This window comes from Streptomyces pallidus (ex Mingjun et al. 2026) (assembly GCF_051550185.1).
Classification (GTDB): domain Bacteria; phylum Actinomycetota; class Actinomycetes; order Streptomycetales; family Streptomycetaceae; genus Streptomyces.
The window spans coordinates 5,023,264-5,138,037 of sequence record NZ_CP196181.1 but is presented as its reverse complement, the minus strand read 5'-3'; the positions used below and the strand labels follow the sequence as shown (position 1 = coordinate 5,138,037).

At 72.6% G+C, this 114,774-nt stretch carries 94 protein-coding genes, 4 tRNA genes and 2 pseudogenes (2 of these 100 cut by a window edge); 26 read left to right on the top strand and 74 right to left on the bottom strand.

Going from position 1 to position 114,774, the window contains the following annotated elements:
• On the bottom strand, positions 1-509 hold the 5' end (the start) of the coding sequence (gene lepA / locus ACSHWO_RS22700) for a translation elongation factor 4 (RefSeq protein WP_438314301.1). The gene continues 1,357 nt to the left of window position 1, outside the view; 509 of the gene's 1,866 nt are visible here — the first part of the coding sequence; the start codon lies at positions 507-509; the stop codon falls past the left edge of the window.
• A gap of 230 nt (positions 510-739) precedes the next feature.
• Here lepA and rpsT point away from each other — a divergent pair, with 230 nt between their 5' ends.
• Complete coding sequence (gene rpsT / locus ACSHWO_RS22695; protein ID WP_361083950.1) at positions 740-1,006, top strand: 30S ribosomal protein S20; 267 nt, start codon at positions 740-742, stop codon at positions 1,004-1,006.
• A gap of 194 nt (positions 1,007-1,200) precedes the next feature.
• On the opposite strand, the gene holA is transcribed toward rpsT, so the two are convergent.
• Positions 1,201-2,199, bottom strand: a complete 999-nt coding sequence (gene holA, locus ACSHWO_RS22690; protein ID WP_385848773.1) for a DNA polymerase III subunit delta — start codon at positions 2,197-2,199, stop codon at positions 1,201-1,203.
• A 61-nt stretch (positions 2,200-2,260) separates the two neighbouring features.
• Here holA and ACSHWO_RS22685 point away from each other — a divergent pair, with 61 nt between their 5' ends.
• Positions 2,261-2,503, top strand: coding sequence for a hypothetical protein (locus tag ACSHWO_RS22685; RefSeq protein ID WP_361083956.1), 243 nt, complete (start codon positions 2,261-2,263; stop codon positions 2,501-2,503).
• 20 nt (positions 2,504-2,523) lie between these two features.
• On the opposite strand, the gene ACSHWO_RS22680 is transcribed toward ACSHWO_RS22685, so the two are convergent.
• The 14 genes and pseudogenes from ACSHWO_RS22680 to ACSHWO_RS22615 all read right to left on the bottom strand — a co-directional run bounded on the left by ACSHWO_RS22680 (position 2,524) and on the right by ACSHWO_RS22615 (position 16,778).
• A complete protein-coding gene (locus ACSHWO_RS22680; protein ID WP_361083958.1) occupies positions 2,524-3,405 on the bottom strand; it encodes a YceI family protein in 882 nt (293 codons plus the stop codon).
• A 136-nt stretch (positions 3,406-3,541) separates the two neighbouring features.
• Positions 3,542-5,914: pseudogene (locus ACSHWO_RS22675) on the bottom strand (ComEC/Rec2 family competence protein); the annotation flags it as partial.
• Positions 5,911-6,546 (bottom strand): helix-hairpin-helix domain-containing protein, encoded by a 636-nt coding sequence (locus tag ACSHWO_RS22670; RefSeq protein ID WP_438314295.1) that lies wholly within the window; start codon positions 6,544-6,546, stop codon positions 5,911-5,913. The gene ACSHWO_RS22670 and the pseudogene ACSHWO_RS22675, both read right to left, overlap by 4 nt.
• Before the next feature lie 533 nt (positions 6,547-7,079).
• Positions 7,080-7,925, bottom strand: a complete 846-nt coding sequence (locus ACSHWO_RS22665; protein WP_361083964.1) for a DegV family protein — start codon at positions 7,923-7,925, stop codon at positions 7,080-7,082.
• Between the two features lie 125 nt (positions 7,926-8,050).
• The gene (locus tag ACSHWO_RS22660; protein WP_385848775.1) at positions 8,051-8,827 is read right to left on the bottom strand and encodes a hypothetical protein; all 777 of its coding nucleotides are present in this window, start codon (positions 8,825-8,827) and stop codon (positions 8,051-8,053) included.
• Between the two features lie 107 nt (positions 8,828-8,934).
• Positions 8,935-11,805, bottom strand: a complete 2,871-nt coding sequence (leuS, locus tag ACSHWO_RS22655; RefSeq protein WP_385848776.1) for a leucine--tRNA ligase — start codon at positions 11,803-11,805, stop codon at positions 8,935-8,937.
• A gap of 266 nt (positions 11,806-12,071) precedes the next feature.
• Positions 12,072-12,144 (bottom strand) — tRNA-Ala (locus ACSHWO_RS22650).
• 134 nt (positions 12,145-12,278) lie between these two features.
• The gene (locus ACSHWO_RS22645; RefSeq protein ID WP_008738908.1) at positions 12,279-12,512 is read right to left on the bottom strand and encodes a hypothetical protein; all 234 of its coding nucleotides are present in this window, start codon (positions 12,510-12,512) and stop codon (positions 12,279-12,281) included.
• Positions 12,513-12,656: 144 nt separating this feature from the next.
• Positions 12,657-12,729, bottom strand: a tRNA-Ala gene (locus ACSHWO_RS22640).
• 123 nt (positions 12,730-12,852) lie between these two features.
• Positions 12,853-13,473, bottom strand: coding sequence for a histidine phosphatase family protein (locus ACSHWO_RS22635; protein WP_438319231.1), 621 nt, complete (start codon positions 13,471-13,473; stop codon positions 12,853-12,855).
• A gap of 74 nt (positions 13,474-13,547) precedes the next feature.
• Entirely contained in the window at positions 13,548-13,994 is a 447-nt protein-coding gene (rsfS, locus tag ACSHWO_RS22630; RefSeq protein ID WP_361083974.1) for a ribosome silencing factor, read from the bottom strand.
• Positions 13,995-14,101: 107 nt separating this feature from the next.
• Entirely contained in the window at positions 14,102-15,901 is a 1,800-nt protein-coding gene (locus tag ACSHWO_RS22625) for an LCP family protein (protein WP_438314288.1), read from the bottom strand.
• A gap of 24 nt (positions 15,902-15,925) precedes the next feature.
• Positions 15,926-16,543 (bottom strand): nicotinate-nucleotide adenylyltransferase, encoded by a 618-nt coding sequence (gene nadD / locus ACSHWO_RS22620; protein WP_361083978.1) that lies wholly within the window; start codon positions 16,541-16,543, stop codon positions 15,926-15,928.
• A 67-nt stretch (positions 16,544-16,610) separates the two neighbouring features.
• On the bottom strand, positions 16,611-16,778 hold the full coding sequence (locus tag ACSHWO_RS22615) for a hypothetical protein (protein WP_361083981.1): 168 nt from the start codon (positions 16,776-16,778) through the stop codon (positions 16,611-16,613).
• 141 nt (positions 16,779-16,919) lie between these two features.
• On the opposite strand from ACSHWO_RS22615, the gene ACSHWO_RS22610 reads away from it, so the two are divergent.
• Positions 16,920-17,996 carry a M48 family metallopeptidase gene (locus ACSHWO_RS22610; protein ID WP_438314284.1) on the top strand — a complete coding sequence of 359 codons (1,077 nt, stop codon included), beginning with the start codon at positions 16,920-16,922 and terminating at the stop codon, positions 17,994-17,996.
• Here the strand turns inward: ACSHWO_RS22610 and ACSHWO_RS22605 are convergent.
• The 7 genes from ACSHWO_RS22605 to ACSHWO_RS22575 all read right to left on the bottom strand — a co-directional run bounded on the left by ACSHWO_RS22605 (position 17,980) and on the right by ACSHWO_RS22575 (position 24,527).
• The gene (locus tag ACSHWO_RS22605) at positions 17,980-19,146 is read right to left on the bottom strand and encodes a hypothetical protein (protein WP_438314281.1); all 1,167 of its coding nucleotides are present in this window, start codon (positions 19,144-19,146) and stop codon (positions 17,980-17,982) included. The genes ACSHWO_RS22610 and ACSHWO_RS22605 overlap by 17 nt on opposite strands.
• 67 nt (positions 19,147-19,213) lie before the next feature.
• Positions 19,214-19,768 (bottom strand): hypothetical protein, encoded by a 555-nt coding sequence (locus ACSHWO_RS22600; protein ID WP_385848779.1) that lies wholly within the window; start codon positions 19,766-19,768, stop codon positions 19,214-19,216.
• A 77-nt stretch (positions 19,769-19,845) separates the two neighbouring features.
• A complete protein-coding gene (locus ACSHWO_RS22595; protein ID WP_385848780.1) occupies positions 19,846-21,123 on the bottom strand; it encodes a glutamate-5-semialdehyde dehydrogenase in 1,278 nt (425 codons plus the stop codon).
• Positions 21,124-21,306: 183 nt separating this feature from the next.
• Positions 21,307-21,738 carry a hypothetical protein gene (locus tag ACSHWO_RS22590; RefSeq protein WP_361083996.1) on the bottom strand — a complete coding sequence of 144 codons (432 nt, stop codon included), beginning with the start codon at positions 21,736-21,738 and terminating at the stop codon, positions 21,307-21,309.
• A 58-nt stretch (positions 21,739-21,796) separates the two neighbouring features.
• Positions 21,797-22,924, bottom strand: a complete 1,128-nt coding sequence (proB, locus tag ACSHWO_RS22585) for a glutamate 5-kinase (protein ID WP_438314276.1) — start codon at positions 22,922-22,924, stop codon at positions 21,797-21,799.
• 81 nt (positions 22,925-23,005) lie between these two features.
• Positions 23,006-23,449, bottom strand: coding sequence for a GtrA family protein (locus ACSHWO_RS22580; protein ID WP_385848783.1), 444 nt, complete (start codon positions 23,447-23,449; stop codon positions 23,006-23,008).
• Positions 23,450-23,453: 4 nt separating this feature from the next.
• Complete coding sequence (locus tag ACSHWO_RS22575; RefSeq protein ID WP_361084003.1) at positions 23,454-24,527, bottom strand: glycosyltransferase family 2 protein; 1,074 nt, start codon at positions 24,525-24,527, stop codon at positions 23,454-23,456.
• Positions 24,528-24,685: 158 nt separating this feature from the next.
• Here ACSHWO_RS22575 and ACSHWO_RS22570 point away from each other — a divergent pair, with 158 nt between their 5' ends.
• The 3 genes from ACSHWO_RS22570 (at position 24,686) to ACSHWO_RS22560 (ending at position 30,056) form a co-directional block, all read left to right on the top strand.
• Positions 24,686-27,556 (top strand): bifunctional glycosyltransferase/CDP-glycerol:glycerophosphate glycerophosphotransferase, encoded by a 2,871-nt coding sequence (locus ACSHWO_RS22570; RefSeq protein WP_438314271.1) that lies wholly within the window; start codon positions 24,686-24,688, stop codon positions 27,554-27,556.
• A complete protein-coding gene (locus ACSHWO_RS22565) occupies positions 27,553-28,764 on the top strand; it encodes a glycosyltransferase (protein ID WP_361084009.1) in 1,212 nt (403 codons plus the stop codon). Before ACSHWO_RS22570 ends, ACSHWO_RS22565 begins: the two co-directional genes overlap by 4 nt.
• Before the next feature lie 170 nt (positions 28,765-28,934).
• Positions 28,935-30,056, top strand: coding sequence for an IS630 family transposase (locus ACSHWO_RS22560; RefSeq protein ID WP_438314268.1), 1,122 nt, complete (start codon positions 28,935-28,937; stop codon positions 30,054-30,056).
• Here ACSHWO_RS22560 and galE read toward each other — a convergent pair.
• The 23 genes from galE to ACSHWO_RS22445 form a co-directional block, all read right to left on the bottom strand.
• Positions 30,053-31,054, bottom strand: a complete 1,002-nt coding sequence (gene galE / locus ACSHWO_RS22555) for a UDP-glucose 4-epimerase GalE (protein WP_361084012.1) — start codon at positions 31,052-31,054, stop codon at positions 30,053-30,055. The two genes, ACSHWO_RS22560 and galE, sit on opposite strands and share 4 nt — an antisense overlap.
• Before the next feature lie 61 nt (positions 31,055-31,115).
• Positions 31,116-32,738 carry a glycosyltransferase family 2 protein gene (locus ACSHWO_RS22550; protein WP_438314265.1) on the bottom strand — a complete coding sequence of 541 codons (1,623 nt, stop codon included), beginning with the start codon at positions 32,736-32,738 and terminating at the stop codon, positions 31,116-31,118.
• Between the two features lie 76 nt (positions 32,739-32,814).
• A complete protein-coding gene (gene obgE / locus ACSHWO_RS22545; protein WP_361084018.1) occupies positions 32,815-34,260 on the bottom strand; it encodes a GTPase ObgE in 1,446 nt (481 codons plus the stop codon).
• Positions 34,261-34,427: 167 nt separating this feature from the next.
• Positions 34,428-34,682 carry a 50S ribosomal protein L27 gene (gene rpmA, locus ACSHWO_RS22540; RefSeq protein ID WP_008738950.1) on the bottom strand — a complete coding sequence of 85 codons (255 nt, stop codon included), beginning with the start codon at positions 34,680-34,682 and terminating at the stop codon, positions 34,428-34,430.
• Positions 34,683-34,696: 14 nt separating this feature from the next.
• The gene (gene rplU / locus ACSHWO_RS22535) at positions 34,697-35,017 is read right to left on the bottom strand and encodes a 50S ribosomal protein L21 (RefSeq protein WP_114057537.1); all 321 of its coding nucleotides are present in this window, start codon (positions 35,015-35,017) and stop codon (positions 34,697-34,699) included.
• A 168-nt stretch (positions 35,018-35,185) separates the two neighbouring features.
• Entirely contained in the window at positions 35,186-36,142 is a 957-nt protein-coding gene (locus tag ACSHWO_RS22530) for a barstar family protein (RefSeq protein ID WP_438314260.1), read from the bottom strand.
• A 93-nt stretch (positions 36,143-36,235) separates the two neighbouring features.
• The gene (locus tag ACSHWO_RS22525; protein ID WP_438314257.1) at positions 36,236-40,414 is read right to left on the bottom strand and encodes an Rne/Rng family ribonuclease; all 4,179 of its coding nucleotides are present in this window, start codon (positions 40,412-40,414) and stop codon (positions 36,236-36,238) included.
• A 234-nt stretch (positions 40,415-40,648) separates the two neighbouring features.
• Positions 40,649-41,431, bottom strand: coding sequence for a TIGR03936 family radical SAM-associated protein (locus ACSHWO_RS22520; RefSeq protein ID WP_361084028.1), 783 nt, complete (start codon positions 41,429-41,431; stop codon positions 40,649-40,651).
• 228 nt (positions 41,432-41,659) lie between these two features.
• Entirely contained in the window at positions 41,660-42,622 is a 963-nt protein-coding gene (locus ACSHWO_RS22515; protein ID WP_438314254.1) for a hypothetical protein, read from the bottom strand.
• A 54-nt stretch (positions 42,623-42,676) separates the two neighbouring features.
• Positions 42,677-43,099: a PIN domain nuclease gene (locus ACSHWO_RS22510; RefSeq protein ID WP_361084033.1), complete on the bottom strand. Its 423-nt coding sequence runs from the start codon at positions 43,097-43,099 to the stop codon at positions 42,677-42,679.
• Positions 43,096-43,314 carry a type II toxin-antitoxin system VapB family antitoxin gene (locus ACSHWO_RS22505; protein WP_404237814.1) on the bottom strand — a complete coding sequence of 73 codons (219 nt, stop codon included), beginning with the start codon at positions 43,312-43,314 and terminating at the stop codon, positions 43,096-43,098. Before ACSHWO_RS22505 ends, ACSHWO_RS22510 begins: the two co-directional genes overlap by 4 nt.
• Positions 43,315-43,551: 237 nt before the next feature.
• Complete coding sequence (locus ACSHWO_RS22500) at positions 43,552-45,513, bottom strand: TIGR03960 family B12-binding radical SAM protein (RefSeq protein ID WP_438314250.1); 1,962 nt, start codon at positions 45,511-45,513, stop codon at positions 43,552-43,554.
• A gap of 80 nt (positions 45,514-45,593) precedes the next feature.
• A complete protein-coding gene (locus ACSHWO_RS22495; protein WP_438314247.1) occupies positions 45,594-47,189 on the bottom strand; it encodes a CYTH and CHAD domain-containing protein in 1,596 nt (531 codons plus the stop codon).
• Positions 47,190-47,281: 92 nt separating this feature from the next.
• Entirely contained in the window at positions 47,282-48,481 is a 1,200-nt protein-coding gene (gene rodA, locus ACSHWO_RS22490; protein ID WP_438314244.1) for a rod shape-determining protein RodA, read from the bottom strand.
• 14 nt (positions 48,482-48,495) lie between these two features.
• Positions 48,496-50,676: a penicillin-binding protein 2 gene (gene mrdA, locus ACSHWO_RS22485; RefSeq protein WP_438314241.1), complete on the bottom strand. Its 2,181-nt coding sequence runs from the start codon at positions 50,674-50,676 to the stop codon at positions 48,496-48,498.
• A gap of 13 nt (positions 50,677-50,689) precedes the next feature.
• Positions 50,690-51,394, bottom strand: coding sequence for a rod shape-determining protein MreD (mreD, locus tag ACSHWO_RS22480; protein WP_361084050.1), 705 nt, complete (start codon positions 51,392-51,394; stop codon positions 50,690-50,692).
• A gap of 12 nt (positions 51,395-51,406) precedes the next feature.
• Positions 51,407-52,357 (bottom strand): rod shape-determining protein MreC, encoded by a 951-nt coding sequence (gene mreC / locus ACSHWO_RS22475; RefSeq protein ID WP_361084053.1) that lies wholly within the window; start codon positions 52,355-52,357, stop codon positions 51,407-51,409.
• Between the two features lie 174 nt (positions 52,358-52,531).
• Positions 52,532-53,551 (bottom strand): rod shape-determining protein, encoded by a 1,020-nt coding sequence (locus ACSHWO_RS22470; RefSeq protein WP_361084872.1) that lies wholly within the window; start codon positions 53,549-53,551, stop codon positions 52,532-52,534.
• 321 nt (positions 53,552-53,872) lie between these two features.
• Positions 53,873-54,283 carry a nucleoside-diphosphate kinase gene (ndk, locus tag ACSHWO_RS22465; protein ID WP_361084056.1) on the bottom strand — a complete coding sequence of 137 codons (411 nt, stop codon included), beginning with the start codon at positions 54,281-54,283 and terminating at the stop codon, positions 53,873-53,875.
• A gap of 115 nt (positions 54,284-54,398) precedes the next feature.
• Positions 54,399-54,743, bottom strand: a complete 345-nt coding sequence (locus ACSHWO_RS22460) for a DUF4233 domain-containing protein (protein ID WP_361084059.1) — start codon at positions 54,741-54,743, stop codon at positions 54,399-54,401.
• A 3-nt stretch (positions 54,744-54,746) separates the two neighbouring features.
• Positions 54,747-56,219 (bottom strand): bifunctional tetrahydrofolate synthase/dihydrofolate synthase, encoded by a 1,473-nt coding sequence (folC, locus tag ACSHWO_RS22455; RefSeq protein WP_438319228.1) that lies wholly within the window; start codon positions 56,217-56,219, stop codon positions 54,747-54,749.
• A 156-nt stretch (positions 56,220-56,375) separates the two neighbouring features.
• Positions 56,376-57,524, bottom strand: coding sequence for a sensor histidine kinase (locus ACSHWO_RS22450; RefSeq protein WP_438314235.1), 1,149 nt, complete (start codon positions 57,522-57,524; stop codon positions 56,376-56,378).
• Positions 57,525-57,719: 195 nt separating this feature from the next.
• Positions 57,720-60,341 carry a valine--tRNA ligase gene (locus ACSHWO_RS22445; RefSeq protein WP_438314232.1) on the bottom strand — a complete coding sequence of 874 codons (2,622 nt, stop codon included), beginning with the start codon at positions 60,339-60,341 and terminating at the stop codon, positions 57,720-57,722.
• Between the two features lie 126 nt (positions 60,342-60,467).
• Between ACSHWO_RS22445 and ACSHWO_RS22440 the strand changes: the two genes are divergently transcribed.
• On the top strand, positions 60,468-61,412 hold the full coding sequence (locus ACSHWO_RS22440) for a hypothetical protein (protein WP_361084071.1): 945 nt from the start codon (positions 60,468-60,470) through the stop codon (positions 61,410-61,412).
• A gap of 58 nt (positions 61,413-61,470) precedes the next feature.
• On the opposite strand, the gene ACSHWO_RS22435 is transcribed toward ACSHWO_RS22440, so the two are convergent.
• From ACSHWO_RS22435 to ACSHWO_RS22410, 6 genes are all read right to left on the bottom strand, one after another.
• Complete coding sequence (locus ACSHWO_RS22435; RefSeq protein WP_438314229.1) at positions 61,471-61,743, bottom strand: hypothetical protein; 273 nt, start codon at positions 61,741-61,743, stop codon at positions 61,471-61,473.
• Between the two features lie 180 nt (positions 61,744-61,923).
• Entirely contained in the window at positions 61,924-63,210 is a 1,287-nt protein-coding gene (clpX, locus tag ACSHWO_RS22430; protein WP_030297265.1) for an ATP-dependent Clp protease ATP-binding subunit ClpX, read from the bottom strand.
• A 154-nt stretch (positions 63,211-63,364) separates the two neighbouring features.
• Complete coding sequence (locus ACSHWO_RS22425; protein WP_306439583.1) at positions 63,365-64,039, bottom strand: ATP-dependent Clp protease proteolytic subunit; 675 nt, start codon at positions 64,037-64,039, stop codon at positions 63,365-63,367.
• Positions 64,040-64,124: 85 nt separating this feature from the next.
• Positions 64,125-64,742 (bottom strand): ATP-dependent Clp protease proteolytic subunit, encoded by a 618-nt coding sequence (locus tag ACSHWO_RS22420; protein WP_053786842.1) that lies wholly within the window; start codon positions 64,740-64,742, stop codon positions 64,125-64,127.
• Between the two features lie 288 nt (positions 64,743-65,030).
• Positions 65,031-66,425: a trigger factor gene (tig, locus tag ACSHWO_RS22415; protein WP_361084078.1), complete on the bottom strand. Its 1,395-nt coding sequence runs from the start codon at positions 66,423-66,425 to the stop codon at positions 65,031-65,033.
• 164 nt (positions 66,426-66,589) lie between these two features.
• A tRNA-Pro gene (locus ACSHWO_RS22410) sits at positions 66,590-66,666 on the bottom strand.
• Positions 66,667-66,843: 177 nt separating this feature from the next.
• On the opposite strand from ACSHWO_RS22410, the gene ACSHWO_RS22405 reads away from it, so the two are divergent.
• Both ACSHWO_RS22405 and ACSHWO_RS22400 read left to right on the top strand, forming a co-directional pair.
• Positions 66,844-66,914, top strand: a tRNA-Gly gene (locus ACSHWO_RS22405).
• 231 nt (positions 66,915-67,145) lie between these two features.
• Positions 67,146-67,328: pseudogene (locus ACSHWO_RS22400) on the top strand (NUDIX hydrolase); the annotation flags it as partial.
• Positions 67,329-67,492: 164 nt separating this feature from the next.
• On the opposite strand, the gene ACSHWO_RS22395 reads toward ACSHWO_RS22400, so the two are convergent.
• The 3 genes from ACSHWO_RS22395 to ACSHWO_RS22385 all read right to left on the bottom strand — a co-directional run bounded on the left by ACSHWO_RS22395 (position 67,493) and on the right by ACSHWO_RS22385 (position 69,686).
• Entirely contained in the window at positions 67,493-67,687 is a 195-nt protein-coding gene (locus ACSHWO_RS22395) for a hypothetical protein (protein ID WP_179174563.1), read from the bottom strand.
• Between the two features lie 146 nt (positions 67,688-67,833).
• Positions 67,834-68,289, bottom strand: coding sequence for an HD domain-containing protein (locus tag ACSHWO_RS22390; RefSeq protein ID WP_438314223.1), 456 nt, complete (start codon positions 68,287-68,289; stop codon positions 67,834-67,836).
• Positions 68,286-69,686: a pyridoxal phosphate-dependent decarboxylase family protein gene (locus ACSHWO_RS22385; protein ID WP_438314220.1), complete on the bottom strand. Its 1,401-nt coding sequence runs from the start codon at positions 69,684-69,686 to the stop codon at positions 68,286-68,288. The genes ACSHWO_RS22390 and ACSHWO_RS22385 overlap by 4 nt, the downstream gene beginning before the upstream one ends.
• 333 nt (positions 69,687-70,019) lie before the next feature.
• Here ACSHWO_RS22385 and ACSHWO_RS22380 point away from each other — a divergent pair, with 333 nt between their 5' ends.
• Positions 70,020-70,475: a DUF4232 domain-containing protein gene (locus tag ACSHWO_RS22380; RefSeq protein WP_438314217.1), complete on the top strand. Its 456-nt coding sequence runs from the start codon at positions 70,020-70,022 to the stop codon at positions 70,473-70,475.
• 95 nt (positions 70,476-70,570) lie between these two features.
• On the opposite strand, the gene ACSHWO_RS22375 is transcribed toward ACSHWO_RS22380, so the two are convergent.
• The 3 genes from ACSHWO_RS22375 to ACSHWO_RS22365 form a co-directional block, all read right to left on the bottom strand.
• Positions 70,571-73,036, bottom strand: a complete 2,466-nt coding sequence (locus ACSHWO_RS22375; protein ID WP_438314214.1) for an FtsX-like permease family protein — start codon at positions 73,034-73,036, stop codon at positions 70,571-70,573.
• The gene (locus ACSHWO_RS22370) at positions 73,036-73,884 is read right to left on the bottom strand and encodes an ABC transporter ATP-binding protein (protein ID WP_438314211.1); all 849 of its coding nucleotides are present in this window, start codon (positions 73,882-73,884) and stop codon (positions 73,036-73,038) included. Before ACSHWO_RS22370 ends, ACSHWO_RS22375 begins: the two co-directional genes overlap by 1 nt.
• A 182-nt stretch (positions 73,885-74,066) precedes the next feature.
• Positions 74,067-75,209 carry a PP2C family protein-serine/threonine phosphatase gene (locus ACSHWO_RS22365; RefSeq protein ID WP_438314208.1) on the bottom strand — a complete coding sequence of 381 codons (1,143 nt, stop codon included), beginning with the start codon at positions 75,207-75,209 and terminating at the stop codon, positions 74,067-74,069.
• Positions 75,210-75,339: 130 nt separating this feature from the next.
• On the opposite strand from ACSHWO_RS22365, the gene ACSHWO_RS22360 reads away from it, so the two are divergent.
• Positions 75,340-76,578, top strand: coding sequence for a GNAT family N-acetyltransferase (locus ACSHWO_RS22360; RefSeq protein WP_438314205.1), 1,239 nt, complete (start codon positions 75,340-75,342; stop codon positions 76,576-76,578).
• A gap of 114 nt (positions 76,579-76,692) precedes the next feature.
• On the opposite strand, the gene ACSHWO_RS22355 is transcribed toward ACSHWO_RS22360, so the two are convergent.
• The gene (locus ACSHWO_RS22355; protein WP_438314202.1) at positions 76,693-77,499 is read right to left on the bottom strand and encodes an Fpg/Nei family DNA glycosylase; all 807 of its coding nucleotides are present in this window, start codon (positions 77,497-77,499) and stop codon (positions 76,693-76,695) included.
• A 144-nt stretch (positions 77,500-77,643) separates the two neighbouring features.
• A complete protein-coding gene (locus tag ACSHWO_RS22350; RefSeq protein ID WP_356850596.1) occupies positions 77,644-78,132 on the bottom strand; it encodes a ribose-5-phosphate isomerase in 489 nt (162 codons plus the stop codon).
• 218 nt (positions 78,133-78,350) lie between these two features.
• On the opposite strand from ACSHWO_RS22350, the gene ACSHWO_RS22345 reads away from it, so the two are divergent.
• Positions 78,351-79,784, top strand: a complete 1,434-nt coding sequence (locus ACSHWO_RS22345; protein WP_361084162.1) for an amino acid permease — start codon at positions 78,351-78,353, stop codon at positions 79,782-79,784.
• Positions 79,785-79,910: 126 nt separating this feature from the next.
• Here the strand turns inward: ACSHWO_RS22345 and ACSHWO_RS22340 are convergent, their stop codons facing one another.
• Positions 79,911-80,498: a biotin transporter BioY gene (locus ACSHWO_RS22340; protein WP_438314197.1), complete on the bottom strand. Its 588-nt coding sequence runs from the start codon at positions 80,496-80,498 to the stop codon at positions 79,911-79,913.
• A 281-nt stretch (positions 80,499-80,779) separates the two neighbouring features.
• Here ACSHWO_RS22340 and ACSHWO_RS22335 point away from each other — a divergent pair, with 281 nt between their 5' ends.
• From ACSHWO_RS22335 to ACSHWO_RS22325, 3 genes are all read left to right on the top strand, one after another.
• Entirely contained in the window at positions 80,780-82,192 is a 1,413-nt protein-coding gene (locus ACSHWO_RS22335) for an amino acid permease (protein ID WP_385848361.1), read from the top strand.
• A 157-nt stretch (positions 82,193-82,349) separates the two neighbouring features.
• The gene (locus tag ACSHWO_RS22330) at positions 82,350-83,765 is read left to right on the top strand and encodes an amino acid permease (RefSeq protein ID WP_438314193.1); all 1,416 of its coding nucleotides are present in this window, start codon (positions 82,350-82,352) and stop codon (positions 83,763-83,765) included.
• Positions 83,766-83,927: 162 nt separating this feature from the next.
• Positions 83,928-84,584 carry a superoxide dismutase gene (locus ACSHWO_RS22325; RefSeq protein ID WP_385848355.1) on the top strand — a complete coding sequence of 219 codons (657 nt, stop codon included), beginning with the start codon at positions 83,928-83,930 and terminating at the stop codon, positions 84,582-84,584.
• A gap of 274 nt (positions 84,585-84,858) precedes the next feature.
• On the opposite strand, the gene ACSHWO_RS22320 is transcribed toward ACSHWO_RS22325, so the two are convergent.
• Positions 84,859-85,506: a mycothiol-dependent nitroreductase Rv2466c family protein gene (locus ACSHWO_RS22320; RefSeq protein ID WP_361084174.1), complete on the bottom strand. Its 648-nt coding sequence runs from the start codon at positions 85,504-85,506 to the stop codon at positions 84,859-84,861.
• A 122-nt stretch (positions 85,507-85,628) separates the two neighbouring features.
• Between ACSHWO_RS22320 and pepN (ACSHWO_RS22315) the strand changes: the two genes are divergently transcribed.
• Positions 85,629-88,181 carry an aminopeptidase N gene (gene pepN / locus ACSHWO_RS22315; protein WP_438314188.1) on the top strand — a complete coding sequence of 851 codons (2,553 nt, stop codon included), beginning with the start codon at positions 85,629-85,631 and terminating at the stop codon, positions 88,179-88,181.
• A gap of 176 nt (positions 88,182-88,357) precedes the next feature.
• A complete protein-coding gene (locus tag ACSHWO_RS22310; RefSeq protein WP_438314185.1) occupies positions 88,358-89,317 on the top strand; it encodes a hypothetical protein in 960 nt (319 codons plus the stop codon).
• On the opposite strand, the gene ACSHWO_RS22305 is transcribed toward ACSHWO_RS22310, so the two are convergent.
• On the bottom strand, positions 89,293-90,195 hold the full coding sequence (locus tag ACSHWO_RS22305) for a pyridoxamine 5'-phosphate oxidase family protein (protein ID WP_438319226.1): 903 nt from the start codon (positions 90,193-90,195) through the stop codon (positions 89,293-89,295). The genes ACSHWO_RS22310 and ACSHWO_RS22305 overlap by 25 nt on opposite strands.
• 44 nt (positions 90,196-90,239) lie before the next feature.
• Positions 90,240-90,698: a VOC family protein gene (locus tag ACSHWO_RS22300; RefSeq protein WP_438314182.1), complete on the bottom strand. Its 459-nt coding sequence runs from the start codon at positions 90,696-90,698 to the stop codon at positions 90,240-90,242.
• Between the two features lie 147 nt (positions 90,699-90,845).
• On the opposite strand from ACSHWO_RS22300, the gene ACSHWO_RS22295 reads away from it, so the two are divergent.
• From ACSHWO_RS22295 to ACSHWO_RS22285, 3 genes are all read left to right on the top strand, one after another.
• Entirely contained in the window at positions 90,846-91,412 is a 567-nt protein-coding gene (locus ACSHWO_RS22295; RefSeq protein WP_438314179.1) for a CGNR zinc finger domain-containing protein, read from the top strand.
• Positions 91,413-91,687: 275 nt separating this feature from the next.
• The gene (locus ACSHWO_RS22290; protein WP_438314176.1) at positions 91,688-95,023 is read left to right on the top strand and encodes a S8 family serine peptidase; all 3,336 of its coding nucleotides are present in this window, start codon (positions 91,688-91,690) and stop codon (positions 95,021-95,023) included.
• A 251-nt stretch (positions 95,024-95,274) separates the two neighbouring features.
• Entirely contained in the window at positions 95,275-96,306 is a 1,032-nt protein-coding gene (locus tag ACSHWO_RS22285; protein WP_438314173.1) for an aspartate-semialdehyde dehydrogenase, read from the top strand.
• Between the two features lie 61 nt (positions 96,307-96,367).
• Here the strand turns inward: ACSHWO_RS22285 and ACSHWO_RS22280 are convergent, their stop codons facing one another.
• Both ACSHWO_RS22280 and ACSHWO_RS22275 read right to left on the bottom strand, forming a co-directional pair.
• On the bottom strand, positions 96,368-96,715 hold the full coding sequence (locus ACSHWO_RS22280; RefSeq protein WP_438314170.1) for a type II toxin-antitoxin system PemK/MazF family toxin: 348 nt from the start codon (positions 96,713-96,715) through the stop codon (positions 96,368-96,370).
• On the bottom strand, positions 96,708-96,932 hold the full coding sequence (locus ACSHWO_RS22275; protein WP_361084195.1) for a ribbon-helix-helix domain-containing protein: 225 nt from the start codon (positions 96,930-96,932) through the stop codon (positions 96,708-96,710). The genes ACSHWO_RS22280 and ACSHWO_RS22275 overlap by 8 nt, the downstream gene beginning before the upstream one ends.
• A 99-nt stretch (positions 96,933-97,031) precedes the next feature.
• Between ACSHWO_RS22275 and pepN (ACSHWO_RS22270) the strand changes: the two genes are divergently transcribed.
• Positions 97,032-99,623, top strand: coding sequence for an aminopeptidase N (gene pepN / locus ACSHWO_RS22270; protein WP_438314166.1), 2,592 nt, complete (start codon positions 97,032-97,034; stop codon positions 99,621-99,623).
• 66 nt (positions 99,624-99,689) lie between these two features.
• On the opposite strand, the gene ACSHWO_RS22265 is transcribed toward pepN (ACSHWO_RS22270), so the two are convergent.
• From ACSHWO_RS22265 to ACSHWO_RS22250, 4 genes are all read right to left on the bottom strand, one after another.
• Positions 99,690-100,619 (bottom strand): LysR family transcriptional regulator, encoded by a 930-nt coding sequence (locus ACSHWO_RS22265; RefSeq protein WP_438314163.1) that lies wholly within the window; start codon positions 100,617-100,619, stop codon positions 99,690-99,692.
• Positions 100,620-100,628: 9 nt separating this feature from the next.
• Complete coding sequence (locus tag ACSHWO_RS22260) at positions 100,629-101,588, bottom strand: DMT family transporter (RefSeq protein WP_438319224.1); 960 nt, start codon at positions 101,586-101,588, stop codon at positions 100,629-100,631.
• 53 nt (positions 101,589-101,641) lie between these two features.
• Positions 101,642-102,613 carry an EamA family transporter gene (locus tag ACSHWO_RS22255; RefSeq protein ID WP_438314160.1) on the bottom strand — a complete coding sequence of 324 codons (972 nt, stop codon included), beginning with the start codon at positions 102,611-102,613 and terminating at the stop codon, positions 101,642-101,644.
• 99 nt (positions 102,614-102,712) lie between these two features.
• Positions 102,713-104,074 (bottom strand): MFS transporter, encoded by a 1,362-nt coding sequence (locus ACSHWO_RS22250; protein WP_385848324.1) that lies wholly within the window; start codon positions 104,072-104,074, stop codon positions 102,713-102,715.
• Positions 104,075-104,176: 102 nt separating this feature from the next.
• On the opposite strand from ACSHWO_RS22250, the gene ACSHWO_RS22245 reads away from it, so the two are divergent.
• Positions 104,177-104,680: a MarR family winged helix-turn-helix transcriptional regulator gene (locus ACSHWO_RS22245; RefSeq protein WP_361084213.1), complete on the top strand. Its 504-nt coding sequence runs from the start codon at positions 104,177-104,179 to the stop codon at positions 104,678-104,680.
• A 166-nt stretch (positions 104,681-104,846) separates the two neighbouring features.
• Here the strand turns inward: ACSHWO_RS22245 and ACSHWO_RS22240 are convergent, their stop codons facing one another.
• The 3 genes from ACSHWO_RS22240 to ACSHWO_RS22230 are packed head-to-tail and all read right to left on the bottom strand — an operon-like array spanning position 104,847 to position 107,396.
• Positions 104,847-105,089 carry a hypothetical protein gene (locus ACSHWO_RS22240; protein WP_385850013.1) on the bottom strand — a complete coding sequence of 81 codons (243 nt, stop codon included), beginning with the start codon at positions 105,087-105,089 and terminating at the stop codon, positions 104,847-104,849.
• A gap of 20 nt (positions 105,090-105,109) precedes the next feature.
• On the bottom strand, positions 105,110-107,152 hold the full coding sequence (locus ACSHWO_RS22235; protein ID WP_438314155.1) for a 4-alpha-glucanotransferase: 2,043 nt from the start codon (positions 107,150-107,152) through the stop codon (positions 105,110-105,112).
• A 40-nt stretch (positions 107,153-107,192) separates the two neighbouring features.
• Positions 107,193-107,396 carry a hypothetical protein gene (locus ACSHWO_RS22230; RefSeq protein ID WP_385850015.1) on the bottom strand — a complete coding sequence of 68 codons (204 nt, stop codon included), beginning with the start codon at positions 107,394-107,396 and terminating at the stop codon, positions 107,193-107,195.
• Positions 107,397-107,610: 214 nt separating this feature from the next.
• On the opposite strand from ACSHWO_RS22230, the gene ACSHWO_RS22225 reads away from it, so the two are divergent.
• Together ACSHWO_RS22225 and ACSHWO_RS22220 are read left to right on the top strand one after the other, a co-directional pair.
• Entirely contained in the window at positions 107,611-110,640 is a 3,030-nt protein-coding gene (locus ACSHWO_RS22225; RefSeq protein ID WP_438314152.1) for a beta-N-acetylglucosaminidase domain-containing protein, read from the top strand.
• Between the two features lie 81 nt (positions 110,641-110,721).
• Positions 110,722-111,522: an alpha/beta fold hydrolase gene (locus tag ACSHWO_RS22220; RefSeq protein ID WP_438314149.1), complete on the top strand. Its 801-nt coding sequence runs from the start codon at positions 110,722-110,724 to the stop codon at positions 111,520-111,522.
• A 162-nt stretch (positions 111,523-111,684) separates the two neighbouring features.
• Here ACSHWO_RS22220 and ACSHWO_RS22215 read toward each other — a convergent pair whose 3' ends face one another.
• Entirely contained in the window at positions 111,685-112,227 is a 543-nt protein-coding gene (locus ACSHWO_RS22215; RefSeq protein ID WP_385849583.1) for an HNH endonuclease, read from the bottom strand.
• A 262-nt stretch (positions 112,228-112,489) separates the two neighbouring features.
• Between ACSHWO_RS22215 and ACSHWO_RS22210 the strand changes: the two genes are divergently transcribed.
• Entirely contained in the window at positions 112,490-113,578 is a 1,089-nt protein-coding gene (locus tag ACSHWO_RS22210; RefSeq protein ID WP_385849584.1) for a mechanosensitive ion channel family protein, read from the top strand.
• 300 nt (positions 113,579-113,878) lie between these two features.
• Positions 113,879-114,774, top strand: partial view of an ROK family transcriptional regulator gene (locus ACSHWO_RS22205; RefSeq protein WP_438314144.1) — the 5' portion only. The gene runs 343 nt beyond the window's last position; only the first 896 of its 1,239 coding nucleotides appear in the window; its start codon is at positions 113,879-113,881; its stop codon lies off the right edge, out of view.

Genomic DNA, 114,774 nt, shown 5'->3' with positions numbered 1-114,774 from the left:
ACCAGGTTCGCCAGCTCCTCGGCGAACTTCTCCGGCTGGGCCGCCGGCAGGTCGATCTTGTTGAGGACCGGGACGATCGTGAGGTCGTTCTCCATCGCCAGGTACAGGTTGGCGAGGGTCTGCGCCTCGATGCCCTGGGCGGCGTCCACGAGGAGGATCGTGCCCTCGCACGCGGCGAGGGAACGCGAGACCTCGTAGGTGAAGTCGACGTGCCCGGGCGTGTCGATCATGTTGAGGATGTGCGTCCGGCCCACGCCGTCGCCCGAGGTGGGCGCCCAGGGCAGTCGGACCGCCTGGGACTTGATCGTGATGCCGCGCTCACGTTCGATGTCCATGCGGTCGAGGTACTGGGCGCGCATCTGCCGCTGGTCGACGACCCCGGTGAGCTGCAGCATCCGGTCGGCAAGCGTCGACTTGCCGTGGTCGATGTGCGCGATGATGCAGAAATTGCGGATCAGCGCCGGGTCGGTACGGCTCGGCTCGGGCACGTGGCTGGGGATGGCGGGCACGCAGTGTCCTGATTCTCGGGTCGCAGAAGCGTTGGGTCGGATCTGTACGCAGCTCCCATGGTCCCATGGACCGGGCAGTGCGCTCGGTTTGGGCCACCCCGAGGGCCCCTGGTAGCCTGGGCAGCTGTGTCTCTTCCGCCCTCTCACCCGTGGGCGGCGCTCCCCGGACGCAGTCCGGGGGGTAGGGGCACGACCGGAAGATCAAACTCTGAACCTGAAAAGGCTCTTTCGTGGCGAACATCAAGTCCCAGATCAAGCGGATCAAGACGAACGAGAAGGCGCGCCTGCGCAACAAGTCCGTCAAGTCCGAGCTCCGCACCTTCATCCGCAAGGCCAACGAGGCCGTCGTCGCCGGCGACGTCGAGAAGGCCACCGCTGCGGCGCGCGTCGCCTCGCGGAAGCTGGACAAGGCTGTGTCGAAGGGTGTCATCCACAAGAACGCCGCCGCCAACAAGAAGTCGGCGCTGGCCTCCAAGGTTGCCTCCCTTCAGGGCTGAGCACTCGATGTGATCGCCGGGAAGGACCCAGCGGGCCCTCTCATCCGCTCCTGACCGGCACCCCAGCGCCGCACGCGGCCTGCGTTCGCCACGCGGGTGCGGCGCACACACAGCAGTAACCGAAGGCCCCGGCCGCCCCCCTTTCCCCAGGGAGGCGTACGGGGCCTTCGGCGTGCCCGGGCCCTGGGGCCCGGTCAGTACGCGGGGCGGCGGGGGCGGGCCGCACGGGCGACGGCCACCACGGCCTTCTCCAGGGCGTACTCGGGATCGTCGCCGCCGCCCTTGACGCCCGCGTCGGCCTCGGCGACCGCGCGGAGGGCGTCGGCGACCCCGTCGGCGGACCAGCCCCGCATCTGCTGGCGCACCCGGTCGATCTTCCACGGGGGCATGCCGAGGTCACGGGCCAGGTCGGCGGGGCGGGCGCCGCGCGGCGCGGAGGCCAGCTTGCCGATCGCCCGGACGGCCTGTGCCAGGGCGCTGGTGATCAGCACCGGGGCCACCCCGGTCGCGAGCGACCACCGCAGGGCCTCCAGGGCGTCCGCCGCACGCCCCTCCACCGCCCGGTCGGCGACCGTGAAGCTCGACGCCTCGGCCCGGCCGGTGTAGTAGCGGCCGACCACGGCCTCGTCGATGGTGCCCTCGACGTCCGCGCAGAGCTGCGCCACCGCGCTCGCCAGCTCCCGCAGGTCGCTGCCGATCGCGTCGACGAGGGTCTGGCAGGCCTCCGGGGTCGCCGACCGGCCCAGGGTGCGGAACTCGCCCCGGACGAAGGCCAGCCGGTCCGCCGCCTTCGTCATCTTCGGGCAGGCGATCTCCCGGGCCCCCGCCTTGCGGGCCGCGTCCAGCAGGCCCTTGCCCTTCACGCCGCCGGCATGGAGGAGCACGAGGGCGATGTCCTCGACGGGCGCGGCGATGTACGCCTTGACCTCCTTGACCGTGTCCGCGGACAGGTCCTGCGCGTTGCGGACGACCAGCACCTTGCGCTCGGAGAACAGCGAGGGGCTGGTGAGCTCGGCCAGCGTGCCGGGCTGGAGCTGCTCGGACGTCAGGTCGCGCACGTCCGTGTCGGGGTCGGCGGCGCGGGCGGCCGCCATCACCTCCCGTACGGCGCGGTCGAGCAGCAGGTCCTCCTGCCCCACCGCGAGGGTGAGCGGGGCGAGCGGATCGTCGGTGGGGTTCTTCCTGGTGGCCATCGCCCCCAGCATCCCACGCCGCACTGACAGGCCTCCGCCCCGCGTACCCGAGAATGGTCGGGTGAACCTGCGACATGTACTGGTGCTGCCCGACCGCGACGCCGCGGAGGAGGTGGCCGAGGAGGCCGTCGACCGCTTCGGCCTCCAGGAGGAACCGCAGTTGGTCCGCGACGCCCTGGCCGGCGAGGACGACGCCGAGGACGCCCAGTGGCTGGTCGTCGTCGAGGACCCGCGGGAACGGCTCGACGCCGCTGCACTGGACGGCCTCGCCGCCGAGTACGAGGGCTGGCTGGAAGCCCCGTAGAAGGCCGTGCAGGGCCCGTCTCAGGCCTTGCGGACGATCTGCACGTCGAGCGTCACGTCCACGCTCGACCCGACGGCCGCGATCCCGTTGGCCAGTACCGACTGCCAGGTGAGGGCGAAGTCCTCGCGGTGGAGTTCGGCGGAGGCCCGGCAGGCGGCGCGCGGCTCGCCGTCCAGTCCCGTGCCCAGCCCGAGGTACTCGGTGTCCAGGGTCACCGACCGGCTGGTGCCGTGCAGGGTCAGCGCGCCCGCTACGGTCCACCGGCTGCCGCTGCGGTGGATGAACCGCTCGCTGTAGAACTCCAGGGTCGGGTAGTGGACCGCGTCGAGGAAGTCCGCCGACCGCAGGTGGTCGTCGCGCATCCTCAACCCGGTGTCGATGCTCGCCGCGTCGATGATCACGTGCATGGAGGACTCCTCCATGCGGTCGGCGATCCGCACCGCCCCGGCGAAGGTGTTGAACCGGCCCCGGATCCGGGCGAATCCGATGTGCCGGGCCGTGAACGCGATCGACGAGTGCGCCGGGTCGAGCTCCCAGTGTCCGGGCTGCGGCAGCAGCGGCGGTTCCACCGCATCGAGGATGATCTCCGCGGTGCCGGACTGCACCGAGTCCCCGACGATCGTCGCCCCGCGGAACGGGGCGTAGCCCTCGGCGGTGACGGTGAGCCGGTACTCCCCCTCCGGTACGGCCGCCGTGAACCCGCCGTACGGGTCGGTCTCTCCGCTGACGACGTGCCGGCCGATCGGATCGGTCACCTCGAACGCGGCCCGGCGGACCGGCTGGTGGACGGTGTCGAGGACCCGACAGCTGAGCAGGTGCGCCGCATGAGGCAGCGTCAGCGTCGCGGTGGTGTGCGAGGCGCTGCTTCCCGCTGCGTCTTTCCCTCTTCGGCGTACGAACATGGTTGGTGCACCCCCGTGCTGTGTGGACATGTCCCGCTGTGGCGAAGACGCATTCGATCATGCTGTCGGGTTGTGGGCAAACAGAACGCGGGCGCACGGTTCGGACGCGCCGGCGCCGCCCTCTCCTCGACGGGAACGCGCTCAGCCGGGGCCCACTGCCGGTGATCGCGACGGAGCCGTGGGTGTCGGTGCGCAGGACCGTCGCGCCCAGTGACCGGAGCCGCAGGAGGGTGCCCTGGGAGGGGTGTCCGTAGCGGTTGCCCGCGCCGACCGGGACGACGGCGAGCCGGGGCCGGACCCGCTCGTGCAGTGCGGCGTCCTGGTGCGCCGAGCCGTGGTGGGCGACCTTGAGGACGTCGACCGGCCCCAGTTCCGGGTGGTCGCCCAACAGGGCCTGCTGGGAGGGCGGTTCGAGGTCGCCGAGGAGCAGCAGGGTCAGCCCGGCGGTGCGCACCAGCAGGGCCACGCTGGCGTCGTTCGGCCCCTCGGTGGGCGGTCCGCCGGGCGGGGGCCACAGCACCTGCCATTCGAGCGGCCCGGCCCGGCGCCGCTCCCCCGCCACGGCCGCGGCGACGGGCACGCCGGCCGCCGCCGCGGTCCGCCGGACGAACGCCGCCTGCCCGGCCGGCTCGTCCAGCGTGGTGGTCTGGATGGCGCCGACCGCCCGGCCCCGCAGCACCCCGGGCAGCCCCCCGACGTGGTCGGCGTGGAAGTGGGTCAGCAGGAGCAGCGGCACCCTCCGCACCCCCAGCACGCGCAGGCACTCGTCCACCGGGCCGGGTTCGGGCCCCGCGTCCACCACCACGGCCGTACCGGGCCCGGCGGCGAGGACGCCGGCGTCGCCCTGCCCGACCGCGCACTGCACGTAGCTCCAGTCGGGCGGCGGCCAGCCGGTGAGCGTACGGGTGACCTGCGGGGGCCGCAGCACGGCCAGGAACAGCAGCAGGCACAGCGCCCAGCACACCCACGCCCGGCGCAGGAGCCGCGTTCCGAAGGCCAGGGCGGCCCCCGTCAGGGCGGCCAGCAGCAGCCCGCCGCCGAGCCCGCCCGGCCAGGCCAGCTCCGCCCCGGGCAGGCGCGCCCCGGCCCGGGCCACCGCGGCGATCCACCCGGCCGGCACCGCCGCGCACCGGGCGAGCAGCTCCGCGGCGGGCGGGCACAGCGGGGCCGCCGCGAGCACCGCGAAGCCGAGCACGGTCGCCGGCCCCGCCGCGAGCTCGGCCAGCAGGTTGCACGGCACCCCGACCAGGCTCACCCGCGCCGACAGCACCACGACGACGGGCGCGCAGACGGCCTGGGCCGCGGCGGCGGCCCCCAGCGCCTCGGCGAGCCGGGGCCGCATCCCGCGCCGCCGCAGGGCTGCGCTCCACCGGGGGGCGAGCGTCAGCAGGGACCCGGTGGCCAGGACGGACAGCAGGAAGCCGGGGCTGCGGGCCAGCCACGGATCGTGCAGCACGAGCAGCAGTGCGGCGGCGGCCAGGGCGGGGAGCAGGGACCTGCGCCGGCCGGTGGCGAGGGCCAGCAGGGTGACGGCCCCGCAGGCGGCGGCCCGCAGCACGCTCGGCTCGGGCCGGCAGACGACCACGAACGCCAGCGTCAGCGCCGTCCCGGCGAGCGCGGTGGCCCGCAGGGAGAGCCCGAGCCGCGGGGCGAGCCCGCGCCGCTCGGCGAGTTGTGCGCTGGCCGGGGGCCCGACGAGCAGGAACAGCACCACGGTCAGGTTCGCCCCGGAGACGGCCAGCAGGTGCAGCAGGTCGGTGGCCCGGAAGGCCTCGTCCAGCTCGGGCGGCACCCGGGAGGTGTCCCCGACCACGAGGGCCGGCAGCAGCGCCCTGGCATCCGGTGCGAGCCCGTCCGTGGCCTCGCGCAGCCCGGCCCGCAGCCGCCCGGCTAGCCGCTGGACGGCATCGGGGCCGCCGGTCACCCGGGGCCCGGCGTCCCCGGCCGGCCGCAGCAGCGCCACGGCCCGTTCCCCGTCCCGCCCCGGCGCGAGGCGGGCCTCCACCGCGACCCGGGTGGAGGGCAGCAGCCCGCCCCAGTCGGGATGCCCGGCGAGGACGCGGACCGGGGTCTCGACCCGCGTCGCCGCGCCCCCGGGCTCGGTCACCCGGGTCACCACCGCGTCCAGCACGACCACGGGCGGGCCGCCGCCGGTACGGGTGCTGCGCGGATCGGAGGCGATCGTGAGCTCGGTGAGGACCCGGGCGTGGTCCCGGGCCAGGCCGTCGACCGGTCCGGCCCGGGCCTCCGCCTTGGCGAGGGCCGCCACCCCGGCCCCGGCGGCCGCGCACAGCAGGGCGAGGGCCGCGGCGGTACCGGCACGCCAAAGCCGGTCCGGGCGGTGGCATCCGGCGAGGAGCAGCAGCCCGGCGGCCGCCACCGCGAACCCAGCCCCCCAGGCACCCCACCCGGCCGGCACGCGCAGGGCGACGGCGGCCGCCGCCCAGGCGGCCAGGGCCGGCACGACCAGCCGGAGGTCCAGGGGCTGCGCACCCTCGGTCCGCTTCACGGCCGCACCAGTTTGCGCAGGTCGGCGAAGCGGCGCTCGCCGATGCCGTTGACCTGGCGGAGCTCCTCCACCGACCGGAATCCGCCGCGGGCGGTGCGGAAGTCGACGATGTGCTGCGCCAGCACGGGCCCGACCCCGGGCAGCGCGTCCAGTTGCTCCACCGTGGCCGCGCCGAGGCTGATCGGGCCGGCGGACGGCCCGCCGGGCCCTGGTGCGGGCGGTGCCGGACCCCCGACGACGACGTGTTCGCCGTCGACCAGGACCCGCGCCCGGTTCAGACCGGTGGTGTCCGTGCCGGGGTCGACACCCCCGGCGGCGGTGAGCGCGTCCTCCACCCGCGAACCCGCGGGCAGCCGCCGCACCCCGGGCTCGCGGACCTTGCCGCTGACGTCCACGACGATGCGGGAGCCACCGGCTGCGGTGCCGGGTGGCCCGGGCACCGGGCCGGGCGTCGGGGCGGGTGCCGGGGCCGGGGCCAGGGCCGGGGGCGCGGTCACCGGCTGCGGCCGGGCTGACCAGTACTGCTGGACCCCGATCCCGACGGCAGCCGCCAGCACGACTGCGACGGCGCCCACGGCGCGCGGCCGGACCTCCAGCCGCGCCTGCACCCACAGCGGCAGCCGCTCCCGCACGGCAAGCCACCCCGAGCCCCCCGAGGCCCGCACCACCCCCGCCTCCGACGGCTCGTCGCCACCGGGCCCGCCCGACACCGGCGGGGGCGACAGGGTCGGAGCCGACGACGGAAGCGAAGTCGGCGGCGGGGCCGTACGCGGCGGCGGGGCCGGCCACGGCGGCAGAAAGGGCCGTGGCGGTGGTTGCGGCGGATCCGGTACCCCTGGCGGCGCGGCACCACCGCTGAGGAGGGCTTCCGCCCGGCGTCGCACCACCTCCGCTGCGGCGGCCGCGGAGGGCGCGACCGCCCGCCGGCGGAAACGGGTGGCGGCCGGCCCGCGGAAACCGGTGTCGGGGCGCCCGCGGCGGTGGCGTGGGCGGCTGTCGGAGGGACGGGAACGGCCCGGGCCGGCAGCGGCTCCGGAGCGGTGTGGCCTGCGCGTCTGAAGAGTCATGCCTCGAAGGTAGGGACGAATCCCGGCCACCGTTCGGAATGCTCAAATCCGGTGGACTTCCCACCCCTTGTGGAAAACCGCGCCACTCGTTCCGGTGGTCAGCGGGGCGAGACGACCGCCGCCAGCAGCCCCGGTCCCGTGTGCGCGCCGATCACCGCGCCGACCTCGCTGACGTGCATCTCCCCCAGGCCCGGGATGCGTTCGCGCAGCCGCTCCGCGAGCTTCTCCGCCCGCTCGGGCGCCGCGAGGTGGTGCACGGCCACGTCCACGTCGGCCGTGCCGGCCCGCTCGACGGCCAGCTCCTCCAGCCTGGCGATGGCCTTGGAGGCCGTCCGCACCTTCTCCAGCATCTCGATGCGCCCGCCGTCCAGCGTGAGCAGCGGCTTCACCGCGAGGGCCGAGCCGAGGAGGGCCTGGGCGGCCCCGATGCGCCCGCCCCGCCGGAGGTAGTCGAGGGTGTCGACGTAGAAGTACGCCGCCATGCCCGCAGCCCGCTTCTCCGCGGCGGCCACGGCCTCGTCGAGGGAGCCGCCGGTCTCGGCCGTCTCGGCGGCGGCCAGGGCGCAGAACCCGAGGGCCATCGCGACCATGCCCGTGTCGACCACCCGCACCGGCACCGGGGCGGTCCTCGCCGCGAGCACGGCGGCGTCGTAGGTGCCGGAGAAGTCCGCGGAGAGGTGCAGGCTGACGATGCCCGTCGCACCGGCCTCCGCGGCTGCCCGGTAGGCCCGTACGAACTCCTCCGGGCTCGGGCGGGAGGTGGTGACCGAGCGGCGCTTCTGCAGGGCCAGGGCCAGGCTGCGCGCCGAGATCTCGGTGCCCTCTACGAGGGCCTCGCCGCCGACGACCACGGTCAGCGGGACGGAGGTGATTCCGTGCCGCGCCATGGCCGGTGGGGGCAGGTAGGCCGTGGAATCGGTGACGATCGCGACATGGCGGGACATGAGGCGGAGGTTACCGCCCGCGCGGCTGCGGCGGCAGCCCGACCCCGCCCGCAGCGGAGCTCACGACGGGGCCACAGCCGCCGGCCGGGTGGCGCCGTCACGGCCCCGGTCGCCCGGGGTTCGCCTCAGGTCGTCGCCTCGGGCCGGGGGCTCTTCTGCCACGGGTACGTCGGCGGCGTCACGGAGGGGTTCAGCGCCGGAGCGGGGGACGGGCCCTGCCGGCCCCGGGCGTCCTGACCGGCGCCCGCGTCCGGTGCGGGGCCCGCAGCGGGGCCCGATCCGGCTGCGGGGGCCGCGCCCGCGTCCCACGCAGCCGCGGCCGCCGCCAGGTCGTCCAGCGAGTCCCGGCGGGAGGCCCAGTCCCGCAGCGCGTCCGACTCGACCTCGATCTGCGACGACAGCGACGACAGCTCGTCGTCCGCGAACCGGCGGGCCCGGTCGCGCGCGGCCCACCGCAGCGAGTCCGCAGCCTGCGTGATCTTCGCGGCCCGCTCCCGCAGGTCGGGCAGGGCCTGGGCGACCCGCGCCCGGTCCGGCTCCTGCTCCAGCCGCTTCAGCTCGTCGTCCAGCTCGTGGCCGTGCGCGCTCAGCCGCTCGAACAGGGCGAGCGACTCCTTCAGCGAGGCGTCCGTCCGGGCCCCCTCGGTCAGCGCGTCCTGTGTGGCCCGCATCGACGTCCGCAGGTCCAGGCGCAGCTGGGCCAGCGCCCCGCCGACGCCGACCTGGCCGAGGCTCTTGGCCTTCAGGGCCGTGTCCTCCACGGTCCGTCTGGCCTGCGTGATCGTACGGTCCACGCCGCGCTTCGCCGCGCCGACCGCCTTCACCGTGGCCCATGCGCCGAGCCCCAGGAAGGCGAACAGCATCACCAAGGCAAACATGATGATCAACATGCCCGCATCCATGAGGGCCCCTTCCCCTGCTGTTTTCCGTCCCCTCCACCGTAAACGCCACGGGCAGGCCAGGGGTTCCGAACGAACCCCCAACCTGCCCGTACGGGATTACCCCGACCTCAGACGACGATGTTCACCAGCTTCGGCGCGCGCACGATCACCTTGCGGATCTCGGCCCCGCCCAGCGCCGCCACGACGGCCTCGTTGCCCAGCGCCAGCTGCTCCAGGTCTCCCTCGGAGATCGTCGGAGGCACCTCCAGGCGGGCCTTGACCTTGCCCTTGATCTGCACGACGCAGGTCACGGCCTCGTCCACCACGTACGCCGGGTCGGCCACCGGGAAGTCCTGGTGCACCACGGACCCGCTGTGGCCCAGGCGGTGCCACAGCTCCTCCGCGATGTGCGGGGCCAGCGGTGCGACCAGCAGGACCAGTCGCTCGGCGACCGAGCGCTCCAGCGGACGACCCGCCTTGGTCAGGAAGTTGTTCAGCTCGGTGATCTTCGCGATGGCGGTGTTGAAGCGCAGGCCCGCCATGTCCGCCCCGGCCCCGTCGATCGCCTTGTGCAGCGCGCGCAGGGTGTCCTCGCCGGGCTCCGCGTCGACGACGGTGACCTGTCCGGTCTCCTCGTCCACGACGTTGCGCCACAGCCGCTGCAGCAGCCGGAACTGGCCGACGACGGCGCGGGTGTCCCACGGACGGGAGACGTCCAGCGGGCCCATCGCCATCTCGTACAGGCGCAGGGTGTCGGCGCCGTACTCCTCGCAGATCTCGTCCGGCGTGACGGCGTTCTTCAGGGACTTGCCCATCTTGCCGTGCTCGCGCTTGACCGGCTTGCCGTCGTGGAACCAGGCGCCGTCGCGCTCCTCGACCTCGGCGGCCGGGACGTACACGCCGCGCTCGTCGGTGTACGCGTACGCCTGGATCATGCCCTGGTTGAACAGCTTGTGGAACGGCTCCGCCGAGGAGACGTGGCCCAGGTCGAACAGCACCTTCGACCAGAAGCGTGCGTACAGCAGGTGCAGCACGGCGTGCTCGGCGCCGCCCACGTACAGGTCGACGCCGCCGTGCGGCGCGCTCTCGCGCGGGCCCATCCAGTACTGCTCGATCTGCGGGTCGACCAGGGCCGCGTCGTTGTGCGGGTCCAGGTAGCGCAGCTCGTACCAGCAGGAACCGGCCCAGTTGGGCATGGTGTTGGTCTCGCGGCGGTACGAGCGGACACCGCGCCCGTCGCCCAGGTCCAGCTCGACGTTGACCCAGGCCTCGTTGCGGGACAGCGGGGTCTCCGGCTTGGAGCCGGCGTCGTCGGGCTCGAAGGTGCGCGGCGAGTAGTCCTCGACCTCGGGCAGCTCCAGCGGCAGCATCGACTCGGGCAGGGCGTGCGCGACGCCGTCCTCGTCGTAGACGATCGGGAAGGGCTCGCCCCAGTAGCGCTGGCGGCTGAACAGCCAGTCCCGCAGGCGGAAGTTGACGGTGCCCTCTCCGATGCCCTGCTCGGCCAGCCAGGCGGTGATGGCGGCCTTGGCGTCGACGACGGTCAGGCCGTCCAGGGAGATGCCCTCGCCGGTCGAGTTGACGATGGTGCCGTCGTACGAGGTGAAGGCGTCGTCCCACTCGGCCGGGTCGGCGTCGCGGTCGTCCGAGGGCTCCACGACGCAGCGCACCGGCAGCTCGAAGGCCCGCGCGAAGGCGAAGTCGCGGGAGTCGTGCGCCGGGACGGCCATGATCGCGCCGGTGCCGTAGCCCATCAGCACGTAGTCGGCGATGAAGACCGGGACCCGGTCGCCGCTGACCGGGTTGGTGGCGTAGGCGCCGGTGAAGACACCGGTCTTGTCCTTCGCCTCGGCCTGGCGCTCGACGTCGGACTTGGAGGCGGCCTGCTTGCGGTACGCGTCCACGGCCTCGCCGGGGGTGGCGGAGCCGCCGGTCCACACCTGGTGCGTACCCTCGGGCCATTCGGCGGGGACGATCTTCTCGACCAGCGGGTGCTCGGGCGCCAGGACCATGTAGGTGGCGCCGAACAGGGTGTCGGGGCGGGTGGTGAAGACGGTGATGGCGTCGCCGCCCACGGCGAAGTCGACGCGGGCGCCCTCGCTGCGGCCGATCCAGTTCCGCTGCTGCAGCTTGATGGCCTCGGGCCAGTCCAGCGCGTCCAGGTCGTCCAGCAGCCGGTCGGCGTACGCGGTGATGCGCATGTTCCACTGGCTCAGCCGGGCCTTGAAGACCGGGAAGTTGCCGCGCTCGGAGCGGCCGTCCGCGGTGACCTCCTCGTTGGCCAGGACGGTGCCCAGGCCGGGGCACCAGTTCACGGGCGCGTCCGAGGGGTAGGCCAGGCGGTAGTCGTCCAGGACGCCGGCCCGCTCGACGGCGGTCAGGTCGGCCCAGGTGCGGCCGCCGGGGACCTCGCGGGAGCCGTCCTCGAAGGAGGCGACCAGCTCGGCGATCGGGCGCGCCTTCTTCGCCTCGGTGTCGTACCAGGAGTTGTAGATCTGCAGGAAGATCCACTGGGTCCACTTGTAGTAGTCCGGGTCGATCGTCGCGAACGACCGGCGCCTGTCGTGGCCCAGGCCCAGCCGGCGCAGCTGCGCCTTCATGTTCTCGATGTTCGCCTCGGTGGACACGCGCGGGTGCGTGCCGGTCTGCACGGCGTACTGCTCGGCGGGCAGGCCGAAGGCGTCGAATCCCAGGGTGTGCAGGACGTTGTGGCCGGTCATCCGCTGGTGACGGGCGAAGACGTCGGTGGCGATGTACCCGAGCGGGTGGCCGACGTGCAGACCCGCACCGGACGGGTACGGGAACATGTCCATGATGAACTTCTTGGGGCGCGCGACGACCGCCGGGTCACCGGCCAGGTCGCCGGTCGGGTTCGGGGCCTCGTAGGTGCCCTGCGCGTCCCAGACGTCCTGCCAGCGTGCCTCGATGTCGGCGGCCATGGCAGCCGTGTAACGGTGCGCCTCGGCCGCCTCGGGGGCCGGGGTGTTCGTCTCGCTCATGTTTTCGGAAGCTCCATCGATCGTCTCTGCCGGCTCTGCTCACTCGAACGAACCTGCTCGCTCAAACGAAAAAACCCCTCGCACAGGAGGGGGCGCCGCGCCGATGCCGACCGTCTCGAGGGGTCGGTACTGATCAGCGCGGCTCGGTAAGCAGAAGGCGTACGGCACGCATGGCGCCAGGGTACCGCAGCGGTCCCGGCGACCGCTCGGCCGTTCCGCAAGACGAGAAGAGGGCCACCCGATCCGGGTGACCCTCTTCCACACTGTGGAGCTAAGGAGAATTGAACTCCTGACCTCCTGCATGCCATGCAGGCGCTCTACCAACTGAGCTATAGCCCCTTGTTTCTCTCTGCCGCCGGGCCCCTTCTCGGTTTCCCTTGCCGGTTCCCCCTGGCGACATCGAGAACATTACACGGACCTGACCCAACTCCCAAAATCGGTTTCCTGGAGGTCGTTTTGTCCACTTCGTCCTGTCAAGCGCGCGCGAACTGGTAGAACCGCTTGAGCGTGCAGTGCTCGTCGAGAAGGCGGCCGTAGATCGGCTCGCCCTCCAGTTCCCGGTAGGTCTCGATCGGGTCGCCTTTTATGATCAGCGCCCGCGCGCATTCCTCGCACCAGTACTGGTAGTCGGGGTTGACCGGGTCCATGTCCCGCACGATCGGCGTGCCGTTGTTGCACCAGTCGCACCGCCGCCGGTGTGCACCCATCCGTCAGCGACTCCCTCCCGCGTCGGGCCGTCGACTCCCCCGCCGGCCGTCCGATTCTGCCACGCGGGTGCGTGGCAGGTCAGCAAGCGCACGGGTATCAAACGCAAAGGATCCCGCCCCCTGTTGGGGACGGGATCCTGATTGTGGAGCTAAGGAGAATTGAACTCCTGACCTCCTGCATGCCATGCAGGCGCTCTACCAACTGAGCTATAGCCCCGCTCTCCGCCTCGCTCCCCCGTTTCCGGTGTTCCGCGCTGCGAACAAGAAGAACTCTAGCCTGTGACCGGCCCGAAAGTGAAATCCGGGTGCGGGCGGCCTCCGGACGGGGCCCACCAGCAGCTCAGTCGTCGTCGCCGAGCACCGGTTCCGGCAGCGTGCCGGCGTTGTGTTCCAGCAGCCGCCAGCCGCGGGCGCCCTCGCCCAGGACGGACCAGCAGCAGTTGGAGAGCCCGCCCAGGCTCTCCCAGTCGTGCGCCGCCAGCCCCAGCAGCCGACCGATGGTCGTCCGGATCGTGCCGCCGTGGCTGACCACGACGAGCGTGCCGCTCTGCGACAGCCGACCGGCGTGCTCCAGCACCACCGGGGCGGCCCGGTCGGCGACCTCGGTCTCCAGCTCGCCGCCACCGCGGCGGACGGGCTCGCCGCGCTTCCACGCCGCGTACTGCTCGCCGTGCTTCTCCAGGATCTCGTCGTGCGTGAGGCCCTGCCACTCGCCGGCGTACGTCTCGCGCAGCGCGGACGTGTGCGCCACGGACAGGCCCGTGACGCCGGCCAGCTCCGCGGCGGTGGCGGAGGCGCGCTGGAGGTCGGAGGCCACGATGGCGTCCGGCTTCAGGGAGGCGAGCAGCCGGGCGGCACGACGCGCCTGCGCCACACCGGTCTCGGTCAGCGGGATGTCCGTGGAGCCCTGGAAGCGGCGCTCCAGGTTCCAGGAGGTCTGGCCGTGCCGCCACAGGACGATCTTCCGGCCGGAACGGGCGGCCGGAGCCGCCCCCTCGCCCCTGCGGGCGCTCGGGCTCGTGTCGGGGCGTGTGCTCAGAACAGATCACCGTCCAGGTCCTCGTCGCCCTGCGCCTCGCGCAGCTTGGCGTACTCCTCCGCCTTGCCCTTGGTGAGCTTGGCGTCCTCGGGCAGCTCGATCTCGGGGCAGTCCTTCCACAGGCGCTCCAGCGCGTAGAAGACCCGCTCCTCGCTGTGCTGGACGTGGACGACGATGTCGACGTAGTCCAGCAGGATCCAGCGGGCGTCGCGGTCCCCCTCGCGGCGCACCGGCTTGGCGCCGAGCTCCTTGAGCAGCCGCTCCTCGATCTCGTCGACGATCGACTTGACCTGGCGGTCGTTGGGCGCCGAGGCGAGCAGGAAGGCGTCGGTGATCGACAGCACGTCGCTGACGTCGTACGCGATGATGTCGTGCGCGAGCCGGTCGGCCGCCGCCTGGGCGGCGGTGGTGATGAGCTCGATGGAGCGGTCCGTGGCGGTCACTGGCCATGCTTTCCGGTTGGCGGGCAGATTCCTACAAGGGTCTCATGTACCGCCGACGCCGCCCGCGCTCGACGTCCGGCGCGGGCGGTGGCACGACTCGGGCCCGGTCAGGACGGCTTGTAGTCCTTGCCCAGGGTCACCACGACGTCTGCGTTCACGGCGTTCTCGCCCTTCTTGACCACCGTCTCGGGCAGCCCCAGCGTCTTGGCGACCTCGACGGCCTTCGCGCGCTGTGCGTCGTCCTGGTACGTGATCTGCGTGGCGGACTGGGTCCCGGCGGCCTTGCCGCCCTCGACGAAGGTGTAGCCGCCGTTGACCAGCGCGGCCTTCGCCGCCGTCTGCGCCTTCTCGTCGCCGGTGGCGTTCCGCAGGCCGACGCGCGGGGCGGTGCCCGCCTGGGCGGCGGTGAAGCTGCCGCCGAGCACCTCCTTGACCACGGTCTTGTTGGCGTCGTCGGTGAGGGTGCCGTCCGGCTTCACGCCGAGCACGTCGGTGCGGTACGCGGAGGGGCCCTGCTTGGCGTGTTCGCCGAGCTTGTACAGCAGGGTGCCGAGGGTCTGCGCGTTCAGGGACGGGTCGAGGATCTGTCCCATGCTCTCGACCGTGACCGTCGCCGCCTTCGGGTCGGCGGGGATCTTGCGCAGGGTGCCGTACAGCACCGTGCCGAGCCGCTCCAGCTGCTTGGTCTCCGGCTCGTTCTGGCCGCGGTGGGTGGCGTACGCGACGGCCATGGCGCCGCTGAGGTGCTGCTTCGCGCCCTGGGCCACGGCCGGGGCCTTGACGGCGTCATCGGCCGGGACCGCGGTGTCGGTGTCGACCTCGATGCCGCCGACCAGCTCGACCAGGTTCTCCAGGAACGGGGTGTCGAGGCGCCAGGTGCCGCCGATGCGGGTGCCGAGCACCGAGTCCAGGGACTCGCGCACGCCGAGGCCGCCGTCGCCCACGGCCTTGCCGAGCGGGGTGCCGGTGCCGTCGTCCTTGGTGACGCCGAGGGTGTTGGGCAGCAGGACGGTGGCGCCCTTCTGCGTCGTCACGTTGTCGACGAGCAGCGCGGTGGACGTGCCGCCCTTCTTCGTGTTGTGGACGTGTACGACGATCACGTCGCGCTTCTGCGGCCCGGCGGCGGCCGCGGCGGCCTTCTTGCGGTCGGGGCCGTCGAGGAAGGGCAGCTTGCCCGCGTACCAGAGGTAGCCGATGCCGCCGACCACGAACAGGGCGAGGACGACGATCAGGGCGATCCCCCGGTTGCGGCCGCGGCGGCGGGCCTCCTCGCGGCGCTCGGTGCGGCTCTCGGTGAACTTGAGCCAGTCGATGACGTCCTCGGAGTCCTCGTCCGGCTGGTCGAGGAAGGCGAACTGCTCGGTGCGGTAGTCGGGAGCGTCCCCGCCCTCGGAGTCGTCGGTGCCGGAGGAGGGGCCGACGGTATCGTCACCGCGCCGGGGCTCCGGGACCTGCGGGGTCCTGGGCCGCTGCGGGGCGACGGGCTCCCGGTCGGCCTGCTGGGGGATCCACTGCTGCGCGTGGGCCTGCTGCGCCTGCGGGGCCTGGTGGGACTCGTAGCCGGCGTACCCGTCGTGGCCGCCCTGGTCCCCTTGGCCGCCGTACCCGTGGCCTCCGCCCTGGCCGCCGTACGTGTCGTGGCCCGGCGTCCACGGCTGGCCCTGCGGGGCGGCCTGCGGCTGCTGCCCGCCGTACTGCTGCTGCCCGCCGTGGGACGGGCCGCCCTGGCCGTAGCCCTGCTCGTAGCCCGGGTCGTACGGCCGGCCGTACGCGTCGTACTGCGGGGCCTGCGGGGCGGCGGGCTGCACGGGCGCCCGCCCGTACACGGGCCGCCCGTACGCGTCGTAGCCGATGAGCTGCTGCTCCTGCGAGGCGTACGGGTCGTACGGCTGCTGTGGGTCGTTCACCGCGGGCCCCTTCTGTCCGGAAGCTCAGGCTCCCCGATACAGCTCACGCTTGTCGATGTAGCGCACCACACCGTCGGGCACCAAATACCAGACCGGGTCACCCTGGGCGACCCGGGTGCGACAGTCCGTGGAGGAGATGGCCAGCGCGGGCACCTCGACGAGGGAGACCCCGCCCTCGGGCAGTCCGTCGTCGGTGAGCACGTGGCCGGGCCGGGTGACCCCGATGAAGTGGGCGAGGGAGAAGAGCTCGTCGGCGTTCCGCCAGGTGAGGATCTGCGCCAGGGCGTCGGCACCCGTGATGAAGAACAGGTCCGCGTCCGGATTGAGGGCGCTGAGGTCCCGCAGGGTGTCGATCGTGTACGTCGGACCACCGCGGTCGATGTCGATGCGGCTCACCGAGAACTGCGGGTTCGAAGCCGTCGCGATGACCGTCATCAGATAGCGGTCCTCGGCGGGGGACACGGCCCGCTGCGACTTCTGCCACGGCTCGCCGGTCGGTACGAACACCACCTCGTCGAGGTGGAACAGGGCGGCCACCTCGCTGGCGGCCACCAGGTGTCCGTGGTGGATCGGGTCGAATGTCCCGCCCATCACGCCGAGCCGGCGCTTGACCGGACCGGTAGGCGTCTCCTGCTCTCCCATGAGCGCAGAGCCTACTGGCCCGGCGGAGCGGTGCGGGCTCGCATGCGCGCGCGTGCGCGGGCGCGGGTCAGCGGTCGCGGTTCAGGCGCGTGGTCACCCAGAGCATCAGCAGCAGGATGCCGAGGGCGGCACCACCGGTCACGTACGGGTTCAGGCTGTCGTGGTTGCCGCCGTGCTGCTCGGCCCCCTCCGAGGCGAGGAGAACCAGCGAGTGGGCGGTGGACGTGAGGCTCATCAGGCAGATACCTATCGGGTCGGGGAGCGGACGGAGACTTCGCTCACATCGTATGCGGGGCCTCGGGGCACGCTCACGCCGACTCAGGCGTTGGAGAGGATGGACGCAAGTGGAGAGCTGGTCGATCAAGGGGGAGGCGTCATGAGCGGGACGGTTTTCGAGAAGGCACCGGCGCGGGACCGCAGGAGGTTCCCCGGAATCTCCTCACGCGCGTACGAGCACCCGGCGGACCGGTCCGCACTGGTGGCGCTGCGCAGGCTCAGCGGGTTCGACACGGTGTTCAAGGCCCTCAGCGGCCTGCTGCCGGAGCGCAGCCTGCGGCTGCTGTTCCTGTCGGAGTCGGTGCGCGTGGGCGAGACGCAGTTCCCGCACCTGTACGAGATGCTCCGTGACGCCTGTTACATCCTGGACCTGGAGAAGGTCCCGCAGATGTACGTGCAGCAGGACCCGAAGCCGAACGCGATGTGCATCGGGCTGGACGAGCCGATCATCGTGGTGACCACGGCTCTGGTGGAGCTGCTGGACGAGGAGGAGATGCGGGCGGTCGTGGGCCACGAGGTGGGGCACGCGCTGTCCGGCCACGCCGTGTACCGCACGGTGCTGCTCTTCCTGACGGGCCTGGCGCTGAAGGTGGCGTGGATCCCGCTGGGCAACGTGGCGATCACCGCGATAGTGACCGCCCTGCGGGAGTGGTTCCGCAAGTCGGAGCTGTCGGCGGACCGGGCCGGCCTGCTGGTCGGCCAGGACCCGCAGGCCTCGATGCGCGGGCTGATGAAGATCGCGGGCGGCAACCACCTGCACGAGATGAACGTGGACTCCTTCCTGGCCCAGGCCGAGGAGTACGAGCAGAGCGGCGACCTGCGCGACTCCGTGCTGAAGATCCTCAACATGCTGCCGCGCACGCACCCCTTCAGCACCGTCCGGGCGGCCGAGCTGAAGAAGTGGTCGGAGAGCCGGGACTTCCAGCGGATCATGGACGGCCACTACCCGCGCCGGGAGGAGGACAAGGACGCCTCGGTCACGGACTCCTTCCGAGAGTCCGCCGCGCACTACGCGGACTCGGTGCGCACCAGCAAGGATCCGCTGATGAAGCTGGTGGGCGACATCGCCGGCGGGACGGCCGACCTGGGCGGACGGCTGCGCGACAAGTTCACCGGGGCGAACGGCTCGGGGGCCGGGGCGGCAGCCGGGGGCCAGGGCGCTACCCCCCAGGACTGACGGGGGGCGTCGCCGTCGCGGCATCCGTCGCCGCCGGGGCCAGCACGCCGCACAGGCCGGTGCTGCGCCTCGGGTGGCCGCTGGCGTACGGATCGCTCGCGGCCGGGCCGACCGTGGTCGGCCCGGCCCCGGCCAGCAGCGGGCGGAAGCCCTCGGCGGGTTCGGTGGAGCAGGACTGGGGCCCGGCCATGACGTAGGCCGAGACCAGTTCCGCCCGCCGGGTCCCGAGGTCCTCCCGGTCGAAGCGGAGCCGCAGTTCCCTGCGGACGGTGAACAACGAGGCCCCGTCCACTGCGGAGGGCACACCGGTGGCGGGCCGCACGGCGTACACGAAGGTGTGGTCGGTGGTCACCTCCAGCACGTCCGCGGAGACCTCCTCGAAGGCGAGGTTCCCGCTCACCCGGACGCGGGGGTCCGCGATGACGGCGGTGCCGGCGTCGAAGCGGACCAGCCAGCCGGTGGCCGCGTGCCGCCCGTCGCCGGAGGGCGAGGTCATGCTGCGGTCGAACTGGTCCAGCTGGTCCGGGTCGACCAGGACGCGCACCGGCCGGGTGGCGGTGCCGGCCAGGACGTCCGGGTCCAGGGAGGACTGCACCAGGTAGTCCTTGGCGATGGACAGGGCGGTGACGACCTGCCCGTCGGTGAAGTGCCGGGTGCGGCGTACGGCCGGCATGGCGATCCCGGCCGCCCCGACACGGAATTCCGCCGCCGGGCTGTTCGCGAACAGGTCGACGGGCCGTCCGCCGGGCACCGGGGCGGTCGGCGCCAGCGGGATGACCGTGCTGGTCAGCGGCTCGGTCCGGGAGTCGGGCTCGGGCACGGCGGGATTGCGCAGGCCCATGTAGACGGCCGAGGCGAAGGCCAGGGCGATGAGCAGCACGAGCAGCAGCCCCTGACGGGCGCTGCGGCTGGGGGTGCCGTTCCCGGGGCGGGCGGCGCCGCCGGACCAGAGGGAGCGGCTGCGCACGGCGCGGGCGTGCTCGCCCATCCGCTCCTGGGCGGAGAACTCCTGGAGGCGGGCCGCCCGGACGAAGTCCTCGTCGAACACCACCGAGCGGTATTCGTACTCGTAGTCGTCCCGCCGGGACTCCTCGTCGCCCCCGCCGACGCCGTCGGGGGTGCCGTCGGGTGGATCTGCTGGCACGGCCATTGCTTCTCCCGCTGGTCCCGCTTCAGAGAAGCCCCCGGCTCCGGTGAACGGGAGTGGGGTCGTACCTTCAGGGTTGGCGGCCGGCGGGGTCCATAAACGCCCCGACGCCGCTGACTTCCTTCAGCGGGGTGCTGGCGGGCGCGGGAGCGGGCTCGGCCTCGCCCGAGGCGGAGCGGTAGACGGCGCTGAAGGCGAGGGCGACCATGCCGAGGCCCATCACCACGGCGAGCACCCAGGCGACCGGCCGCAGCCACGGTGAGCGGCCGCGGTAGGGGCGGAGGCTGCCGCCGTAGACCCCGTAGGGCGCGTCGGGGTGGCCCGGCCCGTGGCCGTACTCCCAGCCGGGGTCGTCCAGACCGTAGCCGTCGGGGCGTCCGTAGCCGTAGCCGTCGGGGTCCTCGTCGGAGGTCCAGCCGCCGGGCAGGGCGCGGGCGGACTCGGCCTCGGCGCGGGCCCGGTGGTCGGCGGCGCGCTGGCGTTCCAGCGCGCTCGGTTCATGGATCTCGGCCTTCCGGACGAAGTCCTCGTCGAACACCACGGAGGCGAAGTCGAAATCCGCGCCTCCGCGGTCGTCGTCGGGCTCCCCGTTGTCCGGGTACTTGCCCCCCACGTCGTCCGGCACGGGACCAGCGTAGACCTGGGGGGCTGCTTTGGGCAGGGTCTCAGCCGAAATCCGGCCACGCGGAGTTCAGCTGTCCGCTACCGGACGTGACCGTCGCCGGTGACGATGTACTTGGTGGAGGTGAGCTCGGGAAGGCCCATCGGGCCGCGGGCGTGCAGCTTCTGGGTGGAGATCCCGATCTCGGCGCCGAAGCCGAACTGGCCACCGTCGGTGAACCGGGTGGATGCATTTACGGCGACGGTGGTCGAGTCGACCAGCTGGGTGAAGCGGCGGGCGGCGGCCTGCGAGGTGGTGACGATCGCCTCGGTGTGGCCGGAGGTCCAGCGGCGGATGTGGGCGACGGCGTCGTCGAGGGAGTCCACGACGGCGGCGGCGATGTCGTAGGAGAGGTACTCGGCCTCCCAGTCCTCGTCGGTGGCGCGCAGCGCGGTCACCTTGGAGTCGCGGGCGGCTTCGAGGACGCTGTCGTCGCCGTGGACGGTGACACCGGCGTCGGCGAGCGCGTCGAGGGCGAGAGGCAGGAAGGCGCCGGCGATGTCGCGGTGGACGAGGAGGGTCTCGGCGGCGTTGCAGACGGAGGGCCGCTGGGCCTTGGAGTTGATGAGGATCTCCACGGCCATGTCGAGGTCGGCCTGCGCGTCCACGTAGACGTGGCAGTTGCCGGTTCCGGTCTCGATGACCGGGACGGTGGATTCCTCCACCACGGTCTTGATGAGGGAGGCGCCGCCGCGGGGGATGAGCACGTCGACGAGGCCGCGGGCGCGCATCAGCTCGCGGACGGAGTCGCGGGACTCGCCGGGGACGAGCTGGATCGCGTCCGCGGGGATGCCGGTGCTCTCGACGGCGTCGCGGAGGATGCCGACGAGGGCGGTGTTCGAGGCGTATGCGGAGGAGCTGCCGCGCAGCAGGACCGCGTTGCCGGACTTCAGGCAGAGGGCGGCGGCGTCGACGGTGACGTTGGGGCGGGCCTCGTAGATGATGCCGACGACGCCGAGCGGGACCCGGACCTGGCGCAGGTCGATGCCGTTGGGGAGGGTCGAGCCGCGGACGACCTCGCCGACCGGGTCGGGCAGGGCGGCGACGTCGCGCACGTCGGAGGCGATGGCGCGGACCCGCTCCGGGGTGAGGGTGAGGCGGTCGACGACCGTCTCGCTGGTGCCGGCGGCCCGGGCCTTGTCGGTGTCGACGGCGTTGGCGGCGACGATCTCGTCGGTACGGGCCTCCAGCGCGTCGGCGATGGCCAGGAGCGCGGTGTCCTTGGCGGACCGCGGGAGGGGGGCGAGGGCCGCGGCTGCGGTGCGGGCGCGGTCCGCGGTGGCGAGGACGGGGGAGGTCGTGGCATCGAGCGAGGTCATGCCGCCAGAGTAATCCCCGCCGTTCGGGGCCCCGCGCCGGTTCCATCCCCCGAGACGCCCCGCGGCCCGGCCCCCGCGCCGGCCCGGGCCGCGCCCCGCCGGAGGCCACCGCGAGCCGGGCACGGCCTGGCCGGGCCAGGGCAGGCCAGGTCGAGCCGCGCCGGGCGGGGCGCGGGCGGGGCGTCAGTACGGGTGGACGCCCACCGGGTGGGCCGGGGGCGGGCCGTAGCCCTCCGCCACGCGGAGGTGGTACGTCGCGCGGTCGATGACCTCCAGCCCGACGATCTCCCACGGCGGGAGCTGCGCCGAGGACCGGTGCTCACCCCACAGGCGCAGCGCGACCGCCGCAGCGTCGTGGAGGTCGCGCGCCTCCTCCCAGTACCGGATCTCGGCGTGGTCGTCGGCGTATCTGCTGGTCAGTAGGAAGGGATGGTCGTGGGCCAGCTGCTCCAGCCCGCGCCGCACCTCCGACAGCGGCGCCGGCTTGCCGGAGACGCTCAGGGTGACGTGCCAGAGGCGGGAGGGCTCAGCACGCTCGTCCCCGCCGCCGTTGATGCTGGTCAGCGCTCGTCTCACCAGCCGCCTCCTGTCTGCACCACTTCCTGCCGCCGGCATGTCCGCCCCTCACAGTTGACCAGTCCCGGGCCCGCCGCGCGGCGGTTTTGCCGAACTCTCAGCCGTGGAGCAGGACGAGATCGTCCCGGTGGACGACCTCGCGTTCGTATTCGGGTCCGAGCTCGCGGGCCAGCTCGCGGGTGGAGCGGCCGAGGAGCCGCGGGAGTTCCCTCGCGTCGAAGTTGACCAGGCCCCGGGCCACCGGGCGGCCGTCGGGCGCCCGCAGTTCCACCGGGTCGCCGGCGACGAACTCGCCCTCGACGGCGGCGATCCCGGCGGGCAGCAGCGAGCTGCCGCGTTCGGTGACCGCGGCCACGGCGCCCTCGTCGAGGACGAGGTGCCCCTGCGGGGTCGACGCGTGCTGGAGCCACAGCAGCCGGTCCGCGGAGCGGCGGCCGGTGGCGTGGAAGTGCGTGCCGGTCATCCTCCCGGCGAGGGCGTCGGCGGCCTGGCTGGCCGAGGTGAGGACGACCGGGATGCCGGCCGCGGCGGCGATCCGGGCCGCCTCGACCTTGGTGACCATGCCGCCGGTGCCGACGCCGGCCTTGCCCGCGCTGCCGATCGAGACGTGCGCGATGTCGGCGGGTCCGCGGACCTCGTCGATGCGGGTGGTGCCGGGGAGCGACGGGTCGCCGTCGTACAGCCCGTCCACGTCGGACAGCAGGACGAGGAGGTCCGCCCGTACCAGGTGGGCGACGAGGGCGGCGAGCCGGTCGTTGTCGCCGAAGCGGATCTCGTCCGTGGCAACGGTGTCGTTCTCGTTGACGACCGGGAGGGCGCCCATCGCGAGGAGCTGGTCCAGGGTGCGGTAGGCGTTGCGGTAGTGGGCGCGCCGGCTGGTGTCGTCGCTGGTCAGCAGGACCTGGCCGACGCGTACCCCGTACCGGGCGAAGGAGGCGGTGTAGCGGGCGACGAGGAGGCCCTGGCCGACGCTGGCGGCGGCCTGCTGGCGGGCCAGGTCGGTGGGGCGGCGGCGCAGGCCGAGCGGGGAGAGGCCGGCGGCGATGGCGCCGCTGGAGACGAGGACGATCTCCTTCTCCCCGCCGCTGCGGGCCTTGGCCAGTACGTCGACCAGGGCGTCCACCCGGTCCGCGTCGAGCCCGCCGGCCGCGGTGGTCAGGGACGAGGAGCCGACCTTGACCACGATCCTGCGGGCGTCCACGACACCTTGCCTAGCCGCTGACACGTCTGTCCCCTTGCCCCTTGCCCTGCTCGTACGTCTGCCACCTCAATCTACGGGGTGTGCGCGGATGGCTGCGCGCCGGTTTCAGACCCTGGACGACCGCGGCTCGTCGGAGGCGGCGGGCCCGGCCCCGTGGGCGTCCCCGTCCCGCTTCCGGCCGCCCGGGACGAGGATCTTGCGGGAGAGCAGGAAGGTGAACGGGATGGCGACGACGGCGGCGACGAGCGGCGCGATCCGGGTGTCCATGCCGGCCCAGGTCACGAGGGCGTAGAGGCCGGCGGACTGGATGACGTAGTTGGTGACGTTCGTCAGCGGGAAGAGGAGGAACTTCTTCCAGGTCGGCCTGGTCCGGTAGGTGAAGTAGGTGTTCATGAAGAACGAGCCGACCATCGCCAACAGGAAGGCGAGGGTGTAGGCGAGGAAGTACGGCATCCACGGGTGCAGCAGCAGGTAGATGCCGAAGAACGTGCCGGTGTTGACGGCCCCGACGAGGCCGAAGCGGAAGATCTGGCCGAGCTGTTCCTTCATGGTTTCAGCAGGCCTCGTTCTTCGACGGGACGGTGGTGCGCGCCCCCGACAGGCCGCCGCGCTCGCGCTCGGCCGGCGCATCCTCTGCCGCCGGCGCCTCCGCCGGACCGGTGGCGGCCCCGCCCCGGACCGCGGCGGGCCGGGCCTGCGGGTCGGCGCCGTGCGCCTCCTTGACCAGGAAGTGCGGGCGGCGCTTGGTCTCGTAGTAGATGCGCCCGATGTACTCGCCGATCAGCCCCAGCATGATCATCTGGACGCCGCCGATACCGACGATGATCGCCACGAGGGTGACGTAGCCGGGGACGTCCACCCCCTTGGTCATGGCCATGACCGCGATCCACACCGCGTACAGGGCGGTCAGTGCGACCAACGACACACCCGCCCAGATGCCGATGCGCAGCGGTCGGTTGTTGAACGAGATCAGCCCGTCCATGGCGTAGTTCAGCAGCGAGCCGAACTTCCACTTGGTCTCGCCAGCCTCGCGCTGGGCGTTGCGGTAGTCGAAGTGGACCGTGTCGAAGCCGATCCAGGAGAACAGGCCCTTGGAGAAGCGGTTGTACTCGGGCAGTGACAGCAGCGCGTCCACCGCCGGCCGCGACAGCATCCGGAAGTCGCCCACGCCGTCGGTGAGCTCGACGTCGACCCAGCGGTTGACCCCGCGGTAGTACAGGCGGCTGAGCGCGGAGCGGACCTTCTTGTCGCCCTCGCGGGTGCGGCGCGCGATGATCTGGTCGTGGCCCTGCCGGTAGTAGTCGAGCATGGTCGCGATGAGCTCCGGCGGGTGCTGAAGGTCCGCGTCCATGATCACGACCGCGTCGCCGGTGGCCTCGCGCAGGCCGGCGAGCATGCCCGCCTCCTTGCCGAAGTTGCGGCTGAAGGAGACGTACCGGGTGCGGTCCCCGTGCTCGGCGGCGATCTTGCGGAGCTTTTCGAGGGTGCCGTCACGGCTGCCGTCGTCGACGTAACAGACCTCGTACGCGACGGGCAGGGAGTCCAGGACCCTGCGGATCTCCGCATCGAAGCTGTCGATCACGGCTTCTTCGTTGTAGCAGGGGACAACTACGGACAGCTTCGTCATGAACACTTCCTGGCGGAGTCCGAACGGGTGATTGTCGGCGACCGGACCCGCCACTCACCTCTTCCTCAGAAGTATGCACGCCGGGGTCGGCAGGCCGGATCCGAGCGCGGCACACGGTAGCTTTGACGGGTTAAGCGGAATGGAACGAAGGGATCGAGGTGCACGTGCCTGACGTCTCCGTGGTCGTCATCGTCTACAACGACGCAGAGCGCCTGCCGACAGCCGTCCGGTCGGTTCTGGACCAGACCCTGCACGGGGTCGAAGTCGTGATCGTGGACGACTGCAGCCAGGACCGGTCGTTCGCGGTCGCCCAGGAGCTCGAAGCGGCGCACCCGGGGCGGGTGCGGGCGTTCCAGCTGCCAGAGAACAGCGGCGGCTGCGGCGCCCCCCGCAACCACGGCATCCGACAGGCCACCGGCACGTACGTGATGTTCCTGGACAGCGACGACGTGCTGGAACGAAACGCCTGCCGGAACATGCTGGACGCCGCCGAGCGGACCGGCTCCGACCTGGTCTCCGGCATGTGCGTGCGCGTGCACCTCGACAACCGCTGGGGCAAGACCACCGAGTGGTACCCGTGGATCTACTCGCGGACCCGCACCCTGGAGTCGATCACCGAGGACCCCGACCTCCTGGTGTACGACACCCTCTCCACGAACAAGTGCTACCGGCGCGCGTTCCTGCTGGAGCAGGGCCTGGAGTTCCCGGTCGGCATCCACTACGAGGACCTGCTCTTCTCCGCGCAGGCGTACGTCGCCGCCCGCCGCATCACGCTGATCCCGAACCACGTCTACTACTGGAACGTGGTCGAGAAGGCCGCGACCAAGTCGATCAGCAACCGCCGCCACGAGATCGCGAACTTCGTCCACCGGATGGAGATCCACCGCCGCGTCGACGAGCTGCTGGCCGCCAAGGGCTTCACCGAGATCAAGACGGCCAAGGACGCCAAGTTCCTCAAGCACGACCTGGTGCTCCACCTGCGCGACCTGCCGCTCCTCGGCGACGCGTACCGCCAGGAGTTCGCCCGCCTGGCCAACGGCTACCTGGCCGGCATCGACCCGGCCGCGTACGACAACGTCACGCACCTCCAGGCCATCTGCGCCTACCTGCTGGGCAAGGAGGACTGGGACAACCTGCTCCCGGCCGCCGACGCCATGATCAACAAGGGTCGGCTGACCTCGCCGCTCGCCGAGCGCGACGGGCGGATCTACTGGTGTGGCGAACATCTCGACGACGCCGAGGCCCGCCGGATACTGGACGTCACCGAGCAGGGCTTCCACACCACCCCGCTCTCCTCCCTCATCCTGGGCAACCGCCTGACCTCGTACGACGACGACGGCCGCGGCAGCGTCACCCTGTCCGGCACGGTCGTGAACCCGCTCGGCCGGATCGCGCCCGAGGCGGAACTGAAGGCCAGCCTGGAGTTCCGGGCCCGCCGCCAGGTCGGCGTGCGGTCCTTCAGCTTCCCGGTGGAATCCGTCCGGCACGCCGGTGGCACGATCGAGTGGCGGGGCACCGCCGACATCGGCAGCACCGTGCGCCCCCTCGGCATCATCGACGCCGTCTGGGACGTCCGGCTGAAGCTGACCGCCGGCAGCGACCGCCTCACCACCCGCGTCTCCGTCGGCGGCGTCGACCTGGAGTCGGCGGCCCGGCTGCGCGTGCGCCCGCGGCTGACCAGGCTGGTCTCCGACCGCTTCGAGCCCGAGGTGACCAAGAAGGGCAACCTCTCCTACGTCCTGACCGCCGAGGGCCCCGCGGCCGTCCGCACCCAGGCCATGATCAGCGGCGCCATGCACGGCAGAACCGCCGGCGTGGTGAAGAAGACCCTGCGCCGGGCCCTGCGCGCCCGCCGGAACCTCGGCTCGGGCGAGCAGAAGGTGAAGGTCTACCACGAGGTCTTCTCGAAGCTGCCGATCAAGAAGGGCACGGTCGTCTTCGAGAGCCACATGGGCAAGCAGTACAGCGACAGCCCGAAGGCGATCTACGAGGAGATGGTCCGCCAGGGCGTCGCCTTCGACGCCGTCTGGTCGTACGCGGGCGCCAAGCCCCACGGCTTCCCCAAGGAGGCCACCCTGGTCAAGCGCTGGAGCTGGCAGTACCTGCGGGCCCTGGCCCAGGCCGAGTTCTGGATCGACAACCAGGGCTTCCCGCTGGCCCTGACCAAGCGCCCGGGGACCACCTACATCCAGACCTGGCACGGCTCCGCCCTCAAGCGGATGGGCTTCCACGAGCCCCGCACCAAGGCCCAGGGCCGCGCCGCCCAGGACCGCTTCCAGGCCGCCGTCAACCGCTTCGACCACTTCCTGGTCCGCTCAGAACACGACGTGCGCACCCTGGCCAGGGGCTTCCGGCTGCGCGACGAGGTGCTGCTGCGCACCGGCTACCCGCGCAACGACGCCCTGGTCGAGGCGCACCGCGCCGAGGCCCAGAGCGGGGAGCGGGTCCGCGGACCGCTCGCCGCGGACCTGGGCATCGACCCGGCGAAGAGGGTCCTGCTGTACGCCCCCACGTTCCGGGCGAACGCGGACGGCGCCGTGGAGGGCTTCGAGTTCCCCTTCGACGTGGAGGAGTTCGCCGACCGGCTCGGCGACCGCTTCACGCTGCTGGTGCGCACCCACTACCTCAACAGCGTCTCGCTGCCGCCCTCGGTCGCGGGCCGGGTCGTCGACGTCTCCGGGCACCACGACATCACCCCGCTGCTGGCCCTCGCCGACGGTCTGATCACCGACTACTCGTCCGTGATGTTCGACTACTCGGTCCTGGACCGGCCGATGCTGTTCTTCGCGTACGACTACGACAGCTACGCGGGCGACATCCGCGGCACGTACTTCGACCTCAAGGAGAAGGCCCCGGGCCCGGTCGTGGCCACGGCCGACGAACTCTTCCAGGCCATCGCCGCCTTCGACGAGGCGGACGCCAAGTACGCCGAGGCGCGCCAGCGCTTCCTCACCGAGTTCGGCGAGTACGACCGCGGGGACGCGGCCCGCCAGATCGTCGAGAAGTTCTTCACCAGGAGCGGCAAGTGAGCCAGCAGACCGCCGAGGCGGCCGGGACCGCCACGACCGGAGCGGGCGCAGCGGCGGCCGGCGGCCGTGACGTCTTCATCGTCTCCAACAGCGTCGACGAGCTCGGCGGCGTGACCACCTGGTCGCACCAGATGGCCCGGCTCCTCACCGACCGCGGCCACCGCGTGCACCTCGTCGGCATCGCCCCGGTCGCCGAGGAGATCCGGCAGAAGCTGCCGCAGGACCTGCCGTACACGATGACCACCCTGTACGACGCCCACCCGCCCAAGGCACGCCGCCTGCGCGGCATCAAGGGCCGGCTCAACGCCCCCGAGCGGCGCCGCCAGGCCGCCCGGCGGGCCCTGATGCAGGCCAAGGCGGACGAGTTCGGCGCCCTGCTGCGCACGGCCCGCCCCGGCGGCGTCGTGATCGTCACCCAGGTCTGGGCGATGGAGTGGGTGGCGCTGGCCGACACCAAGGGGTTCACCGTCATCGGCATGAGCCACGAGTCGTACGAGGCCAGCCAGAAGTCCACCCGCGGCGACCGGGTCCGCCGCCACTACCGCGAGGTCGACCGGCTGCTGGTGCTGACCCCGGAGGACGCGGACCTGTGGATCCGCTCCGGCATGGAGAACGTTTCCAGCATGCCGAACCCGCTGCCGTTCATGCCCGACTCCCCCGCCCCGCGCACGGAGAAGGTCGTCGCGAGCGTCGGCCGGCTCGCCTTCGAGAAGGGCGTGGACCTGCTGCTGGACGCCTGGGCCGAGGCCGCCCCGCAGCACCCCGACTGGGTCCTGCGGATCTACGGGGCGGGCGTGGAGGAGGCCGCGCTGCGGGCCCACTGCACCACGCTCGGGATCGACGACTCGGTGGAATGGATGGGCAGCACCGACGACGTGCTGGGCGCCCTGCGCGGGGCGTCGGTCTTCGCGCAGGCCTCCCGGGCCGAGGGCTTCCCGATCACCCTGCTGGAGGCGATGGCCGCGGGCGTGCCCGCGGCCGCGTTCGACTGCGCCCCGGGCGTCCGGGAGATCGTCTCGCACGGCGAGGACGGCCTGCTGGCCCGCCTGGGCAACACCATGGAACTGGCCGGGCACCTGCGCGTGCTGATGGCGGACCGGGAGCTGCGCGACCGGCTCGGCGACCGGGCGTTCCGGTCCGTGCAGCGGTTCTCCAGCACGGAGATCACCGACCGGTGGGAAGAGCTGTTCGCGTTCCTGGAGCGCTGAGCAGTCCCCTCGCCCCGGCCGCGGCCGGCGACGGCGCCCGCCCTCGCCGGCCCGGAACGGACCGAGCCGCCCGCCCCCTTCGCTACGGGGGGCGGGCGGCTCCGTCCTTACTGTGCAGACGTCGCTCTCCGGCTAGTGTCCTGCGCCAGTAGTTGATCGTTAGTTGTTGTGTGACTTCTGCTGCTGGTGCGTCTGTTCCTCGTCGGGGCCCGAAGCTGGAGCCGTTGCTGCTGTCTGTCGATGAGCAGGCGGTGTTGGAGCGGTGGACGCGGCGGGCGACGTCGGCCCAGGCTCTGGCCCTGCGCGCACGGATTGTGCTGGCGTGTGCGGGGCCGGAGGTGCCGGCGATCGTTGCGGTCGCCCGGGATCTGCGGGTGACCGCGGACACGGTCCGCAAGTGGCGCCGGCGGTTCCTCGCCGAGCGGCTGGACGGTCTGGTCGACGAGCCCCGGCCGGGCCGGCCGCCCACCATCAGTGTCGACCAGGTGGAGAACGTCGTGGTCACGACGTTGGAGGAACTCCCGAAGAACGCCACCCACTGGTCGCGTAGGTCGATGGCGGACCGCAGCGGCCTGTCAAAGTCGACCGTCGGCCGGATCTGGCGGAAGTTCCAGCTCAAGCCGCATCTGACGGACACGTTCAAGCTGTCGGCGGACCCGCTGTTCGTGGAGAAGGTCTACGACGTCGTGGGCCTGTACTTCAATCCGCCCGAGGGCGCGGTGGTGCTCTCGGTGGACGAGAAGTCCCAGATCCAGGCCCTGGACCGGTCCCAGCCGGTCCTGCCGATAATGCCCGGGATGCCCGAGCGCCGGACTCACGACTACGTCCGCAACGGCCTGACCACCCTGTTCGCCGCATTCGATGTCGCCACCGGTGAGGTCATCAGTGCCCTGCACCGACGGCACCGGGCTGCCGAGTTCAAGAAGTTCCTGATCAGGATCGACAAGGAGGTACCCGCGCATCTCCAGATCCACCTGATCGTGGACAACTACGGCACCCACAAGACCCCGGCGGTCAGGACGTGGCTGGCCAAACACCCCCGCTTCCAGCTGCATTTCACCCCGACCGGCTCCTCGTGGATCAACCAGGTGGAGCGGTGGTTCGGCTTCCTGGCCGACCAGATGATCCGCCGCGGCGCCCACAAGAACGTCCAGGCCCTCGAAGCCGACATCCGCAAGTGGGTCAAGAACTGGAACCAAGACCCCAAGCCGTTCATCTGGACCAAGACAGCCGAGGAGATCCTCGACTCCCTCGCCCGTTTCTGCCGACGGATCTCCGGCGCAGGACACTAGCGCTCCACGTGGTGGAGGGCACCCTTGCGGTTGGCCTCCCAGCCCGCCCAGGCCGAGGTGATCATCTCGCGGACGTCGTGCTTGGCCTTCCAGCCCAGCTCCGCGTGGATCTTGTCGGCCGAGGCCACGACCTTCGCCGGGTCGCCGGGACGGCGCGGCACGACCACCGGCTCGACGTCGTGTCCGGTGCCCTCGTTCAGCAGCCGGGCCATCTCCCGCACGGAGACGCCCTCACCGCGGCCGATGTTGACCGTGAGGTCCTGGTACTCCCCGGCGGCCGCCCACTCGGCGAGCTTGCGGGCCGCCGCCACGTGCGCCTCGGCCAGGTCCTCGACGTGGATGTAGTCGCGGATGCAGGTGCCGTCCGGCGTCGGGTAGTCGTCCCCGAAGATGCGGGCGCCCTCACCTGCGTCGAACCGCTGGAAGACCATCGGGACCAGGTTGAACACCCCGGTGTCGGCGAGTTCGGGGCTGGCGGCGCCCGCCACGTTGAAGTAGCGCAGGCAGGCCGTCGAGATGCCGTGCGCCCTGCCGGCCGCGCGGACCAGCCACTCGCCCGCGAGCTTGGTCTCGCCGTACGGGCTCAGCGGCGCGCACGGGGTCTCCTCGGTGACGAGGTCCACGTCCGGCATGCCGTACACGGAGGCGGAGGAGGAGAAGAGGAAGTTGCGGACGCCGGCCTCGGCCACCGCGCCCAGCAGGACCTGCAGGCCCTCCACGTTCTCGTGGTAGTAGTACAGCGGCTTCTCGACGGACTCGCCGACCTGCTTCTTGCCGGCCAGGTGCACCACACCCGTGATCTTGTGCTCGCGGATGGTCTTGTCGAGGACGAGGCGGTCCAGGACCGAGCCGATCACCAGCGGGACGCCCTCCGGGACACGGTCCTCGTTGCCCGTGGACAGGTCGTCGAGGACGACGACCCGCTCCCCCGCGAGCTGCATCGCGCGGACGACGTGCGAGCCGATGTAGCCGGCGCCACCGGTGATCAGAAAGGTCATGCGTTTCTCCCGAGTCCGTTTCCGTTGTCCTGGGCGGCGGTCCGGAGGCCGCCTGCCGTCCTCATCCCGCGGCGCGGCCTGCCCGGGCCCGGTGGAGACGGCTGCGTACGAGGCTCAGTGCACCCGCAGCGCCCGGCGCGAGCCGCAGTGCCAGGGAGCCCCCGGCCGTGCGGAACGGCTGCGCCAGCAGAACACCGTACCTGCTGCTGAGCAGCGCCCTGCGGCGGAGCAGGGCGTCGAGGGGGCGCGGGGAGGTGAGCAGGGAGCTCCCGTCGGCACAGTCCACGCCCACCTGCACGCTCCAGGCCTGCATGCCGCGCCGGCCCCGGCGGCGCCCGGCGGCGGCCACGGCCGTCAGGTGGAAGGGCACCTCGCAGGTCCAGCCGTCGCCGTCCGCGGCGGCCCGCAGCTCCACCGGCCGGTCGAGCACCGGCTCGCCGCCCGAGCGGGGCACGAAGCCCAGCCGGGCGGTGCGCGGCCCGGCCCCGGCGAGCCGCCCGTACAGGTCGTGCACCCGCAGCAGCAGGCCGCCGCCGGATCCGGTCGGCCCGGCGTCCACGGTGATCGGCAGGTCGGCGACCGGCAGCGCGTCCATCCCGTCCAGGGGGACAGGGAGTTCCGCGCTCCAGACGGGCCCGCCGTCGGGGCCGGTGGCGTACGGGGGCAGCAGCCGCGGCGGCTCGGCGGCGAACCGGGTGAGCCGGGCGACGTCGGCGGGCGGCTCGGGGGCGGCCCGCAGCACGCGCACGATCCAGCGGGCGTGCGCCCCCGCGGCCTCGACGGCGGCGTCGTCGAAGGTGTCCAGGTAGGCGCGGGTGAGGGCCCACCAGTCGGCCTGGTAGCCGGGGTCGGTGCCGAGTTCCCGCAGGTACATGCGCAGGTCGTACTCCAGGAACTTCACCTGGCAGGCCAGGCCCAGCTCCGGGGAGGAGTCCGCGAGGATCCGGTGGGCGGTGCGGTGCGCCTCGATCCGGGAGCGCCAGTTGGAGACGTCCTTGCGGTCCAGGGAGATCGACACCTGGGCGGCGCTGCGGCGCACGTGCCAGACGTAGACGAGGTCGTCGACGACCGCGATGCGGGGGGCGGCGGCCAGGACGCGCGCCGTGAAGACGAAGTCCTCGTAGACGAACCGGCCGTCGGGGAAGCGGATCGCGTGCTTCTCCAGGAAGGCCCGCTCGTACAGCTTGTTCACACAGAGGGTGTCCCGGACCAGCTCGGGCCGGCCGGCGGGCCGGTCGATGACGTCACCGGGGGTGTACAGCCCGGGCACCCAGGGCGTGTCGTGGTGCTGCGGCAGCTCGCGGCGCACGCAGGAGCCGACGGTCACGGGCGCGCGGTGCTCCTCGGCGGCCCTCAGGAGGGCCTCGGCCGCCCCGGGGGGCAGCACGTCGTCGCTGTCGAGGAACAGGACGTACGGGGAGGTCGCGACCGCGATGCCGTCGTTGCGCGGGGTTCCGCACCCGCCGCTGTTGTCCGTGCGGTGCACGACCTTGAGGCGGGGGTGGACGGCGGCCAGCTCGTCGAGCACCCGGCCGGTGCCGTCGGACGAGGCGTCGTTGACGGCGATGACCTCGGCGACGACCGGGCCCTGGGCGAGCGCCGAGGTGACGGCCTCGCCCACGAGCTCGGCGTCGTTGTACGCGATCACGACGACGGAGACGCTGGGAGGAAGGGTGCTGCTCACCCGTGGATCCTAGGCGACCGGGGTGAACATCACCTCAATACCGGCGCCTCCGCCGGCGGAACGGCGGAAACGCAGGTCAGAAGGGACGGAATTCGTCGTACTCCTGCTGCGCGGAGTCCTTGCGCTGGGCGTCCTTGTCCTTGCGGCGCTGCGCGGCCGGGCGGGGTGCCTCCATGCGGTGGTCCTCGCCGCGGCGGCCGAGCATCTCGGCACCGGCCATCATCGACGGCTCCCAGTCGAAGACGACCGCGTTCTCGTCGGAGCCGATGGCGACGCCGTCGCCGGCGCGGGCGCCGACCTTCAGCAGCGCGTCCTCGACGCCCAGGCGGTTGAGGCGGTCGGCCAGGTAGCCCACGGCCTCGTCGTTGTTGAAGTCGGTCTGGCGGACCCAGCGCTCCGGCTTCTCGCCGCGCACCCGGTACACCTCCTCGGCCTCGTCGAAGGTGACCGTGAAGCCGGTCTCGTCGACGGCCTTCGGACGGATGACGATCCGGGTCGCCTCCTGCTTCGGCTTGCGGGCGCGCGCCTTGGCGACGACCTCCGCGAGGAAGTAGGACAGCTCCTTCAGGCCGGTGCGGGCGACCGCGGAGACCTCGAAGACCTTGTAGCCGCGCGCCTCCAGATCGGGGCGGATCATGTCGGCGAGGTCCTGGCCGTCGGGGATGTCGACCTTGTTGAGGACGACCAGGCGCGGCCGGGTCTCCAGGCCGCCGCCGTACAGCTTGAGCTCCTCCTCGATGACGTCGAGGTCGGAGACGGGGTCGCGGTCGGACTCCAGGGTGGCGGTGTCCAGGACGTGCACGAGGACCGAGCAGCGCTCGACGTGCCGCAGGAACTCCAGGCCGAGGCCCTTGCCCTGGCTGGCGCCCGGGATCAGGCCGGGGACGTCGGCGATCGTGTACACGGTCGAGCCGGCGGTGACCACGCCCAGGTTCGGGACGAGCGTGGTGAAGGGGTAGTCCGCGATCTTCGGCTTGGCGGCGGAGAGCACCGAGATCAGCGAGGACTTGCCGGCGCTGGGGAAGCCGACGAGGGCCACGTCGGCGACGGTCTTGAGCTCCAGCACGATGTCGCCGGTGGCGCCGGGGACGCCGAGGAGCGCGAAGCCGGGGGCCTTGCGGCGGGCGGAGGCGAGCGCCGCGTTGCCGAGGCCGCCACGGCCGCCCTCGGCGGCGACGTAGGTGGTGCCCTGGCCGACGAGGTCCGCGAGGACGTTGCCCTGCTTGTCGAGGACGACGGTGCCGTCCGGGACCGGCAGGACCAGGTCCTGGCCGTCCTTGCCGGAGCGGTTGCCGCCCTCCCCGGGCTTGCCGTTGGTGGCCTTGCGGTGCGGGCTGTGGTGGTAGTCCAGCAGGGTGGTGACCGACTGGTCGACGACCAGGATCACGTCGCCGCCGCGGCCACCGTTGCCGCCGTCGGGGCCGCCGAGCGGCTTGAACTTCTCCCGGTGTACGGAGGCGCAGCCGTGGCCTCCGTTACCCGCGGCGACGTGCAGCTCGACGCGGTCCACGAAGGTGGTCATGGGTGTTCCTCCAGATACAGACGGGATGTCCCGGACAGACCTTGCTGTCCATTAAACGTGTCTACGTGCAAACGCGCCGAGGGCGGACCTCTCTTCCCGGCGCGACGCCGGGAAGAGCTGAGATCCGCCCTCGGGACTTACGAACGCTTGATCAGCAGGAAGCTGGATCAGGCGGCCGGAACGATGTTCACGACCTTGCGGCCACGGTGCGTGCCGAACTGCACGGCACCGGCCTGCAGCGCGAACAGCGTGTCGTCGCCGCCACGGCCGACACCGGCGCCCGGGTGGAAGTGCGTGCCGCGCTGGCGGACGAGGATCTCACCAGCGGAAACGACCTGACCGCCGAAGCGCTTCACGCCGAGCCGCTGGGCATTGGAATCGCGACCGTTCCGGGTGGACGATGCGCCCTTCTTGTGTGCCATTGCTCAGTCCCTCTTTACTTCGCGGCCGACGGGATGGACGTGACCTTGATCGCCGTGTACTGCTGACGGTGACCCTGGCGACGGCGGTAGCCGGTCTTGTTCTTGTAGCGCAGGATGTCGATCTTCGCGCCCTTGGTGTGGTCCACGACCTCGGCCTGGACCTTGATGCCCGCCAGGACCCACGGGTCGCTGGTCACGGCGTCGCCGTCGACGACGAGCAGGGTCGAGAGCTCGACCGTGTCGCCAGCCTTGGCAGTGGAAATCTTGTCAACCTCAACGATGTCGCCGACAGCAACCTTGTGCTGGCGACCACCGCTGCGCACGATGGCGTACACGCGGATCTCTCTCTCGCTCGCGATGGAACCCCTGAAGCCAGCCGCTCCCCGCCGGAATGCAGGACGGCCTCCCCCGCGCCGCGCGGCGGCCCGGGAGGTGAGGTGCTCAGTGGCTGGCGTGCACGTAGACACGCCGACGGTCAAGATTACGGGGCTGGGTTTAAGAGGTCAAACCGGCCGGTGCAGGCCCCGCGCCCACGTCACGGGCCGCCAGGCGGCCAGATCCAGGGCTGCGGTGGCGAACTCCCCGTCCACGGCCGCGACGACGTCGTCCGGCTCCTCGACCAGCGGGGCGAAAGCCACGGCGTCCACCTCGTCCAGCAGGAAGACGAAGTGCTCGACCACCACCGGATTCCCGGTGGGGTCCCCGTCGGGGTCGAACGGCGTGTTGGCCCGGTCGGCGGCCAGGCACAGGACGGAGACGAGCGTCTTCAGCTCGGGGCAGTCCAGCAGGACGTCGGCCCCGTGGACGAAGCAGAGGATGCCGACCCCGCCGGTCTGGTGGGGGTGCAGATCGTCCAGGCAGTCGACCAGCGCGTCCCAGTTGCGCCCGAAGTAGCCGGGGAACCCGATCTCCCGCGCGAACGCGTCGCAGGCGGACACCATCTCCCGCAGGTCCTCGGCCCGCAGGTGGTGCACCCGGCCGCCCCGGGCCCGGAAGGCCCCGCTCTGCTCGGCGAACGCGGGCGCGTCACGCGGCCCGAACACCACCCACGGGGAGACCGGCCCGCTCAGGTCGAACGGGGCCGGGCGCCCGTCCGGCCGGCCCACCGTCCACGTCCCGCTGTCGAAGCCCTCGACGAGGTACCGGCAGCCGGCGAAGTCGTCCTGCGCGAACCGCTGCGGGTCCGCGTCGGCGGCCGCGTCGACCGCCACCAGCAGCACGTAGACGACGTCCTGCTGCGCCGCGGCGAACTCCTGCACCTCGGGCCAGGTCATGGGGATCCCGGTCGGCGCGGCCGGGACCAGGTCGCGGAAGGCTTCGAGATCGAGGGCGCCGGGGGCCTCGCCGACCCCGTCCCAGTCGAGCAGGAGCCACGTCCAGGTGTTGTCCGGGACGCGGGCGAGCACCTCGGCCAGGCCGGTCTTCCGGCCCGTCCCGTCCCGCATGGGGAACCGCTCCATGGCTGCCGGCGTCCTTCCTCGTTCGCCGCGTGCGGGTACGGGACTGCCCCGACCCCGCGATGGGGGTCGGGGCAGTCCCGGTGGTGACGCGGATCAGGCGTCGACGTCGGTGGACGGAGCGGGCTCCGCCGCGGCGGCCTTCTTCGTCGCCTTCTTCGCCGTCGTCTTCTTCGCCGTCGTCTTCTTGGCGGCGGTCTTCTTGGCCGTCGCCGTCTTCTTCGCGGCGGCCTTCTTCGCCGGGGCCTTCTTGGCCGCCGTCTTACGGGCCGTCTTCTTGGCCGGAGCGGCCTCCTCGGCCGGGGCTTCCGCCTCGGCCTCGGGCGCCGCGGACGGCTCGGCCGCAGCCGCAGCCGCGGGCTCGGCCGGGGCCGCCTCGACCACCAGCACCGCTGCCTCCGCGCCCGCCGGGGAACCGGCCGGAGCGGTGGCCTTGCGGGTGGCGCGGCGCCGCGGACGGGCCGGTGCGGCCTCCGCCGCCGGAGCCTCGGCGACCGGGGCCTCGGCAACGACCGGGGCCTCGACCTCCACGGGCTCCGCCACGGGGGCCTCGACCGGTGCGGCCTCGGCGACCGCGGCGACCGGCTCGGGCTCGGCCACGACGGCCGGCTCCGGCTCGGCGACCGGCTGCAGCTCCACGGCCGGGGCGGTCGCCTTGCGGGTGGCACGGCGACGCGTACGGCCCTTCGGCGCGGCCTCCTCGGCCACCGGGGCGGGGGCGGCCTCGACCGTCTCCGCCGCGGCCACGGCCTCGGCGACGGCCTCGCCGGCCGGCTCCAGGACCGTGTCGGCGGGCTCGGTGACCGGCTCGGCCTCGACCTCGACCACCGGCACCGCGGCCGGGGCCTCGACCGGGACGGACTCCACCGCGGCAGCGGCACGCGGGGCGCCCGCCGCTGCGGTCGCCTTGCGGGTGGCGCGGCGGCGGTTGCGACGGGCGCTGATGCCGGACGCCGCGGCCTCCGCCTCGGCCGCGCTGCCGTAGAGCTCCTCGTCCGGGGCGAACGCCGGCTCGGGCAGCGCCACGGGCGCGGCCAGCTCGGCGGCCACCTCGGCCTCGGTCTCGACCTCGGGGGCGGCCTCGACGACCTCGACCTCGTGCTCGTGCTCGTGACCGCGGCCGCCACGGCGCTTGGCCCGCTTGCCGCCGTTGCCGGCCGTGGTGGCCGTGTCCATGTGAACGATCACACCGCGCCCGTTGCAGTGGACGCAGGTCTCGGAGAAGGACTCCAGCAGGCCCTGACCGACCCGCTTGCGGGTCATCTGGACCAGGCCCAGCGAGGTCACCTCGGCGACCTGGTGCTTCGTACGGTCACGGCCCAGGCACTCCAGCATCCGCCGCAGGACCAGGTCGCGGTTCGACTCCAGGACCATGTCGATGAAGTCGACGACGACGATGCCACCGAGGTCGCGCAGCCGCAGCTGGCGCACGATCTCCTCGGCCGCCTCCAGGTTGTTGCGGGTGACCGTCTCTTCGAGGTTGCCGCCCTGACCGGTGAACTTGCCGGTGTTGACGTCGATGACGACCATCGCCTCGGTCTTGTCGATCACGAGGGAGCCGCCGGAGGGCAGCCACACCTTGCGGTCGAGCGCCTTGGCGAGCTGCTCGTCGATCCGGTACGTCGCGAAGACGTCCACCTCGGAGGTCCAGCGCTGCAGCCGGTCGGCCAGGTCCGGGGCGACGTGCGAGACGTAGCCGTGGATGGTCTCCCAGGCGCTGTCACCGCTGACGATGACCTTGGAGAAGTCCTCGTTGAAGATGTCGCGGACGACGCGGACGGTCATGTCCGGCTCGCCGTACAGCAGGCTCGGCGACGAGGTCGTGATCTGCTTCGACTTCTTCTGGATGTCCTCCCACTGCGCCTGCAGGCGCTCGACGTCGCGGCGCAGCTCGTCCTCGCTCGCGCCCTCGGCGGCGGTGCGCACGATGACGCCCGCGTCCTCGGGGACGATCTTCTTGAGGATGCTCTTCAGGCGCGCGCGCTCGGTGTCGGGCAGCTTGCGGCTGATGCCGGTCATCGAGCCCTCGGGCACGTAGACCAGGTAGCGGCCGGGCAGCGAGACCTGGCTGGTCAGGCGGGCGCCCTTGTGGCCGATCGGGTCCTTGGTGACCTGGACGAGCACGGACTGGCCGGACTTCAGGGCGGACTCGATGCGGCGCGGGCCGTTGGCCAGGCCGAGCGCCTCGAAGTTGACCTCGCCGGCGTACAGGACCGCGTTGCGGCCCTTGCCGATGTCGATGAAGGCGGCCTCCATCGACGGCAGCACGTTCTGGACCTTGCCCAGGTAGACGTTGCCGACGTACGAGGTGGCCTCTTCCTTGTTGACGTAGTGCTCGACGAGCACGTTGTCCTCGAGGACGCCGATCTGGGTGCGCTCGCCGGACTGGCGGACGACCATCACCCGCTCGACGGCCTCGCGGCGGGCCAGGAACTCGGCCTCGGTGATGATCGGCACGCGGCGGCGGCCCTGCTCGCGACCCTCGCGGCGGCGCTGCTTCTTCGCCTCCAGGCGGGTCGAGCCCTTGATGGACTGGACCTCGTCGGAGGATTCGGCCTTCTCGCGGGCCGGGCGCGGCTCGCGGACCTTGACGACGGTGCGCACGCCGTCCTCTTCGGTGCCCTCGGCCTCGACGACCGCGTCACCGGTACGACGGCGACGGCGACGGCGACGGCGGCTGGAGCTGGTGCCGAGGGCACCGGCCTCGTCGGCCTCCGACTCGTCCTCGTCCTCTTCCTCCTCCGCCTCGGCGGTCTCGGCCTCTTCCTCGGCCGTCTCGTCGAGGTCGGCGGCCTCACCGCGGCGGCGGCGACGGCCACCACGGCGGCGGCGGCGCGAGGGGCGCTCGCCGGACTCGTCGGTCTCGTCCTCGTCGAACTCGGCGGCCTCGGCCTCCGGCTCCTCCTCGGCGAGCTCCGCGGCCGGCGCCTGCGGTGCGGCCTCGTCGAACTCGGCGGCCTCACCGCGGCGGCGGCGACGGCGACGGCCGGACGGACGCTCGGCGGGGGCCTGGGCGGCCTCGGCCTCGACCTCGGCGGCGAGCTCGTCCTCCTCCTCGGCCTCCGCTTCGGCGAGGGCCTCGGCGCGGGCGGCCGCAGCGGCGAGCGCGGCGGTCTCCGGGGTCTGGAACATCGGCTCGGTGAAGACCGGGGCCTGGAACACGGCCACGGCGGGGCGCGTGGCGCGGCGGGCACGGGCCGGGGCGGCGGGCGCCTCGGCCTCTGCCGGGGCCTCCGGCGCGGCGGCCGCGGCCGGGGCGGCGGCGCGGGTGGCACGGCGACGGCCGCGCCTCGGGGCGTCGATGGCGTCGGCGACGGTGAAGGTCGCGGCCTTGGGAGCCTCCGCCTTGGGAGCCTCCTCGGCGGCGGTCTCGGCAGCCGGAGCCTCGACGACCGGCGCCGACACGGCACGGGTGGCACGGCGGCGGGTACGCGGCGCCGGAGCAGCCGGCTCCTCCGCGACCGCAGCGGACTCTACGACGGGGGTCCCGGCAGCCTCGGCGGCCGGAGCCTCGACGACCGCGGCGGCCTCGACCGGCGCGGCCTCGGCGACCGGGGCGGACACGGCACGGGTGGCACGGCGGCGGGTACGCGGCGCCGGAGCAGCCGGCTCCTCCGCGACCGGAGCCTCGACGACGGCCGGGGCCTCGGCGGCCGGAGCCTCGGCGACCGGCGCGGCAGCGGCGCGGGTGGCACGGCGGCGGGCGCGCGGCGCCGGAGCAGCCGGCTCCTCCGCGGCCGGAGCCTCGACGGCGGCGGCCTCGACGACGGCCGGGGCCTCGGCGACCGCAGCGGACACGGCACGGGTGGCACGGCGGCGGGCGCGCGGCGCCGGAGCAGCCGGCTCCTCCGCGACCGGAGCCTCGACCGGGGCGGCCGCGGCCTCGGCCACGGGAGCGGAGGCGGCACGGGTCGCACGGCGACGGGTACGCGGCGCGGGAGCAGCGAACTCCTCGGCGACCGGTGCGGCCTCGGCGGCCGGGGCCTCCACGACGGCGGGGGCGGCGGTCTCGGCCGCCTCGGCGGTGGGGGCGGAGACGGCGCGCGTCGCGCGGCGGCGCGGTCGGGCGGGGGCGGCGCTCGGGGCGGCTTCTGCGGCGGGCGCGGCGGCCGGGGCGGTCTCGGCCGGAGCCTCGGTGGCGGCTTCGACGGCGGTCGCGCCGGGCGGGCCGGCCGGCCGCGACGCGGCGCGGCGGCGCCTGCGCGGAGGCAGGTTGTCGCTCGGGCTGCCGTTGTCGATGCCGTCGGCGGGGGTCTTGTTTTCGTTGTCGAGCATGCGGGCGGTTCTCCCGTCACGCTCCCGGGCGCCGCGGCTGACGTCCGGTCCGGCACGGCTCCGCACGATCAGCGCGGAGCCGGCCTCCGGGGCGCGTTCGCCTCACGGGAGCTGTAGTCCATGGCCGCCGGTTCCGTACGCCTTGTCCGTACGGCCTGGCGGAAGTCTTCAGGTGGGTGCGCTGCCCGACCCAGGTGGCTCCCGAGTGCCAGGGCGGCGCGGCGACGGCGTTCCCTACGCGGCGGGACCTTCCGGCGCCGTCGCGTCGGCGGTCACGGCGGCCGTGGGTGCAGCGGCCGTGTCAGCCTCGCGGTCGGGCGCGAGCGGGTCGGTCACCGTGCCGGACTCCTCGTCGAAGAGCCCCTGCGCCAGCCTGGTCACCGCTGCGGGGACCGGCGGCGCCAGGTCGGCCACAGCTCGGAGACCGGACAGGACGTCGTCGGGTCGTACGGCAGGTGTCAGATGCCGAACAACCAGCCGCAGTATCGCACAGGCATTGTCCGGCGTCCTATCAGCCGGGACCGGAAGGACCTCGAGGTGCGCGACGGCCCCCCGGGTGTCGAAGGTGCGCATGCCGTTCTTGGTGCGGCGCTGGACCTCGACCGTGTCGGCGGCGAGGTAGGTCTCGACCGCACGCGCGGCCTCGGCGCTGTCCACGCCGTCCAGCCGCAGCTCCCACACGGAGGCGGTGAGCCGGTCCGCCAGCCCGGAGGTGCGGGCCTCGACCGCATCGATGATGTCGAGGCCGACGGGCATCGACTCGTCGAGCAGCTCACGGAGCTTCGCCGGGTCGCGGTGAGCGGTGAGCGCGATCTCCAGGTACTCGGCCTCGCTGCCGGTGCCGGTCGGCGCGGCGTTCGCATACGAGACGCGGGGGTGCGGCGTGAAGCCGGCCGAGTACGCCATGGGCACCTCGGCGCGGCGCAGGGCGCGCTCGAACGCGCGCTGGAAGTCCCGGTGGCTGGTGAACCGGAGGCGGCCGCGCTTGGTGTAGCGCAGTCGGATGCGCTGTGCCACCGGTGCGGGGGGCGGGCCTTCGGGCTGTCGCTTGCCCAGTGGTTCTTCTCCTTGTGCGGGGCGGCGCGGCTCGCGCGCCGCCCTGAGGTTCGGGGGGCCTGTGGGCGGTGCCGCGCCCTCCGGCTCGTCCCTGCGGTGTGTGCAGGGAGCGCTCGGGGGCGGCATGCGGCCCAGGCTGTCGTACTACCCAGAGTACGCGCCCGTGACCTCCGCGGTTCCCCGGGCCGGTCACCCCAGGAGGACCCGCCGCACCTCGGCGCGGACCTGCCGTACGGTCGCCCGGACCGTACGCCAGGCGTCCCGCAGGACGTGCCCGACGGGGGTGAGGACGTGCCGGTAGGCCTGGGCGCAGGGCCACACGATCAGCACCCGCCACACCAGGGCGATCCCCCGCCCCAGGGCCTTCACGATCCGCCCGGCCACGTGCCAGGCCCAGAGCAACAGCCTCCCGACCGGCGCGATCAGGTACGCGTACACCCCGCGCGCCAGCCGGACGAAGGCGCCGCCGACGGGCACGAACACCCACCGCCACACGGCCGCGGCGGTCCACGCCAGGGCCCGCCCCACCGGCACGAACCCCCACCGCCACACCCCCACGACGACCCACACCACAGCCCGCCCCACCGGCACCAGCACCCACTGGTACGCGGCTCGGGCCACCCACGCAGCGCCCAGCCCGAGCGGTACGAGGCCGTACCGGTGCACGGCGGTGACCAGCCAGGCCACGGCCAGCCCGACCGGCCTGAGCAGGTACCGGTACGCGGCGGCGACCAGCCAGGCCGCACCCTCTCCCACGGGCCGCAGCAGCCACCGGTGGACCGTCGAGGCCAGCCACGCCAGTCCGCGCCCGACCGGCACGAGCAGGTACGCGTACGCTCCCCGGGCCAGCCACGCCACCCCCTGCCCGGCGGGCCGGAGCACGTAGCGCCACAACCCCACCCAGGGCCAGACGAAGACCAGCTTGAACAGGACGGCCAGCACCCACCCGATCCCGCGGAACAGCGGTTCGAGGACATGGCTCCACAACGGGCCGAGGACGTGCCGGTGCACGGCCCGACCGAACGCGGCGAGCAGGTCCCAGACGACCCGTGCGGGCAGCACGACCAGCACCGCCACGATCTTGACGGGTACCCGGAGCACCCCGGTGAGGCAGCCTTCGCCCTGGCCGGCGCGCTGTTCGTCGAGTTCCATGCCCTTCAGGACACACAAAGGCCCCCGAGCCGTTGCAGCGGGGGCCTAGCTGGTTCAGTCGATGGAGCCGGGCTCGGCGAGCCAGCGGGTGCGCAGGTCGATGTGCTTGGCGAGCGTCTCGAAGTCCCGGTCGTAGTGCAGCACCGTGAGCCGGTGCCGGGCGGCGGTCACGGCCACGACGAGGTCCACCACGCCCGCCGAACGTACGCACCCGGCTTCGGCCAGGACGCCCTGGGCCTCGAGGACCCTGGCCCACACGTCGTCGGGGATCTCGTGCCACACGTACAGGTCTGCGAACGCCTGCCGCATCGCGGAGTACTGCGCCGAGGAGCGCGCCGAATAGAGCGCCTCGGCCTCGGTCACCGCGCACATGCCGATGCGGCCGGCAGCGAGCGCCGGGCGCCACACCGCAAAGGGGCCCGGCAGCGTGATCCTGTGTGCGGCAGAGGTGTCGATCAAGAAGGTGCCCTCGTTCACCGGCGCACTTCTCCCTTGAAACCGGCCTCACGCCCCTTGTCAAAGGCTCCTTCTTCATCGAGGTTGACGAGGGCGGCAAGGGCACGTTCGCGGCGGACGCGGGCTCCTATTTCTTCCAGGGCGGCGTTGACCGTGTCCTTCTTCGTCGTGGTCCCGAGCGCTTCCGCGGCGAGCGCGAGCGCCTCTTCGTTGATGTCGATCACGGTCTTGGCCATGAGCCACCTCCTGGCACCACGGCAGGAGGATTCACCTGCCACTTCGATCAGGATATCCATCGACGCCGCATGCAGAAATATTTCCGCAGCACCAGAACGCACATTCGCCCACCTGCCTGATCGGTGGACGTATTCCGGAGCGCACGCCGGCAGGGTCGCCAGAACGCAGCAGGCCCCGGCGGATGCCGGGGCCTGCTCGTACGGGATCACATGCGGGCGATCCCGCTCACGTCAGCGTCAGCCGTGTGCGTGCGCAGCCTTCGGGGCGGGCGCACCGTTGACCACCGACAGCGGCAGCAGCTTCTTGCCGGTGGGGCCGATCTGGATGTGCGTGTCCATCTGGGGGCAGACGCCGCAGTCGAAGCACGGCGTCCAGCGGCAGTCGTCGACCTCGGTCTCGTCGAGGGCGTCCTGCCAGTCCTCCCAGAGCCAGTCCTTGTCCAGGCCGGAGTCCAGGTGGTCCCAGGGCAGGACCTCCTCGTACGTGCGCTCGCGCGTCGTGTACCAGTCGACGTCCACGCCGTACGGGGCGAGGGCCTTGTCGGCGGACTGCATCCAGCGGTCGTAGCTGAAGTGCTCGCGCCAGCCGTCGAAGCGGCCGCCGTCCTCGTACACGGCACGGATGACGTCACCGATGCGGCGGTCGCCGCGGGACAGGAGGCCCTCGACGATGCCCGGCTTGCCGTCGTGGTAGCGGAAGCCGATGGAGCGGCCGTACTTCTTGTCGCCGCGGATCTTGTCACGGAGCTTGGCCAGGCGGGCGTCGGTCTCCTCGGCCGAGAGCTGCGGCGCCCACTGGAAGGGGGTGTGCGGCTTGGGCACGAAGCCGCCGATCGACACCGTGCAGCGGATGTCGTTCTGGCCGGAGACCTCGCGGCCCTTGGCGATGACGTTGACGGCCATGTCGCCGATCTGGAGGACGTCCTCGTCGGTCTCGGTCGGCAGGCCGCACATGAAGTACAGCTTCACCTGGCGCCAGCCGTTGCCGTAGGCGGTGGCGACGGTGCGGATCAGGTCCTCTTCCGAGACCATCTTGTTGATGACCTTGCGCATGCGCTCGGAGCCGCCCTCGGGGGCGAAGGTCAGGCCGGAGCGGCGCCCGTTGCGGGTGAGCTCGTTGGCGAGGTCCACGTTGAAGGCGTCGACGCGGGTCGACGGGAGGGACAGGCCCACCTTGTCGTCCGTGTAGCGGTCCGCGAGGCCCTTGGCGATGTCGGCGATCTCCGTGTGGTCCGCGGAGGAGAGGGAGAGGAGGCCCACCTCCTCGAAGCCCGTCGCCTTCAGGCCGCGGTCGACCATCTCGCCGATGCCGGTGATGCTTCGCTCCCGCACGGGGCGCGTGATCATGCCGGCCTGGCAGAAACGGCAACCGCGGGTGCAGCCGCGGAAGATCTCGACGGACATCCGCTCGTGGACGGTCTCGGCGAGCGGGACGAGCGGCTGCTTGGGGTACGGCCACTCGTCGAGGTCCATGACGGTGTGCTTGGAGACCCGCCACGGCACGCCGGACCGGTTCGGCACGACGCGGCCGATGCGGCCGTCCGGCAGGTACTCGACGTCGTAGAAGCCCGGCACGTAGACGCCGCCGGTCTTGGCGAGGCGCAGCAGCAGCTCCTCGCGGCCGCCGGGGCGGCCCTCGGCCTTCCAGGCGCGGATGATGTCGGTGATGTCGAGGACGGCCTGCTCGCCGTCGCCGATGACGGCGCAGTCGATGAACTCCGCGATCGGCTCGGGGTTGAAGGCCGCGTGGCCGCCCGCGAGGACGATCGGGTGGTCCTCGGTGCGGTTGCGGGCCTCGAGCGGGATGCCCGCGAGGTCCAGCGCCGTGAGCATGTTGGTGTAGCCCAGCTCCGTGGAGAAGGACAGGCCGAACACGTCGAAGGCACCGACCGGGCGGTGGCTGTCGACGGTGAACTGCGGCACCTGGTGCTCGCGCATGAGCTCTTCGAGGTCGGGCCACACGCTGTACGTGCGCTCGGCCAGGACGCCCTCGCGCTCGTTCAGCACCTCGTAGAGGATCATGACGCCCTGGTTGGGCAGCCCGACCTCGTACGCGTCCGGGTACATGAGCGCCCAGCGGACGTCACAGGAGTCCCACGGCTTGACGGTGGAGTTCAGCTCACCGCCGACGTACTGGATGGGCTTCTGCACGTGCGGGAGCAGAGCTTCGAGCTGTGGGAAGACCGACTCGGACATCACGCGACTTTCGTGAAGCGGGCAGGGGGCGACTCTCAAGCGTAACCCGAGCCGCCCTCGACCCCGGACGTCGTGATCTCGGCCTAGGGTGCGAGGGCCTCCCGCAGGGCCGGGTCGGAGGCCTCGTCCCAGATTTCCGGAAGCTCCCGTTCCTGTGACGCGGCCAGGGCCTCCTCGCGGCCGTACAGCACGCCCCAGCTGAATGCGGACTCCCCGGCCGCGGTCGCCTGTTCGGCGAGGGCGCGCAGCGCCTCGCGGGCGACGACGCTGTCCTGGTGGTCGCCGAGCAGGGTCTGGACGGACTTCATGGCCTTGGCCTGGCGGTCGGCCGGCTTGCCGAGCGCGGGTGCGGCGGCCTCGGCGGCGTACCGGGCGCGCTTGGCGGCCTTGCGGGCGTCGTGCAGCGCGTGGTCGCGCGGTTCGCCGGGTTCCATGGCGAGGGCGCGCTCGATCCGGCCGGCGAGCCGCTCGTAGTCGCGCAGTACGGCCTTGGGCAGGGCCTTCTCGGCGGGCTTGGCCGCGCCGGGCAGCAGCGGGGGCTCGGCGAGCAGGGCGTCGACGGAGTCGAGCAGGGCCAGGTGGACCGGGGAGTCGAGGAAGGCGAGGGCGCGGCGGCGGGAGGCGGCGCGGCGGCCGTTGTTCCAGGTGCGCAGGCGGCCGCGGACGGGGCCGTGGCGCAGGGTGCGCGGGAGGGCTTCGATGCCGTCCTGGAAGCGCTCGTGCAGGACTTCCTGGTCGCGGTCGACGCCGAGTTCCTGGCCGAGGAGGCGCAGCTGTTCGCCGAGGGGGTCGGTGACCTCGCGGTCGAGGACCTTGCGGTAGGTCTTGAAGGCGCTGCGCATCCGGCGGGAGGCGACCCGCATCTGGTGGACGGAGTCGGGCAGGTTGCGGCGTACGGCCGGGTCCTGGGCGACGAGGGCGTCGCGCTGCTCGCGCAGGTACGCGAGGACGTACGCGCCCGCGGTGCCCTCGGCGGGGCCGGACTCCGGGCGGGGGGCGGGCTCGGTGCCGGTCTCGGCGAGGGCCCGGGCGAGCTTGGAGGGGGCGTCGCTGACGCGGATCCCGGCCTTGCGGAACTTCTTCTCGACGGCGTCGAGGAGGGCGGGGTCGACGCCGTCGGCGAGTTCCACCTCGACCTCGGTCCAGGTGGCGACGGCCCCGGCGGTGGCTTCCACCGCCTCGGTCGCCTCGCCGGCCTCCACCGCCTCACCCGTTTCGCCCGGCCCGGCGGGGCCGGCCTCGGCGCGGACGCTGTCGGTGGAGAGCTCGGCGAGCAGGGCGCCGTCGGCGTCGAGGAGGTGGCTGACCCGGCGGGAGGAGAGCAGCCGGACCTGCGGCCGCAGGCCGCCGTCGCGGACGCGGGAGCGGACGAGGGCGGCCAGCGAGCGCGGGACGGTGTCGCTGAGCGGGGCGGCGACCTCGTCGCGGACGCCGGGCGAGACGGGCAGTTTGAGGTGCCAGCCGGCGTCGGAGCCGCCGGTCCGGCGCCGCAGCGTGAGCCCGTCGGCGGCGAGCCGCTGGTCGGGGGTGTCGTAGTAGACGGCGTCGAGGTCGACCGTGCCCTGGTCGGCGACGGCGGCGATCCCGGCCGTGCCCGTCAGGTCGGGCACGCCGCGCCGGGCCGCCTTGCTCGTCTCGAACTCGAACTTGCGCTCGATCTCCCGCTTCGTATCCGCCATGCTTCGAACTTAATCCTGAACGGATCACGACGGGAGGGTGAACGACGCCGGGACGCCCGATCGGCTGCCGAATCGTCCGAAGAACGTCCCCGCTAGGCCGACATCGGCCGCTGCACCTTGATGGACTGCAACAGCCCGATGGCCACCCACACGGCGAACATCGACGACCCTCCGTAGGACACGAAGGGCAGCGGCAGGCCCGCCACCGGCATGATCCCGAGGTTCATCCCGATGTTCTCGAAGGCCTGGAAGGCGAACCACGCGATGATCCCGGCGCAGACGATCGTGCCGTACAGCTCGGTGGTCTCCCGGGCGATCACGCAGGCCCGCCACAGGATCACGCCGAGCAGGACGAGGAGCAGTCCGCCGCCGACGAAGCCCAGCTCCTCCCCGGCCACCGTGAAGACGAAGTCGGTCTGCTGCTCGGGCACGAACTGGCCGGTGGTCTGCGAGCCCTTGAACAGCCCCGACCCGGTCAGGCCCCCGGAGCCGATGGCGATGCGGGCCTGGTTGGTGTTGTAGCCGACGCCGGCGGGGTCGAGCTCGGGGTTGGCGAAGGCCGCGAAGCGGTTGATCTGGTACTCGTCGAGGATGCCGAGCTGCCAGATCAGGACGGCGCCGGCCACGCCCGAGCCGAGCAGTCCGAGCACCCAGCGGTTGGAGGCGCCGGAGGCGAGGAGCACGCCGAGCACGATGACGACCATGACCATGACGGAGCCCAGGTCGGGCATCAGCATGATGATGCCCATCGGGGCGGCGGCCAGACACAGGGCCTTGACCACGGTGCGGTGGTCGGGATGGGCGACGTCGCCCGCGTCGACCCGCGCGGCCAGCAGCATCGCCATCACCAGGATGATCGTGATCTTCACGAACTCGGAGGGCTGGAGCGAGAAGCCGCCGCCGATCACGATCCACGCGTGGGCGCCGTTGATGGTGGCGCCGAGCGGGGTGAGCACGGCGATGATCAGCACGAGCGAGATCCCGTACAGGATCGGCACGGCGCCGCGCAGGGTGCGGTGGCCGAGCCAGATCGTGCCGATCATCAGCACCAGCCCGATGCCGGTGTTCATGGCGTGGCGGACCAGGAAGTAGTACGGGTCGCCCTGGTTGAGCTGGGTGCGGTTCCGGGTCGCGGACCACACCAGGAGGCTGCCCAGGCAGGACAGGGCGAGGGCGGAGAGGATTATGGGCCAGTCGAGCCGGCGCAGCACGGAGTCGCGCGAGGTCAGCTTGGCCATCGCGCCGCGCTCGGGCGCGTAGCGGGGTACGGAGAACTTGTTGGCGGTCTGCATGGTCGCTCTTCGGCTCAGTCGTGCCACGACGGCGGCTGGGCGGGGGGACCGGCGAGCGCGGGCGTCTCGGGGTCCTCCGGGGACGGGGGCACGTACGGCTTGATCTCGGGTGCTGCGATGGAGCCGTCGGGCTGGATGCGGGGCAGTGCGGACTCCGGCCGGGGCAGCAGGGCCCTGGTGGCGTCGAAGTCGCCGGACATGTCGTATCCGTACATGGCGTTGTAGATGTTGCGCACGGCGGGACCGGAGGCACCGGAGCCGGTCCCGGCCTGGGAGATCGTCATCACGATCACGAAGTCGTCGGTGTACGTCGCCAGCCACGAGGTGGTCTGCTTGCCGTACACCTGGGCGGTGCCGGTCTTGGCGCGCATCGGGATCTTGTCCTGCGGCCAGCCGGTGAACCGCCAGGCGGCGGTGCCGCCGGGCTCGACGACCATGCGCAGGCCCTTGTCGAGGTCGTGGAGGGTCTTGGCGTCGACCGGCAGCCGGCCGTGCGGGGTGGGCTTGATGACGTCGACCCGCTTGCCGTCGGGGCTGATCACGGCCTTGCCGATGGTGGGGTCGAAGAGGGTGCCGCCGTTGCTGATGGCGGCGTAGGCGGTGGCCATCTGGATGGGGGTGACGAGTACGTCGCCCTGGCCGATGGCGAAGTTGATGCTGTCGAAGGCCTTCAGCTGGTTGCCTTCGAGGCAGCTCTCGTAGGCGATCTGCTCGACGTAGGTGCCGCCCTTCTTGCCCTGCTTGCACCAGGCGTCCTTGTTGGCCTTCCAGAAGTTCTTCTTCCACTGGCGGTCCGGGATGCGGCCGGTGACCTCGTTCGGCAGGTCGATGCCGGTCTCGGAGCCGAGTCCGAACTCGCGGGCGGTCCGGTAGAACCAGTCGTGGGCGTCCTTCTTGGGCTTGAGGCCGCCGTCGCGCTGCCATTCCTTGTGGCCGAGGGCGTAGAAGACGGTGTTGCAGGAGAACTTGAGGGCCTCGCCGAGGGTGATCGGGCCGTGCCCCTTGGACTCGAAGTTCGCGAAGCTCCGCCCGCCGAGGCTGTAGGAGCTGCTGCAGTTGTACTTGCTGTCGAAGGGGTAGCCGGCCCGGACGGCCGCGCTCGCCGAGACCACCTTGAAGATGGAGCCGGCCGGCGCCTGGCCCTGGATGGCCCGGTTCAGCAGCGGGTAGTTGGAGTCCTTGCTGGTGAGCCGGGCGTAGTCCTTGCCGGAGATGCCGCCGACCCAGGCGTTGGGGTCGTAGTCGGGCTGGGAGGCCATCGCGACGACGCGGCCGGTCCTGGCCTCCATGACGACGACGGCACCGGAGTCGGCCTCGTACTTGCGTCCGGTGATCTTGTCGGTCTCCTTGCGGACGGTCTTCATCGCCTGCTGGAGCTCGTACTCGGCGACGGCCTGGACCCGGGCGTCGATGCTGGTGACGAGGGTGGCCCCGGGGATGCCGGCGTCGGACTTGGTCTGGCCCATGACCCGGCCGAGGTTGTCGACCTCGTAGGAGGTGACGGTGGCCTTGCCGCGCAGCTGCTTGTCGTACGTGCGCTCGATCCCGGAGCGGCCGACCTGGTCGGAGCGCAGGTGGGGCGAGTCGGTGTCCTTCGCCTTCTGGATCTCCTCGTCGGTGACCGGCGAGAGGTAGCCGAGCGCCTGGGCGGTGCGGGCCCCGCCGGGCGCCGGGTAGCGGCGTACGGCGGTCGGCTCGGCGGTGATGCCGGGGAACTCCTCGGGGCGCTCGCGGATCTGCAGGGCCTGCTGGGTGGTGGCCTCGGAGGTGACCGGGATGGGCTGGTAGGGGGAGCCGTTCCAGCAGGGCTTGGGGGTCTTGGAGTCGCAGATGCGGACCTTCTCCACGACCTCCTGGGGGGACATGTCCAGGACGGCGGAGAGTCGGGTCAGGACGCCCTTGCCCTTGTCCTTCATCTTCATCAGCGCGGTGCGGCTGGCGGACACCACGAGCCGGGTCTCGTTGTCGGCGAGGGCCACGCCACGGGCGTCGAGGATGGTGCCGCGGACGGCGGGCTGGACCACCCGCTGCACGTGGTTGTTCTTCGCCTCGTCGTAGTACTCCCCGCCGTTGCGGATCTGGAGGTACCACAGGCGCCCGCCGAGCGTGCAGAGCATGGAGAAGACGAGGACCTGGATGATGACGAGCCGGATCTGCACCCGGGGGATGCGGCCGGTCTCGGGGGTGTTGGTCACGGGCCCTGCCCCTTCACAGCTTCTTGACGCTCTTCACGCTCTTGACGCCCTTCACCCCCCTTATCCGGCCGGCGCGGTTGGCCCGGTTGCGGGCCGTCATCAGGCGCAGGCCGCCGCGCTGGCTGCCGATGCGCAGGCCGGTTCCGCCGGCCAGCCAGCCGGAGGAGACGTCGGTGGCGGCGGCCTGGCCGCCGCCGGCATCCACGGCCATCGGGTCGTTCTCGGCGCGCCGGGCGAGGGCCATCACGAACGGCACGGCGAACGGCGCGAGCAGCAGGTCGTAGAGGGTGGCGGTGAACAGCAGTCCCGTCAGGCCCACATGGCGGGCGGCGGTGTCCCCGACGAGGGCGCCCACGCCGGCGTACAGCAGGGTCGAGCCGATCGCGGCGGCGACGACGGTGAGCAGCGGGCCCCAGGCGGAGCGGAACCGCCCGGAGTCGGGGCGGACGAGGCCGGCGGCGTACCCGATGACGCACAGGACGAGCGCGTACCGCCCGGCGGCGTGGTCGGCGGGCGGGGCCAGGTCGGCGAGGAGGCCCGCGGCGAAGCCGATGAGGGCGCCGCCGACGTGCCCGTAGACGAGGGCGAGTGCGACGACGGTCAGCAGCACCAGGTCGGGCACGGCGCCGGGCAGTTGGAGCCGGCCGAGCACGCTGACCTGGACGACGAGGGCGACCAGGATGAGCGTGGAGGCGAGCAGGATCCGGTTGAAGCGCATGGCGGTCTGCTCCTACTCGTCGGCCGAACCGGCGGCCCCGCCGGCGGAAGCGGACGGGGACGGGGTCACCGTGACGGTGACCGTGGGCGTGGGCGTGGCCTGGGGTTTGGGCGGCAGGACGGTGTCGCGCGGGTCCTCGCGCGGCGGTACGACGACGACGCCGACGATGTCGAGGCGGGAGAACCCGACGAACGGGCGGACCCAGACGGTGCGGGTCAGGTCGCCGCGCGCGGGGTCGACCTTGACGACCTCGCCCAGGGGAACGCCCGGCACGAAGGGCTTGTTGCCGCGGGAGCCGAAGGTGACGAGCCGGTCGCCGGGGCTGATCTTGGCCTTGCCGTTGAGCATCTGGACGGACAGGGCGCGGTCGCCCTGTCCGGTGGCGAAGCCGAGCTCTCCGGTCTTCTCCAGCCGGGTGCCGACGGTGAAGTCGGGGTCGTTGGCGAGCACGACGGTGGCGGTGTCGGGGCCGACGGTGGCGACCCGGCCGACGAGGCCGTCGCCGTTGATGACGGTCATGTCGCGCTCGATGCCGTCCTTGCTGCCGGCGTCGATGGTGACGGTCCAGGAGAAGCCCTGGGCCGCTCCTATGGCGATGACCTCGGCGCCCTTGATGCCGTACTGTCCGGCGCCGGCCCGCTTGAGCATCTCGTCGAGCTCGCGGATCCGGCTGTGGGTCTGGTCCTCGCTGCCGAGCTTGGCCTTCAGGGCGGCGTTCTCGCGCTCCAGCACCGCGATGCGGCTGTGCCGTTCGCCGGAGTCGCGTACCGCCCCTATGGCGTTGGCGACGGGATCGACGGCCGTTGCGACGCCCTTCTCGACCGGCCCGAAGACCGCCGCGGCGGCCTGGCGCGCGCCGTCGACCGGAGACTCCTCTCCTGCCCTGATGTCCACCGTGATCAGTGCGAATGCGATGGCGATCAGGAGCACCAGGAGCAGCCGGCTTTCTCGTGTGTCCCTCACGTGCGGCGGCCGTGCCTTCCTCTGTAGTGAGCCGTGCGGCTGAACGGCTCCGGTGGAGCCGGGGCTTGCACCGGACTGTTGCCTGTATATCAACGATCCGCCGCACGGGCGCGGCAGCACCCATACGGCGGATCCTTGTGTTCCGCTTGTCCCCCGGGCGGTCGGGGGAGCAGGTCAACGCCGGGGCTGGGCGTCCAGGACCTGCTGGAGCGCCTCGAACTCCTCCACACACTTGCCGGAGCCCAGGGCGACGGAGTCCAGCGGGTCCTCGGCGATGTGGATCGGCATGCCGGTCTCCCGGCGCAGCCGCTCGTCGAGGCCGCGCAGCAGGGCGCCGCCACCGGTCAGGACGATGCCGCGGTCCATGATGTCGCCGGAGAGCTCCGGCGGGCACTTGTCGAGGGTGGTCTTCACCGCGTCCACGATGGCGTTGACCGGCTCCTCGATGGCCTTGCGGACCTCGGCGGCGGAGATGACCACCGTCTTGGGCAGGCCGGAGACGAGGTCGCGGCCGCGGATCTCGGTGTGCTCGTCCTGGGCGAGGTCGTAGGCCGACCCGATGGTGATCTTGATCTGCTCGGCGGTCCGCTCACCGAGGAGGAGGCTGTACTCCTTCTTGATGTGCTGGATGATCGCGTTGTCGAGCTCGTCGCCGGCCACCCGGATGGACTGCGCCGTGACGATCCCGCCGAGGGAGATGACCGCCACCTCGGTGGTGCCGCCGCCGATGTCCACGACCATGTTGCCGGTGGCCTCGTGCACGGGGAGGCCCGAGCCGATGGCCGCGGCCATGGGCTCCTCGATGATGTGCACCTGACGGGCGCCGGCCTGGGTGGACGCCTCGATGACGGCGCGGCGCTCCACCCCGGTGATACCGGAGGGGACGCAGACCACGACGCGCGGACGGGCCAGGTAGCGGCGCTTGTGGATCTTGAGGATGAAGTACCGGAGCATGCGCTCGGTGATCTCGAAGTCGGCGATGACGCCGTCCTTGAGGGGCCTGACGGCGACGATGTTGCCGGGCGTGCGCCCGATCATCTTCTTCGCCTCGGAGCCGACCGCCAGAATGCCACCGGTGTTCGTGTTGATGGCGACCACGGACGGCTCGTTCAGGACGATCCCCCGGCCCCTCACGTACACCAGCGTGTTGGCGGTCCCGAGGTCGATCGCCATGTCACGGCCGATGAACGACATGTTGTTCCCCTTGTTCCCCATGAGGAGCGTCTGGCCTTCCAGTTGATAGCGGCTGCTGTCAGGTCGGCGAGGTGGGTGTGTGGGTGGAGGCCCCATCGTAGTGCCGAGGGTACGGGCATCGCGCGACGGGACTCCGGCGATCCCGCCGGAACGGATACCCGCCCCCTTAGTGGTGACGTCGTGTCCTGCACATGCGTTCCCGCACGGGCTCGGCAATACCGAAGGGCGACCGAAATTACTTCGGTCGCCCCAGGTCATGAGCGCTATTCGGCTGATGTTGCGTCAGGACGCGCCCGTCGGGGCGAGCCGTCGCAGAGACCCTCAGAGGGCGGGGAAGAACAGCTTCAGCTCGCGCTCCGCGGACTCCTCGGAGTCCGAGGCGTGGATCAGGTTCTCGCGGGTGATGGTGCCGAAGTCGCCCCGGATGGAGCCGGGCGCGGCGGCGATCGGGTCGGTCGGCCCGGCCAGCTGGCGGACGCCCTCGATGACGCGCTCGCCCTCGACGACGAGGACGACGACCGGGCCGCTCGCCATGAAGCCCATGAGCGGCTCGTAGAAGGGGCGCCCGACGTGCTCCGCGTAATGCGCCTCCAGCGTCTCACGCTCCAGGGTGCGCAGCTCCATGGCCGGGATGGTCCAGCCGGCCTTCCGCTCGATACGGCCGATGATCTCGCCGACCAGGCCGCGACGGACCGCGTCGGGCTTGAGAATGACGAGCGTGCGCTGGGACATGTTCCGGCTCCTTGCGGCAAACGGGTGCGGTGCTACGAGGCTACAGCCAGCCCGGGGGCGTCCCGTGCGGAGCCCCCGGCCCGCTGCCCGGGTGCCGGGGCACTGCTGCCGGCGGCTACGCCTGGGCCTCGCTCTGGGCGGCCCAGCGGGCCTTGGCGGCGTCGATCTTGCGGCCGTAGTGCACCGAGCACCACCACAGGCCCGCGAACACGGCCCCGAGGAAGAACATCATCGGCACCACGAACCCGCTCGCGATCAGGCCGATCTGCAGGGCCCAGCCGATCTGCACCGCGCCCGGCCGGGACAGCATCCCGCACAGCAGCACGGACAGCAGCATGGCGATCCCGCAGACCGTCCAGACCGTGGCCTGGGTCAGGTCCGGGTTCTTCATGGCCACCAGGCCCGCGAAACCGATGACGAAGACCTCGCCGATCAGCGTCGAGGCACACAGCGTGCGCATCCGTCAGCCCCTCTTCAGCAGCAGGCGGGCCTCGCCCACCGTGATCACGGAGCCGGTCACGAGGACCCCGGCCCCTCCGTACTCGGCCTCTTCCTCCGCCAGGGTGATCGCCGCCTCCAGGGCGTCGTCCAGCCGCGGCTCCACCTGCACCCGCTCCGCCCCGAAGACCTCGACCGCGATGGCGGCCAGCTCGTCCGCGGCCATGGCCCGGTGGCTGGTGTTCTGCGTGATCACGACCTCGGCGAAGATCGGCTCGAAGGCCTCCAGGACCCCCCGCACGTCCTTGTCGTCGCTCACGCCGACGACGCCGACCAGCCGGCTGAAGCCGAACGCCTCGGTCACCGCCTCCGCCGTGACGAGCGCGCCCGCCGGGTTGTGCGCCGCGTCCAGGATCACCGTGGGGCTGCGGCGCACGACCTCCATCCGGCCCGGCGAGGTCACCGAGGCGAAGGCCCGGCGGACCGTGTCCACGTCCAGCTCGCGCGCCTGCTGCGCGCCGACCCCGAAGAAGGCCTCCACCGCGGCCAGCGCCACGGCCGCGTTGTGGGCCATGTGGGCCCCGTACAGCGGGAGGAAGATCCCCTCGTACTCGCCGCCCACGCCGCGCAGCGTCAGCATCTGCCCGCCGACGGCCACCTCGCGCGAGACGACGCCGAACTCCATGCCCTCACGGGCCACGGTCGCGTCCACCTCGACGGCCTTCTTCAGCAGCACCTGCGCCGCGTCCACCGGCTGCTGCGCCAGGATCACGGTGGCGTCCTGCTTGATGACGCCGCCCTTCTCCTGGGCGATCTCGGCGGGAGTGGAGCCGAGCCGGTCGGTGTGGTCCAGGCTGATCGGGGTGACCACCGCGACCGCGGCGTCGATCACGTTGGTCGCGTCCCAGCTGCCGCCCATGCCGACCTCGACGACCGCCACGTCCACGGGCGCGTCCGCGAAGGCCGCGTACGCCATGCCGGTGAGGACCTCGAAGAAGGACAGCCGGTATTCCTGGGAGGCGTCGACCATCTCCACGTACGGCTTGATGTCCCGGTACGTGTCCACGAACCGCTCGGCGGTGATCGGCGCCCCGTCCAGGCTTATGCGCTCGGTGATCGACTGCACGTGCGGGCTGGTGTACCGGCCGGTGCGCAGCTCGAAGGCGTTCAGCAGGGCCTCGATCATACGGGCGGTGCTGGTCTTGCCGTTGGTGCCGGTGACGTGGATGGAGGGGTACGCGCGCTGCGGCTCGCCCAGGACGTCCATCAGGGCGGCGATGCGGCTGACGGAGGGCTCCAGCTTGGTCTCGCCCCAGCGGGTGGACAGCTCCTGCTCCACCTCCCGCAGCGCCTGCGCCACCTCGGGGTCGAGGGGCTCAGCGGGGAACGGGTCGCCCTGGGGCGGTCCGGCCTGGGCGCGCAGGGTTCGGCTCCCGGCCTCGATCACCGCCAGGTCGGGGTCGCGGTCGGACTCCTCCGCCACGATCCGGTCGAACATGTCGAGGGTGTCGTCGCGGTCGTCGGGGCCGTGGCTCTCGGGCTGCTGCTCACTCACAGGGCCAGTCTACGGACGGGGGCCGGAAGGGCCGCGCGGCCCTCGGCTCCGGCGGGTGCGCGCCCCGGCTGCGGCCGGTGCGCGCGGGGCCCGGACGGGCTACCCCCGGGGCAGGGTCGCGACCACCAGGTACGCGTCCCCGGTCCGGGTGGCGGTCAGGGTGCCGCCGAGGCTCTGCACGCGCTCGGCCATGCTCGCCGTCCCGGAACCCGCCGAGACCGGGGCGCGGGCCGGGCCGCGGGAGGGCAGCGCGTTGCCGACCGAGATCCTCAGCCGGTCGCCGTCCGCCTCGATCCGGACGTCCACGGTCTGGCCGCCGGCGTGCTTGGCCGCGTTGGTCAGGCATTCCTGCACCACCCGGTAGACGGCGGCCTGCCGCAGCGGCGACAGGCCGCGGACCTGCGGGTCCAGGCTGAGCCGTACGGGTGAGCCGGCGCGGGCGGACTGCTCCGCGAGGGCCGGCAGCCCGTCCACGCCCGGGGTGGCATCGGGTTCGCCGCGCTGGACGATGATCTCGTTGAGGACGAGGTGGGCCCGGCGGGCCGTGTCGGCGAGCTCCTCGAAGTCCTTCGCGTGCGCGGTCTCGCGCGCCCGCACCGACAGCACCTCGGAGCGCACCGTCAGCAGGGTCAGCTCCCGTCCGACGAAGTCGTGGACGTCGCGGGCGACGGAGGTGCGCTCCTGCTGGACCGCCTGCAGGACGGCGGATTCGGCCTCCCGCGCTTCGAGCTCGCGGACCAGGTCGTGGCGGTAGGCGGCGATGCCGACGGCCGAGGCGAGCACGCCGATGGGCACGACGAGGCTCAGGAAGGAGCTCAGGGTCCGGGCCTGCGGCTCGGGCCAGCCCGGCACGCTGAACACCGCCAGCGCGAAGGCCACGTAGCCGAGGGTGGCGAGCACGGCGGCCCGCCGCCCGCGGTACCGGCCGACGGAGTAGAGGGCGAACTGGATCAGCGTCAGCTCGTGCAGCCAGCCGATGAACAGCAGCGCGGTGAGGTACGGGATCCAGGGCGCCCGGCGGCGCACGACGAGGGTGGCGGCCCCTGCGGCGAGGACGGCGGCGGCCATGGGGCCGGTCAGCGAGTTGTCCGCGGCGGCGAGGCCCGGCAGGTCCAGGGCCATCAGGGCGAGGCAGCCGAGCGCGGTGAGGACGTCGGACGCCCGCTGCGTCCCGGACCAGCCCTCGACGAGCCGGCGGCAGGTGGCCACGGCCCACTGGTACGCCGAGACGACGGGCTGGACGCGCATGCCTTCCATCATCCGGGGTCACCGCCGGGGCTCTAACCGGTCAACCCGGACAAAAAAGTGAGAATCGGCACGTTGGCGGCGACGGGAGCGGACGGCGCAGGGCGCAGGCACAGGCGCAGGCCGCGCAAGGCGAAGGCCCCCGCACCGGTGCGGGGGCCTTCGTACGGCGGTGGCGCGGCCTGCCGCCTGCGGCTGCTAGGCGGCGGGCAGGGCCGCCAGCTGGGCCTGGATGCGGGCGATGTCGGCCTCGGCCTTGGCCAGACGGCCCTTGATCTTGTCGACCACGTTGTCCGGCGCCTTGGCCAGGAAGGCCTCGTTGCCGAGCTTGGCCTCCGCCTGCTGCTTCTCCTTCTCGGCGGCGCCGAGGTCCTTCGTCAGCCGCTTGCGCTCGGCTGCGACGTCGATGGTGCCCGACAGGTCGAGCGCGACCGTGGCCCCGGCGACCGGCAGGGTGGCGGTGGCGCTGAAGCCCTCGCCCTCCGGCTGGAGGCGCAGCAGCTGGCGGATGGCCGCCTCGTGCGCGGCCAGCTCCGTACCGGCCAGGTCGAGCCGGGCCGGAACCTTCTGGCCCGGCTGCAGGCCCTGGTCGGCGCGGAACCGGCGGACCTCGGTGACGACCTGCTGGAGGTTCTCGATCTCGGCCTCGGCGGCCTCGTCGCGGAAGCCACTGTCGGCCGGCCACTCGGCGACCACGATGGACTCGCGGCCGGTGAGGGTGGTCCACAGGGTCTCGGTGACGAACGGGACGACCGGGTGCAGCAGGCGCATCAGGACGTCCAGGACCTCGCCGAGGACCCGGCCGGAGGCCTTGGCGCCCTCGCCGCCCGCGAAGAACGTGGTCTTCGACAGCTCGACGTACCAGTCGAAGACCTCGTCCCACGCGAAGTGGTAGAGCGCCTCGCTGAGCTTGGCGAACTGGAAGTCCTCGTAGTACGCGTCGACCTGCGCGACCGTCTTGTTCAGGCGGGACAGGATCCACCGGTCGGTGGCGGACAGCTGCTCGACGGGCGGCAGCTCGCCCTCGACCGTGGCGCCGTTCATCAGCGCGAAGCGCGTGGCGTTCCAGATCTTGTTGGCGAAGTTGCGGGAGGCCTGGACCCAGTCCTCGCCGATCGGGACGTCGGTGCCGGGGTTGGCGCCCTTGGCCAGGGTGAAGCGGACGGCGTCGGAGCCGTACTTGTCCATCCAGTCCAGCGGGTCGACGACGTTGCCGAAGGACTTCGACATCTTCTTGCCGCGCTCGTCGCGGACCAGGCCGGTCAGGGCGATGGTCTTGAACGGGACCTCGCCGTCCATCGCGTACAGGCCGAACATCATCATCCGGGCGACCCAGAAGAAGATGATGTCGTGGCCGGTGAGCAGGACGTCGGTCGAGTAGAACTTCGCCAGGTCCGGGGTCTTCTCCGGCCAGCCGAGGGTGGAGAACGGCCACAGGCCGGAGGAGAACCAGGTGTCGAGGACGTCGGTGTCCTGGTGCCAGCCCTCGCCCGTCGGCGGCTGCTCGTCGGGGCCGACGCAGACGATCTCGCCGTTCGGGCCGTACCAGATCGGGATCCGGTGGCCCCACCACAGCTGGCGCGAGATGCACCAGTCGTTCATGTTGTCGACCCAGTCGAAGTAGCGCTTCGACATGTCGGCCGGGTGGATCGCGACGCGGCCGTCGCGGACGGCGTCGCCGGCGGCCTTGGCCAGCGGGCCGACCCTGACCCACCACTGCATGGACAGGCGCGGCTCGACGGTGGTCTTGCAGCGCGAGCAGTGGCCGACGGAGTGCATGTACGGGCGCTTCTCGGCGACGATCCGGCCCTGGGAGCGCAGGGCGCCGACGACCGCGGAGCGGGCCTCGAAGCGGTCCAGGCCGAGGAAGGGGCCGTGGACGGTGATCACACCGTGCTCGTCCATGATCGTCATGGAGGGCAGGTCGTGGCGCTGGCCGATGGCGAAGTCGTTCGGGTCGTGCGCCGGGGTCACCTTGACGGCGCCGGTGCCGAACTCCGGGTCGACGTGCGTGTCGGCGACGACCGGGATGGTGCGGTCGGTCAGCGGCAGCTTGATCTGCTTGCCGATGAGGTGCCGGTAGCGCTCGTCGTCCGGGTGGACGGCGACGGCGGTGTCGCCGAGCATCGTCTCGGCGCGGGTCGTGGCGACGACCAGGGTGTCCTCGCCCTCCCCGTACATGATCGAGACGAGCTCGCCGGCGTCCTCCTGGTACTCCACCTCGATGTCGGAGATGGCGGTCAGGCAGCGCGGGCACCAGTTGATGATGCGCTCGGCGCGGTAGATCAGCTCGTCGTCGTAGAGCTTCTTGAAGATGGTCTGGACGGCCTTGGACAGGCCCTCGTCCATGGTGAACCGCTCGCGCGACCAGTCGACGCCGTCACCGAGGCGCCGCATCTGGCCGAGGATCTTGCCGCCGTACTCCTCCTTCCACTGCCAGACGCGCTCGACGAACTCCTCGCGGCCCAGGTCGTGGCGGGACTTGCCCTCCTCGGCGAGCTGCTGCTCGACCTTGTTCTGGGTGGCGATGCCGGCGTGGTCCATGCCGGGCAGCCACAGGGACTCGTAGCCCTGCATGCGCTTGCGGCGGGTCAGGGCGTCCATCAGCGTGTGCTGGAAGGCGTGGCCCAGGTGGAGGGAGCCGGTGACGTTCGGCGGCGGGATGACGATGGTGTACGCGGGCTTCTCGCTCGCGGCGTCGGCGGTGAAGTACCCACGCTCTACCCAGCGCTCGTAGAGCTTCCCCTCTACCTCGGCCGGCGCGTACTGGGTCGGCAGTTCGGAGTTGGGGGTGCTGGGTGTCTGCGTGTTATCGGTCACGGGCACAGTTTAGAGGCGTAACGGTCCGGTACTGAAACCGGTAATCCGGGGGCCCGGGGGCCTGTGCCCCTCGGCCGTGGGACAGGATGTGTGGAACGCATAAGCATCCTGAAGGGGGACGCGGGTATGAGCTTCAACCAGCCGGGACCGTACGGAGGCCCGCCGCCGCAGCAGCCGGGACCGTACGGTGCCCCGCCGCCCCCGCCCCCCGCCCCGTACGGCCAGCCCGCGCCGCAGCCCGGCTACGGCTACCCGCAGCAGCCCCCGCAGCCCGGCCCGGGCTACCCCCCGCAGCCGCCGACGGCCCCGATGGGCATGCCGCAGCAGCCGCCGTACGGCTACCAGCAGCCGGGCATGCCGCCGCAGCCGTACGGCACCCAGCCCCCGAAGAAGTCGAAGGCGGGCGTGGTCATCGGCGTCATCGTCGCCGTGGCCGTCATCGCGGGCGGCGGCTGGTACCTGGCCGGCGGCGGCTCGGGCGGCTCGGTCGACTCCGCCACGAAGGGCTACAAGCTGGTCGCGCCGGACTCGGTGAACGAGTTCCAGAAGAGCCCGACCTACAAAGACAAGCCCATCAGCGACACGGACAAGCGGGAAGCCGAGGCCGCGGGGATCAAGAACCCGACCCAGGTGGGCATGAACTACCAGTCCGGCGACCCGAAGAACCCGCTGACCAGCAAGGCTCTCAGCTTCAGCGGTCTCTACGGCGAGCTCGCCGACCCGGAGAAGTCGGTGGACGCCTACTTCGCCTCCTTCAAGCTGAAGGCCTCCGCCAGCAACGACAAGACGAGCGTGGAGCTCATCGGAAGCCCCAAGGCGATCACCCCGGCAGGCTTCAAGGGCGCCGTGCTCAAGTGCCAGGAGCTCAAGTTCACCTCGAAGGACCCGGCGGCGGCCAAGGGGCCCAAGGACTACACGGTGCCCGTCTGCATCTGGGGCGACTACAGCACCCTGGGCGCGGTCAGCGCCAGCGACGCGGCATCCCTGCTGGCCGGCAGGCCGGGATACACACTGGAGCAGACCGCCGACCTCACGGCGAAGCTCTACAACACGGCCCGCGTCAAGGCCTGATCACGCGCGGCCGACTCTGCACGGATGGCGAAGTGCAGTGTCGGCCGCTTCCGCGCCGTCACGCCCTTGAGCACGCCTCGGAAGCATCTTCCGAGCTGACCCCTATGCCGGTCAGGCCCAAGTAGCAGCCCATCCAGGCTCCCGGGTTGGAATAGTCGGCGCCGAACTTGCAGGAAGCCTCTACCTTCGGACCGACGTTGTAACCCGCGTCGAACAGGTACAGCTGACAGGCACCCTGGTCGGCCGACGCCGGCGACGCGGCCAGGATCGGCAGTGCGGCGGCGGCGAAGGTCGCGGCCACGACGCCGAGTGCGCGCTTCTTCATCTTCATGTCTCGTCCCCCCCAAACATTCACGGTTCGGGACAAGTTGATCAAGAAGTCGCCCACCGGGCCAGGCAATGCAGAGCACTTGTCCGATAATCAGTCAAGTTAGCCCTAAATGCGAGGCGGGGCGCCCCGGACATCCGGGGCGCCCCTTCCTCGTTCGCTACGGTGCGGCGGCGGCAGCCGTTACGCCGACTTCTCCTGGGGGCCCTGGTCCTTCGGGACGATGCGGGGGACCAGGGTCGGGTTCACGTTCGAGCGGACCACGTCGGCGGTGATGACCACGCGGGCCACGTCCTTGCGGGACGGCACCTCGTACATCACCGACATCAGGACCTCCTCCATGATGGCGCGCAGGCCACGCGCACCCGTCTGGCGGAGGATCGCCTGGTCGGCGATGGCTTCGAGGGCCTCGCGCTCGAAGTCCAGCTCGACTCCGTCGAGTTCGAACAGCCGCTGGTACTGCTTCACCAGGGCGTTGCGCGGCTCCACCAGGATCTGGAGCAGCGCCTCGCGGTCCAGGTTGTGCACCGAGGTGATGACCGGCAGGCGGCCGATGAACTCCGGGATCATCCCGAACTTCACCAGGTCCTCCGGCATGACCTCCTGGAACTGGTCGCTCGCCTCGATCTCCCGCTTCGAGCGGATCGTCGCGCCGAAGCCGATGCCCTTGGCACCCGCGCGCGACTCGATGATCTTCTCCAGGCCGGCGAAGGCACCACCCACGATGAACAGCACGTTCGTCGTGTCGATCTGGATGAACTCCTGGTGCGGGTGCTTGCGACCACCCTGCGGCGGGACCGACGCCGTCGTCCCCTCCAGGATCTTCAGCAGGGCCTGCTGGACGCCCTCGCCGGAGACGTCGCGCGTGATCGACGGGTTCTCGCTCTTCCGCGCGACCTTGTCGATCTCGTCGATGTAGATGATGCCGGTCTCGGCCTTCTTGACGTCGTAGTCGGCGGCCTGGATCAGCTTCAGCAGGATGTTCTCGACGTCCTCACCCACGTAGCCGGCCTCCGTCAGCGCCGTCGCGTCGGCGATGGCGAACGGGACGTTCAGCATGCGGGCGAGCGTCTGGGCCAGCAGCGTCTTGCCCGAGCCCGTCGGGCCCAGCAGCAGGATGTTGGACTTCGCGAGCTCGATCGCGTCGTCCCGGCCCTGCGCGCCGCCGTTCTCCCCGGCCTGGACGCGCTTGTAGTGGTTGTAGACCGCGACGGAGAGCGCCTTCTTCGCCGGCTCCTGGCCGACGACGTAGCTCTCCAGGAACTCGTAGATCTCGCGAGGCTTGGGGAGTTCCTCCCACCGCACCTCGGAGGTCTCGGCGAGCTCCTCCTCGATGATCTCGTTGCAGAGGTCGATGCACTCGTCGCAGATGTACACACCGGGTCCTGCGATGAGCTTCTTCACCTGCTTCTGGCTCTTTCCGCAGAACGAGCACTTGAGCAGGTCGCCGCCGTCACCGATGCGTGCCACGAGGTGCTTCCCCTTCGCCTGGGAGACGCTTGGTTCAGCGGCTCCTGGTGCCTCATATCCGACGGTACCTTGCCGGGGGCCCCGTACGGGGCCCCCTTGACGCGGTTCACATCCCGGAATTCCGGGACGCGTCCGCGCCGGGTGGCGGCAAGGATCAGACCGCGTTCATCTTGCGGGTGGAGACGATCTGGTCGATCAGGCCGTACGCCAGGGCGTCCTCGGCCGTCAGGATCTTGTCGCGCTCGATGTCCTCGCGGATCTTCTCGATCGGCGTGGAGGAGTGCTTGGCCAGCATGGTCTCCAGCTGGTCGCGCATGCGCAGGATCTCGTTGGCCGCGATCTCCAGGTCGGAGAGCTGCTCGCGGCCGGTGCCGCCGGACGGCTGGTGGATCAGCACGCGCGCGTTCGGCAGGGCCATGCGCTTGCCGGGGGTGCCCGCGGCGAGCAGGACGGCGGCGGCGGAGGCCGCCTGGCCCATGCAGACCGTCTGGATGTCGGGCTTCACGAACTGCATCGTGTCGTAGATGGCCGTGAGCGCCGTGAAGGAGCCGCCCGGGCTGTTGATGTAGATCGAGATGTCGCGGTCCGGGTCCATCGACTCCAGGCACAGCAGCTGCGCCATGACGTCGTTGGCGGAGGCGTCGTCGATCTGCACGCCGAGGAAGATCACGCGCTCTTCGAAGAGCTTCGCGTACGGGTCGTACTCGCGCACGCCCTGCGAGGTGCGCTCGACGAAGCGCGGGACGACGTAGCGGTTGTCCACCTGCGGGCCGGTGTAGAGGCCACTCGCGGGAGAGAGGTTGTTCATGTGCATCTGGGTGTTCACCATCCTGGTGCCGTTCTGCGGGCTGGGGCTTGCCTGGTGGGGCGGGCGTACGGGGCCTCGTACGAGGTCCCGCGCGCCGGGTCCGGGATCAGGCCCCGGTGCCGCCGCCGCCCGGAACCAGCGACGCGGCGGAGATGATCTCGTCGATGAGGCCGTAGTCCTTGGCCTCCTCCGCGGTGAACCAGCGGTCGCGGTCGCCGTCGCGGATGATCGCCTCCACGGTCTGGCCGGAGTGGTGGGCGGTGATCTCGGCCATGCGCTGCTTGGTGCGCAGCAGGTACTGGGCCTGGATCTTGATGTCCGAGGCGGTGCCGCCGATGCCGGCGGAGCCCTGGTGCATCAGGATGTCGGTGTTCGGGAGCGCGAAGCGCTTGCCCGGCGCGCCGCCGGTGAGCAGGAACTGGCCCATGGAGGCCGCCATGCCCATGCCGATGGTGACGACGTCGTTCGGGATGTACTGCATGGTGTCGTAGACCGCCATGCCGGCCGTCACCGAGCCGCCGGGGCTGTTGATGTACAGGTAGATGTCCTTCTCCGGCTCGGCGGCCAGGAGGAGGAGCTGCGCGGTGATCTTGTTGGCGATGTCGTCGTCGACCTGCTGGCCGAGGAAGATGATGCGCTCACCGAGCAGCCGGTTGTAGACATGGTCGCCGAGGCCGCCACCGATGGACGGCTCACCCGCGGCGTAAGGCTTCAGATTCGTCACGTATCCACCTGCTCGTCTCCGACGGCCACATGCCGTCTCAGCGTCTCGTTCTGGGGCGCGGCCCGTTAGGCGCGGTGTGTCCGCCGTCGTCCGGGTACTCCCGTGCCCTCGTATTCATGGACCCTAACGCGCAGGTCGGACAACGCCATCCCGGTTCCCGAACTGTTCGCTCGGAGCGCAAGGTTCCCGGGGGCCCCGGGCATACGCGGAAGGGCCCGCACGCGGCTGCGTACGGGCCCTCCAGAGACACTGCGCGGTACTGCCGGGCCGGTGGGGGCCCGTCCGGCCTTACTTGGCCTCGTCGGCCTTGTCCTCGGCCTCGCCGTCGACGGCGGCCTCGACGGTCTCGGCGGCGGCCTCGACCTCGTCCTCGTCGTCGGACAGGTCGATGACCTCACCCTTGGTGTCGACGACCTTGGCGGCCTCGACGACCAGCGCGAGGGCCTTGCCGCGGGCGACCTCGCCGACCAGCATCGGGACCTGGCCGCCCTCGACGACCGCCTGGGCGAACTGGTCGGGGGACATGCCGGAGGAGGCGGCGCGACGCATGAGGTGCTCGGTGAGCTCCTCCTGGTTCACACCCAGCTTCTCCTTGTTGACCAGGGCGTCCAGGACGAACTGGGTCTTGATGCCCTTGACCGCCTGCTCCTTGGTCTCGGCCTCGAACTCCTCGACCGTCTTGCCCTGGAACTCCAGGTACTTCTCGAGGGTCAGGCCCATCTGGCCGAGCTGGTGGTGCTCCAGGTTGTGCTTGCGGGTGTTGACCTCGTCCTCGAGGAGCTTCTCGGGGATCGGGACCTCGGCGAGCTCCAGCAGCTTCTCCAGGACGCGCTCCTGGGCCTGCGTGGCCTGGTCGTACTGCTTCATGTTCTCGAGGCGCTTGCGGCTGTCGGCCTTCAGCTCCTCCAGGGTGTCGAACTCGCTCGCCATCTGGGCGAACTCGTCGTCCAGCTCCGGCAGCTCGCGGGCGGAGACCTTGGAGACCTTGACGGTGACCTCGGCGTCCTTGCCCTCGGCGGAGCCGCCCTTCAGCTGCGAGGTGAAGGTGGCCTCGCCACCGGCCTCCAGGCCCTTGACGGCCTCGTCGATGCCGTCGAGGAGCTCGCCCGAGCCGATGGTGTAGGAGACGTCGTTGGCGACGCCGTCCGGCAGGACCTCGCCGTCGACCTTGGCCTCGAGGTCGATGGTGACGACGTCACCCTCGGCGGCGGCGCGCTCGACGTCCTTGGTGGACGCGAAGCGGCTGCGCAGCTGCTCGACGGACTTCTCGATGTCCTCGTCGGTGACCTCGACCGCGTCGACCTCGACCTCGATGCCGGAGAAGTCCGGGATCTCGATCTCGGGGCGAACGTCGACCTCGGCGGTGAAGGCCAGCAGCTCGCCGTCCTTCAGCTCGGTGATGTCGACCTCGGGCTGACCCAGCGGGTTCAGGTCGGCCTCGTTGATCGCCTCGGTGTAGAACTTCGGGAGCGCGTCGTTGACGGCCTCCTCCAGCACGGCGCCGCGGCCGAAGCGCTGGTCGATGACGCGGGCCGGGATCTTGCCCTTGCGGAAGCCCTTCACCGTGACCTGCTGGTTGATCTTCTTGTACGCCGCGTCGAGGCTGTCCTTGAGCTCCTCGAAGGGCACCTCAACAGTGAGCCGAACCCGAGTCGGGTTCAGGGTCTCCACGGCGCTCTTCACGGTTCGGTCTCCTTGTGGCTGACTGCTGGGGGTTCTGCCGTCTCGCTGGAATTCAGCGGCCCGGCGGACTTCGGCCCGGTACATCAGACACACGGGCACGCAGCTTGCATAGTAACCGCAAGCGGCAATCTGCCCACAACGCGATCTTGGCGATGCGCAGGTGGTGGTCGGGGTGGCCGGATTCGAACCGACGACCTTCCGCTCCCAAAGCGGACGCGCTACCAAGCTGCGCCACACCCCGTCGGTGCGACACGTAGGGTACATGGCCGGAGACCCTCCGACACGCCGCGTTTCGACGAAGCTTTCCGGCCGCCCGGGGGTCCGCCGTGGCCGAGCCCGATATGCGGTGTGACTCCCCCGGCCCGACCCGCTAGGATGCTCTCCGTGCCGCGGCCTTCGGACCTGCGGCGCGCGCACTGCGGGTGTAGCTCAATGGTAGAGCCCTAGTCTTCCAAACTAGCTACGCGGGTTCGATTCCCGTCACCCGCTCTGAAGCACTGAAGGGCCAGGTCAGAGGACGTTTCCTCCGCCTGGCCCTCAGTCGTTTCCGGAGGCTTGGACCAGCCGGGCGTGTCCCCCGCGTGCCCCTCGGACTCCGGATCTTGCGCGGTGCCCCCGCGGCTCTTCTCCACCAACCCGCTGAGCGCACCTTCACGTAGGCGATGTGCCGGTCCTCGACCAGACGTCGAGGAAACCTCACGGTGGTCCCGAGTCACCGTGGGCGTCGGCGCCCTGGTCTTCCGCTGCAAGCCGACCGGACGAACCGAGAGCACATCTCGGACGAGACCACGGTCGTCCAGTGGCTCATGCCCGACAAAGCCCGAGCAGATGTCCGAGGTCTGCGCGATCCGGCTCCTGGACGCCCTGGACGGGCACGGTCGCCAGCTCTTCGCGGCGCGGTGAAAGGTCAGCGGGTTGGCTGGTCAGTGGGGGGTGGGTACGCGGTCTTCCGAACTAGCTACGCGGGTTCGATTCCCGTCATGTGTTCCACACGACTCAACGCCAGGTCAGAGGTGTTTCCCTCCGCCCGGCCCTGAGGTTTTCGGGGGCGGGTGCCGCGGGCGGGGTCAGATCTTGATGCCGGCGATGGTGTCGGCGAGGGAGTTGAGGAAGCGGTTGACGTCCGGGGCGATGGAGCTGGACGCCAGGAAGAAGCCGAAGAGGACCGCGACGATGGCGGGGCCGGCCTTGATGTGATTGCCTCGGATCATCACCACCAGGATGATCGCCAACAGAACCACCACTGACAGCGAAATCGCCACTTCTGATCACACCTTCGGTCGTTCCCGGTCGGCTTCGGGCACGCGGCCGTGCGTACCCCCACACGGACCATCCTCCCACCAACGGGCTTTGGCTATCCGTCGCGTGACGATTCGCCCGTGGTGCGGGACGGGCAACGGCGTTCCGGTCAGGGTGCGGTGAGGCCGAGGAGGGAGCGGACTCGGGCGTACTTCGCGGTCAGGCGCTGCCGGGTGGGCCCGTCGAGGACGGACAGGCGTGCGGGGTCCGCGTTGTGCGCGAGGTCGGCCTCCTTGACCAGGAGGGCGCCCGGAGTGGCGAGGATCCTGGCCGTGTACTCCTCCACCGGTTCCCCCGGGCGCTTGGTCACCGCCAGGACCATGTCCTTCACCGCCTGGGGCAGAGCGGCGGAATCCAGCCATTCCCGGCTGAGGGCGTCGTCCTCGACGGCATCGTGCAGCCAGGCCGCGGCCTGCTGTTCGGGGCTGCCGCCGCGGGTGCGGACGCCCTCGGCCACCGCGGCGAGGTGCTCCGCGTACGGCCGGCCGGCCTTGTCGGTCTGCCCCTCGTGCGCGGTGCGCGCCAGGGCCTCGACCTCCGCGAGGGTCAGTGGCTGCTGCGTCATGCGGATCCCTTCGCCGTCCTGAGCGCCGCGGCGCGGAGCACCCGTGCCGCTCGGTCCACGTCCGCCTCCGTGGTGCGCCAGTTGGAGAACGCGGCGCGCAGCGCGGGGGTTCCCGCGTAGACGGTCGGGGTGACGAACACCTCGGCCGCGGCGGCCTCCCGCAGGGCCGTGAGCCGGGCCGGCGAGGGGTCCTCGGCGAGGGTGAAGCAGACGACGTTGAGGCGGACGGGGGCGAGGAGGCGGAAGGCGGGGTCGCGGTCCAGTGCCGCGCCGAGGGCCCGGGCGCAGTCGACGTCGCGCTCGACGATCTCCCGGTGGCCCTCGCGGCCGTACGCGCGCAGCGTGAACCAGGCGGCGAGCGCGCGCAGCCGGTGCGAGTTCTCGGGGGTGAGGTGCACCAGGTCGGGCGTGTCGCCGAGGGGGCCGAGGTAGGCGGCGGCGTTCTGGAAGACGCGGGCCTGGAGGTCGGGGCGGCGGGTGAACTGGACGGCGCTGTCGTAGGGCACGTTCAGCCACTTGTGCAGGTCGACGCAGACGGAGTCGGAGGCGTCGAGCCCGTCGGTGAGGTGGGCGTGGCGCGGGGAGAGGGCGGCGAAGGCGCCGAACGCGGCGTCGGTGTGCAGCCAGAAGTCGTGCCGGTCCTTCAGGGCGGCGACGGCGCGGAGGTCGTCGAAGTCGACGGTGTTGACGGTGCCGGCGTTGGCGACGACGACGGCCGGGCCGGGCGTGTCGGCGAGGGCGCGGTCGAGGGCGGCGGGGTCGACGGCCTCGCGCCCGGGCAGGGTGGGCACGGGGACGAGGCGGGCGCGGCCGAGTCCGAGGACGGAGAGGGCCTTGGCGATGGACGAGTGCGGGGCGCCGGAGAGCACGCGGACCGGGCCGAGGGCGGCCGCCCCGTCCTCGGCCGGGGAGACGCCGAGCCGCTCGCCGAGCCATTCGCGGGCGATGGCGAGGCCGGTCGTGTTGGACATGGTGGCGCCGCTGACGAAGGTGCCGCTGTGGGCGGGGCCGAGGGCGAACAGCTCGCGGAGCCAGCCGACGGTCTCGCGTTCCAGGTCCTGGCCGGCACCGTCCAGGGCGGAGTTGGAGTTCTGGTCGTGGGCGGCGGTCAACCAGTCGCCGGCCAGGGCGGCGGGGGTGGCCCCGCCGGTGACGAAGCCGAGGTAGCGGGGGCCGGCCGAGCCCGACAGGCGGGGTGCCCAGCGGTCGGCGAAGGCGGCGAGGGCGGCCTCGGCGCCGGTGCCGCGCTCGGGGAGCGGCTCGGGTGCCGGCGGCCCGGCCGGCGGCGGTACGACGGGGCGCTCGCCGAGGGCGGCGAGGGTCTCGGCGGCGGTGCGGCGGGCGGCGTCGAGGAGGTCGGGCAGGCGGGCCAGGTCGGCGGCGAGGGTGCGGTCCATGCGCGGCACGGTAGGGGCCGGCGGGCGGTGGCGGACCGGCCAATCAGGGGAGAGTGGCCGACCGGTCGGCGGCCGGCCGTACGCGGCGGGCGGGCCCAGGGGACCGGGGAGGGGGCGGGTGGGGTGCCGTAGGGTCGAGGGATGGGGGCAACGCGCTGGACGGTACGGGTGGTTGGGGTAGCGGCGGCCATGGTGGCGCTGGCGGGGTGTGACACCCCGCCCGCTCCCAGGCCCGCGCCGGGACCCACGGGAGCGGCCCGGCCGGCCGCAACACCGCCACGGCCACCCGCGGCCGCGCCGACCGTGCCCGCGGCCCCTTCGCCACTCCCCTCGGTGGCCGCCGACGAGCCGTGCCCGGCGGGCGGGGTGCGGGTGCGCCAGGCGGGCGGGGACTCGGCCATGGGGGTGCGCATCATGTCCGTCGAGCTGGTCAACTGCTCCGACGAGCCGTACGCACTCGAAGGCCATCCGCAGATCAGGCTGCTGGACCGGAAGCGCGCGCCGCTGGAGGCGGAGGTCCGGCACGGCTCGGCAGACATCGCCGGCGGGGTGGCGAGCATGGACCGGCCCGCGGAGCCGGTGACGCTGCAACCGGGGCAGCGGGCGTCCTTCGCCATGCTGTGGCGCAACCTCGTGACCGACCCGAGCGTTCCGGCGGCGGAGGGGTGGGCGGTGGAGGTGACGCCGAAGCCCGGCGCGCCCGTGGTGACGGCCGAGCTCAGGGACTCGGTGGACCTCGGCAGCACCGGCAGGCTCGGCGTCAGCGCCTGGGGTGCCTCCAGCAGCTGACCGTCTGACCGCACGGGCCGCCACGCGCCGCCCCGAGCCGCCCCGAGCCCGGTACCCGGGCAGCGGCCCTGCCCGGGTACGGGGTCGGCGGCGGGTCAGCGCCGTTCGGCACGCAGGGCCCAGTGGGCCGGGAGGGTCGTGGCGGTCAGGCCGAGGCCGAGGGCGGCCGCGGCGAAGGCGGCGTACAGGCCGGGCGGGATGTGCGGGGGCGCCCCGGTGACGGCCCTGGTCAGCGGGATCAGGGTGGCCAGGGCGATCGCGGTGCCGAGGACGGTGCCCGCGCTGCCGATCAGCAGCCCCTCCCAGCGCACCATGCTCAGCACCTGGCGGCGGGTGGAGCCGACGAGGCGCAGCATCCGCAGCTCGCGGCGGCGGTCGAGGACGGTCATGACCAGGGTGTTGGCGGCGGCGACGGCCGCGAAGCCGCCGAGGACGGCCGCCATGACGGTGTTGGCCCAGGCGTTGACGGCGCGGTCCGTGGTCTGCTGCGCGGTCCACTGCGCGGCGGGGACCGCGGGGCCGGCGTCCGCCGGGGCCGGGCCGCGGACCAGGAGCTCGGTGGGCCGCCCGGCCGTGGTGCGGCCGGCCAGGTCGGCCGCGGGGAGGGTGACCTGGCCGAAGCCGAGGCCGCGGGTGTAGACGGCGACGACCTCGGGGTGGGCCGGGGTGCCGTCGGGCAGGCGCAGCGCGATGCGGCCGCCGACCGGGACCCGGGCCGATTCGGCGAGCGTGCGGTCCAGGGCGACGGTGCCCGGGGCGAGCCGGTCGAGGCTGCCCTCGCGCACGCCGAGGTCGAGGACGGCGGCCGGGTTGCCGGAGACGCCCAGCGCGGACGCGGTCTGCAGGTGGCGGTCCCCGCCGGAGCCGAGCTCCGCGATGACGGCGGTGCGGGTGACGCGGAGGCTGCCGGGGGCGCTGCCCGCGGTGTCGGCGGTGTCGCCGGACGGGTCGGTGACCACCTGGTCGGCGAGCAGGCCGGCCTCCTGCTGCTGACGGGTGGCCCGCTCCTCGCTGGTGTGGAGGAACACCAGCGTCGAGGAGAAGGCCATGGCGAGCACGATCGGGGTGATCGCGGAGGCGAGCCGGCGGGCGTGGGTGCGGGAGTTGGCCGCGGCGAGCGCGCCGGGGGCGCCTCCGGCGCGCAGGGGCAGGCCGAGCACGGCGGTGCAGGCGCGGGCGACGAACGGGCCGAGCAGGGCCACGGCGAGCATGAAGAGCATGACGACGCCGAGGGCCGCGTTGGCGGCGCCCTCCCCGCCCGCGGTGGCGGCGAGGCCGGCGCAGGCGATGCCGCCGGCGAGGGCGGCGAGGCCGAGCGGGGTGCGGATCCAGCCGGGCCGGAGGCGTTCGACGGCGGCCTCGGCGAGGGCCCGGGAGGGGCGGATCCGGGCGGGGCGCCGGGAGGCGGCCCAGCCGGCGAGCAGGGCGGTGCCGAGGCCGATGGCGACGGCGGAGGCGAGGGGGACCCAGGAGACGGCGAGGTCGACGCCGGCCGGGATCGCGCCCTTCTCCTTGAGCTGCCCGAACCACCAGGCGGCCAGGGCGCAGCCGGGTACGCACCCGAGCACTCCCGCGGCGGGTGCGACGAGCAGGGCTTCGGTGGCGACCGTGCGGCGGATCTGCCGCGGGGTGGCTCCGAGGGCGCGCAGCAGGGCGAACTCGCGGGAGCGCTGCCCGACGGAGAGCGCCACGGTCCCGGCGGCGGTGAAGACGGCGACGAGGGTGGCGACGCCGCCGAAGGAGCCGCCGAGGCCGGCCAGCAGTTCCCTGGCGCCGTCGAGCTGCGGGTCCGTGGCGCGGTCTGGGCCGGTGAGCACCCGGGCGCGGCCGTCGAGGGCGGCGCGGGCCCGGTCGGCGAGGGCCTCGGGGTCGCCGGGGGCGAGCAGGACGACGGCGTCGAGGGCGTCGGGGTGTCCGGACAGGGCGCGGGCCTCGGCGTCGGAGAACCAGACGCCGGTGCCTCCGGCGCGCCCGACGACGCGGAACTCCCGCTTCCCGACGGGCGTGTCGAGCACGAGCCGGTCCGCGGCGGCCGCGGGGCCCCCGGGGTCCGCGGAGCCGGCGGGCCCGCCCGTACCCGTGACGACCTCCCCCGGCGCCTGCGGGGCCCGGCCCGCGCTGAGCTGCGTACGGGTGAACGCGGCGGAGCCCCACCCGGACGCCTCGACCGCGGGCCCGCGGCCGCCGGCGCCGGCGCCGTCGCCGCTGCCGGGGGCCGTGGCCCGGACGGGGAACACCACGTCGGGCACGGCCCGGCCGAGCGGGGCGAGCCGCTCCAGCAGGGCGGCGTCGACCCGGGCCCGGTCCGGGATCCGGGTGGTGACCTCGTAGGCGCCCTCGCCACTGCCCACCCGCAGCCGGGCTTGCTGGTCGGCGGCGACCACGACGGGGGCCGCGGCGTACCGGGCGGGCGGCAGTGAGGCCCGTACGCCGGTTTCCAGCAGGATCCCGCAGGCGCTGACGACGGCGACGGTCAGGAGGAGGGCGAGGAAGGTGCCGGCGAAGGCCGCGGGGCGGAAGCGCACCGCCGCGCGGGCCAGGCCGTTGGGGCGGCGGAGCATCAGGCGGCCGCTCCCGTGTACGCCGGCGCGGTGAGCGCGGTCATGCGGGCGGCGATGGTCGTGGTGGAACTGCACGGCAGCCGGTCGGCGATCAGCCCGTCGGCGAGGAAGAGCACCTGGTCGGCGTGGGCGGCGGCGGCCGGGTCGTGGGTGACCATGACGACGGTGGCGCGCAGGGAGTCGACGGCGGCGCGGAGCAGTCCGAGGATCTCGGCGGCGGTGGTGGTGTCGAGGGCGCCGGTGGGCTCGTCCGCAAAGACCACGTCGGGGCGGGTGACCAGGGCCCGGGCGATGGCGACGCGCTGCTGCTGGCCGCCGGAGAGCTCGGCGGGGCGGCGGCGGCCCTTGCCTTCGAGGCCGACGCGGGCGAGCAGGTCGGCGGCCCGGGTGTGGTCCTGGCGGACGCCGGCGAGCCGCATCGGGAGCAGCACGTTCTGCTCGACGGTGAGGGAGGGCAGCAGGTTGAAGGCCTGGAAGACGAAGCCGAGGCGGCTGCGGCGGAGTTCGGTGAGCTGGTTCTCGTTCATGCCGGTGATCTCGGTGCCGCCGAGGCGGACGGATCCGGCGGTGGGCAGGTCGAGTCCGGCCGCGCACTGCAGGAAGGTGGACTTGCCGGAGCCGGACGGGCCCATCACGGCGGTGAAGCTGCCGCGCGGCAGGCTGAGGTCGATGCCGCGCAGGGCGTGGACGGTCGCGGCGCCGCGACCGTACTCGCGGCGTACGCCGCGCAGTTCTACGGCCGCCGCGCTGCCGTGCCCGCTGCTGCCGTGCCCGCTGCCGTGACCGCCCTGGCTGTCGTACGCGGTCTGCTCGTCCTCGCGCTGCCGCCTGCTGCGCCGGAACCCCATGGTGTCCCCCTCCGTGGCCGGTGCTGCGGCTCTGCCGTTGCCGTGCCGTGTCCGTGGTCGATGGTGTCCTCGACGCTACGGACGGGGCGGGGGCGACGGCCATGGCGCAGCCCGGCGGATCCCGGGTGGGGAAAACCCCACCGGCGGCGGGGTGCAGGGCGTAGGAGCGGGGCGTGGGCTGCTCAGGGCGAACGGCGGATGATCAGCAGCGCGCGGTCGTCGTTGACGTCCTTGGCGACCTTCTCGATCAGGTGCCAGGCGGCACCCTCCCAGCCGGCCGCGACGTAGCGGTCGGCCTCGCCGGTGAGCCGGTCGATGCCCTCGCTGATGTCGCGGTCGGCGGTCTCCACCAGGCCGTCCGTGAAGAGCATGAGGACGTCGCCGCGGCGGAGGTTGCCGCGGGCGGGCTCGAACTCGGCGCCGTCGTAGACGCCGAGCAGCGGGCCCTCGCCGGACTTCTCCTGCCAGCGGCCGGTGCCCGCGGAGAGCTGGAGGGCGGGCAGGTGGCCGGCGGAGAGGAGCTCGTAGTCGCCGGTCTGCAGGTCGAGGACGAGGTGGACGGAGGTGGCGAAGCCCTCGTCCCAGTCCTGCCGGAGCAGGTAGCCGTTGGCGGCGGGCAGGAAGCCGTGCGGGGGCAGCGCGCCGAGCAGGCCGCCGAAGGCGCCGGAGAGCAGCAGGGCGCGGGATCCGGCCTCCATGCCCTTGCCGGAGACGTCGGTGAGGACGATCTCCAGGATGCGGCCGCCGTGGGTCCGGGCGGCGACCACGAAGTCGCCGGAGAAGGACTGGCCGCCGGCGGGCCGCAGGGCCATCTCGCGGTGCCAGCCGCGCGGCAGTGCGGGCAACTGGCTCTGGACCCGGATGCGTTCGCGGAGGTCGAAGAGCATGGTGCCGCCCCGCCGCCAGGGCACGCCGACGCGGCTGCGGAACTGGGCGATGACCAGTCCGAAGAACCCGCAGGCGGCCACGACCAGGACGGTGCCGGGGGTGACCCGGGCCGGGCCCTGGGTGTAGGGGCCGAGGACGAGGGCCTCGACGATCAGTGCGGCCGCGGAGGCGGCGTACAGGGCGAGCAGGCTCGCCGGGCGCAGCAGCAGGCCGCCCGCGACGATCGGCAGGACGAGGGCGGCGGGCGAGAACCACACCGGCAGCATCAGCGTGCCGCAGGCGATGGCGGGGACGGTGGCGAGGAGTCCGGCGAAAGCCAGCCAATCGGAGGCGTCGCCGCGGAAGTAGTCGACGGCGGATTTGCGCAGGGAGGTGCGGGCCCGGTGCCACATCAGGCGTGCCCGGGCCATGAGCGTCTCCACACGTGCTCCGGCCATGTCCTTCGGGACCCTATCCATCCTGGCTGTGCGTGCGCAGGGGGACCCCCGGACCGGCGGGGTCCCGCCAGCTCCGAGGTCGTCCGAAATCCCGTCGCCCGGGGTGGATTGCCCTGGTAAGGATGACCTTATGGGTCTGGAGATGCGTGTATTGCAGTCTGATGAGTGGGATGCCCTGTACGACCACCTGGAGTTGGCGTTCGGCGGTGTGCCCGATTCCGCCGAGGCGCGCGAGCTCTACCGGTCGCTGACGGAGGTCGAGCGGTCGCTGGCCGTCTGGGACGGGCAGGCGTGCGTCGGCTCGGCCTCGGCGTTCAGCTTCCGGCTGTCGGTGCCCGGGGGTGCGCTGGTGCCGGCGGCGGGGGTGACGATGGTGGGCGTCGCGCCGACCCACCGCCGCCGGGGGATCCTCTCCTCCCTGATGCGCCGCCAGCTGGACGACGTCCGCGCCGGGGGTGAGCCGCTGGCCGTGCTGACGGCCTCGGAGCCGGCGATCTACGGGCGGTTCGGGTACGGCGTCGCGACGTACGCCCTGTCGCTGGAGATCGACACGGACCGGGCGGGCCTCGGCGGGCCGCCGGGCACGGAGGAGCTGCGGCTGCGCCTCGCCGACCCGGCCAAGGCGCTGGGCGACTGCGAGCGGGTGTACGCGGAGCTGGTCGCCCGGCGGCCCGGTATGCCGGCGCGGCAGCCCGGCTGGGAGCGGCTGCCGCTGCTGGACCCCGAAGCGGATCGCGACGGCGCGTCCCGGCTGATGTGCGTGGTCGCGGAGCGGCCGGACGGCGAGGTGGCCGGGTACGCGCGCTACCGGGTGAAGCCGGACTGGGACGCGGCGGGGGCGAGGGGCACGGTCGAGGTGCGCGACCTCGACGCACTGGATCCGGCGGCGGCGGCCGCGTTGTGGCGCTACCTGTTCGGGATCGACCTGACCTCGACGGTACGGACCGGCGGGCGGCCGGCGGACGATCCGGTGCTGCACCTGGTCGGCGACGTCCGGCGGTCGCGGCCGAGCCTGCGCGACGCCCTGCACCTGCGCGTGGTGGACCTGCCCGCGGCGCTGCGGGCCCGCGGGTACGGGGCCGCGCTGGACGTGGTGCTGGAGGTGGAGGACGCGTTCTGCCCGTGGAACGCGGGCCGGTGGCGGCTGGTCTGCGACGGTCCGGGCGGGGCCGTGTCCTGCATCCGTACCGCGGATCCGGCGGACCTGGCGCTGTCGGCCCGGGAGCTGGGCGCGGCCTACCTGGGCGGGGTCGCGCTGACCTCGCTGGCGGGGGCGGGGCTGGTGCGCGAGCTGCGCCCGGGCGTCCTGCCGGCGGTGTCGCGGGCGTTCGCCGGCGACGTGGCCCCCTGGCTGCCGCACGGCTTCTGAGCCGGCCCGCACCCGGGGCCGGCGGCGGCCCGCCGGGCGGGCCCGGCGGGACCGGTGGCCGGTGCGGCGGGACCGACCGCCGGTGCCGCGGGACCGGTGGCCGGTCCCGCGGGCTCAGCGGGTCTGGCAGGCCGGGCACCAGAAGAGGTTGCGGGAGGCGAGGTCGGCGGTGCGGATCTCGCCCCCGCAGACGTGGCAGGGCAGGTGGGCGCGCCGGTAGACGTAGACCTCGCCGCCGTGGTCGTCCACGCGGGGCGGGCGCCCCATGGCCTCGGGCAGGTGCTCGTCCCGGACGGTGTCGATCCGGTTCTTCCGCACGCCCTCGCGCATCAGCACGGCCAGGTCCGCCCACATCGCGTCCCACTCGGTGCGGGTGACGTCCTTGCCCAGCCGGTAGGGGTCGATGCCGTGCCGGAAGAGGACCTCGGCGCGGTAGACGTTGCCGATGCCCGCGACGACCTTCTGGTCCATGAGGAGCGCGGCGATGGTGGTGCGGGAGCGGGAGATCCGCTTCCATGCGCGGTCGGGGTCGTCGTCCGGCCGCAGCGGGTCGGGGCCGAGCCGGTCGTGTATCGCCTTCTTGCCGCCCCCGTCGATCAGGGCGCAGGCGGTCGGGCCGCGCAGGTCGGCGTAGTGCTCCTCGTTCAGCAGGCGCAGCCGGACGGTGTCCGCGGCCGGCGGGGCCGGGGCCGGGCCGAAGCCGAGCTTGCCGAAGAGGCCGAGGTGGATGTGGATCCAGGCGTCGCCGAGCTCCAGGAACAGGTGCTTGCCGTGGGCTTCGGCGCCCTCCAGCTCACGGCCGTCGAGCAGCGCGGCGCTCTCGGCGAACCGGCCCTGCGGGCTGCTCACCCGGACGGGGCGGGCGGCGAACCGCTCGGTGTGGTCCTGGGCGAGGCGGTGGATCGTATGCCCCTCGGGCACGCTGCTCTCCTCCTGGTGACGCCGGACGGCCGGACGGCGGGTCCAGCGGGCGCCCCCGGCCGGCGGACGGCCGGGGCCGCCGTCCGTCCGGGCGCGGGAACGGCAGTGCCGCCGGACCCGGCGGGTCCGGCGGCACGGGGCGTCCTACTGGTCCTGCGGGTGGTGGGCCGGGATCGGGGGCAGCTCGCCGGTCTGCTCGTACGCGGAGAGCATGTCGATGCGGCGGGTGTGGCGCTCCTCGCCGGAGTACGGGGTCGCCAGGAAGGCCTCGATGAAGGAGGTGGCCTCGTCCTGGGTGTGCATGCGGCCGCCGACGGAGATCACGTTGGCGTTGTTGTGCTCGCGGCCGAGCTTCGCGGTCTCGACGCTCCAGGCCAGGACGGCACGGACGCCCTTGACCTTGTTGGCGGCGATCTGCTCGCCGTTGCCGGAGCCGCCGATGACGATGCCCAGGCTGTCCGCGTCGGCGGCGGTCTTCTCCGCGGCGCGCAGGCAGAACGGCGGGTAGTCGTCGACGGCGTCGTAGATGTGCGGCCCGCAGTCGACGGGCTCGTGGCCGTTGTTCTTGAGCCAGTCCACAAGGTGGTTCTTCAGCTCAAAGCCGGCGTGGTCGGATCCGAGGTAGACGCGCATGGGACGAGTGTGTCACGAGCGGCCCCGACAACCTGCCCCGGGGTGTCGCGTAAGTCACGTCTAAAGCTCAAGTAAACCCAAAGAACGCAGATGAGACACGGTGGGACCAAGGTCCCGGACCTTCGTCCTTGGCAACGATCCGGATGCAGCCCTTCCGCCGGCGTTCATCTCGGGTTTGAATGCCGGAACTCGCAACCCGGGAACCTAAGGATTCGTCCATGAGCACCACGACGACCCTTCAGAAGGCAGGCGACCCCACCGGTAACCCCGGCGCCACGCCCAACGATGGTCTCAAGGCCGGTCTCAAGAACCGCCACCTGTCCATGATCGCCATCGGCGGTGTCATCGGCGCCGGACTCTTCGTCGGCTCCGGCGGCGGTATCGCCAAGGCGGGCCCCGCCATCCTCCTCTCCTACATGCTCGTCGGCGCCATGGTCGTCTTCGTCATGCGGATGCTCGGCGAGATGGCCGCCGCCAGCCCGAACTCGGGCTCCTTCTCCGCCTACGCCGACCGTGCGCTCGGCCGCTGGGCCGGCTTCTCCATCGGCTGGCTGTACTGGTTCTTCTGGGTCGTCGTGCTGGCCGTCGAGGCCACCGCCGGCGCCGTCATCCTGGAAGGCTGGGTCCCCGCCGTCCCGCAGTGGGCCTGGGCCCTGATCGTGATGGCCGTCCTGACCGCCACCAACCTCGGCTCGGTCGCCTCCTACGGCGAGTTCGAGTTCTGGTTCGCCGGCATCAAGGTCGTCGCCATCGGCGCCTTCGTCGTCATCGGCATGCTCGCCGTCTTCGGCGTCCTGCCGGGCTCCGACAACCCGGGCGCGGGCTTCGCGCACCTCACCGACACCGGCGGCTTCATGCCGAACGGCTGGGGCTCCGTCCTCACCGGTGTGCTGATGGTCGTCTTCTCCTTCATGGGCAGCGAGATCGTCACGCTGGCCGCCGGCGAGTCCGAGGACCCGCGCCGCGCCGTCACCAAGGCCACCAACTCGGTCATCTGGCGCATCGCCGTCTTCTACCTGGGCTCGATCTTCGTCGTCCTGACCCTGCTGCCGTGGAACGACGAGTCGATCGTGAAGAAGGGCTCGTACGTCGCCGCCCTCGACTCCATCGGCATCCCGGCCGCCGGCCAGATCATGAACGTGATCGTCCTGACCGCCGTGCTGTCCTGCCTCAACTCCGGCCTGTACACCGCCTCCCGCATGGCGTTCTCGCTGGGCGAGCGCGGTGACGCCCCCAAGGCCTTCGCCAAGGTCAACAAGCGTGGCGTGCCGATGGCCGCCATCCTGGGCTCCACGGTCTTCGGCTTCGTCGCCGTCGTCTTCAACTACACCAACCCGGAGACCGTCTTCAGCTTCCTGCTGAACTCCTCCGGTGCGATCGCGCTCTTCGTCTGGCTGGTCATCTGCCTGACCCAGCTGCGCATGCGCAAGATCCTGGTCGCCGAGGCGCCGGAGAAGCTGACGGTCAAGATGTGGCTCTTCCCGTATCTGACCTGGGCCACCGCCGCGATGATCGTCTTCGTCCTGGGCTACATGCTCTACGACGAGGGCAACCGCGAGACCGTGGTCCTGTCGGTGCTGGTCGCCGCGGTCGTGATCGCGATCGGCGTGGTGCGCGACGTCCGCCGCCGCAAGGCCTCCGTCGAGGCCTGACCCGCAAGGGCTCCTGACGGCAGCAGCCCCGGACCGCGCATCGCGGTCCGGGGCTGCTTCGCTTCCGGGGGCTGATCGCTCCGGGGCCGCCCGCTCCGGGGCTGCCCGCTCGGGAGTTGCCGACTGCTACGAGCGGCCGGCCAGCTTCCAGGCGGTCGGCAGCAGGCCCATGGCCAGCGCCGCCTTGAGCGCGTCGCCGATCAGGAACGGGGTCATGCCCGCCGCGACGGCCGCGCCGAAGGGCATCCCGGTGGACAGCGCCAGGTACGGCACGCCCACCGCGTAGATCACGGCGGAGCCGAGCACCATCACACCGGCCGTGCGCAGCACGGAGCGGTCAGCGCCGCGGCGGGCCAGGGCGCCCACGACGGTGGCGGCCAGCAGCATGCCGAGGACGTAGCCGAAGGACGCGCCGCCCGCACCGGAGGCGCCGTTCGCGAACCAGGGCAGGCCGGCCGCGCCGAGGAGCGCGTACAGGCCGAGCGAGAGGAACCCGCGGCGGGCGCCGAAGGCGGTGCCGACGAGCAGCGCCGCGAAGGTCTGGCCGGTGACCGGGACCGGGGAGCCGGGGACGGGCACGGCGATCTGCGCGGCCAGGCCGGTCAGGGCGGCTCCGCCGACGACGAGCGCGATGTCGCGGGCGCGGCTCGCGGGCAGCAGGTCGGCCAGGACGGCGCCGGGGCGGAAGGAGACGGAAGCAGAAGCGGTGCTCATCGGGACTCCGCGGGATGAGGGGTGACGGGACGATCACCGACGCTAGTGCGCGGGCCCGCGCCGCCCCACCGCTGCCCGGGACAAAGCGCTGCTCCCCCCTTTGGTCGGAAGTGCACAAAGCCCTCGGTTCACACCCGAGGCACCGTGATGCTCATCACGGGTCAGATCAGTCAACACATCCTTTTTGCGCGGAAGGGCGCCCTCCGGTGAGACTGTAGGGTCCCGCCAACTACTGCGGAGCCCACCGCCGCTGCCGAGCACGAGAGTACGAGCCTCCACTCATGCGCGACCCCCAGACCGAGACTCCTCCGGGCGGCCCCGAGCTGCCCTCCGAACCCCTGAGCCACAGCCTCAAGCAGCGCCACCTGACCATGCTGGGCCTCGGCGGCGTGATCGGCGCCGGCCTGTTCGTCGGCTCCGGCGCGGGCATCGGCATCGCCGGCCCCGCGATCATCTGCTCCTACCTGCTGGCCGGCGCCCTGGCCATGCTGGTGATGCGGGCGCTGGGCGAGATGTCCGCCGCGCTGCCCGCCTCCGGTTCGTTCTCCGTCTACGCGGAGCGGGCGCTGGGCCGCTGGGCGGGCTTCTCGGCGGGCTGGCTGTACTGGTTCCTGCTGGTCGTGGTGCTGGCCGTCGAGGCCACCGGCGCGGCGAAGATCGCGCACGGCTGGGTGCCGGCCGTCGACCAGTGGCTGTGGGTGCTGCTCTTCATGGTGGTCTTCACCGTCAGCAACCTGGCCGCGGTGAAGAACTTCGGCGAGTTCGAGTTCTGGTTCGCCGCCCTCAAGGTCGGCGCGATCGTGCTGTTCCTGGTCCTCGGCACCCTGGCGATCTTCGGTCTCCTCCCCGACACCGACCCGGTCGGCATGGACAACCTGACCGGGAACGGCGGCTTCTTCCCCGCGGGCGCGGCCGGCGTGATCGCCGGCATGCTGGCGGTCATCTTCGCCTTCGGCGGCCTGGAGGTCGTCACCATCGCGGCCGCGGAGTCGGACGACCCGGCCCGCTCGGTGGCCCGCGCCGTGCGCAGTGCGGTGTGGCGCATCCTCTTCTTCTACGTCGGCTCCATGCTGGTCATCGTCACGCTGCTGCCGTGGGACTCGCTGAAGCCGGGCCAGAGCCCCTACGTGGCCGTCCTCGACTCCATCGGCATCCCGGGGGCCGGGCAGATCATGAACATCGTGGTGTTCGTGGCCCTGCTGTCGGCGCTCAACGCCAATCTGTACGGGTCCTCCCGCATGGTCTTCTCGCTGGCCGAGCGCGGTGAGGCGCCGACGGCGCTGCTGAAGGTGTCGCGGGGCGGGGTGCCCCGCCGGGCCGTCGTCGCCTCGGTGGCCTTCGGGTTCGTCTCGGTGGTGCTGAACCTGCTGTGGCCGGACACGGTCTTCCTCTACATGCTCAACGCGGTCGGTGCGGTGCTGCTGTTCGTGTGGGCGCTGATCGCGGTGTCGCAGCTGCGGTTGCGCCGCGAGCTGGAGCGGGACATGCCGGAGCGGCTGACGCTGCGGATGTGGTGCTTCCCGTACCTGACGTGGGTGGCGCTGCTGGCGATGGCGGCGGTGCTGGTGCTGATGCTGTTCGACGACGGGGCGCGGCCGCAGCTGCTGTGGTCCTCCGGCGCGGCGGCCGTGGTGCTGGTGGTGGCGTGGATCCGGGAGGTGCGGGCGCGCCGCTCGGAGGAGGCCTCCGCCTGACGCACGAAGGTGTGGGGTGAGCGGGCCCGGGACGTCACGTCCCGGGCCCGCTCTCCTTTTCCGCTTTCCGCGGGCGCGTGGTCACGAGGAGTGAGACGGGTGTCCGGATGCCGGACGCCAACCGTCCGATAAACGGACGCTCGGCAGACTGGCCCGCATGAGTCAGAGCACCCTCACACCCCCCGCGCGGCAGCAGCCCGCGGACTCGGATCCCGGCGCGGGAGCGCCCCTCGGCAGCGGCCTCAAGCAGCGCCATCTCTCGATGATCGCCCTCGGTGGGGTCATCGGTGCCGGGCTCTTCGTCGGCTCCGGCGCCGGCGTCGCCGCCGCGGGTCCCTCGATCGTGATCGCGTACGCCGTGTCCGGGCTGCTCGTGATGTGCGTGATGCGGATGCTCGGCGAGATGTCGGCCGCGAACCCCGCCTCCGGCTCCTTCTCGGTGCACGCCGAGCGGGCGATCGGCCCCTGGGCCGGATTCACGGCCGGCTGGATGTTCTGGACCCTGCTGTGCGTGGGCGTGGCCATCGAGGCGATCGGCGCGGCGCACATCATGACCGGCTGGTTCCCGGGCACCCCGTCGTGGGTGTGGGTGCTGGCGTTCATGGCGCTGTTCTGCGGGTCGAACCTGGCCGCCGTCTCCCACTTCGGCGAGTTCGAGTTCTGGTTCGCCGCCATCAAGATCGGTGCGATCGCGCTCTTCCTCGGCCTCGGCGTGCTCGCGGTCGCGGGGGTGCTGCCCGGCACCTCCTCCCCCGGCACCGCGAACCTGCTGCCCGACGGCGGCTTCCTGCCGAACGGCCTGGACGGTCTGCTCGTCGGCGTGCTGGCCTCGGTCGTCGCGTACGGCGGCCTGGAGACGGTGACCATCGCCGCCGCCGAGTCCGCGGACCCGGCGCGGGGCGTGGCCCGGGCCGTGCGGACCACCATGTGGCGGATCGCGGTCGTGTACGTCGGCTCGATGCTGGTCGTCGTCACCCTGCTGCCGTGGAACGACCCGGCGGTGACCGAGCAGGGCCCGTACGCGGCCGCCCTGGACCGGCTGGGCATCCCGGCCGCGGGCCAGATCATGAACGTGGTCGTCCTGATCGCCCTGCTGTCGGCGATGAACGCCAACATCTACGGGTCCTCCCGCATGGCGTACTCGCTCGTCTCCCGCGGCCAGGGCCCGAAGGCCCTCGGCAGGGTCAGCGGCCGGGTGCCGCGGCGTGCGGTGCTCGCCTCCTGCGGCTTCGGCTTCGTCACCGTCCTGCTGTCGTACTGGTACCCGGACACCCTGTTCGCCTGGCTGCTGAACATGGTCGGCGGGGTCATCCTCGTCGTCTGGGGCTTCATCGCCGTCTCGCAGCTCGTGCTGCGCCGGCGGCTGGAGCGGGAGGCTCCCGGGAAGCTGGTCGTGCGGATGTGGGGCTTCCCGTACCTGACCTGGGCCGCGCTGGCCGGGGTGGCCGCAGTGCTGGCGCTGATGGCCGAGAACCCCGACACGCGGGTGCAGGTGGTCTTCACCGGCGGGCTGACCCTCTTCCTCGCCGCTACCGGGTTCCTGATGCAGCGTCGGGCCGCGGCCCGGGGCTGACGGCCGCAGCACACCGCCGGGGCGGGTTCCGCGCGAGCGCGGGGCCCGCCCTCGCGCGTACCAAGGTGAGCCTTACATGTAAGCCGGAATAGATACTGCTAGCGTGCAGTTGCGCATTGATTGCAATAGCAGTTGGCACGCTGAGGGGACCGGATTACACGCATGGCCATCTACACGCTTCCCGAGCTTCCGTACGAGTACTCGGCTCTGGAGCCGGTGATCAACCCGCAGATCATCGAGCTGCACCACGACAAGCACCACGCTGCCTACGTCAAGGGCGCCAACGACACCCTGGAACAGCTGGCAGAGGCACGGGACAAGGAGAACTGGGCCGCGCTGAACGGCCTGGAGAAGAACCTCGCCTTCCACCTCTCGGGCCACATCCTGCACAGCATCTACTGGCACAACATGGCCAGCCCGAAGACCGGCGAGGGCGGCGGCGAGCCGACCGCGGCCGACGGCCTGGGCGAGCTCGCCGACGCGATCACCGAGTCCTTCGGCTCCTTCGCGAAGTTCAAGAAGCAGCTGACCTTCGCCTCCTCCGCCACGCAGGGCTCCGGTTGGGGCGTGCTCGCGTACGAGCCGATCAGCGGCCGCCTGATCGTCGAGCAGGTCTACGACCACCAGGGCAACGTCGGCCAGGCGTCGGTGCCGGTCCTGGTCTTCGACGCCTGGGAGCACGCCTTCTACCTGCAGTACAAGAACCAGAAGGTGGACTTCATCGAGGCGATGTGGAACGTCGTCAACTGGCAGGACGTCGCCAGGCGCTACGCCGACGCCAAGGCCAACACCCCGCTGCTGATCCCCGCCAAGGGCTGATCGCGGCCCCGCGGCCGACCGCCGCGACCGGACCGCCCGCCTCGTGATCGTCTTCTCAACCTTCGCGTGCGGGCGTGTGGAACGGAAGACCCCCGTGAGGACGTGACTCACGGGGGTCTTCTGCGTCCGCCGGCCCTCGGCCTCCAGCGGCGTTAGCTCGCCGGGGGCCTGCACGTTACTGCAACGTGCTCCTCGCATCACGCGGAGGTGGCCCCGAGGGCGCGGCTGTCCGTGTGCGCTCGATGTCCTGCTCCCCGCAACCGCGGGGCTCCACTCAGTCGAAACGGGGTCCTTCGTTTCGCGTGCGCTTGATCTCGTAGAAGCCCGGGGTGGAGGCGACCAGCAGGGTGCCGTCCCACAGGCGGGCCGCGGCCTCGCCGCGCGGGGTCGGGGTGACGACCGGGCCGAAGAAGGCCACCTCGCCGCCCTCGGCGCCGGGCACGGAGATCACCGGCGTGCCCACCTCCTCGCCGACGCGCGAGATGCCGTTGTGGTGGGAGGCCCGCAGGACCTCGTCGTACTCGTCGGAGTCGGCGTAGTCGATCAGCTCGGCCGGCAGGCCGACCTCGTCCAGGGCCGCGGCGATGACCTCGCGGGTCGCACCGAGGTCCTCGTTGTGGATCCGGGTGCCGAGGGCGGTGTACAGCTTGCCGGTGACCTCGTCACCGTGCTTCTGCTGGGCGGCTATCACGACGCGCACCGGGGCGAAGCCCTTCGGGCCGACGATCTCGCGGTAGCGCTCGGGCAGTTCGTCGAGCTTGTTCTCGTTCAGCACGGCGAGGCTCATCACGTGCCAGCGGACCTCGACGTCGCGGACCTTCTCGACCTCCAGCATCCAGCGGGAGGTCATCCAGGCCCAGGGGCACAGCGGATCGAACCAGAAGTCGACCTGGGTCTTCTCGCGCACCTGGGTGTCGGTCATGTCTCTCCTTGTTCGGACGGTGCATCCGTGGTGGTGTCCTCCTGGCCAACCGGGCCGGGGCGGGCCGCATTCCCCGTGGGAGGATTCCGCCAGGTATCGCGATCTCGCACGAAGGAGTGCACGTGCCCGGAGAGAACCTGTCCCGTGACGAGGCCCGTGTCCGGGCGGAACTGCTGTCGGTCGACGGGTACGAGGTCTCCCTCGACCTGACGTCCGCCGTGGACGAGGCCGAGCCCGCCGACGGCCCGAGGACCTTCCGCTCACTGACGACCATCCGCTTCCGGGCCGCCGCGCCCGGCTCGTCCAGCTTCGCGGACCTGATCGCCCCCTCCGTGAACTCCGTCACCCTCAACGGGAAGGAGCTCGACCCGGCCGCCGTCTTCGACGGGGCGCGCATCACCCTGGACGGCCTGGCCTCCGAGAACGTCCTCGTGGTCGACGCGAACTGCGCGTACAGCCGGACGGGCGAGGGCATGCACCGCTTCGTCGACCCGGAGGACGGCGAGGTCTACCTCTACACCCAGTACGAGCCGGCCGACGCCCGCCGGGTCTACGCCAATTTCGAGCAGCCCGACCTGAAGGCCCCCTACCGCTTCGAGGTGACCGCGCCCGAGGGCTGGCAGGTGTGGAGCAACGGCGCCGAGGAGTCGCGCGAGGGCCTGACCCGGCGGTTCGCCGAGACCGCGCCGATCTCCACGTACATCACCTGCGTCGTGGCCGGCCCCTACCACTACGTGACGGACACCTACACGCGCGGGGACGTGACGATCCCGCTGGGCGCGATGTGCCGCAAGGGTCTGGCCAAGCACTTCGACGCGGACGACGTCTTCCTCGTCACCAAGCAGGGCTTCGACTTCTTCCACGAGCACTTCGACTACCCGTACCCCTTCGGGAAGTACGACCAGGCCTTCGTGCCCGAGTACAACCTCGGCGCGATGGAGAACCCGGGCATGGTGACCTTCCGGGAGGAGTACATCTTCCGCGGGAAGGTGACGCGGGCGGCGTACGAGCGGCGCTGCAACACGATCCTGCACGAGATGGCCCACATGTGGTTCGGCGACCTCGTCACCATGAAGTGGTGGGACGACCTGTGGCTGAAGGAGTCCTTCGCGGACTTCATGGGCTCCTTCTCGCAGGTGGAGGCGACCCGCTTCGACACGGCCTGGGTGACCTTCGCCAACAACCGCAAGGCCTGGGCCTACCGGGCCGACCAGCTGCCCTCCACCCACCCGATCACGGCCGACATCCCGGACCTGGAGGCCGCCAAGCTCAACTTCGACGGCATCACGTACTCCAAGGGCGCGGCGGTGCTCAAGCAGCTCGTCGCGTACGTGGGGCGGGACGCGTTCCTGGAGGGCGCACGGCGCTACTTCAAGGCCAACGCGTACGGGAACACCACCCTGGACAACCTGCTGTCCGTGCTCGGCGAGGTCTCCGGCCGGGACATGGCCGAATGGTCGCGGGCCTGGCTGCAGACGGCCGGCGTGAACGTGCTGACGCCGGTGGTGACGTACGACGCGGGCGGCCGGGTTACCGAGCTGGCCGTCCTCCAGAAGGGCGACGAGCTGCGCCCGCACCGGGTCGCGGTCGGCCTGTACCGGCTGGAGGAGGGGCGGCTCGTCCGCTTCGCGCAGGCCGAGGCCGACGTGGCGGGGACGCGGACGGTCGTGGCCGAGCTGGCCGGGCAGGAGCGGCCCGACCTGGTGCTCGTCAACGACGACGACCTCACCTACTGCAAGGTCCGCTTCGACGAGGGCTCGCTGGACACGCTGCGGGCCCGGCTCGGCGACATCACGGACCCGCTGGCGCGGGCGCTGTGCTGGTCGGCGCTGTGGAACCTGACCCGCGACGGGCTCATGCCGGCGCGGGACTTCATCACCCTGGTCCTGGCCCACGCGGGCCGCGAGAGCGACGTCGGCGTGCTGCAGATGGTGCACTCGCAGACGCTGGCCGCGCTCTCCCACTACGCCGCGCCCGACTGGCGTGAGCAGGGCGGGCGGGTACTGGCGGCGGGCGCCCTGCAGGAGCTGCGGCGCGCCGAGCCCGGCTCGGAGCACCAGCTGACCTGGGCCCGCTTCTTCGCGGCGGGCGCGGCGACGGAGGGCGACTTCCAGCTGCTGCTGGGCCTGCTGGACGGTTCGGCGCGGATCGACGGGCTGGAGGTGGACCAGGAGCTGCGCTGGGACTTCCTGCTGCCGCTGGCCGCCCACGGTGCGGTGGACGAGTCCGTGCTGGCCTCGGAGCTGGCCCGGGACGACACGGCGTCGGGCAAGCGGCACCAGGTGCGCTGCCTGGCGGCGCGGCCGTCGACGGCGGTCAAGGACCAGGCGTGGGCGGTCGTCGTCGAGTCGGACGCGCTGTCGAACGCGCTGGTGGAGGCGACGATCGCCGGCATGCAGCAGCCCTCGCAGCGGGCCCTGCTGGCCCCGTACACGGACCGCTACTTCGAGGTGATCGAGCGGATCTGGGCGGAGCGGTCGATCCAGATCGGCATGCACGTGGTGCGGGGCCTGTTCCCGGCGCTGCAGGACAGCCCGGCCACGCTCGACGCGACGGACGCGTGGCTGTCCGCGCACGAGGACGCCCCGCCGGCGCTGCGACGGCTGGTGCTGGAGGGCCGTGACGACCTCGCCCGGGCCCTGCGCGCCCAGGCCTGCGACGCCGCCGCCGCATAACACCGCGCCGGAACGCCGGCGGGGCTGGTCCTCAGCCCCGCCGGCTCCGAGGCCGGGCGGCACCGCGGGGGCTATCGGCATTCGAACGGCCGTACTTTAGTGCTGTCTTGTCCGGATTTGTCGACGGGACGGTAACAGCGGTTAGCTGACCTCCCCGGAGCGGGAATCTCCGCGGCATGAACCACAACGCACCCCTCCCCCTCGCCCACCTCACCGACAGCCGCCCCCGCGTCCTGACCCTCGCCCAGCTCCGCGAGCACGGCGTCACCGCATCCGACGCCGCCGACCGCTCCTGGCAGGAGATCCTCCCGGGGGTGTTCCTCCTGCACCCCGGGGCCGCCACGAACGAGGAGCGGCTGCACGCCGCCCTGCTGTACGCGGGCCGGCGCGGCGGCGAGGCCATGGTCACGGGCCTGGCGGCGCTCGCCCTCCACCGGTTCAACTCCGCCCCCGCGCTGCTCTCCCTCCCCCAGATCGACGTGCTCGTCCCGCACACCCGCCGGCTGCGCTCCGTCGGCACCGTCCGCATCGTCCGGACGCACACGCCGCCCCGCCCGCTGGAAGTGACCGGCCTGCCGGTGGCCCCGGTGGCCCGGGCGCTGGCCGACGCCGTCGCCGGGCTCTCCGACGCCGGGACGGTACGCCGCCTGCTGAGCGAGGCCGTGCGCGCCGGGCACTGCGAACCGGCGGCCGTGGTACGGGAGCTGACGGCGGCCCGGTTGCTGAACCGGCCGCACGTCATGGACGCCGTCGAGTCCCTCCTCGCCGAGGGCCGGGCCGTCGCCGAGGACCGTCTGTACCGGCTCGTACGCGGCTTCGGGCTCCCCGAGCCGGTGTGGAACGTGGACCTGCGCGTGCCCGGCGGCCCGCACCTGGGCGGGGTCGACGCGTACTGGCCCGAGGAGGCCGTGGCCGTGGAGATCGACACCCGTGCGCCCCGGCAGGGCGAGGACGAGGAGTGGTCGGAGACGGTGCGCAAGCGGGACGCCCTGGAGCGACTCGGGGTGACCGTCGTCCACGTCACCCCGCGCAAGCTGCGCGACTGGCCCGAGCAGCAGGCCGCGGTCGTCCGCACCGCCCTGACCGCCTCGGGCGAGCGGGAGCCCGCCGCCTACCTGGTCGTGCTGCCGCGGTGAGAGGGGGGCGCCGGGTTCGCCGGCGAGTACTCCGGAGCGCTCCAGCACAGCCGCCCGGGGTGCAGGGCCTCCACAGCGGACTCGATGCGGAAGCGGACGCTGCGGCTGCCGTCGGCGGCGAACTCCGTCCGGGCCCGGCCGCTGAGCTGGAGCACCGCGCCCGTCTCCCAGTGCGGGAACAGCAGTCCGGCCCGCGGGTCGGCTGCCAGGTTCCCCAGGGTGAGGAACATGGCGTTGCCCGGGTAGTCGGGCCAGGACAGCTCGGTCGGCGAGAGCACCTCCACGAATCCGGGCAGCCCGCCGCGGTGGCTGGCGTCCGCACCGTCCTCGGCGGTGGTCGTGACGAAGAAGGTGTCGGCGGCCCGGACGGCCCGCTGCTGGCCGGCGGTGAGCGCGTCCCCGCGCCGTACGACCCCGGGCCCCTCGGCGGCGGGTTCCAGCGGCTGCCGCTTCTGGAGGTATTTGGGGCAGTTGGCGAAGACCTGCTCGGCCGCCACCACAAACCCGCCCGGGGCCGGCTCCAGGATTCCGTTGAGCCGCATCCGGCGGCGGGTGCGCGGGTCGAGGGCGATGGTCCCGACGCGGGTGCCGGCGGTGGCGAGCGCCCCGGCGAGGGGGTCGCCGGCCGGGAGCCCGCCGGTCACCGCGATCCGGTCGGTGCCGGTGGCCCGGACGAAGCCGGGCGGGCCGGTGAGCAGCGAGGCCCACAGCCGCCCGGCCGCGTCGGCGGCGCCGACGACCAGGTGCGGCTGGCGGGCGAGGAAGTCGGCGGCGACGTCCTTGATGCCCGTGCCGATCGAGCGGCCGACGTGCTCGGCGAGCTCGCGTACGCCGACCCGCTCCTGCACGGCCAGCGAGCCCTGGTGGTAGCGGTCCACACGGTCCACGGTGACCTCCTGTCGGGGATGCGGCTTACGAGGGCTTAAAAGAAGCCGCAGGTGGGAGCCCCTGCGGTGGGGGCGGAGGCGCCTTCGGCGCCCTTGGGTACGGAGATCTCCAGGCGGGTGCCGTCGGGGTCGTGGAAGAAGATCCCGCCGGAGGCGGAGCCCTCCCTGTGGGCGACGACGCCGTCGTAGGCGAAGGCGACGCCGAGGTCGCGCAGCCGCGCCTCGTAGGCCTCGACCTCGTCGATCCCCCCGGCGGTGAACGCCAGGTGGTGCAGTCCCGCCGCGGTCGGGACGTACACGCCCTCGGCCTGCTGCCAGAGGGTGAGGACGAGCTCCCCGTCCTGCCCGAGGAAGGCGAAGCGGCGGCCCTCCTCCGTGCCCTCGCCGAGCAGCTCGAAGCCCAGGGCGTCGCGGTAGAAGGCGAGCGAGCGGGTGAGGTCGGTGACGTTGAGGCCGACGTGGCCGGTGCGCAGCGTGCTGATGACAGCCGTCACGGCTGTCCCCCCTTCGGGTCCGGATTGGGTTTCTAACCGTCTAAATTCACATTAAGGGTTAGAGGCGCACTCGTCAACCGGCCACGTACCCTTGAGGGGTTAGCGAGGCGGCCAGGCAGTCCGGACAGGGCACGAAGGAGCGGAGAGATGGCGACCGAGGCGACGGACCCTCGCCCCCTGACCGGCGAGCCGATCGCCCTGGACCTGCTGAACACCCGCTGGATGCGCGAGGGCCGGCTCACCGACCTCTTCGCCGGCGCCTTCGGGCTGACCCGGATGGAGGGCCTCGCCCTCTGGCTGCGCAGCGTCGGACTGGAGCACCGCTTCCGCGCCGACGCGCCGACCCTGATCCACCTGCTGACCGCCCGCGAGGCCCTGGCCCGGGCGGTCGCCGACCCGGCCGACGACGGTGCGCGCACCCTGGTGGACGCCGTGCTCGAGCACGGACGCATCCGCGCGACCCTGACCGCCGAAGGCCCGGGCGAGCGGGCCGAGTTCGAGGACCCGTCCTGGGGACCGGCGTGGACGGCCGCCCGCAACTACCTGGAGCTGCTCGGCGCTTCGCCCGACCGGATCCGCAAGTGCGCCTCGGAGACCTGCGTGCTGCACTTCCATGACACCTCGCGCAACGGCACGCGGCGCTGGTGCTCGATGGCCGTGTGCGGAAACCGGGCGAAGGCCTCGCGCCACTACGCGCGCACGCGCGAGCGCTGAGGCGCCGAAAGTTGTCACACCCCGCCCTGCACGTGGTCGACGGCTCACACGTGCCACAAGGCCGGTAAGTCGACAAATCGACTCATCAGCCCCTGCGTTTCGCGGCGGCATGCCCTGATACGTCCCCGATGGCGCACGCGGTGACCTGGCGGGTGTCCGCCATGTCAGGTCTCGGTCAATGACACGGCTCCCCAAACCCCTGTCACGTACGCAAGGCTGACCGGTCATCCGGCACCGAATTCCGGAGCGTTTCTTTCACTTAGCCAGGGATGCTGATGACCTTCGAATCCCCCAGTTCGATATCCGGGGCCCGGCGCGTCGCGCGCGTCGCGGCCGCGGCCGGCCTGGTGGCCGCGCTCGCCGCGACGGGCGCCGTGCCCGTGTTCGCGGCGACCGGCACCGGCACGGGCAACGGCACGCCGGGAACCGGCCCCGCCGTCAAGTCCGCCGACCAGAAGCTCGGTTCGGCCGACGCCGAACTGCTGCAGGAGGCCAAGGCCAAGGGTGACGCGACCGTCACCGTCATGGTGGCCACCGCCCCCGGTCAGACCAAGCAGGTCGCCGACCAGCTGACGTCCGTCCAGGGCGCGTCGGTCGGCCAGACCAACGACAAGCTCGGCTACGTGCGGGCCACCCTGCCGACCGGCAAGGCCGAGGCCGCGCTGAAGGCGGCCGCCAAGCTGTCCTCCGTGCACGCGATGGACCTCAAGCACGAGATCCAGTTGTCGGACCCGCGCCCCGACGGGGGCAAGGAGTCGGGCAAGGCGCAGAAGACCGCTTCCGAGAACTACGCGGCGCCGGACAAGAACACCCCGGCGAAGAACCCGTACAACCCGTCCTTCGAGACCGGTTCGGTGGACTTCGTCGCGAAGAACCCGCAGGCCGACGGCCGCGGTGTGACCATCGGCATCCTGGACTCCGGCGTCGACATCGCCCACCCGGCGCTCCAGAAGACCACCACCGGCGAGCGCAAGATCGTCGACTGGGTGACGGCGACCGACCCGATCGCGGACAACGACGCCACCTGGCGCCCGCAGATCACCCCGGTCGCTCCCGCCGGCGGCAGCTTCACCGCGGGCGGCCAGAGCTGGAAGGCCCCGGAGGGCTCGTACCAGTGGAGCCGCTTCAGCGAGTCGATCACCGCCACCGGTGACATGAAGGGCGACGTCAACCGCGACGGTGACACCACCGACCGGTTCGGCATGCTGTACGACCCGGCCGCCGGCACCGTCCGCGTCGACACCGACCAGGACAACGACTTCACGAACAACGAGCCGATGAAGCCGTACAAGGACGGCTTCCAGATCGGCTACTTCGGCACGGACAACCCCGCGACCGACGTCGCCGAGCGGATCCCGTTCGTGATCCAGATCCGCAAGGACGTCCCGATGGACCCGCTGGGCGGGGACTGGGTCGGCAAGAAGGCCGACTTCGTCAACATCGGCATCATCGAGTCCGAGCACGGCACGCACGTCGCCGGCATCACCGCCGCCAACAGCCTCTTCGGCGGCAAGATGAACGGCCAGGCGCCCGGTGCGAAGCTCGTGTCCTCCCGCGCCTGCTCCTGGTCCGGCGGCTGCACCAACATCGCGCTGACCGAGGGCATGATCGACCTCGTCGTCAACCGCGGCGTGGACATCGTCAACATGTCGATCGGCGGCCTGCCGGCGCTGAACGACGGCAACAACGCGCGCGCCGAGCTGTACAGGAACCTCATCGACACCTACGGCGTCCAGCTTGTCATCTCGGCGGGCAACGAGGGCCCGGGCGTCAACACCATCGGTGACCCCGGCCTCGCCGACAAGGTCATCTCCGTGGGTGCCGCGGTCTCCAAGGAGACCTGGGCCGCCAACTACGGCTCCGGTGTGGCCAAGAAGTACAACATGTTCCCCTTCTCCTCGCGCGGTCCGCGTGAGGACGGCGGCTTCACGCCCACCATCACCGCCCCCGGCGCGGCCATCAACACCATCCAGACCTGGCTGCCCGGCGCGCCGGTGAAGGAGGCGGGCTACGACCTGCCGGCCGGCTACGGCATGCTCCAGGGCACCTCGATGTCCTCGCCGCAGGCGGCGGGCGCCGGCGCCCTGCTGCTCTCGGCCGCGAAGCAGCACGGCATCAAGCTGACCCCGGCCGCGATGCGCGTGGCTCTCACCAGCACCGCGAAGAAGATCGACGACGTCCCGGCGCACGCCCAGGGTTCGGGCCTGCTCGACGTCAACGAGGCCTGGGAGTCCGTCCAGCGCGACGCCAAGGCCAACGAGTTCACCGTCAAGGCGCCGGTCGACACCGCGATCGACCAGTTCCTGAAGACCCCGGGCTTCGGCACCGGCCTCTACGACCGCGAGGGCGGCCTGAAGGTCGGCCAGAAGAAGGTCTACGACGTCGTCGTGACCCGCACCACCGGCGTCAAGTACGGCACCCGCCACAACCTGAGCTGGCGGAACAACGACGGCACCTTCAAGGTCGTCGGCGGCTACGACTACGTCACGCTGCCGCTGAACAAGCCCGTCACCATCAAGGTCGAGGCCAACGCCAAGACGGCCGGCGTGCACAGCGGCATCCTGCAGCTGGACGACGAGACCACCGAGGGCATCGACAAGCAGATCCTGACCACGGTCGTCGCCGCCACCCCGCTGGCGAAGCCGTCGTTCACGCTGTCGGACACCTCCTCCGTGCAGCGCAACAGCCACAAGTCGTACTTCGTCACCGTGCCGCAGGGCGCGAAGACCCTCGAGGTCGCCCTCGGCGGTCTCACGGCGGGCAGCCAGACGCGCTTCATCTCGATCCACCCGTACGGCGTGGGCGTCGAGGACAGCGCCACCACCCAGTGCTACCCGAACTACGACAACCCGGCCAACAAGTGCCGCCCCGACCTGCGCTCCTACGAGAACCCGGCCCCGGGCGTCTGGGAGATCGAGGTCGAGTCGCGCCGTACGTCGCCGCTGCTGGACAACCCCTTCAAGCTGGACGTCAGCGTCCTCGGCGCGGGCTTCGACCCGGCGGTCAAGGTCCTGCCCGAGGTGAAGCAGGGCACCCCGGCCCCGGTCCAGTGGACGGTCAGGAACGAGGGCGCGGCCATCTCCGGCGGCAAGCTCCAGGGCGGCCCGCTCGGCTCCGCGAAGGTCGCCAAGCCGACCATCGCCGCCGGCGAGCAGCAGACCACCGCGGTCACCATCGGTGAGGGCGTCTCCCGCCTGGACGTGGCGATCGGCAAGACCTCCGACACCGGCGCCGACCTGGACCTCGACGTCCTCAAGGACGGCGTCAAGGTCGGCTCCTCCGCCGACGGCGACTCCGAGGAGTCGGTGACCCTGGTCAACCCGGCCGCCGGCACCTACACCATCGTGGTCACCGGCTACGCGGTCCCGTCCGGCTCCACCACGTACGACTACCGCGACGTGTACTTCTCCTCCGGCCTGGGCTCCGTCCAGGTGGACGAGGGCACCGCGCTGAACCTCGCCAACGGTGCCTCGGCGGCCGTCACGGCGAACGTCGTCGCGAACGCCGCGGCCCCCGAGGGCCGGCAGTTCTTCGGCGAGGTCAAGCTGCTGAACTCGCGCGGCACCGCCGCCGGCACCGGCAGCGTGCAGATCGAGAAGGTCATCCCGTAACGACGGGGCCTTCCGGCCGCACCGCAGCGTGACCGCATGACCGCACGACCGCACGAAGAAGGGGCGGGCGCCCACGGCGCCCGCCCCTTCCGCATGCGAGGAGGCCGTCGGCACGGCCGCCCCGAGATCGTCACGGACGGTTCACGACCGGAACATCGTCCGCTCCTCGGACAATGGATTGGACAAGCCTCGTGGGGTCGAACGCATGATGGCTCCACGCGCCCGTGTCGTACGCACCAAAAGGAGTCACCGTGAGGGTTGGAATCGTCGGAGCCACCGGCCAGGTCGGCGCAGTCATGCGCAGCATCCTCGCCGAGCGCAAGTTCCCGGTGGAGGAGCTGCGGCTGTTCGCCTCGGCCCGCTCCGCGGGCTCCACCCTGGAGTGGGAGGATCGCGAGATCACCGTCGAGGACGCCGCCACGGCCGACTACAGCGGCCTCGACATCGTGCTGTTCTCCGCGGGCGGCGCCACCTCCAAGGCCCTCGCCGAGAAGGTCGCCGCGCAGGGCGCCGTCGTGATCGACAACTCCTCCGCCTGGCGCAAGGACCCCGAGGTCCCGCTCGTCGTGTCCGAGGTGAACCCGCACGCGATCAAGAACCGCCCCAAGGGCATCATCGCCAACCCGAACTGCACCACCATGGCCGCCATGCCCGTGCTGCGCCCGCTGCACGCGGAGGCCGGGCTGACCTCGCTGGTCGCCACCACCTACCAGGCCGTGTCCGGCTCGGGCGTGGCCGGTGTCGCCGAGCTCGACGGCCAGGTCAAGGCCGTCGCCGCGGAGGCCGCCGGGCTGGTCCACGACGGCGGCGCCGTCGCCTTCCCGGAGCCGGGCGTCTACAAGCGCCCGATCGCCTTCAACGTGCTGCCGCTGGCGGGCTCGATCGTGGAGGACGGCTCCTTCGAGACCGACGAGGAGCAGAAGCTCCGCAACGAGTCCCGCAAGATCCTGGAGATCCCGGACCTCAAGGTGTCCGGCACCTGTGTGCGCGTCCCGGTCTTCTCCGGCCACTCGCTCCAGGTCAACGCCCACTTCGCGCGCCCGATCAGCGTGGAGCGCGCCTACGAGCTGCTGAAGGACGCGCCCGGCGTCGAGCTGTCGGAGATCCCGACCCCGCTCCAGGCCGCGGGCAAGGACGCCTCGTACGTGGGCCGCATCCGCGTCGACGAGACGGCCGAGCACGGCCTGGCGCTGTTCGTCTCCAACGACAACCTCCGCAAGGGCGCGGCCCTGAACGCGGTCCAGATCGCCGAGCTCGTCGCCGAGGAACTCGGCCGGGCCTGACCGTCCTGCGCGGGGGTGGTGCCGGATCCCTTCCGGTGCCACCCCTTCTTGCTGCTCAGGGTCACAGCGCCAGGTGACGGCGGAGCGCCGCATCCACCTGCGCCATGCGGGGGCGGGGCACCCGCCCGATGCGCCGGCCCAGGCGCTCCGGCGCCACCGCCCGCACCTGCTCGCACTGCGCCTTGGAGTCCCGGACCAGCCCGCATTCCTCCGCGAGGAGCAGCACCTGGAAGGTGAGCACGCGTGCGGTGTTCGACGTGACGGGCACGACGGTGACGACGCCCCTGCCGTGCAGCTCGACCGACTGGTTGGCCCCGTCGTTGGACACGATGACCGCCGGCCGGACCTTGTTGGCCTCACTGCCCTGCGACGGATCCAGGTCCACCAGGTAGATGTCCCCCCTACGCATCGGTGACACCGTCACCGACCGTCCGGTCCCACAGCGCGGCGTCCTCGCCGTCGTCCCACTCGGCGAACGCTTCCGTGTACTCGGCTTCCAGCTGCGCGGCCCGCAGCAGGCCGATGGCGGCGTGTATCACCGCCGAGCGCGACTCCGCATCCGTCCTCGCGGCGTACTCGTCGACGAAGACGACGTCCTCCTGCGGCAGGCTCACACTGATCTTCATACACTTGATGCTACTGCGGTAGGAAGTCGTGTGCTACCCCACGATCGCAGTCGGCATGGAAGGATGACCGAGAACGTCACCATCGAAGGAGATGAACGCGTGCCAGGCACGAATCTGACCCGTGAAGAGGCTCGGCAGCGGGCGAAGCTGCTCAGCGTCGACTCGTACGAGATCGACCTCGACCTGAGCGGGGCGCAGGAGGGCGGTACCTACCCCTCCGTGACGACCGTGCGCTTCCGGTCCGCCGAAGCGGGCGCGGAGACCTTCATCGACCTGGTCGCGCCGGCCGTGCACGAGGTCGTCCTCAACGGCACCGCCCTGGACGTGTCCGCCGTCTTCCGGGACTCGCGCATCGCCCTCGCCGGGCTGCTCGCCGGGGACAACGAGCTGAAGGTCGTCGCGGACTGCGCGTACACGAACACGGGCGAGGGCCTGCACCGCTTCGTCGACCCGGTCGACCAGCAGGCCTACCTGTACACCCAGTTCGAGGTCCCGGACGCCCGGCGGGTGTTCGCCAGCTTCGAGCAGCCCGACCTCAAGGCGACGTTCCGGTTCACCGTGAAGGCCCCCGCGGGCTGGACGGTCATCTCGAACTCCCCGACGCCGGCCCCCGCCGAGGTCGAGGACGACGTCTGGCGCTTCGCGCCGACGCCGCGCATCTCCACGTACGTCACCGCGCTGATCGTGGGCCCGTACCACTCGGTGCACAGCACCTACGAGCGCAAGGACGGCCAGTCGGTGCCGCTCGGCATCTACTGCCGGCCCTCGCTGGCCGAGTTCCTGGACGCCGACGCGATCTTCGACGTCACGCGGCAGGGCTTCGACTGGTTCCAGGAGAAGTTCGCGTACGACTACCCGTTCGCCAAGTACGACCAGCTGTTCGTGCCCGAGTTCAACGCGGGCGCGATGGAGAACGCGGGCGCGGTCACCATCCGCGACCAGTACGTCTTCCGCTCGAAGGTGACGGACGCGGCGTACGAGGGCCGCGCCGAGACCATCCTCCACGAGCTGGCGCACATGTGGTTCGGCGACCTGGTCACCATGGAGTGGTGGGACGACCTGTGGCTGAACGAGTCGTTCGCCACGTACACCTCGATCGCCTGCCAGGCGTACGCCGAGGGCACCAAGTGGCCGCAGGCGTGGACCACGTTCGCCAACTCGATGAAGACCTGGGCGTACCGGCAGGACCAGCTGCCGTCGACGCACCCGATCATGGCGGACATCCGTGACCTGGACGACGTCCTGGTCAACTTCGACGGCATCACGTACGCCAAGGGCGCCTCGGTGCTCAAGCAGCTCGTCGCCTACGTCGGCACGGACGCCTTCTTCCAGGGCGTGCAGGCGTACTTCAAGGCGCACGCCTTCGGCAACACGCGCCTGTCGGACCTGCTGGGCGCCCTGGAGGAGACCTCCGGCCGCGACCTGGCCGCCTGGTCGAAGGCCTGGCTGGAGACCGCCGGCATCAACGTCCTGCGCCCGCGCATCGAGACGGACGCCGAGGGTGTCATCACCTCCTTCGCCGTCGCCCAGGAGGCCCCGGCGCTGCCCGCCGGCGCCAAGGGCGAGCCGACGCTGCGCCCGCACCGGATCGCGATCGGCCTGTACGACCTCGACGGCGGCAAGCTGGTGCGCACCGACCGGATCGAGCTGGACGTCGACGGCGAGCTCACCGAGGTGCCCGAGCTGGTCGGCCGCGCCCGCCCGGCGGTCGTGCTGCTCAACGACGACGACCTGAGCTACGCGAAGGTCCGCCTCGACGAGGAGTCGCTGGCCGTGGTCACCGCGCACCTGGGCGACTTCGCCGAGTCGCTGCCGCGGGCGCTGTGCTGGGCCTCGGCCTGGGACATGACCCGGGACGGCGAGCTGGCCACCCGCGACTACCTGTCCCTCGTCCTGTCGGGCATCGGCAAGGAGTCGGACATCGGCGTCGTGCAGTCGCTGCAGCGCCAGGTGAAGCTGGCGATCGACCTGTACGCCGACCCGGCGTGGCGGGAGCAGGGCCTGGCGGCCTGGACCGAGGCCGCGCTGGAGCACCTGCGCGGTGCCGAGCCGGGCAGCGACCACCAGCTGGCGTGGGCCCGCGCCTTCGCGGCGACCGCCCGCACCGAGGGCCAACTGACCTACCTGAAGGCGCTGCTGGACGGTGCGGCCGAGATCGAGGGCCTGGTCGTGGACACCGAGCTGCGCTGGGCGTTCCTGGAGCGGCTGGCCGCGACGGGCGTCCTGGACGAGCCGGAGATCGCCGCCGAGCTGGAGCGCGACCGCACGGCGGCGGGCGAGCGGCACGCGGCGACGGCGCGGGCGGCCCGCCCGACGGCCGACGCCAAGGCCGCGGCCTGGGCCTCGGTGGTGGACTCCGCGGACCTGCCGAACGCGGTGCAGGAGGCGGTCATCGGCGGCTTCGTCCAGGCCGACCAGCGCGAGCTGCTGGCCCCGTACACCGCGAAGTACTTCGAGATGGTCAAGGGCATCTGGGAGAGCCGCAGCCACGAGATCGCCCAGCAGCTGGCGATCGGCCTGTACCCGACCCTGCAGGTCTCCGCGGCGACGCTGGCCGCGACGGACGACTGGCTGGCCTCGGCCGAGCCGAACGCGGCCCTGCGCCGCCTGGTCTCGGAGTCCCGTGCGGGCGTCGAGCGGGCGCTGAAGGCCCAGGCGGCCGACGCGGCCGCGGGTGCGGCCGGAGCCTGATCCCGCCCGGCAGTGCGCACACCGGTGCCCCGGCCCGCTCCTGCGGTCCGGGGCACCGGCGTACGGTCACGCCCCCGGTCCCGCGTGCGGGGACGCGGTGCGCAGCGCGGCCACGTCCTGCAGCGCGCGCAGCACGCGGGCCAGGGCGGGGGCGGACTCCGCCCCGCGCCGGGTGGCCGCGATGACGTGCCGGGTGGGGCGGTCGTGGGGCAGGACGCGGACCGCTACGCCCGCGGCCCGGCTCGACACCATGCGGGGGACCAGGGCCACGCCCATCCCCGCCTCCACCATGGCGAGGATGGCGGTCCAGCCGGCCGCCGTGTGCGCCTGTTCGGGGACGAAGCCGGCCGCCTCGCAGGCGGTGCGGGCGATCTCCTGCCAGGGGCCGCTGCCCCCGTAGATCCACGGGTCGCCGGACAGGTCCGCGAGCCTCAGCCCGGGTGCCCGCGCCAGCGGGTGGTCGGGCGGCAGGGCCACGTCGAGCGGGTCCTCCAGCAGGGTGATCCGGGTGAAGCGGGTGTCGCGTGCGGTCGGGGCGTGCGGCGCCAGCGACAGGGCCAGGTCGACGAGGCCCGCGGAGAGCAGCTCGTACGACTCCGCGGCCTCGGTCTCCCGGACCCGTACCTCCACCCCGGGGTGGGTCGCGCGCAGGGCCGCGACCGCCGGGACGACGAGCACGGGCACGGCGGTGGAGAAGGCGCCGATGCGGACCTCCCCGGCGTCCCCGGCCAGGTAGCCGGACAGCTCCGCGTCCGCCCGCTCCAGCTGCGCGAACACCGCGTCCGCGTGCCGCAGGACGAGGTGGGCGGCGTCCGTGAGGCGGACCCGCCGGCCGTGGGCCTCCAGCAGCGGTACGCCCAGCTGCCGGGCGAGGTTCGTCAGCTGCTGCGAGACGGCCGAGGGCGTCATGTGCAGCGCCTCGGCCGTCGCGGTCACGGTGCCCCGTTCGGCGAGGGTCCGCAGGATCCGCAGCTTCTTGATGTCCCACTCGGTCACGGGACGAACCTACCGCCGGGCCCCCAGGCCGACGCCGCCCAGGATCAGCGCCATGCACAGCAGTTCGGTCGGGCCGGTGCGCTCGCCGAGCAGCAGCAGACCGAGTCCGGCGACGCACACCGGCTGGAGGTAGTAGACGACTCCGGCGCGGGCGGCGCCGATCAGGGAGACGGCCTTGTTCCAGGCGAGGAAGGCCACCGCGGAGGACATGACGCCGACGTAGAGCAGCATGCCGGCGGTGCCGGGGGTGACCGCGAAGCCGCCCTGGACGCTCAGCGAGACGGCGTAGGCGGGCGCCAGCATCAGTGCGCCGAGCACGAAGGTGGTCAGGAGGAAGGCGAGCCCGCCCAGTTCGGCGGGCTTGCGCCGCAGCAGTGCGCTGTACGTGGCGAACGACAGGGCGGCGGCGAGCATCCACAGGTCGCCGGCGCCGAAGTCGAAGCCGAGGGAGCCGTCGCCGACGAGGAGCAGGACGCCGAGGACGGCGAGGAGCAGGCCGGCGGTGCGCCGGAGTCCGAGCCGTTCGCCGCCGAGGCGGGCGTACAGCGCCATGACCACCGGCGAGGCCGCCATGATCATGCCCATGTTGGAGGCGGAGGTGGTCAGTCCGGCCTGGTGGACGAGGGTGTTGTACAGGGCGACGCCGAACAGCGAGGCGAGGGCGGTGAAGCCGAGGTGCCTGCGGATCAGCGCCCGCTGCCGCCAGGCCTGCCGGGCGGCGAAGGGGGCCACGGCGACGGCGGCGATGATCCAGCGCCAGAAGACCGCCTGGACGGGCGGGACGCTGTCGGCCATGCCGCGGGTGGCGACGAAGCTGCCGGACCAGACGACCGTGGCGGTGAGGGCGAGGAGCACACCGAGTCCGGCGGGCCCGGCGGTTCCGGAGGGTCCCGCGGGTCCGGCGCCCCCGCTCGTCGCCCGGCCTCGGCCTGCGGGCGTGGTGGGGCGGGTGGTGCGGACCCGGTCCATGACGGCCACGGTGTGTATCCCCCTCGGGGTCTGGTCTTCGGCTGCTGCGGGACTTACCGTCGCACCCCGCCACTGGTCAGGTCCATCGAAACGTTTCGATCGTTCTTTTCAGCAGAACTGAAAGATCGGGCGCGGGCCGCGACCGCCGGAGCCTGGGTCTCCGCCTTGGCCGCCCGCGCCGCGAAGAGCTGGCCTGCGACGGTGGCGCCGAAGGCGATCGCCATGCCCAGCAGCTGTACGGGCGTCAGTGCCTGCCCGAGGGCGGCCCAGCCGATGACGGCCGCGGTGAGCGGGGAGAGCGGTCCGAGCAGGGTGACCGAGGTGGCGCTGAGCTGCCCGATGCCGCGGAACCAGAGCCAGTACGCGATGCCGGTGTTGATCAGCATCATGTAGCCGTAGCCGAGGAGGGCGTTGCCGTCGAGCGCGGGCGGCGCCCCCTCGACGAGGGCCGCGACCGGGATGATGGCCAGCCCGCCGGCGGTGAGCTGCCAGCCGGTCATGGCCAGCGGGCCGACTCCCTCGGGCCGCCCCCAGCGCTTGGTCATGACCGTTCCGGTGGCCATGGAGGCGGAGGAGACCAGGCCGGCGAGGATGCCGACCGCGTCGAGCCGGGCCCCGGCGGTCAGGACGACCATGCTGACGCCGAACGCCGCCGCGACGGCGGCCAGTACGGTCCGCAGCCGGGCGCGCTCCCCGAGGAGGAGGGCGGCGAGCCCGACGACGAACAGCGGGCCGACGGAGCCGAGTACGGCGGCGACACCGCCGGGCAGCCGGTAGGCGGAGAGGAACAGCAGCGGGAAGAAGGCGCCGATGTTGAGCGTGCCGAGTACGGCGGCCCGGCCCCACCAGCGGCCGGTGGGCAGGGTCCGGGACAGCGCGGTGAGCAGCAGCCCGGCGGGCAGGGCCCGCATGACACCGGTGAACAGCGGCCGGTCGGGCGGCAGCAGTTCGGTGGCCACCGCGTAGGTGGAGCCCCAGGAGACGGGGGCGAGGGCGGTGAGGGCGACGGTGGCGAGGCGCTTCATGGTGGGTGACTCCTCGATGGGTGAGGAACGCGGGCGGAGAGGGATCGGTGGGGTGGGGGCGCGGCGGGGGCGCGGCGCGCGCCCGGTCGGGGCGGCGGGTCAGACGGCGGCCCGCGTGGCCGCGGCGGGGGCGCCGCCGCCCCGGCCCGGCCCCCGGGCCACGGGCCGCGCGGCCGGCGGCTCGGCGTACACGGCCTCGGTCGGGAGGTGCCGCTCCAGGCGGACCAGCGCGAGGGCGGCGCCGAGGGCTGCGACGGCGAGGACGGCCCACGGCAGCCGGCCGTCGACGGCCAGCAGGACGGTGAAGAGGGACGGGGCGAGGGCGGTGGCCAGCGAGTAGGACAGCTGGTAGGTGGCGAGGTAGCGGCCGCGCACGGCTTCCGGGGCGGCGGACACCGACAGGGCCCCGCCCGAGGGGCTGTGCACCAGCTCGCCCAGGGTGTAGACGACGACGATGGCCAGCAGGGCGACCAGGGTGGCGGTCCGCCCGGGCCGCAGCGTGCCGAGCACGATCTGCCCGACGAAGGCGGCGGCGAAGAGCAGGGCTCCGAAGGCGGCCGAGCGGGTGCGGCGGGCACCCGCTCGGCGGACCCGGCTCGCGACGAGGACGCCGGTCCCGGCGCAGAGCACGGTGTTGACGGTGAACGCGGCTCCGGTGAGGGAGTCGGGGCCGTGCAGCCAGGTGGCGATGTAGAGCGGGAAGAGCACGGACAGGGCGGCGTAGCCCAGCGCGGTCAGGAAGTTGGCGGCGGTGAGCCCGAGGAAGGGCCGGTCGCGGAGCACCGTCCGGTACCCGGTGGCCGCCCGCTCGGCGGCGCCGGCCGGGGCGACGGCGGGGGCGGGGGTGGCGGCGGCCGTGGGGCGGACGCGGGCGACGAGCAGCCCGGCGAGGGCGAAGGCGAGCGCGTTGCCCCAGGCGGTGTACGTGAAGGCGGAGGTCCCCCAGAGGGCCAGGACCCCGGAGACGAGCAGGGCCCCCGCGCCCATCCCGGCGTTCTGCAGGGCCCGGAGGGAGGCCTGGAGCCGGTCGCGGGCGGAGCCGAGCGCCACCTCCCCGATCAGGGACTGCTGGACGACGGGGAACGAGCGGTCGGCCAGGGCGGTGACGAGCGCGACGGCCGCGAAGGCGGGCAGCGAGTCGGCGAGGGGGTAGAGCGCGAAGCCGACCGCGCGGACCGCGTAGAGCACCAGGGTGGCCCGCTTGGCGCCGAACCGGTCGACGGCCGTGCCGGCCAGCGGCATGAACGCGAGCCCGGCCAGCCCGGTGGCGGTCAGGACGAGGCCGACGAGGGTTAGGGAGAGTCCGGTGACGTGGTGGAAGAAGACCAGCGAGAACGGCACGTACATGCCGATGCCGACGGCGCTGACGCCGACCCCGACGAGCAGCGGCCGCTCTCCCGCGACGCGCTCCGCCCGTGCTCCCGCTTCCGGCGTCCCCGCCGTTGCGCCTGCCCTTGCCATGGATCCCCCCAAGTAGGTCGACGGAAAGTAGCTTACCTCTAAGCTACTTTCCGTCAAGCAACTTTCTTGCGAACGATCGGGCAGAGGTCGGATACTGCCGCCATGACCACCGAGGCCAACGCCAACAAGGACGCCGTCGACGCGATCATCGACCAGTGGGCGGTGGTGCGGCCGGACCTGGAAACCGCCCCCATGGAACTCTTCGGGCGCATCTACCGGATCGCCCGGGAAATGGGGGACGCGACGGAGCGGGCGTACGCCCGGTACGGGATCTCGCGCGGCGAGTTCGACGTCGTGGGGACCCTGCGCCGCTCCGGCGAGCCCTACACCCTCTCGCCGCGCCAGCTCTCGGCCACGCTCATGCTCACGACGGGCGGCATGACGGGCCGCCTGGACAAACTGGAGAAGGCCGGGCTGCTCTGCCGCAAGCCCGACCCGCACGACCGGCGGGGCCTCCAGGTCGTACTCACCGACCGTGGGCTCGCCCTCGTCGACGAGGCCGTCAGCGCCGGCCTGGAAGTGCAGCTCGCGGCGGTGGCCGGCCTGACCGAGGAGGAGATCGCCGTCCTCAGCGGCCTGCTGCGCAAGCTGCTCGCCGGTCTCTAGTCACGGCACCGGCGGGGGAGGGCGCCGCGGCCCCGGCCGCCGGCGCCGGAGCACAACAGGGCGCCGGAGGTCCGCACGGGGACCGATGCGCACCGCATCGGCCGGCGGACCTCCGGCGCCCCGGAAGTCTGTGGTACCTGCCGGTCCCGGAGGGGACCGGCGGTGCTCAGGCCTGCTTCTTCTTCGGCCGGTCGGACTTGTCGAGGACCATCACCAGGCCGGTGATGGCCAGGAAGATCGCGATCGGCAGGAACACGTACAGGCCGAGGGTCGCGCCCACGCTCAGGCTCGTACCCGGGTCGTCGCCGTCGTCGCGGGTCAGCGCGAGCGCGGGAGACGTCATCAGCAGCAGCATCAGCGCCGATCCGGCCGAGACGGCACCGGCGCGCAGGGCGTTCTTCTTGTCCACGGTGCAAACGTAGCGAACACCTAAACGGGGCGCGCGCCCGGGGGTGCCGTACGGGCGCGTGCGCCCTCCCGCACCGCGCTCATCAGGGCGTTCGCGCGCGGCGAGGCGGCCAGTTCCTCCAGGGTCACGGGCCGTCCCGCCGCGTCCGCGAGCGGCAGCCGCCAATTGGGGTACTGGTCCCAGGTCCCCGGCAGGTTCTGCGGCCGCCGGTCGCCCACCGCGTCCGGCAGCCACACCCCGACCAGCCGCGCCGGCGTGCGCAGCAGGAACCCGTACAGGGCCGCGACGGCCGCCTCCTCGTCCTTGGTGTCGAAGCCGAGCTCCGCGAGCACGTCCAGCCACCGGGCGGTGTCGTCGGCGTCCTCGGCCCGCTCCTGCTCGACCGGTCGGGTCAGCAGGCCCAGCCGGTCGCGCAGTTCGACGTGGCTGCCCGCCAGTCTGGCCGCGGAGGGCGGCAGATCGTGGGTGGTGGCGGTGGCCAGGCAGTCGGCCCGCCAGGCCCCGGGCGGCAGCGGCTGCCCGTCGCCCGCCCAGTCCCGTTCGAACCACAGCACGGAGGTGCCCAGCACCCCGCGCCGGGCCAGCTCCCTGCGCACCCCAGGCTCCACCGTCCCCAGGTCCTCGCCGATGACCAGGGCGCCGGCCCGGTGCGCCTCCAGCACGAGGAGGGCGAGCATCGCCTCCCCGTGGTACGAGACGTACGTGCCCTCGGCGGGCGGGACGTCCCCCGGGATCCACCACAGCCGGAACAGGCCCATCACGTGGTCGATGCGCAGCGCCCCGGCGTGGCGGAACACCCCGCGCAGCAGCTGGCGGAACGGCTCGTACCGGGCCGTGGCCAGCCGGTCGGGCCGCCACGGCGGCAGGCCCCAGTCCTGGCCGCGCGCGTTGAAGGCGTCGGGTGGCGCGCCGACGCTGGCGGACCCGGCGTACAGGGGCTGCCCGAAGACGTCCGAGCCGTTCGGGTGCACCCCGACGGGCAGGTCGTGCACGATGCCGACGGCCATGCCGGCCTCGCGGGCGGCTTCCTGGGCGGCGGCGAGCTGGCCGTCCGTCAGCCAGACCAGCCAGCGGTGGAAATCGGCGCGCCCCTCGGGATCCTCGCCGGCGTGTCCGGCGCACCACCTCGCGTGCACGTCGAGGGCCGGCCCCTGCAGGGCGCGGAACGCGCGGTAGGCGTCCTCCCGTTCGGGGGTGCGCGGGACGGCGTACAGCAGTTCGAGGGCGGTCCGCTTGAGCTCCCAGACGGCGTCCCGGTCGATCAGGGCCCCCTTCTCCAGCACCTCCCGGCGCAGGGCGGCTCCGCGGGCGGCGAGCGCGGCGAGGGCCTCGCGGTCGGGGCAGTCGGCGTACTCGGGGACGTCCTCGATCCTCAGGTGCACGGGATCGGGGAAGCGGCGTGAGGCCGGCCGGTACGGGGAGGGGTCGGTCGGTGTCCCGGGCACGGCCGCGTGCAGCGGGTTGACCTGGATGAAGCCGACCCCGTGGGTGCGGCCGGCCCAGCGGGCCAGCTCCGCCAGGTCGCCGAGGTCGCCCATGCCCCAGGAGCGCTCCGAGAGCAGGGAGTACAGCTGGACGAGCAGTCCGTGGGCCCGCTCGGGGGCGGCCGGGGCCCGCTCGGGGGCCACGATCAGCGTGGCGGTGCCGGTGCGGCCGTCGGGGGTCTCGGCATGGAGCCGGTGGACGCCGAGCGGGGGGACGGCCCCGGAGCCGGGCCGCCAGTCGGCCGCGGCACCCGACGCGCCGTCCTCGCAGTCCTCGCCGTCGGCTGCCTCCCGCTCCAGCTCCAGCCGGAAGCGCGTGCCCGGCGGCAGCGCGGCCGGTTCTGCGGGCGGCGCGGATCCGGCCCACCACACCAGCACGCGGGGCAGCAGCCGCTGCGCCGCGGCCCGTTCCGCCTCGATGCGCTCGGCACGGAGGTCGTCCGGGGTGTCGGTGCAGACCCCCAGCAGGCCGAGCACGGCGCCGACCGTGGCCTCCGGCACCCGGACGGTGACGCCCTCGGCGGGCTGGTAGGTGGTGGCGACGCCGTGCAGCGCCGCGAGCCGGGCGAGGTCGTCCATGTGTGTCCCTGGGTCGGTGAGGAGGGGGCCGGCGCTCTGGTCACCGCACTTGGTCGCCGGCGGGTGGGGTCGGCTCGCTCGTCAGCGGTGCCCCGCCGGTGAGCGGGGGCTCGCTGGTCAGTGGTGCGTGCGCGGCGCCGGCGAGCGGGGGCTCACTGGTGAGGGGCCCCTCGGCCGGCCCGGCCTGCGCCGGGAGGTGGGCCAGAAGCGGAACGGTGGCGGTGGCGGGGGCGGCATCGTTCACGGGGCGGGACCTTCCTTTTTCCGTAAGGGCGGTGAGGGCGGGTCAGCAGCAGGGAACAACGCCGTTCGACACCGCAGCCATACCCAGTGCAGGGCCCGGCATTCCTGGCGGTTCCGGGTCAGAACGCCCGCCCGCATTGACACTCCGCCCGCGCGGGTGGTGGGCTCGGGCTCGTTCGTACGAGCGGGGGACGCAGGTGGGACGAGGAGGCTTCGTGCAGCTCAAGGGCAGGAAGCGGACCACAGCGGCAGCTATTGCCGTCATCGGCGCGCTGGTGGGCGGTGCGGTGGTCGCCGGGCCGCTGGGCTCGCTGGTGGCGTCCAGCGCGCCCGACGCGGCGGGCGGCCCCGGCCCGGGCGTGGGCACCGGCGGCGGCGCGGCGGCCGCCCCCGCAGGCGCGCCGTCCGGTGCAGCCGCCGGCCCGCTGCTCGACCCGGGCGCGACCGCACAGCGGACCGCCGCCGAGGGTCCCGCGGTGTGGCCGCGGCCGCAGTCGATGACCGCCGATCCGGCGCGGGAGGTCCCGCTGGACGGCCAGGCCGTCCTGGTCGCGGCGCCGGGCGCCGACCCGTACGCGGTCGACGCGGTCCGCTCCGCGCTGCGCGAGGCGGGTGTCCGCATCCTGCACGAGCCCGGTCCCGGGGCGCCGATGCCCGAACGGGGCACGGTCGTACGGCTGGACGGCCCCGGCGCCGAGGAAGCGCTGCGGGCGCTGGGCGCCGCCGAGGCCGGGGACCTGCCCCGCGGCGGCTACCGGCTGGCCGTCGGCAAGGCCGGCGGCCGGGACACGGTCGCGCTGGCCGGCGTGGGCGAGGACGGCCTGTTCCACGGAGCGCAGACGCTGCGCCAGCTGCTGGCGGCGGGCAAGGGGAAGGTGCCCGGCGTACGGGTGCGGGACTGGCCGGCCGCGCCGGTCCGCGGGATCACCGAGGGGTTCTACGGGCAGCCCTGGACGAAGGAGCAGCGGCTCGCGCAGCTGGAGTTCATGGGCCGCACCAAGCAGAACCGGCTGCTGCTGGCGCCCGGTGACGACCCGTACCGGACCACGGAGTGGCGCGCGGAGTACCCGCGGGCGCAGCAGGACGAGTTCCGGGAGCTGGCCGAGCGGGCCCGCGCCAACCGGGTCGTCCTGGCCTGGGCCGTGTCGCCCGGGCAGTCGATGTGCCTGGCCTCGGCAGCGGACCGGGCGGCGCTGGCGCACAAGCTGGACGCCATGTGGGAGCTCGGCTTCCGGGCGTTCCAGGTGCAGTTCCAGGACGTCAGCTATTCGGAGTGGGGCTGCCGGGCCGACCGGGTCCGGTACGGGACGGGCCCGGCGGCGGCCGCGAAGGCCCACGCGGAGGTCGCCGGGGAACTCGCCGCGCACCTGGCCGCCCGGCACCCGGGCGCCGCCCCGCTGTCCCTGCTGCCGACGGAATACCACCAGAACGGCGCGACGAAGTACCGCACCGCCCTGGCCGACCGGCTCGACGAGCGGGTGGAGGTCGCCTGGACGGGCGTGGGCGTGGTGCCGCGCACGATCACCGGCAAGGAACTGGCCGGGGCGCGCAGCGCCTTCGGCCAGCACCCGCTGATCACCATGGACAACTACCCGGTCAACGACTGGGACCCGGGCCGGATCTTCCTCGGTCCGTACACCGGGCGCGAGCCGGCGGTCGCGGGCGGCTCGGCCGGGCTGCTGGCCAACGCCATGCAGCAGGCCTCGCTGTCCCGGATCCCGCTGTTCACGGCCGCGGACTTCGCCTGGAACCCCGGCGGCTACCGGGCCGGCGACTCCTGGGCGGCGGCCGTCGCCCAGCTGGCGGGCCCCGACCCCCGGGCCCGTACGGCCATGGCCGCGCTGGCCGGCAACACGGCCTCGTCGGCCCTGGCCCTGCCCGAGTCGGCTTACCTGCGCCCGCTGATGGACGAGTTCTGGCAGGCCCGTGCCGCGGGCGACGCGGCGGCCGGGGAGCGGCTGCGGGCTGCGTTCACCGCCATGCGGGAGGCCCCCGACCGGCTGCCCGCCCTGGCCGGCGAGGCCGGGCCCTGGCTGGCGCGGCTGTCGGCGTACGGGACGGCGGGCGAACTGGCGGTGGACCTGCTGCGCGCCCAGGCCCGCGGGGACGGGGCGGTGGCCTGGCGGACCTCGCAGACGCTGGCGGAGGCCCGCCGGAAGCTGGCCGAGCCGGACGCCGCCGGGCGCGTCGACAAGTCCGTGCTCGACGCCTTCCTGGCCAAGGCGGTCGCGGAGGCGGACGCGTGGACGGGGGCGGCCCGGCAGACGGGCACGGTGTCGCAGGAGCCGGGCGCCTGGACGGTCCGGCTCGACGCGGCGCGGCCGGTGACGGCGGTCACGGTCATGACGAACCCGTTGTCGGAGGCCACGCGGGGCGCGGCCGTCGAGGTGCACGTGCCGGGCGAGGGCTGGCGCAAGGTGGCCCAGGCGGCCGCCTCGGGCTGGACCCAGGCGGACGCCGGCGGGGTCGCCGCGGACGCGGTCCGGCTCTCGTGGGCCGGCGAGGACCCGGTGGTGCACCGGGTGGTGCCGTGGCTGGCGGACGGACCGGAGGCGTCGTTCGAGCTTCCGGAGTCGGTGGACGTGGAGATCGGCGGGGCCGCGCAGACGGTCACCGCGGAGGTGTCGGCGCTGCGGCCCGGCGAGGTGCGGGGGCCGCTGACGGCCACGCCGCCGCCGGGGGTCGCCGTGAAGCTGCCGGCCGAGGTGAAGGCTCCGCGCGGTACCCGGGTGCAGGTGCCGGTGGCGGTCACCGTCCCGGCGGCCACGGCTGCGGGCAGCTACCGGGTGCCGGTGGTGTTCGCGGGGCAGAGCCGGGTGCTGACGGTGCGCGCCGTCCCGAAGACGGGCGGCCCGGACCTGTTCCGCGCGGCGAAGGCCTCGTCGTCGGGGGACGAGACGCCGGCGTTCCCGGCCTCGGCGGTGGTCGACGGCAACGCCGCGACGCGCTGGTCGTCCCCGGCGGCGGACGGCGCGTGGTGGCAGGCTGAGCTCGCGTCCCCGGCCCGGATCGGGCTGTTGGTGCTGCACTGGCAGGACGCGTACCCGTCGGCGTACCGCGTGGAGACCTCGGTGGACGGGTCGTCCTGGCACCGGGCGGCGACCGTGACGGGCTCCCGCGGCGGTCAGGAGTCCGTCCGGCTGGACCCGGCGGACGCCCGGTTCGTGCGAGTCACCTGCGAGAAGCGCGCCACGAAGTACGGCTGCAGCCTGTTCTCGGCGGAGGCCTACGCCGTCGTCCGCTGACCGGCTGCCACGACCGGATCCGGGCGCTTCGGCCGGATCCGGTCTGGTCGGGGCCCCGGCCGGGCGGCCAGACTGGGGATCATGGAGACCTTGGTGTCCGTCGGGAACGGCGAGCTCTGGGCGGAGGATTCGGGCGGGGGCGCTGGAGGCGGGGGCGGCGGGCTGCCGCTGGTGCTGCTCCATCCCGGTGTCGCCGACGCGAGGGTCTGGGACCCGGTCCTGCCGGTGCTCGACGGCCGGCTCCGGGTGATCCGCTACGACGCCCGCGGCTTCGGCCGCTCCCCCGCGCCGACCGCCCCGTACTCCCAGGTGGAGGACCTCGCCGCGGTCCTCGACCACTTCGGGCTGGACCGTGCCGTGCTGGTCGGCTCCAGCATGGGCGGCGCCACCTCGATCAGCCTGGCCCTGGCCGCCCCGGAGCGGGTGGCGGGCCTCGCCCTGTTCGTGCCCGGTGTCACCGGCTACGACGGGCTGACGGCCCCCGGGTTCGTCGAGCAGGTGGGCGGGCTGGCCGCCGCCGGTGACCTGGAGGGCATCGTCCGGCTCGGGCTCGGCCTGTGGGGAGCGGCCGGCGGCGGCACGCCCGAGGCCGACCCCGTCGCCGCGGACTGGCTCAGGGGGGTGCTGCCCGCCTGGTTCGCCGGGCTGCAGCGGGAGGACGCCCCCGCCTTCGAGCGGCTCGGGGAGATCACCGCACCCGCGCTGCTCGCACTGGGTGAGCAGGACCGGGCCGAGGTCGTGCGGTGCAACGAGGAGATGGCGGCCCGGATCCCCGGCTGCCGCCTGGTGCGCCTCGCCGGCTCCGACCACTATCCGACGCTGCGCGAGCCGCGGACCGTCGCCCGCCTGATCGAGGAGCTCCACGCCGCGGCGACCGGCTGACCGGCACGCGCTCCCGCCGCCCGGGCGGCCGGACGCACGGCCGCGGGTCGGGAGGCGGCTGCGGCTGCGGGTGGCGCTGCGACTGCGGACACGGGCACGGGCACGGGCACGACGCAGGGCCCCGGCGACCTGCCGGGACCCTCGCCTGCCGGAGCCGCCGCGCTAGGAGACGGCGGCGGCCGCTCCGATCCGGTCCAGGTCGTCGTCCGCGCCGTACGGCTGGAGGTACGGCATCCAGCGGGGATCCCGGTGCCCGGTCCCGATGATCCGCCATGCGAGCCCGGACGGCGGGGCCGGCTGGTGGCGCAGCCGCCAGCCCAGGTCGACCAGGTGCCGGTCGGCCTTGACGTGGTTGCACCGCCGGCATGCGGCGACCACGTTGTCCCACACGTGCTGCCCGCCCCGGCTGCGCGGGATGACGTGGTCGACGCTCGTGGCGACACCGCCGCAGTACATGCAGCGGCCGCCGTCACGGGCGAAGAGTGCGCGACGGGTGAGTGGAACGGGCCCCCGGTAGGGGACCCGCACGAAACGCTTGAGGCGTACCACGCTGGGAGCGGGGACGGCCCGGGTCGCGCTGTGCAGAAAGGCGCCGGATTCCTCCAGGGAGACTGCCTTGTTCTCCAGGACGAGGACAAGCGCGCGGCGGAGCGGTACGACGCCGAGCGGCTCGTACGACGCATTGAGGACCAGGACGTGCGGCACGGACTGCCTCCTTGTACGCCGGCGGCGCGTGGCTCGCGCCGGGACGATCTGCTCTCCAGTCTCTCCTTACGGCTGGTCGAAGCGCCACCACGCGCCCGTAACGGGTCGGAGGTGTTTTCAACCACACTTCCTTCATCCCCAGGTGAGTCTGGTCTCTCCCTCGAACAAGGCAACAGGGTCACCGGAACGGCCCCGTTAGTGTGGAAGGCCTGCCCGGCACACCCCTTTCACGGGCAGACCGCTACACCTGGAGGTTCCCGCCGTGCCCTGGCCCGCCGCCCTGTTGCCCCTGGCAGCCGACTCCCCGGACCCCGCCGCATCGGTGAAGGAGGCCCACGAGAGCGTCACGAACGCGGCCAGCTTCATCGAGGAGAACTGGGCCGGATGGCTGTACCTGGGCCTCAGGATCCTGCTGATCGTGGTGATCGCGGCTGCACTGCGCTCCGTGGTCCGCAAGTCGCTGACCAAGCTCATAACGCGCATGAACCGGGGCGCCGAGGCCGTCGAGGGCACCGCCCTGGGCGGACTCCTCGTCAATGCCGAGCGGCGCAGGCAGCGCTCCGAGGCGATCGGCTCGGTGCTGCGCTCGGTGGCCTCGTTCCTGATCCTCGGCACGGCGAGCCTGATGGTGCTGGGCGCCCTGGACATCAACCTGGGCCCGCTCCTGGCGAGCGCGGGTGTGGCCGGTGTGGCGATCGGTTTCGGTGCCCGGAACCTGGTGACGGACTTCCTGTCCGGCGTGTTCATGATCCTCGAAGACCAGTACGGCGTCGGCGACAAGATCGACGCGGGGGTGGCCTCCGGCGAGGTCGTCGAGGTCGGCCTGCGGGTCACCAAGCTGCGCGGCGACAACGGCGAGATCTGGTACGTCCGCAACGGTGAGATCAAGCGGATCGGCAACCTCAGCCAGGGCTGGGCGACCGCGGGCGTGGACATCCAGGTCAAGCCCACGGAGAGCCTGCCCCGGATCCGCGAGGTGATCGGGACCGTCGCCGACGGGATGGCCAAGGAGACGCCGTGGGACGAGCGGCTGTGGGGCCCGGTCGAGGTGCTGGGCCTGCAGGAGGTGCTGCTGGCCTCCATGACGGTGCGGGTGTCGGCGAAGACGATGCCGGGTCAGCAGTTCGCCGTCGAGCGCGAGCTCCGCTGGCGGATCAAGGAGGCCTTCGACGGGGCGGGCATCGGGATCGTCGGCGGGCTGCCGGCCGCGGAAGAAGAGGAGGCCCCGGCGGACCCGTCGGCCACCGTGGCCGCCCCGTCCGCCCTGGCCAACCCGGCGTCCCCGCAGGCCCAGGCCGCGGCCCCGATCCCGGCGCCGGCCGCGGCCGGCTCCCCGCGGATCACGAAGTAGCCGCCCCGCGCCGAGCGCACGGAACGAGGGAACTGCCCCCGCCAGGCCACCGCCTGCGGGGGCAGTTCCCTCGGGTCCCCGGGACGGGTCCCCGAGGGCCCCGGCGGGTCTCCGAAAGACCCCGCCGGCTCCCGTCGAGTCCCGTTGACAGGCCTCGAAAACCGATAGGAAACTTGCCTGACAGTCTTCGGACGAGAGCGAGCGCCCGTGACCGGCCCGACCTCCCGCACCCCTCCCGGCCGGCCCCCCGGCCCGGGTTCCGGTCCGGCCGCCCCCGGAACGCCCGGCCTGCTGCGCGCCATGAACGACCGCACCGCGCTCGACCTGCTGCTGGCCCACGGCCCCCTGTCCCGCACCCGGCTCGGCGAGCTCACGGGCCTCTCCAAGCCCACCGCCTCCCAGCTGCTGGCCCGCCTGGAGGCCGCCGGGCTGGTCGTGGCGGGCGGCACCACCGCCGGCCGCCCCGGCCCCGGAGCCCGGCTGTACTCGGTCAATCCGCGGGCCGCGCGCGTCGCCGGAGCGGACGTCACCCCGGACCGGATCGTCGCGGCCGTCTGCGACCTCACCGGCCAGGTGATCGGCAGCCACGAGCTCGCGTACCCCGCGGACGCCGGGGCCGACGGGGCACCAGGGGCCGGCGGGGACGCCCGGGCGGCGGACCGGCTCACCCTGGCCCTGGACGGGGCCGCCCGCGCCGCCGGACTGCGTCTCTCCGACCTCCACGGCGCGGTCGTCGCCACCCCGGGATCCTTCGACCCCCGCACCGGAGTGCTCCGCTACGCCGGCCACCTCCCGCGCGGCTGGCACTCCCCCGCCCTCCTGGACGAGCTGGCGGCGGCCCTGCCGCTGCCGGTCGCGTACGAGAACGACGTCAACCTCGCCGCGATCGCCGAGCAGCGGCTCGGCGCGGCCCGCGGCCACGAGGACTTCGTCCTGCTGTGGAACGAGGAGGGCCTCGGTGCGGCCCTGGTGCTCGGCGGCCGGCTGCACCGCGGCTGGACCGGCGGCGCGGGCGAGGTCGGCTTCCTGCCCGTGCCCGGCCGCCCGCTGGTCCGGCAGGTCACCCGGGTCAACTCCGGCGGCTACCAGGCGCTGGCCGGGGCACGGGCGGTGCCGGAGCTGGCGGCCGACCTGGGCATCGCGGTGCCGCCCGCGGGCCCGGCCGGGCCGGGCCCGTCCCTCCCCGGGCAGGGCCC

Excerpts from the sequence above, each read along its gene's own strand:
- holA (WP_385848773.1), bottom strand. The coding sequence starts at position 2,199 with ATGGCCACCAGGAAGAACCCCACCGACGATCCGCTCGCCCCGCTCACC.
- ACSHWO_RS22680 (WP_361083958.1), bottom strand. The coding sequence starts at position 3,405 with ATGTTCGTACGCCGAAGAGGGAAAGACGCAGCGGGAAGCAGCGCCTCG.
- ACSHWO_RS22665 (WP_361083964.1), bottom strand. The coding sequence starts at position 7,925 with ATGTCCCGCCATGTCGCGATCGTCACCGATTCCACGGCCTACCTGCCC.
- ACSHWO_RS22660 (WP_385848775.1), bottom strand. The coding sequence starts at position 8,827 with ATGGATGCGGGCATGTTGATCATCATGTTTGCCTTGGTGATGCTGTTC.
- leuS (WP_385848776.1), bottom strand. The coding sequence starts at position 11,805 with ATGAGCGAGACGAACACCCCGGCCCCCGAGGCGGCCGAGGCGCACCGT.
- ACSHWO_RS22645 (WP_008738908.1), bottom strand. The coding sequence starts at position 12,512 with ATGGGTGCACACCGGCGGCGGTGCGACTGGTGCAACAACGGCACGCCG.
- nadD (WP_361083978.1), bottom strand. The coding sequence starts at position 16,543 with ATGGGAGAGCAGGAGACGCCTACCGGTCCGGTCAAGCGCCGGCTCGGC.
- ACSHWO_RS22615 (WP_361083981.1), bottom strand. The coding sequence starts at position 16,778 with ATGAGCCTCACGTCCACCGCCCACTCGCTGGTTCTCCTCGCCTCGGAG.
- ACSHWO_RS22610 (WP_438314284.1), top strand. The coding sequence starts at position 16,920 with ATGAGCGGGACGGTTTTCGAGAAGGCACCGGCGCGGGACCGCAGGAGG.
- ACSHWO_RS22605 (WP_438314281.1), bottom strand. The coding sequence starts at position 19,146 with ATGGCCGTGCCAGCAGATCCACCCGACGGCACCCCCGACGGCGTCGGC.
- ACSHWO_RS22595 (WP_385848780.1), bottom strand. The coding sequence starts at position 21,123 with ATGACCTCGCTCGATGCCACGACCTCCCCCGTCCTCGCCACCGCGGAC.
- ACSHWO_RS22590 (WP_361083996.1), bottom strand. The coding sequence starts at position 21,738 with ATGCCGGCGGCAGGAAGTGGTGCAGACAGGAGGCGGCTGGTGAGACGA.
- ACSHWO_RS22580 (WP_385848783.1), bottom strand. The coding sequence starts at position 23,449 with ATGAAGGAACAGCTCGGCCAGATCTTCCGCTTCGGCCTCGTCGGGGCC.
- ACSHWO_RS22575 (WP_361084003.1), bottom strand. The coding sequence starts at position 24,527 with ATGACGAAGCTGTCCGTAGTTGTCCCCTGCTACAACGAAGAAGCCGTG.
- galE (WP_361084012.1), bottom strand. The coding sequence starts at position 31,054 with ATGACCTTTCTGATCACCGGTGGCGCCGGCTACATCGGCTCGCACGTC.
- obgE (WP_361084018.1), bottom strand. The coding sequence starts at position 34,260 with ATGACCACCTTCGTGGACCGCGTCGAGCTGCACGTCGCCGCGGGTAAC.
- rpmA (WP_008738950.1), bottom strand. The coding sequence starts at position 34,682 with ATGGCACACAAGAAGGGCGCATCGTCCACCCGGAACGGTCGCGATTCC.
- ACSHWO_RS22530 (WP_438314260.1), bottom strand. The coding sequence starts at position 36,142 with ATGGAGCGGTTCCCCATGCGGGACGGGACGGGCCGGAAGACCGGCCTG.
- ACSHWO_RS22525 (WP_438314257.1), bottom strand. The coding sequence starts at position 40,414 with ATGCTCGACAACGAAAACAAGACCCCCGCCGACGGCATCGACAACGGC.
- ACSHWO_RS22515 (WP_438314254.1), bottom strand. The coding sequence starts at position 42,622 with ATGGAACTCGACGAACAGCGCGCCGGCCAGGGCGAAGGCTGCCTCACC.
- ACSHWO_RS22505 (WP_404237814.1), bottom strand. The coding sequence starts at position 43,314 with ATGGCCAAGACCGTGATCGACATCAACGAAGAGGCGCTCGCGCTCGCC.
- ACSHWO_RS22495 (WP_438314247.1), bottom strand. The coding sequence starts at position 47,189 with ATGGCGGATACGAAGCGGGAGATCGAGCGCAAGTTCGAGTTCGAGACG.
- rodA (WP_438314244.1), bottom strand. The coding sequence starts at position 48,481 with ATGCAGACCGCCAACAAGTTCTCCGTACCCCGCTACGCGCCCGAGCGC.
- mreD (WP_361084050.1), bottom strand. The coding sequence starts at position 51,394 with ATGCGCTTCAACCGGATCCTGCTCGCCTCCACGCTCATCCTGGTCGCC.
- ACSHWO_RS22470 (WP_361084872.1), bottom strand. The coding sequence starts at position 53,551 with ATGTCGTTCATCGGCCGTGACATGGCGATCGACCTCGGGACCGCCAAC.
- ndk (WP_361084056.1), bottom strand. The coding sequence starts at position 54,283 with ATGTCCCAGCGCACGCTCGTCATTCTCAAGCCCGACGCGGTCCGTCGC.
- ACSHWO_RS22460 (WP_361084059.1), bottom strand. The coding sequence starts at position 54,743 with ATGCGCACGCTGTGTGCCTCGACGCTGATCGGCGAGGTCTTCGTCATC.
- folC (WP_438319228.1), bottom strand. The coding sequence starts at position 56,219 with ATGTTCGACCGGATCGTGGCGGAGGAGTCCGACCGCGACCCCGACCTG.
- ACSHWO_RS22450 (WP_438314235.1), bottom strand. The coding sequence starts at position 57,524 with ATGCGCGTCCAGCCCGTCGTCTCGGCGTACCAGTGGGCCGTGGCCACC.
- ACSHWO_RS22440 (WP_361084071.1), top strand. The coding sequence starts at position 60,468 with ATGAGCTTCAACCAGCCGGGACCGTACGGAGGCCCGCCGCCGCAGCAG.
- ACSHWO_RS22435 (WP_438314229.1), bottom strand. The coding sequence starts at position 61,743 with ATGAAGATGAAGAAGCGCGCACTCGGCGTCGTGGCCGCGACCTTCGCC.
- ACSHWO_RS22425 (WP_306439583.1), bottom strand. The coding sequence starts at position 64,039 with ATGGTGAACACCCAGATGCACATGAACAACCTCTCTCCCGCGAGTGGC.
- ACSHWO_RS22390 (WP_438314223.1), bottom strand. The coding sequence starts at position 68,289 with ATGACGCAGCAGCCACTGACCCTCGCGGAGGTCGAGGCCCTGGCGCGC.
- ACSHWO_RS22385 (WP_438314220.1), bottom strand. The coding sequence starts at position 69,686 with ATGGACCGCACCCTCGCCGCCGACCTGGCCCGCCTGCCCGACCTCCTC.
- ACSHWO_RS22375 (WP_438314214.1), bottom strand. The coding sequence starts at position 73,036 with ATGCTCCGCCGCCCCAACGGCCTGGCCCGCGCGGCGGTGCGCTTCCGC.
- ACSHWO_RS22370 (WP_438314211.1), bottom strand. The coding sequence starts at position 73,884 with ATGGGGTTCCGGCGCAGCAGGCGGCAGCGCGAGGACGAGCAGACCGCG.
- ACSHWO_RS22365 (WP_438314208.1), bottom strand. The coding sequence starts at position 75,209 with ATGGCCGGAGCACGTGTGGAGACGCTCATGGCCCGGGCACGCCTGATG.
- ACSHWO_RS22360 (WP_438314205.1), top strand. The coding sequence starts at position 75,340 with ATGGGTCTGGAGATGCGTGTATTGCAGTCTGATGAGTGGGATGCCCTG.
- ACSHWO_RS22350 (WP_356850596.1), bottom strand. The coding sequence starts at position 78,132 with ATGCGCGTCTACCTCGGATCCGACCACGCCGGCTTTGAGCTGAAGAAC.
- ACSHWO_RS22345 (WP_361084162.1), top strand. The coding sequence starts at position 78,351 with ATGAGCACCACGACGACCCTTCAGAAGGCAGGCGACCCCACCGGTAAC.
- ACSHWO_RS22340 (WP_438314197.1), bottom strand. The coding sequence starts at position 80,498 with ATGAGCACCGCTTCTGCTTCCGTCTCCTTCCGCCCCGGCGCCGTCCTG.
- ACSHWO_RS22335 (WP_385848361.1), top strand. The coding sequence starts at position 80,780 with ATGCGCGACCCCCAGACCGAGACTCCTCCGGGCGGCCCCGAGCTGCCC.
- ACSHWO_RS22330 (WP_438314193.1), top strand. The coding sequence starts at position 82,350 with ATGAGTCAGAGCACCCTCACACCCCCCGCGCGGCAGCAGCCCGCGGAC.
- ACSHWO_RS22325 (WP_385848355.1), top strand. The coding sequence starts at position 83,928 with ATGGCCATCTACACGCTTCCCGAGCTTCCGTACGAGTACTCGGCTCTG.
- ACSHWO_RS22320 (WP_361084174.1), bottom strand. The coding sequence starts at position 85,506 with ATGACCGACACCCAGGTGCGCGAGAAGACCCAGGTCGACTTCTGGTTC.
- ACSHWO_RS22310 (WP_438314185.1), top strand. The coding sequence starts at position 88,358 with ATGAACCACAACGCACCCCTCCCCCTCGCCCACCTCACCGACAGCCGC.
- ACSHWO_RS22295 (WP_438314179.1), top strand. The coding sequence starts at position 90,846 with ATGGCGACCGAGGCGACGGACCCTCGCCCCCTGACCGGCGAGCCGATC.
- ACSHWO_RS22290 (WP_438314176.1), top strand. The coding sequence starts at position 91,688 with ATGACCTTCGAATCCCCCAGTTCGATATCCGGGGCCCGGCGCGTCGCG.
- ACSHWO_RS22280 (WP_438314170.1), bottom strand. The coding sequence starts at position 96,715 with ATGCGTAGGGGGGACATCTACCTGGTGGACCTGGATCCGTCGCAGGGC.
- ACSHWO_RS22275 (WP_361084195.1), bottom strand. The coding sequence starts at position 96,932 with ATGAAGATCAGTGTGAGCCTGCCGCAGGAGGACGTCGTCTTCGTCGAC.
- ACSHWO_RS22260 (WP_438319224.1), bottom strand. The coding sequence starts at position 101,588 with ATGGACCGGGTCCGCACCACCCGCCCCACCACGCCCGCAGGCCGAGGC.
- ACSHWO_RS22255 (WP_438314160.1), bottom strand. The coding sequence starts at position 102,613 with ATGAAGCGCCTCGCCACCGTCGCCCTCACCGCCCTCGCCCCCGTCTCC.
- ACSHWO_RS22250 (WP_385848324.1), bottom strand. The coding sequence starts at position 104,074 with ATGGCAAGGGCAGGCGCAACGGCGGGGACGCCGGAAGCGGGAGCACGG.
- ACSHWO_RS22245 (WP_361084213.1), top strand. The coding sequence starts at position 104,177 with ATGACCACCGAGGCCAACGCCAACAAGGACGCCGTCGACGCGATCATC.
- ACSHWO_RS22235 (WP_438314155.1), bottom strand. The coding sequence starts at position 107,152 with ATGGACGACCTCGCCCGGCTCGCGGCGCTGCACGGCGTCGCCACCACC.
- ACSHWO_RS22220 (WP_438314149.1), top strand. The coding sequence starts at position 110,722 with ATGGAGACCTTGGTGTCCGTCGGGAACGGCGAGCTCTGGGCGGAGGAT.